The 114059-nt window shown below is 66.6% G+C and carries 111 protein-coding genes (1 of these 111 running past the window's edge); 66 read left to right on the top strand and 45 right to left on the bottom strand.

Features of this window, described 5'->3' with window-relative positions; all coding sequences use genetic code 11:
* The 4 genes from QN358_RS01985 to QN358_RS01970 all read left to right on the top strand — a co-directional run.
* Window positions 1-1216 carry the 3' portion of a beta-galactosidase gene (locus tag QN358_RS01985; RefSeq protein WP_323511438.1) on the top strand. It extends 950 nt beyond the left edge of the window, so only the last 1216 of its 2166 coding nucleotides appear in the window; its start codon lies off the left edge, out of view; the stop codon is at window positions 1214-1216.
* Window positions 1217-1344: 128 nt separating this feature from the next.
* On the top strand, window positions 1345-3690 hold the full coding sequence (locus QN358_RS01980; protein ID WP_323511454.1) for a glycoside hydrolase family 3 protein: 2346 nt from the start codon (window positions 1345-1347) through the stop codon (window positions 3688-3690).
* On the top strand, window positions 3687-5324 hold the full coding sequence (locus QN358_RS01975) for a glycoside hydrolase family 43 protein (protein ID WP_323511437.1): 1638 nt from the start codon (window positions 3687-3689) through the stop codon (window positions 5322-5324). The genes QN358_RS01980 and QN358_RS01975 overlap by 4 nt, the downstream gene beginning before the upstream one ends.
* Before the next feature lie 4 nt (window positions 5325-5328).
* Window positions 5329-7164, top strand: a complete 1836-nt coding sequence (locus QN358_RS01970; protein ID WP_323511436.1) for a DUF5605 domain-containing protein — start codon at window positions 5329-5331, stop codon at window positions 7162-7164.
* Window positions 7165-7171: 7 nt separating this feature from the next.
* On the opposite strand, the gene QN358_RS01965 is transcribed toward QN358_RS01970, so the two are convergent.
* A complete protein-coding gene (locus QN358_RS01965; RefSeq protein ID WP_323511435.1) occupies window positions 7172-10243 on the bottom strand; it encodes a family 78 glycoside hydrolase catalytic domain in 3072 nt (1023 codons plus the stop codon).
* A 167-nt stretch (window positions 10244-10410) separates the two neighbouring features.
* Here QN358_RS01965 and QN358_RS01960 point away from each other — a divergent pair, with 167 nt between their 5' ends.
* From QN358_RS01960 to QN358_RS01925, 8 genes are all read left to right on the top strand, one after another.
* Window positions 10411-11517: a histidinol-phosphate transaminase gene (locus QN358_RS01960; protein ID WP_323511434.1), complete on the top strand. Its 1107-nt coding sequence runs from the start codon at window positions 10411-10413 to the stop codon at window positions 11515-11517.
* 14 nt (window positions 11518-11531) lie between these two features.
* Entirely contained in the window at window positions 11532-12674 is a 1143-nt protein-coding gene (locus QN358_RS01955; protein WP_416351943.1) for a thiamine pyrophosphate-dependent dehydrogenase E1 component subunit alpha, read from the top strand.
* Complete coding sequence (locus QN358_RS01950) at window positions 12674-13657, top strand: alpha-ketoacid dehydrogenase subunit beta (protein WP_323511432.1); 984 nt, start codon at window positions 12674-12676, stop codon at window positions 13655-13657. Before QN358_RS01955 ends, QN358_RS01950 begins: the two co-directional genes overlap by 1 nt.
* A 46-nt stretch (window positions 13658-13703) precedes the next feature.
* The gene (locus tag QN358_RS01945) at window positions 13704-15233 is read left to right on the top strand and encodes a dihydrolipoamide acetyltransferase family protein (protein WP_323511431.1); all 1530 of its coding nucleotides are present in this window, start codon (window positions 13704-13706) and stop codon (window positions 15231-15233) included.
* 100 nt (window positions 15234-15333) lie between these two features.
* On the top strand, window positions 15334-16278 hold the full coding sequence (locus QN358_RS01940; protein WP_323511430.1) for a metal ABC transporter substrate-binding protein: 945 nt from the start codon (window positions 15334-15336) through the stop codon (window positions 16276-16278).
* Between the two features lie 10 nt (window positions 16279-16288).
* Window positions 16289-17167, top strand: a complete 879-nt coding sequence (locus tag QN358_RS01935; protein WP_323511429.1) for a metal ABC transporter ATP-binding protein — start codon at window positions 16289-16291, stop codon at window positions 17165-17167.
* Complete coding sequence (locus QN358_RS01930; protein ID WP_136640247.1) at window positions 17164-18045, top strand: metal ABC transporter permease; 882 nt, start codon at window positions 17164-17166, stop codon at window positions 18043-18045. Before QN358_RS01935 ends, QN358_RS01930 begins: the two co-directional genes overlap by 4 nt.
* 67 nt (window positions 18046-18112) lie before the next feature.
* Entirely contained in the window at window positions 18113-18505 is a 393-nt protein-coding gene (locus tag QN358_RS01925) for a Fur family transcriptional regulator (RefSeq protein ID WP_136640248.1), read from the top strand.
* A 20-nt stretch (window positions 18506-18525) separates the two neighbouring features.
* On the opposite strand, the gene QN358_RS01920 is transcribed toward QN358_RS01925, so the two are convergent.
* The gene (locus QN358_RS01920; RefSeq protein ID WP_323511428.1) at window positions 18526-19869 is read right to left on the bottom strand and encodes an ABC transporter permease; all 1344 of its coding nucleotides are present in this window, start codon (window positions 19867-19869) and stop codon (window positions 18526-18528) included.
* Between the two features lie 252 nt (window positions 19870-20121).
* On the opposite strand from QN358_RS01920, the gene rpmB reads away from it, so the two are divergent.
* The 6 genes from rpmB (at window position 20122) to QN358_RS01890 (ending at window position 24680) form a co-directional block, all read left to right on the top strand.
* The gene (rpmB, locus tag QN358_RS01915; protein WP_136640250.1) at window positions 20122-20358 is read left to right on the top strand and encodes a 50S ribosomal protein L28; all 237 of its coding nucleotides are present in this window, start codon (window positions 20122-20124) and stop codon (window positions 20356-20358) included.
* Window positions 20358-20525: a 50S ribosomal protein L33 gene (rpmG, locus tag QN358_RS01910; RefSeq protein WP_136640251.1), complete on the top strand. Its 168-nt coding sequence runs from the start codon at window positions 20358-20360 to the stop codon at window positions 20523-20525. The genes rpmB and rpmG overlap by 1 nt, the downstream gene beginning before the upstream one ends.
* 3 nt (window positions 20526-20528) lie before the next feature.
* Entirely contained in the window at window positions 20529-20834 is a 306-nt protein-coding gene (gene rpsN / locus QN358_RS01905; protein ID WP_136640252.1) for a 30S ribosomal protein S14, read from the top strand.
* 122 nt (window positions 20835-20956) lie between these two features.
* A complete protein-coding gene (locus tag QN358_RS01900) occupies window positions 20957-21244 on the top strand; it encodes an HU family DNA-binding protein (protein WP_136640253.1) in 288 nt (95 codons plus the stop codon).
* Between the two features lie 131 nt (window positions 21245-21375).
* Window positions 21376-23325, top strand: a complete 1950-nt coding sequence (locus tag QN358_RS01895; RefSeq protein WP_323511453.1) for a cytochrome c oxidase assembly protein — start codon at window positions 21376-21378, stop codon at window positions 23323-23325.
* Window positions 23322-24680 carry an ATP-dependent DNA helicase gene (locus tag QN358_RS01890; RefSeq protein WP_136640254.1) on the top strand — a complete coding sequence of 453 codons (1359 nt, stop codon included), beginning with the start codon at window positions 23322-23324 and terminating at the stop codon, window positions 24678-24680. Before QN358_RS01895 ends, QN358_RS01890 begins: the two co-directional genes overlap by 4 nt.
* A gap of 82 nt (window positions 24681-24762) precedes the next feature.
* Here the strand turns inward: QN358_RS01890 and QN358_RS01885 are convergent, their stop codons facing one another.
* Together QN358_RS01885 and QN358_RS01880 are read right to left on the bottom strand one after the other, a co-directional pair.
* Entirely contained in the window at window positions 24763-25416 is a 654-nt protein-coding gene (locus QN358_RS01885; protein WP_323511427.1) for a biliverdin-producing heme oxygenase, read from the bottom strand.
* Between the two features lie 124 nt (window positions 25417-25540).
* Window positions 25541-25888 carry a DUF2470 domain-containing protein gene (locus QN358_RS01880; RefSeq protein WP_136640256.1) on the bottom strand — a complete coding sequence of 116 codons (348 nt, stop codon included), beginning with the start codon at window positions 25886-25888 and terminating at the stop codon, window positions 25541-25543.
* A 98-nt stretch (window positions 25889-25986) separates the two neighbouring features.
* On the opposite strand from QN358_RS01880, the gene QN358_RS01875 reads away from it, so the two are divergent.
* Window positions 25987-26505, top strand: a complete 519-nt coding sequence (locus QN358_RS01875; protein WP_136640257.1) for a DinB family protein — start codon at window positions 25987-25989, stop codon at window positions 26503-26505.
* Window positions 26506-26601: 96 nt separating this feature from the next.
* On the opposite strand, the gene QN358_RS01870 is transcribed toward QN358_RS01875, so the two are convergent.
* The 4 genes from QN358_RS01870 to QN358_RS01855 form a co-directional block, all read right to left on the bottom strand.
* Window positions 26602-27285, bottom strand: a complete 684-nt coding sequence (locus QN358_RS01870; protein ID WP_136640258.1) for a dienelactone hydrolase family protein — start codon at window positions 27283-27285, stop codon at window positions 26602-26604.
* Entirely contained in the window at window positions 27278-27811 is a 534-nt protein-coding gene (locus tag QN358_RS01865; RefSeq protein ID WP_323511426.1) for a hypothetical protein, read from the bottom strand. The genes QN358_RS01870 and QN358_RS01865 overlap by 8 nt, the downstream gene beginning before the upstream one ends.
* A gap of 71 nt (window positions 27812-27882) precedes the next feature.
* Window positions 27883-30450 carry a phosphoketolase family protein gene (locus QN358_RS01860; protein ID WP_323511425.1) on the bottom strand — a complete coding sequence of 856 codons (2568 nt, stop codon included), beginning with the start codon at window positions 30448-30450 and terminating at the stop codon, window positions 27883-27885.
* A gap of 81 nt (window positions 30451-30531) precedes the next feature.
* Window positions 30532-31356, bottom strand: a complete 825-nt coding sequence (locus tag QN358_RS01855) for a hypothetical protein (RefSeq protein WP_323511424.1) — start codon at window positions 31354-31356, stop codon at window positions 30532-30534.
* 356 nt (window positions 31357-31712) lie between these two features.
* Between QN358_RS01855 and QN358_RS01850 the strand changes: the two genes are divergently transcribed.
* A complete protein-coding gene (locus QN358_RS01850; protein ID WP_323511423.1) occupies window positions 31713-32354 on the top strand; it encodes an alpha-ketoglutarate-dependent dioxygenase AlkB in 642 nt (213 codons plus the stop codon).
* Here the strand turns inward: QN358_RS01850 and QN358_RS01845 are convergent.
* Both QN358_RS01845 and QN358_RS01840 read right to left on the bottom strand, forming a co-directional pair.
* Complete coding sequence (locus QN358_RS01845; protein ID WP_323511422.1) at window positions 32311-32865, bottom strand: hypothetical protein; 555 nt, start codon at window positions 32863-32865, stop codon at window positions 32311-32313. The two genes, QN358_RS01850 and QN358_RS01845, sit on opposite strands and share 44 nt — an antisense overlap.
* Window positions 32866-33069: 204 nt before the next feature.
* The gene (locus tag QN358_RS01840; protein WP_323511421.1) at window positions 33070-33636 is read right to left on the bottom strand and encodes an NAD(P)H-dependent oxidoreductase; all 567 of its coding nucleotides are present in this window, start codon (window positions 33634-33636) and stop codon (window positions 33070-33072) included.
* 142 nt (window positions 33637-33778) lie between these two features.
* Between QN358_RS01840 and QN358_RS01835 the strand changes: the two genes are divergently transcribed.
* Window positions 33779-34411 (top strand): helix-turn-helix domain-containing protein, encoded by a 633-nt coding sequence (locus tag QN358_RS01835; RefSeq protein ID WP_323511420.1) that lies wholly within the window; start codon window positions 33779-33781, stop codon window positions 34409-34411.
* Here the strand turns inward: QN358_RS01835 and QN358_RS01830 are convergent.
* Window positions 34406-34924: a GNAT family N-acetyltransferase gene (locus QN358_RS01830; protein WP_323511419.1), complete on the bottom strand. Its 519-nt coding sequence runs from the start codon at window positions 34922-34924 to the stop codon at window positions 34406-34408. The genes QN358_RS01835 and QN358_RS01830 overlap by 6 nt on opposite strands.
* Before the next feature lie 92 nt (window positions 34925-35016).
* Between QN358_RS01830 and QN358_RS01825 the strand changes: the two genes are divergently transcribed.
* Both QN358_RS01825 and QN358_RS01820 read left to right on the top strand, forming a co-directional pair.
* A complete protein-coding gene (locus QN358_RS01825; RefSeq protein ID WP_323511418.1) occupies window positions 35017-35472 on the top strand; it encodes a GNAT family N-acetyltransferase in 456 nt (151 codons plus the stop codon).
* Between the two features lie 145 nt (window positions 35473-35617).
* Window positions 35618-37126, top strand: coding sequence for an MDR family MFS transporter (locus QN358_RS01820; RefSeq protein WP_323511417.1), 1509 nt, complete (start codon window positions 35618-35620; stop codon window positions 37124-37126).
* Window positions 37127-37216: 90 nt separating this feature from the next.
* Here QN358_RS01820 and QN358_RS01815 read toward each other — a convergent pair whose 3' ends face one another.
* Window positions 37217-37594: a hypothetical protein gene (locus QN358_RS01815; protein ID WP_136640268.1), complete on the bottom strand. Its 378-nt coding sequence runs from the start codon at window positions 37592-37594 to the stop codon at window positions 37217-37219.
* Between the two features lie 123 nt (window positions 37595-37717).
* On the opposite strand from QN358_RS01815, the gene QN358_RS01810 reads away from it, so the two are divergent.
* From QN358_RS01810 to QN358_RS01790, 5 genes are all read left to right on the top strand, one after another.
* Window positions 37718-38566, top strand: coding sequence for a DUF1206 domain-containing protein (locus QN358_RS01810; RefSeq protein ID WP_323511416.1), 849 nt, complete (start codon window positions 37718-37720; stop codon window positions 38564-38566).
* 40 nt (window positions 38567-38606) lie between these two features.
* Window positions 38607-38741 carry a hypothetical protein gene (locus QN358_RS01805; protein WP_272898600.1) on the top strand — a complete coding sequence of 45 codons (135 nt, stop codon included), beginning with the start codon at window positions 38607-38609 and terminating at the stop codon, window positions 38739-38741.
* Window positions 38742-38843: 102 nt separating this feature from the next.
* Window positions 38844-39779 (top strand): 2-dehydropantoate 2-reductase, encoded by a 936-nt coding sequence (locus tag QN358_RS01800; RefSeq protein ID WP_323511415.1) that lies wholly within the window; start codon window positions 38844-38846, stop codon window positions 39777-39779.
* A 62-nt stretch (window positions 39780-39841) separates the two neighbouring features.
* Window positions 39842-40039 (top strand): PLDc N-terminal domain-containing protein, encoded by a 198-nt coding sequence (locus QN358_RS01795; RefSeq protein ID WP_136640272.1) that lies wholly within the window; start codon window positions 39842-39844, stop codon window positions 40037-40039.
* Window positions 40040-40106: 67 nt separating this feature from the next.
* Window positions 40107-40289 carry a hypothetical protein gene (locus QN358_RS01790; protein WP_136640273.1) on the top strand — a complete coding sequence of 61 codons (183 nt, stop codon included), beginning with the start codon at window positions 40107-40109 and terminating at the stop codon, window positions 40287-40289.
* Between the two features lie 26 nt (window positions 40290-40315).
* Here the strand turns inward: QN358_RS01790 and QN358_RS01785 are convergent, their stop codons facing one another.
* The 4 genes from QN358_RS01785 to QN358_RS01770 form a co-directional block, all read right to left on the bottom strand.
* Complete coding sequence (locus QN358_RS01785; RefSeq protein ID WP_136640274.1) at window positions 40316-40540, bottom strand: hypothetical protein; 225 nt, start codon at window positions 40538-40540, stop codon at window positions 40316-40318.
* Between the two features lie 57 nt (window positions 40541-40597).
* The gene (locus QN358_RS01780; RefSeq protein ID WP_136640275.1) at window positions 40598-40981 is read right to left on the bottom strand and encodes a DUF2256 and DUF3253 domain-containing protein; all 384 of its coding nucleotides are present in this window, start codon (window positions 40979-40981) and stop codon (window positions 40598-40600) included.
* Between the two features lie 84 nt (window positions 40982-41065).
* On the bottom strand, window positions 41066-41398 hold the full coding sequence (locus tag QN358_RS01775; protein WP_237280189.1) for an ATP-dependent DNA ligase: 333 nt from the start codon (window positions 41396-41398) through the stop codon (window positions 41066-41068).
* A 109-nt stretch (window positions 41399-41507) separates the two neighbouring features.
* The gene (locus tag QN358_RS01770) at window positions 41508-41993 is read right to left on the bottom strand and encodes a nucleoside deaminase (RefSeq protein WP_136640276.1); all 486 of its coding nucleotides are present in this window, start codon (window positions 41991-41993) and stop codon (window positions 41508-41510) included.
* A gap of 111 nt (window positions 41994-42104) precedes the next feature.
* Here QN358_RS01770 and QN358_RS01765 point away from each other — a divergent pair, with 111 nt between their 5' ends.
* Window positions 42105-42647: a dihydrofolate reductase family protein gene (locus tag QN358_RS01765; RefSeq protein WP_323511411.1), complete on the top strand. Its 543-nt coding sequence runs from the start codon at window positions 42105-42107 to the stop codon at window positions 42645-42647.
* A 6-nt stretch (window positions 42648-42653) separates the two neighbouring features.
* Here QN358_RS01765 and QN358_RS01760 read toward each other — a convergent pair whose 3' ends face one another.
* From QN358_RS01760 to QN358_RS01750, 3 genes are all read right to left on the bottom strand, one after another.
* Entirely contained in the window at window positions 42654-43031 is a 378-nt protein-coding gene (locus tag QN358_RS01760) for a hypothetical protein (RefSeq protein WP_136640278.1), read from the bottom strand.
* 176 nt (window positions 43032-43207) lie between these two features.
* Window positions 43208-44665, bottom strand: a complete 1458-nt coding sequence (locus QN358_RS01755; RefSeq protein WP_136640279.1) for an alpha/beta hydrolase — start codon at window positions 44663-44665, stop codon at window positions 43208-43210.
* A 162-nt stretch (window positions 44666-44827) separates the two neighbouring features.
* Window positions 44828-46354 carry a SulP family inorganic anion transporter gene (locus QN358_RS01750; protein WP_136640280.1) on the bottom strand — a complete coding sequence of 509 codons (1527 nt, stop codon included), beginning with the start codon at window positions 46352-46354 and terminating at the stop codon, window positions 44828-44830.
* A 68-nt stretch (window positions 46355-46422) separates the two neighbouring features.
* Here QN358_RS01750 and QN358_RS01745 point away from each other — a divergent pair, with 68 nt between their 5' ends.
* The 4 genes from QN358_RS01745 (at window position 46423) to QN358_RS01730 (ending at window position 50349) form a co-directional block, all read left to right on the top strand.
* Window positions 46423-48633: an MMPL family transporter gene (locus tag QN358_RS01745; protein WP_416351942.1), complete on the top strand. Its 2211-nt coding sequence runs from the start codon at window positions 46423-46425 to the stop codon at window positions 48631-48633.
* A gap of 25 nt (window positions 48634-48658) precedes the next feature.
* Window positions 48659-49468, top strand: a complete 810-nt coding sequence (locus QN358_RS01740; RefSeq protein WP_201799188.1) for an alpha/beta fold hydrolase — start codon at window positions 48659-48661, stop codon at window positions 49466-49468.
* A gap of 73 nt (window positions 49469-49541) precedes the next feature.
* The gene (locus QN358_RS01735; protein WP_136640282.1) at window positions 49542-50063 is read left to right on the top strand and encodes a MarR family winged helix-turn-helix transcriptional regulator; all 522 of its coding nucleotides are present in this window, start codon (window positions 49542-49544) and stop codon (window positions 50061-50063) included.
* 34 nt (window positions 50064-50097) lie between these two features.
* Entirely contained in the window at window positions 50098-50349 is a 252-nt protein-coding gene (locus QN358_RS01730) for a hypothetical protein (RefSeq protein WP_136640283.1), read from the top strand.
* Here QN358_RS01730 and QN358_RS01725 read toward each other — a convergent pair.
* The 4 genes from QN358_RS01725 to QN358_RS01710 all read right to left on the bottom strand — a co-directional run bounded on the left by QN358_RS01725 (window position 50342) and on the right by QN358_RS01710 (window position 52702).
* The gene (locus tag QN358_RS01725; RefSeq protein WP_323511404.1) at window positions 50342-50512 is read right to left on the bottom strand and encodes a hypothetical protein; all 171 of its coding nucleotides are present in this window, start codon (window positions 50510-50512) and stop codon (window positions 50342-50344) included. The two genes, QN358_RS01730 and QN358_RS01725, sit on opposite strands and share 8 nt — an antisense overlap.
* Window positions 50513-50545: 33 nt before the next feature.
* Complete coding sequence (locus tag QN358_RS01720; protein ID WP_323511402.1) at window positions 50546-51112, bottom strand: class I SAM-dependent methyltransferase; 567 nt, start codon at window positions 51110-51112, stop codon at window positions 50546-50548.
* A gap of 56 nt (window positions 51113-51168) precedes the next feature.
* On the bottom strand, window positions 51169-51741 hold the full coding sequence (locus QN358_RS01715) for a pyridoxine/pyridoxamine 5'-phosphate oxidase (RefSeq protein ID WP_136640285.1): 573 nt from the start codon (window positions 51739-51741) through the stop codon (window positions 51169-51171).
* Window positions 51742-51844: 103 nt separating this feature from the next.
* A complete protein-coding gene (locus QN358_RS01710; protein ID WP_323511400.1) occupies window positions 51845-52702 on the bottom strand; it encodes an SDR family oxidoreductase in 858 nt (285 codons plus the stop codon).
* 103 nt (window positions 52703-52805) lie between these two features.
* Here QN358_RS01710 and QN358_RS01705 point away from each other — a divergent pair, with 103 nt between their 5' ends.
* Window positions 52806-53189: a winged helix-turn-helix transcriptional regulator gene (locus QN358_RS01705; protein ID WP_136640287.1), complete on the top strand. Its 384-nt coding sequence runs from the start codon at window positions 52806-52808 to the stop codon at window positions 53187-53189.
* Between the two features lie 57 nt (window positions 53190-53246).
* Here the strand turns inward: QN358_RS01705 and QN358_RS01700 are convergent, their stop codons facing one another.
* Window positions 53247-53798, bottom strand: coding sequence for a TetR/AcrR family transcriptional regulator (locus QN358_RS01700; protein WP_136640288.1), 552 nt, complete (start codon window positions 53796-53798; stop codon window positions 53247-53249).
* 80 nt (window positions 53799-53878) lie between these two features.
* Here QN358_RS01700 and QN358_RS01695 point away from each other — a divergent pair, with 80 nt between their 5' ends.
* On the top strand, window positions 53879-54826 hold the full coding sequence (locus QN358_RS01695; RefSeq protein WP_136640289.1) for a ketopantoate reductase family protein: 948 nt from the start codon (window positions 53879-53881) through the stop codon (window positions 54824-54826).
* Between the two features lie 130 nt (window positions 54827-54956).
* Here the strand turns inward: QN358_RS01695 and QN358_RS01690 are convergent, their stop codons facing one another.
* Window positions 54957-55391 (bottom strand): helix-turn-helix domain-containing protein, encoded by a 435-nt coding sequence (locus tag QN358_RS01690; RefSeq protein WP_323511396.1) that lies wholly within the window; start codon window positions 55389-55391, stop codon window positions 54957-54959.
* A gap of 117 nt (window positions 55392-55508) precedes the next feature.
* Between QN358_RS01690 and QN358_RS01685 the strand changes: the two genes are divergently transcribed.
* The 3 genes from QN358_RS01685 (at window position 55509) to QN358_RS01675 (ending at window position 60490) form a co-directional block, all read left to right on the top strand.
* Complete coding sequence (locus QN358_RS01685; protein ID WP_136640291.1) at window positions 55509-56180, top strand: pentapeptide repeat-containing protein; 672 nt, start codon at window positions 55509-55511, stop codon at window positions 56178-56180.
* A gap of 246 nt (window positions 56181-56426) precedes the next feature.
* Window positions 56427-58808: a glycosyltransferase family 2 protein gene (locus QN358_RS01680; RefSeq protein WP_136640292.1), complete on the top strand. Its 2382-nt coding sequence runs from the start codon at window positions 56427-56429 to the stop codon at window positions 58806-58808.
* Window positions 58805-60490: a chitinase gene (locus tag QN358_RS01675; protein ID WP_136640293.1), complete on the top strand. Its 1686-nt coding sequence runs from the start codon at window positions 58805-58807 to the stop codon at window positions 60488-60490. Before QN358_RS01680 ends, QN358_RS01675 begins: the two co-directional genes overlap by 4 nt.
* Here QN358_RS01675 and QN358_RS01670 read toward each other — a convergent pair.
* The 5 genes from QN358_RS01670 to QN358_RS01650 form a co-directional block, all read right to left on the bottom strand.
* Window positions 60487-61539 (bottom strand): SURF1 family protein, encoded by a 1053-nt coding sequence (locus QN358_RS01670; RefSeq protein WP_323511393.1) that lies wholly within the window; start codon window positions 61537-61539, stop codon window positions 60487-60489. The two genes, QN358_RS01675 and QN358_RS01670, sit on opposite strands and share 4 nt — an antisense overlap.
* 152 nt (window positions 61540-61691) lie before the next feature.
* The gene (locus tag QN358_RS01665) at window positions 61692-62522 is read right to left on the bottom strand and encodes an acyltransferase domain-containing protein (protein ID WP_323511392.1); all 831 of its coding nucleotides are present in this window, start codon (window positions 62520-62522) and stop codon (window positions 61692-61694) included.
* Window positions 62523-62527: 5 nt separating this feature from the next.
* Window positions 62528-63349, bottom strand: coding sequence for a carbohydrate ABC transporter permease (locus QN358_RS01660; RefSeq protein WP_136640296.1), 822 nt, complete (start codon window positions 63347-63349; stop codon window positions 62528-62530).
* Entirely contained in the window at window positions 63346-64290 is a 945-nt protein-coding gene (locus QN358_RS01655; RefSeq protein WP_136640297.1) for a carbohydrate ABC transporter permease, read from the bottom strand. Before QN358_RS01655 ends, QN358_RS01660 begins: the two co-directional genes overlap by 4 nt.
* An 11-nt stretch (window positions 64291-64301) precedes the next feature.
* A complete protein-coding gene (locus QN358_RS01650) occupies window positions 64302-65654 on the bottom strand; it encodes an ABC transporter substrate-binding protein (protein ID WP_136640298.1) in 1353 nt (450 codons plus the stop codon).
* A 142-nt stretch (window positions 65655-65796) separates the two neighbouring features.
* Between QN358_RS01650 and QN358_RS01645 the strand changes: the two genes are divergently transcribed.
* From QN358_RS01645 to QN358_RS01565, 17 genes are all read left to right on the top strand, one after another.
* Window positions 65797-67008 carry an ROK family transcriptional regulator gene (locus tag QN358_RS01645; protein WP_323511387.1) on the top strand — a complete coding sequence of 404 codons (1212 nt, stop codon included), beginning with the start codon at window positions 65797-65799 and terminating at the stop codon, window positions 67006-67008.
* 14 nt (window positions 67009-67022) lie between these two features.
* Window positions 67023-68201 carry an ROK family protein gene (locus QN358_RS01640; protein ID WP_161580297.1) on the top strand — a complete coding sequence of 393 codons (1179 nt, stop codon included), beginning with the start codon at window positions 67023-67025 and terminating at the stop codon, window positions 68199-68201.
* Entirely contained in the window at window positions 68194-69573 is a 1380-nt protein-coding gene (locus QN358_RS01635; RefSeq protein WP_323511384.1) for an MFS transporter, read from the top strand. Before QN358_RS01640 ends, QN358_RS01635 begins: the two co-directional genes overlap by 8 nt.
* A 13-nt stretch (window positions 69574-69586) precedes the next feature.
* Complete coding sequence (locus tag QN358_RS01630; protein WP_323511382.1) at window positions 69587-70612, top strand: Gfo/Idh/MocA family oxidoreductase; 1026 nt, start codon at window positions 69587-69589, stop codon at window positions 70610-70612.
* Window positions 70609-71637 (top strand): Gfo/Idh/MocA family oxidoreductase, encoded by a 1029-nt coding sequence (locus QN358_RS01625; RefSeq protein WP_323511381.1) that lies wholly within the window; start codon window positions 70609-70611, stop codon window positions 71635-71637. Before QN358_RS01630 ends, QN358_RS01625 begins: the two co-directional genes overlap by 4 nt.
* Before the next feature lie 9 nt (window positions 71638-71646).
* Window positions 71647-72417: a glucosamine-6-phosphate deaminase gene (locus QN358_RS01620; protein ID WP_136640302.1), complete on the top strand. Its 771-nt coding sequence runs from the start codon at window positions 71647-71649 to the stop codon at window positions 72415-72417.
* Between the two features lie 235 nt (window positions 72418-72652).
* A complete protein-coding gene (locus QN358_RS01615) occupies window positions 72653-73435 on the top strand; it encodes a BtpA/SgcQ family protein (RefSeq protein WP_323511379.1) in 783 nt (260 codons plus the stop codon).
* 50 nt (window positions 73436-73485) lie between these two features.
* Window positions 73486-74676, top strand: a complete 1191-nt coding sequence (locus QN358_RS01610; RefSeq protein ID WP_136640304.1) for an SIS domain-containing protein — start codon at window positions 73486-73488, stop codon at window positions 74674-74676.
* Window positions 74673-75791 carry a carbohydrate kinase family protein gene (locus QN358_RS01605; protein WP_323511376.1) on the top strand — a complete coding sequence of 373 codons (1119 nt, stop codon included), beginning with the start codon at window positions 74673-74675 and terminating at the stop codon, window positions 75789-75791. The genes QN358_RS01610 and QN358_RS01605 overlap by 4 nt, the downstream gene beginning before the upstream one ends.
* Complete coding sequence (locus QN358_RS01600) at window positions 75791-76504, top strand: aspartate/glutamate racemase family protein (RefSeq protein WP_136640306.1); 714 nt, start codon at window positions 75791-75793, stop codon at window positions 76502-76504. The genes QN358_RS01605 and QN358_RS01600 overlap by 1 nt, the downstream gene beginning before the upstream one ends.
* The gene (locus QN358_RS01595; RefSeq protein WP_323511373.1) at window positions 76501-78129 is read left to right on the top strand and encodes an amidohydrolase family protein; all 1629 of its coding nucleotides are present in this window, start codon (window positions 76501-76503) and stop codon (window positions 78127-78129) included. The genes QN358_RS01600 and QN358_RS01595 overlap by 4 nt, the downstream gene beginning before the upstream one ends.
* Window positions 78126-79013: a polysaccharide deacetylase family protein gene (locus QN358_RS01590; RefSeq protein WP_136640307.1), complete on the top strand. Its 888-nt coding sequence runs from the start codon at window positions 78126-78128 to the stop codon at window positions 79011-79013. The genes QN358_RS01595 and QN358_RS01590 overlap by 4 nt, the downstream gene beginning before the upstream one ends.
* Entirely contained in the window at window positions 78997-80898 is a 1902-nt protein-coding gene (locus QN358_RS01585) for an ABC transporter ATP-binding protein (RefSeq protein ID WP_136640308.1), read from the top strand. The genes QN358_RS01590 and QN358_RS01585 overlap by 17 nt, the downstream gene beginning before the upstream one ends.
* Window positions 80895-81821 carry an ABC transporter permease gene (locus tag QN358_RS01580; RefSeq protein ID WP_323511370.1) on the top strand — a complete coding sequence of 309 codons (927 nt, stop codon included), beginning with the start codon at window positions 80895-80897 and terminating at the stop codon, window positions 81819-81821. The genes QN358_RS01585 and QN358_RS01580 overlap by 4 nt, the downstream gene beginning before the upstream one ends.
* Window positions 81818-82804 (top strand): ABC transporter permease, encoded by a 987-nt coding sequence (locus tag QN358_RS01575; RefSeq protein ID WP_323511369.1) that lies wholly within the window; start codon window positions 81818-81820, stop codon window positions 82802-82804. Before QN358_RS01580 ends, QN358_RS01575 begins: the two co-directional genes overlap by 4 nt.
* Before the next feature lie 56 nt (window positions 82805-82860).
* Window positions 82861-84453, top strand: a complete 1593-nt coding sequence (locus QN358_RS01570) for an ABC transporter substrate-binding protein (protein WP_136640310.1) — start codon at window positions 82861-82863, stop codon at window positions 84451-84453.
* 101 nt (window positions 84454-84554) lie between these two features.
* Window positions 84555-85229, top strand: coding sequence for a GntR family transcriptional regulator (locus QN358_RS01565; RefSeq protein WP_136640311.1), 675 nt, complete (start codon window positions 84555-84557; stop codon window positions 85227-85229).
* Window positions 85230-85253: 24 nt separating this feature from the next.
* Here QN358_RS01565 and QN358_RS01560 read toward each other — a convergent pair whose 3' ends face one another.
* Both QN358_RS01560 and QN358_RS01555 read right to left on the bottom strand, forming a co-directional pair.
* On the bottom strand, window positions 85254-86432 hold the full coding sequence (locus QN358_RS01560; protein WP_323511365.1) for a glycoside hydrolase family 1 protein: 1179 nt from the start codon (window positions 86430-86432) through the stop codon (window positions 85254-85256).
* 65 nt (window positions 86433-86497) lie between these two features.
* Window positions 86498-87160, bottom strand: coding sequence for a helix-turn-helix domain-containing protein (locus QN358_RS01555; RefSeq protein ID WP_323511364.1), 663 nt, complete (start codon window positions 87158-87160; stop codon window positions 86498-86500).
* Between the two features lie 53 nt (window positions 87161-87213).
* Between QN358_RS01555 and QN358_RS01550 the strand changes: the two genes are divergently transcribed.
* Complete coding sequence (locus QN358_RS01550; protein WP_416351945.1) at window positions 87214-89463, top strand: glycoside hydrolase family 3 N-terminal domain-containing protein; 2250 nt, start codon at window positions 87214-87216, stop codon at window positions 89461-89463.
* On the opposite strand, the gene QN358_RS01545 is transcribed toward QN358_RS01550, so the two are convergent.
* The 10 genes from QN358_RS01545 to QN358_RS01500 all read right to left on the bottom strand — a co-directional run bounded on the left by QN358_RS01545 (window position 89435) and on the right by QN358_RS01500 (window position 99602).
* Window positions 89435-90406 (bottom strand): SMP-30/gluconolactonase/LRE family protein, encoded by a 972-nt coding sequence (locus tag QN358_RS01545; RefSeq protein WP_136640315.1) that lies wholly within the window; start codon window positions 90404-90406, stop codon window positions 89435-89437. The two genes, QN358_RS01550 and QN358_RS01545, sit on opposite strands and share 29 nt — an antisense overlap.
* Before the next feature lie 7 nt (window positions 90407-90413).
* Window positions 90414-92009 carry an aldehyde dehydrogenase family protein gene (locus tag QN358_RS01540; protein WP_323511359.1) on the bottom strand — a complete coding sequence of 532 codons (1596 nt, stop codon included), beginning with the start codon at window positions 92007-92009 and terminating at the stop codon, window positions 90414-90416.
* Window positions 92010-92011: 2 nt separating this feature from the next.
* A complete protein-coding gene (locus QN358_RS01535; RefSeq protein WP_323511357.1) occupies window positions 92012-92911 on the bottom strand; it encodes a hypothetical protein in 900 nt (299 codons plus the stop codon).
* Window positions 92908-93792, bottom strand: coding sequence for an SDR family oxidoreductase (locus QN358_RS01530; protein ID WP_323511355.1), 885 nt, complete (start codon window positions 93790-93792; stop codon window positions 92908-92910). Before QN358_RS01530 ends, QN358_RS01535 begins: the two co-directional genes overlap by 4 nt.
* A complete protein-coding gene (locus tag QN358_RS01525; RefSeq protein WP_136640319.1) occupies window positions 93789-94619 on the bottom strand; it encodes an IclR family transcriptional regulator in 831 nt (276 codons plus the stop codon). Before QN358_RS01525 ends, QN358_RS01530 begins: the two co-directional genes overlap by 4 nt.
* Before the next feature lie 9 nt (window positions 94620-94628).
* Window positions 94629-95558, bottom strand: coding sequence for a carbohydrate ABC transporter permease (locus QN358_RS01520; RefSeq protein ID WP_323511352.1), 930 nt, complete (start codon window positions 95556-95558; stop codon window positions 94629-94631).
* Entirely contained in the window at window positions 95551-96516 is a 966-nt protein-coding gene (locus QN358_RS01515; protein ID WP_136640323.1) for a carbohydrate ABC transporter permease, read from the bottom strand. The genes QN358_RS01520 and QN358_RS01515 overlap by 8 nt, the downstream gene beginning before the upstream one ends.
* Before the next feature lie 10 nt (window positions 96517-96526).
* Window positions 96527-97816, bottom strand: coding sequence for an ABC transporter substrate-binding protein (locus QN358_RS01510; RefSeq protein ID WP_136640325.1), 1290 nt, complete (start codon window positions 97814-97816; stop codon window positions 96527-96529).
* A gap of 55 nt (window positions 97817-97871) precedes the next feature.
* Window positions 97872-99011, bottom strand: coding sequence for a Gfo/Idh/MocA family oxidoreductase (locus QN358_RS01505; RefSeq protein WP_323511350.1), 1140 nt, complete (start codon window positions 99009-99011; stop codon window positions 97872-97874).
* Window positions 99012-99077: 66 nt separating this feature from the next.
* A complete protein-coding gene (locus QN358_RS01500; RefSeq protein ID WP_323511348.1) occupies window positions 99078-99602 on the bottom strand; it encodes a GNAT family N-acetyltransferase in 525 nt (174 codons plus the stop codon).
* A gap of 175 nt (window positions 99603-99777) precedes the next feature.
* On the opposite strand from QN358_RS01500, the gene QN358_RS01495 reads away from it, so the two are divergent.
* Together QN358_RS01495 and QN358_RS01490 are read left to right on the top strand one after the other, a co-directional pair.
* Entirely contained in the window at window positions 99778-101220 is a 1443-nt protein-coding gene (locus tag QN358_RS01495; RefSeq protein WP_323511347.1) for a hypothetical protein, read from the top strand.
* Window positions 101217-102950, top strand: coding sequence for a dihydroxy-acid dehydratase (locus QN358_RS01490; protein WP_323511345.1), 1734 nt, complete (start codon window positions 101217-101219; stop codon window positions 102948-102950). The genes QN358_RS01495 and QN358_RS01490 overlap by 4 nt, the downstream gene beginning before the upstream one ends.
* 21 nt (window positions 102951-102971) lie before the next feature.
* On the opposite strand, the gene QN358_RS01485 is transcribed toward QN358_RS01490, so the two are convergent.
* Window positions 102972-103553: a TetR/AcrR family transcriptional regulator gene (locus tag QN358_RS01485; protein ID WP_323511452.1), complete on the bottom strand. Its 582-nt coding sequence runs from the start codon at window positions 103551-103553 to the stop codon at window positions 102972-102974.
* An 87-nt stretch (window positions 103554-103640) separates the two neighbouring features.
* Here QN358_RS01485 and QN358_RS01480 point away from each other — a divergent pair, with 87 nt between their 5' ends.
* From QN358_RS01480 to QN358_RS01460, 5 genes are all read left to right on the top strand, one after another.
* Window positions 103641-104648, top strand: a complete 1008-nt coding sequence (locus tag QN358_RS01480; protein WP_323511343.1) for an SDR family NAD(P)-dependent oxidoreductase — start codon at window positions 103641-103643, stop codon at window positions 104646-104648.
* Between the two features lie 84 nt (window positions 104649-104732).
* Window positions 104733-106367 carry a DHA2 family efflux MFS transporter permease subunit gene (locus tag QN358_RS01475; RefSeq protein WP_323511341.1) on the top strand — a complete coding sequence of 545 codons (1635 nt, stop codon included), beginning with the start codon at window positions 104733-104735 and terminating at the stop codon, window positions 106365-106367.
* A complete protein-coding gene (locus QN358_RS01470; protein ID WP_201799191.1) occupies window positions 106364-106930 on the top strand; it encodes a MarR family winged helix-turn-helix transcriptional regulator in 567 nt (188 codons plus the stop codon). The genes QN358_RS01475 and QN358_RS01470 overlap by 4 nt, the downstream gene beginning before the upstream one ends.
* 148 nt (window positions 106931-107078) lie before the next feature.
* Window positions 107079-107987, top strand: a complete 909-nt coding sequence (locus tag QN358_RS01465) for an NADP-dependent oxidoreductase (RefSeq protein WP_323511339.1) — start codon at window positions 107079-107081, stop codon at window positions 107985-107987.
* 74 nt (window positions 107988-108061) lie between these two features.
* A complete protein-coding gene (locus QN358_RS01460; protein ID WP_162501125.1) occupies window positions 108062-108340 on the top strand; it encodes a hypothetical protein in 279 nt (92 codons plus the stop codon).
* Here the strand turns inward: QN358_RS01460 and QN358_RS01455 are convergent.
* Complete coding sequence (locus QN358_RS01455; RefSeq protein ID WP_323511337.1) at window positions 108286-109548, bottom strand: hypothetical protein; 1263 nt, start codon at window positions 109546-109548, stop codon at window positions 108286-108288. The two genes, QN358_RS01460 and QN358_RS01455, sit on opposite strands and share 55 nt — an antisense overlap.
* Window positions 109549-109661: 113 nt before the next feature.
* Between QN358_RS01455 and QN358_RS01450 the strand changes: the two genes are divergently transcribed.
* Window positions 109662-110213 (top strand): cysteine hydrolase family protein, encoded by a 552-nt coding sequence (locus QN358_RS01450; RefSeq protein WP_136640335.1) that lies wholly within the window; start codon window positions 109662-109664, stop codon window positions 110211-110213.
* A 67-nt stretch (window positions 110214-110280) separates the two neighbouring features.
* On the opposite strand, the gene QN358_RS01445 is transcribed toward QN358_RS01450, so the two are convergent.
* On the bottom strand, window positions 110281-111924 hold the full coding sequence (locus QN358_RS01445) for a PLP-dependent aminotransferase family protein (RefSeq protein ID WP_323511334.1): 1644 nt from the start codon (window positions 111922-111924) through the stop codon (window positions 110281-110283).
* Between the two features lie 158 nt (window positions 111925-112082).
* On the opposite strand from QN358_RS01445, the gene QN358_RS01440 reads away from it, so the two are divergent.
* Both QN358_RS01440 and QN358_RS01435 read left to right on the top strand, forming a co-directional pair.
* Window positions 112083-112529 carry a hypothetical protein gene (locus QN358_RS01440; RefSeq protein ID WP_323511332.1) on the top strand — a complete coding sequence of 149 codons (447 nt, stop codon included), beginning with the start codon at window positions 112083-112085 and terminating at the stop codon, window positions 112527-112529.
* A gap of 35 nt (window positions 112530-112564) precedes the next feature.
* Window positions 112565-113515 carry a PhzF family phenazine biosynthesis protein gene (locus QN358_RS01435; protein ID WP_323511330.1) on the top strand — a complete coding sequence of 317 codons (951 nt, stop codon included), beginning with the start codon at window positions 112565-112567 and terminating at the stop codon, window positions 113513-113515.
* Window positions 113516-114059: the final 544 nt, after the last annotated feature.

Below are 114059 nucleotides of genomic sequence, written 5' to 3'. Positions count from 1 at the left end.
TCTGATCACCGAGACGAACGCCTCGTCGATCGGCTGGTCGCAGCTGAACTTCTCACCCTACGACGGGCAGTGGAAGCAGGCGGCGTGGGCGCTCATCTCGCGCGGCGCCCGCATGATCGAGTACTGGCACTGGCACACCCTGCACTTCGGGGCAGAGACGTACTGGGGCGGAATTCTGCCGCACAGCCAGGTTCCCGGCCGCACCTACGCCGAGATCGCCGAGCTCGGCGCCGAGATCACCAAGGCCGGCGAGGCCGTTGCCGCGTCGATTCCGGATGCCGACATCGCCATTCTGTACGACTCCGACAGCAAGTGGGCGCTTTCTTCACAGGCGCCGTTCCAAGCGCCCGGGCAGTTCTTCGACACCGACTCCTACCGCCGCATCGTGGCCTCGTTCTACCGGGGGGCGTTCGACGCCGGGGTGCAGGTTCGCCTCGTGCGGCCGCAGCAGCTGTTCGCGTCTCGGGGAGCGACCACGACCGCGCGCGGGTTCGCGGCAGAGCATCCGGTACTCGTCGTGCCAGCCTTCTTTACGGCGGCTGACGACGAACTCGAGTGGCTCGACGCCTACGCTGCTGCCGGCGGACACCTCGTTCTCGGGCCGCGCACGGCGTACGCCGACCGCGAGGGCCGTGCCCGCGTCGAGGTCAAGCCGGCGCTGCTGACCGACGCGTCGGGCATCTGGTACGACGAGTTTGCGAACCTGAACTCCGACATCGCCCTGTCGGTGGCCGACCCCGAGGGCGACACGTCGTTCGACCTGCCCACCGATGCTCGCGCGACGGCGTGGATCGACGGCCTGAACGTCACCGATGCCACCCCGCTCGTCAGCTACGAACACCCGCACTTCGGCCAGTGGCCGGCCATCACGACTCGCACGCACGGGATCGGAGACGTGACTGTGGTGGGCACGCTTCCGAACCAGTCGCTCGCCGAGGCACTGATGCGCTGGCTGGTTCCCGAACCCATCGCCGGCTGGGCCGACCTGCCGCCCAGCATCACGGTGGCGAGCTCATCGACCGCCGCCGGCGACCGCATCTTCGTGGTGCACAACTGGTCGTGGCAGTCGCTGTCGGCCAGCGCACCGACGGGCCTTCGCGACCTGCTCGACGACACCGTGCTCGCCGAAGGCGCCGCGGTCACGTTCGGGCCCTGGGATGTGCGCCTCTTCACCACGAACCTCACCGAAAACCACAGAGAGAAGCAGAACCCGTGACTTACGAATTGGTCGATGCGCACCGCGTCGCCGTACTCGACGACCGGCTCGACGCCCTTCTGGCCGAGCTGACCCTCGATGAGAAGATACTGCTGCTCACCGGGCGCGACTTCTGGACAACCTGGCCCATGGCCAAGATCGGCCTGCGCCGCATTCTCGTCAGCGACGGCCCCTCCGGCGTGCGCGGCGAGGTGTGGGACGAACGGAGCCCCTCGCTCAGCCTGCCGTCGGCGACGACACTGTCGTCAGCCTGGGACAACGAGATGGCCGCCCGCTACGGTGCCGCCGCCGCCGTCGAGGCCCGCCGCAAGGGTGTCGACGTGGTGCTCGGGCCGACCATCAACCTGCACCGTTCGCCCCTCGGTGGCCGGCACTTCGAGGCATTCAGCGAAGACCCTGTGCTGACAGCGGAGCTCGCCGCAGCCTATGTGACCGGCGTGCAGTCGAACGGTGTCGGCGCGACCCCCAAGCACTTCGTCGCGAACGACTCGGAGAACGACCGCTTCACGATCGACGTGGTCGTTGATGACCGCGCCCTTCGTGAGCTCTACCTGCTGGCCTTCGAGAAATCCATCGTCGACTCCCACGCGTGGCTGGTCATGAGTTCGTACAACTTCATCAACGGGGTCACCGCCAGCGAGAACGACCTGCTCGAGACCCCGCTGAACAGCGAATGGGGTTTCGACGGCGTCGTGATCAGCGACTGGACGGGTGTTCGCAGCATCGCCAGCGCCAACGCCTCGCAAGACCTCGCCATGCCCGGGCCGGTCGGTGCCTGGGGCGACGCCCTGGTGGCTGCCGTTCGCGCCGGCGAGGTCGACGAATCGTCGATCGACCGCAAAGTGCTGCGCCTGCTGCAGCTCGCCGCCCGGGTGGGCGCGCTCGAGGGCTTCGAGCCCGCGGTCGCCGCCCCCGTGCTGGTCGAAGACGGAATCGCGTTCGTTCGCGAGGCCGCTGCGGCCGGTACCGTGCTGCTCACGAACAACGGCGAACTGCCGTGGAACCCGAGCGAGATCGGCTCGGTGGCCGTCATCGGTCACAATGCGAAGTACGCCCGCAGCCAGGGCGGCGGCAGCGCCACGGTGATACCCGAACATGTGGTGTCACCGCTGGAGGGCATCCGGTCGGCCCTGCCCGGTGTGCCGGTCAGCTACTCGGTCGGTGCAGTGGTTCAGGAGGGCATCGCTGCCCTGCCGATTGAGACCCTCACGGTGACGGGTACCGCTGAACCGGGAGTTCTCACCCGCTTCCTCGCGGCCGACGGCACCGTGCTGCTGAGCGAGGTGCGCCAGGCCACGTCGCTCATCTGGTTCGGTGGCACCGCTCCCATCGGTGAGTCGGCGCTGCTCGACATCACCACCACCTACACGCCGGCCGAGTCGGGCGTGATTCGCCTCGGCTTCTCGGCCGTGGGCACGGGCCGTGTGTGGGTCGACGGCACTCTGCTCGTCGAAGACACCGTCGAGGCCGAGGGAACCGATCTCGGCGCCGCCTTTCTCTCGCCGCCGTCGACCTCGGCCCCGGTTTCGGTTGAAGCGGGAAAGCCTGTTGACCTGCGCATCGAATACGAGATCGCCGGTGGCGACGGCGCTCTGTCGGGTGCCCTCGCCTTCACGTTCGGCGTCGAGCCCGACGATGCCGACCCGGCCGCGCTGATCGCCGAGGCTGTCGAAGCCGCCCGCAGCGCCGAGGTCGCCCTGGTGGTGGTGGGCACGAACTCCCGTGTCGAGTCAGAAGGCTACGACCGCGACTCGCTCGCTCTTCCCGGGCATCAGGATGCCCTGGTTCGGGCCGTCGCGGCCGTGAACCCCCGCACCGTGGTGGTCGTCAACGCGGGTGCGCCGGTGCTGCTGCCCTGGCAGGGCGACGTGGCCGCCCTGCTCGTGGGCTACTTCGGTGGCCAGGAGTTCGGCAACGCTGTCGCCGACGTGCTCACCGGGCTCGTCGAGCCGGGTGGGCGCCTGCCCACCACCTGGCCTGCCGCCACAGCCGACGTGCCCGTGCTCGACACCAACCAGGTCGACGGCAAGCTGGTCTACGCCGAAGGCATCCACATCGGGTACCGCGCCTGGCTGAAGGCCGGTGTCACGCCCGCATTCGAGTTCGGTCACGGCCTCGGCTACACGACGTTCAGCACGAGTGACGCGGCGGTGACGCCCACGGCGGTTCCCGGTGGCGACTTCGAGGCCTCGCTGACCGTCACCAACACGGGTGCGCGCGCCGGCAAACACGTTGTGCAGGTGTACGTCTCCCGACCCGGTTCTGCGGTCGACCGCCCGGTTCGCTGGCTGGTCGGTTTCGCGCCGGTCGAGCTCCCTGCAGGCGCCTCCGAGCGGGTCACGGTCACCGTGCCCGTGCGGCTTCTCGCGTACTGGAACGCCGGCTGGCAGTATGAGGCCGGCACGTTCGCCGTGTCGATCGGCACCTCGGTCGGTACCCTCCCGCACACCGAAGAAGTGGAACTGCTGTCATGACGGAGTACCCGAACCCCCTGATCCCGGGTTTCAACCCAGACCCGAGCGTGGTGAAGGTCGGCGACGACTACTACATTGTCACCTCGACCTTCGAGTACCTGCCCGGCATCCCCGTCTACCACAGCACCGACTTCGTCACGTGGAGCCAGATCGGCAACGTCATCACGCGTATGGAGCAGGCCGAGCTCGAGAACGTGGTCACGGCCGGCGGAGTCTGGGCCCCGACCATCCGGTACCGCGATGGGCTCTTCTACGTGATCGTCACGATCGCCATGGGCCGCGGCTGCATGCTCTACACGGCCACCGACCCGGCGGGCCGCTGGAGCGACGGCATCGTTCTCGAGGGCATCGAAGGAATCGACCCCGACCTGAACTGGGATGACGAGGGTACGGCGTACGTCACCTTCTCCGGCCTCATCACGAAGGGCCCCGACCTCGGCAAGCACCTCGGCATTCAACAGGTGAAGGTCGACCTGGTCAAGGGCGTCGCGCTCGAAGAGCCGCGTTCGCTGTGGGCCGGCACGGGCCTGAAGTTTCCCGAGGCACCCCATCTCTACCGGCGAGGGGAGTTCTGGTACCTGATGATCGCCGAGGGCGGCACCGAGCGCGGCCACGGCGAGAGCATCGCGCGCGGCACGTCGCCAGAGGGCCCGTTCGAGGGTTTCGCGGGCAACCCCTTTCTGAGCGCGCGCAGCACCAACCGGCCCATTCAGAACACCGGCCACGGCGACCTCGTCGAGACACCCGACGGCCAGACCTCGATCGTGCTGCTCGGCATGCGGCCGCGCGGCGGCACTCAGGCGTTCTCGGCCCTCGGGCGCGAGACGTTCGTGTCGAGCATCGAGTGGGTCGACGGCTGGCCCGTCGCCCAGCCCGTGGTGCTGCGACCCCGGGCGGGCAGCACGTCGTACGCGCTGACGTTCGGCGCTGAGGGTGCTGTTGTGGAGTCGGTTTCTGCGGGCGCTGCCTCAGTTCCGACGCCGACGCCGGCTCTGGATGCCGCACCCGTGCCCGTGCTCGACGACGGGTGGCTCGCCATTCGCCGCGAGACCACCTCGGTGGCCTCGCTCACCGCACGGCCCGGCTGGCTCGTCATCGACTCCGACGGATCGACTCTCGACGACCCGCGCCCCACCTTCGTGGGTCGTCGTCAGCTCAACCAGACCGCCGCCTTCACGACCGTGGTCGACGCCGCTGGCGGCACCGGCGGCCTCGCCGCCCGCTACGACGAAGACCACCACTACGAGATCGAGGTGACGGGCAGCGAGGCTGGCGACGCCGCTGGCAGCGCGGCGGGCGGTGCGGCAGGCGGCGAGACGGGCAACCGCATCGTGGCCCGCGCCCGGCTCTCGGGGTTCGAGCAGACGTTCGAAGCCACGCTGCCGGCGGGGCCCGTCACGCTGCACCTCGACTCGGTCAACACCGGTGGAGGCTTCTCGCCCCGGGCGATGTCGAGCGACAGAGTGCTGCTCTGGGCATCCGTCGGCGACGCCGTGGTGCACCTCGCCGACCTCGACGGTCGCTACCTCACGGCGGAGACCGCGGCGTCGTTCACCGGGCGCGTGGTGGGGCTCTACGCCACCGCCGGCAGCGTGGCGTTCTCGTCGTTCGACTATGTGGGAAGCGAAGACTAGAACTGTGGGGTACACGGCCGAATCCACGCTGAGCGATGTGCTCGACAACGAGGAGGCCCGCGCCCTGCTGCAGGCCTACCTGCCCGGGGTGACGAACTCGCCGTTGCTGCTGCAGATGCGGGCGCTGTCGCTCGCGCAGGTGGCTGCGTTCGGCGGCGGCGCGCTCGACGAGGCACGGGCCGCTCAACTGTGGGCCGCGCTCGCCGCGGTGGAGTCGGCTACGCCGCGGGTGCGGGTCGAGGCGCCCGCCATCGTGCCGCAGGGCGACTACGAAGAGCTCGGGGTGCAGCGGGCCTCGGCCGTGTTCTCGTACGCCGGGGTCTGCAGCGTGTGGGCGCCGTTCGAGATCGTGTTCGAGGGGCCGTCGCACGGCAATCCGTTCGTCGATGTAGAGCTGACGGCCGTGTTCACGTGGGTGGGCGGCGGTGACGTGGCTGGCGGCGGTAGCGCGGCTGGCGCGGCTGGCGGTGCTGGCGGCGTTCGGGTGGGCGGTGCTGGCGGTGCTGGCGGCGTTCGGGTGGGCGGCTTCTACGACGGGGGCGGCCGGTACGGCATCCGGTTCATGCCAGAGGCCGAAGGCGAGTGGAGTTTCACTACCGCGTCGAACGCCCGGTCGCTCGACGGTCTGGTGGGCAGTTTTGTTGCGGGGCCGGCCGAGCCGGGCATCCGGGGGCCCGTACGCGTGGCCGACACCTTTCACTTCGCGTACGCCGACGGCACGCGCTACCTGCCCATCGGCACCACGGCGTACGCGTGGACGAGCCAGACAGCCGCCCTCGAAGAGCAGACCCTCGCCACCCTCGCCGAGACGGCGTTCACGAAGGTGCGAATGTGCGTGTTTCCGAAGTCGTACCTCTTCAATGCGAACGAGCCCGAGCTCTACCCGTACGAAGGATCTGTTGACGACGGCTGGGACTACACCCGGTTCAACCCGGCGTACTTCGAGCACCTCGAGGGGCGCATCCTGCAGCTTCAGGCACTGGGCATCGAAACCGACCTCATTCTCTTTCACGCGTACGACCGCTGGGGGTTCTCCGACATGGGCCGCGCGGCAGACGACCGGTTCGTGTCATACGTGGTCAGGCGGCTCGGTGCATACCGCGCGGTGTGGTGGTCACTCGCCAACGAATACGACCTGCTCTGGTCGAAGAAGGGCGACGACTGGGAGCGGATGGCCGGGGTCATCACCTCGAACGACCCCGCCGGGCACCTGCTGTCGATACACAACTGCTTCGGTTTCTACGACTACTCGAGGCCCTGGGTGACGCATTCGAGCATCCAGCGCATCGACGTGTACCGCACCTCAGAGAACACGGATGCCTGGCGCGAACAGTGGGGCAAGCCGGTGGTCATCGACGAGTGCGCCTATGAGGGCGACATCGACCAGGGCTGGGGCAACATCACCGGCGAGGAGATGGTGCGCCGGTTCTGGGAGGGCGCGGTGCGCGGCGGCTACGTGGGGCACGGCGAGACATACCTGAACGACCGCGACGAACTGTGGTGGTCGAAGGGCGGCGTGCTCGTGGGGTCGTCGCCCGAGCGCATCGCGTTTCTGGCGTCGGTCATCGCGTCGGCGCCGAACGGCGTGCTCGACCCGCTGCCGGGCGACTGGGATGTTCCGTGGGGTGGCGCCGGCGACGACTACCGAATCGCGTACTTCGGCTTCAATCGGCCGAGCTACCGCGACATCACGGCGCCCGCGGGTCGCCGGTACTCGGTCGATGTCATCGACACCTGGAACATGACCACCGAGCGCCTCACCGGCGCCTTCAGTGGCTCGTTTCGCGTGCCGCTGCCGCGCCGCCAGTACATCGCGGTGCGCCTGATCGCCCTTCCGTAGCAGCGGCTCAGCGGAGGGTGGCGAGGGCGTCGGCGAGCAGTTTCTTGTTGGCGTCGGAGAACATGACGAGCGACGAGCCCAGGCGGCTGTCGGTGAGCCAGCGGCCCGAGTCTGTCCAGCCGAGGCCGATGAAGTAGCCGGTCTCGGCGAAGACGCGCTTCACGACGGCGCTCGCGGCGGGCGACGAGACGATGTCGGCCAGCGAGGAGTCGAGGTCGAACGTGCGCGGCGCCTCGGGTTGCGGCGCGAGGGCCGTGCTGAAGGTGTGGTCGCCGCTGCCAACTTCGACCGCAGTGGTGCTGCCGGGCATCCAGACCCGTGCCCTGCTGTTGGCCGGGATGCTCGCTGCCAGCGTGAAGGTGCTGCCTTCGATGCTCCACGAGACCGCGACCCGCCCGAACCCGGTCTCGAGGGTGGCGCCGGCCGAGCTGAGCCCGCCGCCCACGACCGGCCTGATGTCGATGGTCTCGTAGCCAGGGGTGCCGGGGGCGATGCCGGCGATCTGGCGCTGCATGAAGTCGGCCACGGCGCCGAGCGCGTAGTGGTTGAACGAGGTCATTTCGCCCGGGTTGATGGTGCCGTCGGGCAGCATGCTGTCCCAGCGCTCCCAGATGGTGGTCGCGCCCATCGAGAGGGGGTATAGCCACGATGGGCAGTCGGTTTCGAGCAGCAGGCGGTAGGCCACGTCGCTCTGGCCGGCGGCCGCGAGGGCATCACAGATGAGCGGGGTGCCCACGAATCCGGTGCGGATGCGGTATCCGTACGCCCGCACCAGCTCGGCGAGGCGAGCCCCAACGCGCTTCACCTCGGCGGGGTCGGTGACCAGCCCGAACGCAATCGTGATGGCGTACGCGGTGTGGGCATCCGACATCAACCGGCCGCCCGCCGTGACGTATTCGCGAACGAAGGCGGCGCGGATGCCCTCAGCGAGCTCGGCGTACTGCCGGGCATCCTCGGCGAACCCCAGCACCCGGGCCGCCGCCGCGAGCTGCCGCGTCGACTTGAAGTAGTAGGCCGTGGCCACGATGTCGGGGTCGGTCTTGGCGGCCGACGGGTTCTCGGGCGGAGCCGACGGATCGAGCCAGTCGCCGAACTGAAAGCCGCCCGTCCAGAGGTTGTTCGCGCCGGCCAGCCCGCGCACGACCTCGACCCAGGCCCGCATGCCGGGGTACTGCGTGGCCAGAATGGCGCGGTCGCCGAACCGGGTGTAGAGGTCGTCGGCCACGAGGGTGGCCGAGTCGCCCCAGGCTGCCGTCGCGGGACCGCCCGCCGTGATGGGCGCCGGCACGACCATGGGAACGATGCCGCCGTTCGCCTCCTGCTCGAGCGCGAGGTCACGCAGCCACGACTGCAGAAAGCCTGACGAGTCGTACAGAAAGCTCGCGGTGGGCGTGAAGACCTGGATGTCGCCTGTCCAGCCCAGCCGCTCGTCGCGCTGCGGGCAGTCGGTGGGCAGGCTCAGAAAGTTGCCGCGCATGCCCCAGAGCACGTTCTCGTGCAGCTGGTTCAGCAGCGGGTTGCTGCTCTCGAAGTGGCCGGTGCGCAGCATGTCGCTGTGCACGACGACGGCCGTCACGGCATCGAGGTCGATGTGGGTGGTGGGGGTGGGGGTGCTGCTGCTGCAGGTGCCGGTGCCGGGGCCTGTGCCTGTGGTGGGCGTGCTGCTGCCGCTCGGCAGCACGGTGATCTCGGCGTAACGAAAGCCGTGGAACGTGAACCGCGGGCTCCAGCTGACCGGCCCGTCGCCCCGCGCGGTGTAGTGGTCTGTCGCGCTCGCGAATCTGAGCGGCCGGATGCCCAGCTCACCGTTCTCGAGCACCTCGGCGTGACGCAGGGTGATGACCGTGCCCGCCGGGGCATCGATCGTCACCTCGAGCCAGCCCACGAGGTTCTGGCCGAAGTCGATCACGGTGCCGCCAGAGGGTGTGGCGATCGACTCCACCGGGCGCACCCTCTCGATGCGACGAACCGGCGGTGCCGACGCCGGGGCCAGCAGGGCGCGGTCGACCCGGATGCCCGTGGCGGGCCGCGCGTCGGCGAACGGTGTTCCGGGTGAGGCCAGCGCGAGGTCTTCGCGGCGGGCGTCGTAGGTCTCGCCCTGGTAGATGCTGGCCGAGACGGTGGGGCCGTCGAGGGTGGTGCTCCAGGAGGAGTCGGTGGTGAGGAGGTCGACGTCTGCAGGTGCATCGGCATACTCGAGGCGCAGCTGCATGCTGAGCGCCACCGGACCGTCGTAGCCGACCGCGAAGCGCCCGTCGAAACCGTAGCGCTCGCGGTACCAGCCCTCGGCCACGGTCGCACCCAGAACGTTGGTGCCGGCCACGATCTGGTCGGTCACGTCGAAGGTCTGAAAGAGCAGCCGCTTGTCGTACGAGGTCCAGCCGGGGGCCAGCACCTCGTCGCCGACAAGCTGTCCGTTCACCACCGGTTCGTAGACGCCGCGCGCGGTGGCCGAGAGCAGGGCCCGGCGAATCGGGCGGTCGACGGTGAACTCCCGGCGAAAGCGCACGGTGGGGCGCGGGTCGTTCAAGGCCGGTTCGTGGCTGTCGCCGGGGGCGCCCGCGGCGGTTTCTGGCGCACTGCCGGGCTCGCCCTCGGCAGGTTTCGGGGCGTCGCCGAGCTCGCGCTCAGCGGGATCCGCAACGCTGCCCGGGGCACCCTCTGCGGTGATGAACTCCGCCGCCCAGTCGTCGCCAGACAACGGCCCGGTGAGCAGTTCGGTCCACGGGCTGAATTCCGAGCATCCGGCAGCCGCGCCCCGCACGCGAACACGGACGCGAGCGCTTGCGTATGCCGCCAGAGGCGCGAAAGGCCACGGGATGCTCTGCGAGACCGGCCCCGTGCCCTCGGCCGTGAGCGTGGCCCCGCCCTGCTCGAGTTCGAGCGTGTAGGCCCTCTGGCGCCAGTCGCTGCTCGCGCTGACGACCTGCCACGACAGGGCCGGAGCCCCGGTCGGCAGAAACGCGGGGCGCCCGCGGGTGCCGGCCCAGAGGGCGCTGACCGTGCATCCGGAGGCCTCGGGGGTGGCTTCGGAGGAGGCGGCGGTGGCTGCGCGGTCGGTGCGGGGGGTGAGTGTCATGCGTCTCTCCGTTGAGCGGGGGTCGGCGCGAGCGCGGGCCCAGTGTCTGCGGCGTTGTGAGGCGCCAATGAAAACCTTATAGACAGTCGGCTTTCGCTACCAGTGCTCGCTTGTACTTTCGGGCGACCATTCGGCGTCGCAACAGGCCGCGCTTGTAAGATGCGAGCATGAGCGCACCTGCCACTCCCCCGGTAAAACTGCGCCCTGAAATCGTTGCGCTGCCCGCGTACCGACAGGGCAAGACGGTCGAGGGTGGGTTCAAACTCTCGTCGAACGAAAACCCGTTCGACCCGCTGCCGGGCGTGCTGAAGGCGGCTCAAGCCGCGAACGAAGTGCTGAACCGCTACCCCAACGGCTTCGCGCCCGAGCTCTCTGCCCGGCTTGCGAACCGCCACAACGTCGACCTGTCGCAGGTCATCATCGGTGCCGGGTCGGTGGCCCTGCTGGCGCAGTTCGTCATCGCGGCCGCCGGGGCGGGCGACGAGGTCATCTACTCGTGGCGCTCGTTCGAGGCGTACCCGCTGCTGCCCGTCATGAGCGGTGCCGTCAGTGTGCAGGTGCCCAACCGGCCAGACCACGGGCATGACCTGCCGGCAATGGCCACCGCCATCACCGAGCGCACCCGTCTGGTCATCGTGTGCACCCCGAACAACCCCACCAGCACCATCGTGACGAAGACCGAGTTCGCCGAGTTCATGGCGCTCGTGCCGAGCGATCTGCTGGTCATCCTCGACGAGGCGTACGGCGAGTTCGTGACCGACCCCGACGCCGTCAGCGGGTTTCCCCTGCTCGCCAGCTACCCCAACCTCGTTGTGCTCCGCACGTTCTCGAAGGCCTACGGACTCGCGGGCCTCCGCATCGGCTACGGCCTCGGCCCGACAGCCGTCATCGACGCTGCACGCAGCGCCAGCATCCCGCTCTCGGTGACGCACCAGGCGCAGCAGGCCGCCCTCGCCTCCCTCGACCACGAGGGTGAGCTGCTCGAGCGGGTGGGGCACATCGCGGCACTTCGCACCACCATCTGGAAGGGCCTCACGGCCCAGGGATGGTCGGTGCCAGAGCCCCAGGGCAACTTCGTGTGGCTCGCCACCGGCGACGACACGAACGAGGCGGTGGCTATTCTCACCCGCAACGGAATCATGGCGCGGCCGTTTCACCCCGAGGGCATCCGTATCTCCATCGGAGAATCGGAATCTGTGGAGAAACTCCTGCTTTCGACCGAAGAGATTGTTCAGAACCTCTCAAAGCGGCGTGCCGCCCAGCCAGTACGGTGAGAGCGGTCCCCAATATGAAATCAGAGGTAGCCGGCGTGGTCGAAGTTTCGCCAACGGTACGTTTTCTCTCGGTCGACGGTACATTCGCGCCGACCGAAGCGGCTGAGGAGTACCGTTCACAGCTCGACGGGCTGTCTCACGACGATTTTCTGCAGTTCTATCGCGACATGGCCATAACGCGCCGTTTCGACGAAGAATGCACCAACCTGCAGCGCCAGGGGCAGATGGGGCTGTGGCCGCCGAGCCACGGCCAAGAGGCCGCGCAAGTGGGTTCGGCCCGTGCTGCGCGCCCGCAAGACGTACTGTTCCCGAGCTACCGAGAGCACGCCGTGGCGCTGGTTCGCGGGGTCGACATCGTCGACATCGTGAAGGTGATGCGCGGCGTGAGCCTTGGCGGGTGGGATGCGACCGACCCGTCGAACGGCAACTTCCGCAATTACACACTGGTGATCGGCTCGCAGACCCTGCACGCCACCGGGTACGCCATGGGCCTGGGGTTCGACGGTCTTGTCGGAACGGGTGACCCGACGGTCGACGCCGCCGTGATGACCTACTTCGGCGACGGCTCCACGAGCCAGGGCGATGTGAGCGAGGCGTTCGTCTTCGCGGCGAGCAACCAGACCTCGCAGGTGTTCTTCCTGCAGAACAACCAGTGGGCCATCTCGGTGCCGGTCGAAGTGCAGTCGCGTATTCCGCTCTATCTCCGCTCGCGCGGCTTCGGCGTGCCGAGCGTGCAGATCGACGGCAACGACGTGCTGGCAAGCTATGCGGCCACGCGCAAGCACCTCGATGAGGCGCGTTCGGGCCAGGGCCCCGCGCTCATCGAGGCGGTCACCTACCGCATCGGCGCGCACACCACCTCTGATGACCCCACGCGGTACCAGACCCTCGAGCAGCTGGCCTACTGGGTCGAGCGTGACCCGATCATCCGGTACGCCGCGTACCTGCGCAGTCTTGGGGCCGATGACGCTTTCTTCGCCGAGGTGACCGACGAGGCCGAGAGTTTCGCGGCCGACCTGCGTCATCGCACGCTCGAACTCGAAGCCCCGCCACTGGCCTCCATCTTCGACTCGGTGTACTCCGAGCCGCACCCGCTGGTCGCCGAGCAGAAGGCATGGCTCGAAGCGTACGAACTGTCGATGAAAGAGGCGATCTGATGGCTGAACCCCTCGAGATGCCCCTGGCCAAGGCCATCAATGCGGGCCTGCGTGCCGCGCTCGCCGCCGACGAGAAGGTTCTTCTCATGGGCGAAGACATCGGCAAGCTCGGCGGTGTCTTTCGGGTCACCGAGGGGCTTCAGGCCGAGTTCGGCACCAAGCGGGTCATCGACACCCCGCTGGCCGAGTCGGGCATCATCGGCACGGCCGTGGGGCTCGCCATGCGCGGCTACCGGCCGGTGTGCGAGATTCAGTTCGACGGCTTCATCTACCCGGGCTTCGACCAGATCACCAGCCAGCTGGCCAAGATCACCAACCGCACGTCGGGCGCGGTGCCGATGCCCGTGGTCATCCGCGTGCCCTACGGCGGCCACATCGGCGCGGTCGAGCACCACCAGGAGAGCCCTGAGGCGTACTTCGCGCACACCGCGGGCCTTCGCGTCGTCAGCCCGAGCACGCCCAATGACGGGTACTGGATGATCCAGGAGGCCATTGCCTCGAACGACCCCGTCATGTTCTTCGAACCCAAGAGCAGGTACTGGCCGAAGGGCCCGGTCGACTTCACGTCGTCTGCCGCCGGCCTCCATTTGAGCCGCCTTGTGCGCACCGGAACCGACGTCACCCTCGTCGGCCACGGCGCCATGGTGGCCACGCTACTGCAGGCCGCCCAGGTGGCGGCAGACGAAGGCGTCAGCGTTGAGGTCATCGACCTGCGCTCTCTCAGCCCGATCGACTACGCGCCCATTCTGGCGTCGGTCGAGAAGACCGGTCGACTGGTCGTCTGCCAGGAGGCACCCGGAGCCGTGAGTGTTGGCTCGGAGATCGCCGCCACGGTGGCGGAGCGCGCGTTCTACTCCCTGCAGGCCCCCGTGCTTCGGGTGTCGGGTTTCGATACCCCGTACCCGTCGTCGAAGGTCGAGGCGTATTATCTGCCCGACGCCGACCGCGTGCTCGAAGCGGTCGACCGGGCACTGGGCTACTGACGATGACAACGCTGCCGGATGCACCCGGCTGTGTGAAGGAGTTGACATGACTGAATCGCTGTTCCGCCTGCCCGATGTGGGTGAAGGGCTGACCGAGGCCGAGATCGTGTCGTGGCGGGTTGCCGCCGGAGACACCATTGCGGTGAACCAGGTCATCGTCGAGATCGAGACGGCCAAGTCGCTGGTCGAACTGCCGTCGCCGTTCGAGGGAGTGGTGGGCGAACTGCTGGTGGGCGAGGGCGTCACTGTCGAGGTGGGCACCCCGATCATCCGGGTGACGAGCGCGGGTGTTGATGCCCCTGTGCCCGCCCCCGCGGTTGGGGCTGGCGCGGTGCTGGCTGCTTCGGCTGAGGCCTCGCCCATGTCGGCTGAGGGTGCCGCGCAGACGGCGGTCACGGCAGAAGCCGAGCGCATCGTGGCCGAGGTCGCCGCGGCGGTCTCGAGCGAACCCGCCATCGTTTCGACCGAGGCCGATGCTGGCTCCGGCTCGGTGCTCGTGGGGTATGGCAGCCAGGGTCATGTCTCGAGTAGGCGTCGCCCGCGGGCCACGCCATTCAAGCGTGCTGCGGTCAGCGCCGGAGCAGCTGGTGCTGGTGCTGGTGCTGGTGCCGGTGGGTTGGGTGCTCGGGTGGGCGCGGCCGCTTCGTCGGTGACCCCGGGTACCGAGCCTGTCGCCACTCGGCCGGTGGGGCACAAGTCGCCCGCCATCACGGGCCTGCCCGTCATTGCCAAGCCGCCCATTCGCAAGCTCGCCAAAGACCTCGACGTGAGCCTGCCCGAGGTGAATCCGACCGGCCCGATCGGTGACATCACCCGAGAAGACGTCATTCGCCACGCATCGCAGGCCAAGGTCTTTCACAACATCGAGACCCCGCAGTGGGCCGACGAGCGCGAAGAGCGCATTCCCGTGAAGGGTGTGCGCAAGCACATCGCGAAGGCCATGGTCGCTAGCGCCTTCACCGCCCCGCATGTCAGCCTGTTCGTCGATGTCGACGCCACCCGCACCATGGAATTCGTGAAGCGCCTGAAGGCGTCTTCCGACTTCGTGGGTGTGAAGGTGTCGCCGCTGCTCATCATGGCGAAGGCCATCATCTGGGCAGTTCGGCGCAACCCCATGGTGAACTCTGCGTGGACCGACACCGAGATCATCGTGCGCAACTACGTGAACCTCGGTGTGGCTGCGGCGACCCCGCGTGGTCTTCTCGTGCCGAACGTGAAAGAGGCCCAGAGCCAGACCCTGTTGCAGCTCGCCGCGTCTCTCGAGCAGCTCACCCTCACGGCGCGTGAGGGTCGAACCTCGGCAGCAGACATGGCCGACGGAACCATTACGGTGACGAACATCGGCGTCTTCGGAATGGACACGGGCACGCCCATCCTGAACCCTGGCGAGGTGGCCATCATCGCCCTCGGCACGATCAAGCAGAAGCCGTGGGTCGTCGACGGCGAAGTACGCCCGCGTTTCGTGACGACCCTCGGCGCCAGCTTCGACCACCGCGTGGTCGACGGCGATGTGGCTTCGCGTTTTCTCGCCGACGTGGCCGCCATCGTCGAGGAGCCCGCGCTGCTCCTCGACTGAGGCGTTGCGGGTTAGATGCTTTTGACAATCATTATCAATAAGCTCTAGCATCAGAGGGCGCCTTCTTCGCGCAGCCATTCCTCTCACTAGATTGCCCTCAATGCGTCTCACTCGATTCACCACCCTTGCCACGATCACGTCGATTGCTGCACTCACGTCTCTTGCCCTTTCTGGTTGTTCGACTTCCACCAGTGCCTCAGGCACGGGGGCTACGTCAGGCTCGGCCGGTACGCCGATCGCCGTCGTCGCGTCGACCGACGTGTACGGCGACATCGCCGCCCAGATCGGCGGCGACAAGGTTTCGGTGACCTCGATCATCGACGACCCGTCAAAAGACCCGCACGAGTATGCCGCCGATGCCCGCAATCAGCTGTCGCTGTCGAAAGCGGCCATCGTCATCGAAAACGGCGCCGGGTACGACGATTTCGTCGACACCATGCTGCAGAGTGCCAACAACCCGACCGCGAAGGTGCTGAACGCAGCCGACATCTCGGGTTACGACCAAAAGCCGGCCGACGGTGAGTTCAACGAGCACCTCTGGTACGACTTCCCCACCGTTCAGAAAGTCGTCGACTCGCTCGCTGCCACCCTTGGTGCTCTCGACGCAGCCGACGCGCCGACCTTCACCGCCAATGCCGATGCCTACAAGCAGAAGCTCACCGCTCTCGAGGCCACGGAAGCCGATATGAAGGTATCGTTCGCTGGTCGCGGAGCGGCCATCACCGAGCCTGTGCCGCTCTACATGCTCCAGGCCATCGGCCTGGTCGACAAGACCCCCGGCGCCTTCAGTACGGCCATCGAGAACGGCACCGATGTGGCGCCCGACGTGCTGGCCAGCACACTCGCGCTCTTCAGTGACAAGCAGGTGTCGGTGCTCGCGTACAACGAGCAGACCAGTGGCGCGCAGACCGAGGCTGTGCTGAACGCGGCGACCGCAGCGAAGATCGCTGTTGTGCCAGTGACAGAGACACTGCCGAGCGGCTCGAGCTACATTGGCTGGATGACCGACAACCTGGCCGCGCTGAAGACCGCCCTTTCGCAGTAATCTTCGCTAGATGACTTCGTTCTCCTCTGCCGCGGCTTCCCCGGGTGTGCCGGCGACGCCCGCGACCGGTGAACCGGTGCTGCAGCTCTCTGGGGCGTCGCTCACGTTCGGTGCGCGCACGCTCTGGTCGGGCCTTGACCTCACCGTGCGAGCCGGCGAGTTCATCGCCGTCATCGGTGCGAACGGGTCGGGCAAGACCAGCCTGCTGAAGGTGATTCTGGGCCAGCAGCAGTTGAGCGCCGGTACCGTCGACTTTCTTGGCGAACCCATTCGGCGCGGCAACCGGCGCATCGGCTACATTCCCCAGCAGAAACTCGCCGATGACGGGGTGCCGCTGCGGGCCCGTGACCTGGTGGGCCTCGGGCTGAGCGGCCACCGGTTCGGGTTGCCTCTGCCATCGGCAGCTCGCCGCCACCGGGTCGACGAGCTGCTGGCAGCGGTGGGGGCCACGGCGTATGGCAACGTTGCTGTCTCGACGCTCTCGGGTGGCGAGCAGCAACGCCTTCGGGTGGGGCAGGCGCTCGCGGGCGACCCCCGACTTCTGTTGTGTGATGAGCCTCTCCTTTCACTTGATTTGAATTACCAGCGTGCGGTGAGCGAGCTCATCGACCAGCAGCGTCGGGCCCGCGATCTGGGGGTGCTTTTCGTCACACACGACATCAACCCCGTGCTCGACATGGTCGACCGCGTGCTCTATCTCGCGGGAGGGCGCTTTCGCATCGGTACGCCCGACGAAGTTCTGCGCACCGAGGTTCTGAGCGAGCTGTACGGTTCACCCATCGACGTCATCCGTACCAGAGGGCGAGTGATCGTCGTGGGCGCACCTGACAGCGCCCACGGGCACCACGACGATGTGCGCGGCACCAACATGGGCGGGGCGGCATCGTGACTGACATCTGGTCGCAGATCTTCAACTTCGCCAACTACGGCGAACTGCTCGTGCTGCTGCAGAACTCGATCATCGCCGGCGCGGTGCTCGGGCTGGTGGGCGGTCTGATCGGCGTGTTCGTCATGTCGCGCGACATGGCCTTCGCCGTGCACGGAATCAGCGAGCTCTCGTTCGCCGGGGCCTCAGCAGGCCTGCTGTTCGGCGTGGGGGTCGTTGAAGGCTCGATCATCGGCTCGATTGTGGCCGCGGCGCTCATTGGCCTGCTCGGCTCACGGGCTCGAGACCGAAACTCGATCATCGCCGTTCTCATGCCCTTCGGGCTGGGTCTCGGTATTCTCTGCCTCACGCTGTACCCAGGCCGTTCGGCAAACAAGTTCGGGCTGCTCACCGGCCAGATCGTCGCGGTCGACAATCCGAGACTCAACTCGCTGATCGCCATCTCGATCGTGGTGGTGATCGGGCTTGCGGTGGTGTGGCGCCCCCTGATGTTCTCAAGTGTCGACGCCGATGTGGCATCGGCCCGGGGTGTGCCGACACGTTTTCTGTCGTTGTACTTCATGCTGCTGCTGGGGCTCGCCGTCGCAGTCTCGGTGCAGATCGTCGGCTCGCTTCTGGTGCTCTCGATTCTCGTGACGCCGGCTGCAGCGGCGCTCCGCCTTTCGTCGTCGCCTGTGATCGTGCCGCTTCTCAGCACGATCTTCGCCGTGGTGTCTCTGGTCGGCGGCATCTTGCTCGCCCTGGGTGGTTCTGTTCCCATCAGCCCGTATGTCACAACGATCTCCTTTTTGATCTACGTTGTCTGCAGAATCATTGCGTCGCGTCGGAAGCGACAGGGCAATAGTCGCCGAAGCGCGCTGGCTCGCAGGGTTCAGAGCTAAAATTGTGGAGAACTCGGGCCTTTGATCGGCCTGTGGAGAACGCGCCAACGCGAGAACGAGGTGAACGATGAAACGCAATACGTGGCAGCGTGAAGCCGTGCGTTCCGCCCTCGACACCCAGATGGGCTTCGTGAGCGCGCAGAACCTGCACTCGAGCCTCCGCGGCGAAGGTTCGCACATCGGCTTGGCGACGGTCTACCGCGCTCTCAGCGACCTGGCAAACGAGGGTGAGGCCGATTCATTGCAGTCACCCGAAGGCGAGAGCCTGTACCGGGCCTGCTCGGTGGGCCACCACCACCACCTCATCTGCCGCAGCTGCGGCCTCGCGGTCGAGATCGAGGCCGACGATGTCGAGGTGTGGGCTAAGAGCGTTGCGAGCCTGCACGGCTTCAGTCAGGCTGAGCATGTCGTCGACATCTTCGGCTACTGCTCGGCGTGCGTGCCCGAAGTGGCCCGCTGAACCAATCAGCTGCGAACCGGTCAGCTGCGCCGAATCTCGTCGTCGCCCTCGAGGCCTCGCGACGAGCCGAGAAACATCGACGGCGATGTCGCATCGTCGAATTCGGCCACGTCTCGGTGATGCGCGGCTTCTGCTGACGCCTCGTCGGTTTCGCGTTCATCCATCGGTATCAGCTCGATCGTGCCGGTATCGGTTCGGCTCAGGTTGTGACGGGCCAGAATCTCGTCACGCTGGCTGATGAGAAAGTCGCGGTTGGCAGCGTTCGCGTCGGCGAACATCGTGGATCTACCCGCGGTGATGCGCCGAACGCGACGCCACTCGAGGTACGGCTTGCCCACAGCCATCAGCATCAGGCCTACAACTGCGTACGACGCCATCATCGCGATTCCGCGTACGAACCCCGGGCCCACTCCATAGAGTTCCCGTTTGAGCATCTCGGTGATGCCGCTGCCGACAACCACGTTGTTCAGCCATGCGAACGGCTCCGGCATGAACCATGACGGGTACGCGGCGCCCGACGATGGCATCGACAAGAAGATGAACACCACCATGGCTGGCACGGCGATAAATCGCCCAGCGAAATAACTGGCGCCGTTGACAGCGAGCCCGATGGCGACGATCCAACCCCAGGCAATGAGGAAGAGGGCGCCGAAGTGGCCGTCGACCGCCCCGATGACGGGGCCGGCAAGGGTGTTGGTGATGAGCGATATCAGCGCTCCGCCCACCACGATCACGGCCATCCGGGTGCGATGCCTGAGAGGCGCGCCCATCAACCCGATGAACATGGCCACCATGTAGCCGCCGATGCACCACGCGAGCATGAGGTAGAGCGAGACGGTGCCGTACTCGTCGTACGCGGGCAGCGGGGCGAGGTCGACGATGGTGGGTGTGATCTTCTCGGCCGCGAGCACGGGGCTGATCATGGCCGGGATGAGCGCAGAGACCTGGTACTGGTGGGCGCTGGCCTTGTAGATGGTCGAATCGCTCGGGTCGAACGCGACCGCAGCCTGCCCGGTGATCACGGCCGCCTTCGCCTCGTCGGCCGTGTCGAACTGGTGGATGCTGATGACGCCCGGCATCGCCTTGTCGAGGTCGCTCTGCAACTGCTGACTCGTCGAACCGACCAGGGCAACAGGCACATCATGCGGGTGGGGCGCGTGGAAGGCGGCTATGTAGCACAGGCAGAACGCCACGATGAAGAAGAGCGGCAACCAGAGTTGCAGACCGATCAGCTGCAACGAGGGGTGAAGGGTGGAGTACCAGCGGCGGTACGCGTTCGGCTGGGCCCGACGCGCGGGGTCAGCCGCCCGTGCGGCCCTCGCCTCGAGCCGTGCCGCTGAACGCGAGGTTGCTGTTCGACTCATCACCCAATTGCCTTCCGACACTCTCAAGGCTACTCGGGCCTCCAGAAAGGGTTCAGAATTGGCCTAGAACCGCATGAATCCGGGCCTCGAGTTGCATGCTGATGGATGCTCGCGTAGGCTTGGTCGCTGGTTGAGTGGTATCTCCGCTCACTTGTACACGAACCCTCCCCTGCACGACTTCTGGGCAAGGTTGCGTGTGCCGACAAGAGAACTTGGGTAGAGCATCCGCTCTACGGTAATTGGAGGAAAATCATGGCCGCAGTGTGCCAGGTGACAGGAGCCGTTCCCGGCTTCGGTCACGCTATTTCGCACTCGCACCGACGCACCAAGCGTCGTTTCGACCCGAATGTGCAGAAGAAGACTTACTACGTTCCGTCACTTCGACGTAACGTCAACCTGACGCTTTCTGCTAAGGGCATCAAGGTCATCGATGCTCGTGGCATCGAAGCCGTCGTCAAAGAGATTCAGGCTCGTGGGGTGAAGATCTAATGGCTAAAGCACAAGACGTACGCCCGATCATCAAGCTCCGTTCGACCGCCGGTACCGGGTACACGTACGTGACCCGTAAGAACCGTCGTAACGACCCCGACCGTCTCGTACTGAAGAAGTACGACCCGGTCATCCGCAAGCACGTCGACTTCCGAGAGGAGCGGTAACACATGGCTAAGACAAGCAAGATCGCTAAAAACGAACAGCGCAAGGTCATCGTTGCCCGCTGGGCAACAAAGCGCCTCGAGCTCAAGAAGGCGCTCGTTGACATCAACGGCACCGACGAGACGCGTGAAGCGGCTCGCGTCGGCCTTCAGAAGCTGCCCCGCGATGCTTCGCCGGTGCGCGTGCGCAACCGCGACGCCGTCGACGGCCGCCCGCGCGGTCACCTCTCGAACTTCGGCATTTCACGCGTTCGTTTTCGTGAAATGGCTCACCGAGGCGAGTTGCCGGGTATTACGAAGTCAAGCTGGTAGGTTTTCCACGGTTATATGACCGTCTACTGTGGCCCTTCGGGGCCACGGCGGTGCTTCACGCAGATCTAGATCGACACACAATTGCTGCCTCACGCAGCAGAATGGTCCGAGGAGGACACTAAATGGCTGATAAGTCACTCAACAAGACCGAGCTCGTAGCAGCAGTCGCCGCATCGTCGGGCCAGACACAGACCGCTGTCAACGAGGTTCTCGACTCCTTGTTCGCAACCCTCGCCGACTCGGTGTCGAACGGCGTCAAGGTCACCATCCCGGGCTGGATCGCTGTTGAGCGCACGTCGCGTGCCGCTCGCACCGGCCGTAACCCGCAGACCGGCGAAGCCATTCAGATCGCCGCAGGCAACTCGGTCAAGATCAGCGCTGGTAGCAAGCTCAAGGCTGCAGTCAAGTAGTTTTCGCCTCACCGAATGAGGGGTTCCGCACAGGCGGAGCCCCTCATCTCGTTTAATTGTGGGTTATCCACAACCGCCTCCCGCGGGTGAGCTTCACAGGCACGCTGACGTAGGGTTGATGAGTGCCAAAAATGATTCGCATCGCCGGGCCCGCGGCACTTGTCGCAGCCGCCTTTGCCATGCTCATTCTGGGGCTCGAATACGGCGGGGGCGCGACAGCCCTCCTCCTCGCTGACCCGGGCCCACTGGTTCGGTTCGGGCTGCCCATGGCCACACTCGCTGTGAACCTGAGCGCCTCGCTCGCCATCGGCGCGCTGTTCCTGGCCGTGTTTGCGCTGCGCTCCTCGAAGCCCGAATTCAATCGTGCCCTCGATATCGCCGCTGCGGGTGCGGCCCTGCTCACGGTGTTCTCGGCCATCACCGGCTTTCTCAGCTTTCTGAATGTGACTTCGTCATCAGCGAGCCTCGACTCGAAGTTCGGCCAGATACTCGGGCAGTTTCTCATTGCGGTGCCTCTTGGCCAGGCGTGGCTCGAGACGACGTTGCTGGCCGCCGCCGTGACTGTGCTCTGCTTCGCCGTTCGAAACGTCACTATGTTGGCCTTCGTGGGTGTTCTCGCGGTACTCACCCTCGTTCCTATGGCCCAGCAGGGGCACGCCGCCGGCACCGATGGCCACGATGCCGCCATCACGGCGCTGTTCCTGCACATTCTGTTCGCCGCAGTGTGGCTGGGCGGCCTGCTCGTGCTGGCCCTGCTCTCGAAGCAGCTCGACAACTCGAGGCTTCTCGAGGTGGTGCAGCGGTATTCGGGTGTGGCGTTGGTCTGTTTCGTTGTGGTCGCGGCCTCGGGTTACGTGAGCGCAGAACTCCGTATCGGATCGCTCGACCGGCTGCTCACTCCCTATGGCATTCTCGTTCTCGTCAAGGTCACCGCACTCATCGTGTTGGGCCTCATCGGAGCGATGTACCGCAACCTGCTCATCCGGCGCCTGGCAGACGGAGCGGGTCGGCGCATCTTCTGGCGCATCGTCGTGGTTGAACTCGTCTTCATGGGCGTGGCCTCTGGTACCGCCGTGGCACTGGCACGCACCGCCACTCCCATCCCCGAGGTGCTACCGAGTACGCCGACGCCGGCGCAGATTCTCACGGGCTCGGCAGTGCCACCCGAACTGACCTTCGGCAACTTCTTCACGCAGTGGAACTTCGATCTGCTGTGGATTCTCGTCTGCGGGTTCGGCATCTTCTTCTACCTTGCCGGCGTGGTGCGGCTTCGTCGCCGCGGTGATAGCTGGCCCATCCACCGCACCATTCTGTGGGTTGCCGGCATGCTGTTGCTGCTCTTCGTCACCAACGGTTTCATGAACGTGTACGAGAAGTACCTGTTCAGCGTGCACATGATGGGCCACATGATTCTGGCCATGATGATTCCCATCCTGCTCGTGTCGGCGGGCCCGGTCACCCTCGCCATGCGTGCCATCAACAAGCGCAGCGATGGCAGCCGTGGAGGCCGCGAGTGGATCCTGTTGGCCGTGCACTCTCGCATCGGCAACTTTCTCTCCAACCCCATCGTGGCGGGGGTGCTCTTCGCGACCAGCCTGCTGACGTTCTACTACACACCCCTCTTTCGCTGGGCCACGGTCGATCACATCGGTCACGAGTGGATGATCGTGCACTTCTTGATCGTGGGTTACCTGTTTGCGCAGGCGCTCATCGGCGTCGACCCCGTCGCCTTCACGTTGCCGTATCCGTTCCGCCTCGTGTTGCTGCTCGCAACCATGGCCTTTCACGCCTTCTTCGGCCTGACGCTCATGACGGGCACCGGCCTGCTGCTCGCCGACTGGTATGGCGCCATGGGCCGGGCCTGGGGTACCAGTGCGATCTCAGACCAACAGACCGGCGGCGGCATTGCGTGGAGCATCGGTGAGATTCCCACCCTTATCCTTGCAATCGTGGTGGCAATCCAGTGGGGTCGAAGTGACACGAAAGAGACGAAGCGTCTCGATCGCAATGCCGACCGTACGCATGATGCCGAGCTGAACGAGTACAACGCCATGCTTGAGCGGCTGGATCGCACCCGATGACCCGGCCCACACTCTCGCGTGAACAGCAGCGGGTGTACGAACTCATCGAGAGCACCCGCACGCACGTGTTCGTCACCGGCCGGGCCGGCACCGGCAAATCAACACTGCTCAACCACCTCGCCTGGAACACCGAGAAACAGTTGGTCATCTCGGCCCCGACAGGCGTTGCCGCCCTGAATGTGGGTGGGCAGACCATCCATTCGCTTTTTCGGTTGCCCATCGGCGTGATTGCCGACCACGACATCGAACAGAACGCCGAGGTGCGAAAGCTCCTCAACACGATCGACACGCTCGTCATCGACGAGGTCTCGATGGTCAACGCCGACCTGATGGATGCGATCGACCGCAGCCTGCGCCAGGCCCGCCAACGACCGCTCGAATCGTTCGGTGGCGTGCAGGTTGTGCTCTTCGGTGACCCGTACCAGCTGGCACCCGTGCCGGGTGACTCCGACGAGCGGGCGTACTTCGCCGACCGCTACGACTCGATGTGGTTCTTCGACGCGAAGGTGTGGCAGGAAGCCGAGCTCAAGATCGTCGAGCTCACCGAGATCCACCGCCAGAGCGACGACACCTTCAAGATGATGCTGAACGCGGTGCGGCACGGCATGGTCACCAAGGAGATCGCCGATGTTCTGAACGGGGCCGGTGCGCGCACCCCGCCGAACGACGGCACCATCACGCTGGCGACGCGCAACGATTCGGTGAACCGCATCAATGCGGCCGCGCTCAAGGGGCTCAAAGGGCCGTTGAAGACGGCCCGGGCCGAGGTGTCAGGAGACTTTGGGGGTCGGGCGTACCCGGCCGATGAGGCGCTCGAGCTGAAGGCCGGTGCGCGGGTCATGTTCCTGCGCAACGACTCAGACCAGCGCTGGGTGAACGGAACGGTCGGAACGGTCACGAAGATCTCGGGCTCGGTGTGGGTCGAGGTCGAGGGCGAGGTGCACGAGGTCGAGCCCGTGAGCTGGGAGAAGTACAAGTACTCGTATTCGGCCACCAGCAAGCAGCTCACGAAAGATGTCATCGGCGAGTTCACACAGTTTCCGCTGCGGCTGGCATGGGCGGTGACCATCCACAAGTCGCAGGGCAAGACCTACGATTCGGCGGTGGTCGACCTCGGCTCGCGCGTGTTCAGCTCGGGGCAGACCTATGTGGCACTGTCGCGGCTCACCTCGCTCGAGGGGCTCTACCTCACGCGGCCGCTGCGACCAGCCGACATCATCGTCGACCAGAACGTTCGCCGGTTCATGCAGCAGCGGCCCGCGCAGACACCCGCTCCCGAAGCGCAGGCCCCGGCGGCCTCAGTCGAGACGACCGCTGTTGACGACCAGGTGCCGACGCCCTTAGCTGACGCGTAGAACGGCTTCGGGCCACACCGCTACAGGCAGCACGGCTTCGGGCAGCACGGCTACAGTCCACACACCGCTACAGTCCACACGGTCAGGCCGCAGCAGCAGCCTTCGCCTCGGCGAGGTCGACGAACAGCTCGGTATTGAACCGGTACGCCACCATGACCTCGTCGATCACGCGCTCGCGCTCGGCGGCATCCCACTTGACGGCGTCGAGCTGGGCCCGGTAGGTGTCTTTGAATTCGCGCGGCTTGGCGATGTCGGCGAACAGGTAGAAGCCCACGCCATTGGTCTCGAACCCGAACTGGCGCTGCATGAGGGTTCGAATGACCTGACCCCCCGAGAGGTCACCGAGGTAGCGCGTGTAGTGGTGGGCTATGAACCCGCCGCTCCACACGGCCGCGACGTGGTTGATGCGGGCGACGTAGCGGGCGGTGGTGGGCAGCGGAGTGATCTGGTTCAGCCAGTCATCGCCGATCAGAAAACGCAGGTCTTCGCGAATGGCGGGTAGGCGGGTGAGCTTGGGCGAGATGAAGGCGGCCGCAACCGGGTCGTTCTTCATGCGGTCGGCCGCGGCCTCGATGGCTTCGTAGATGAAGAAGTGCTGAGTCACCAGCGAGATGTAGTCGTCGCGTGAGCCTTTGCCGTTCATGAGATCGGTCATGAAACCGGCACCCTCGCTCTCACCATGGCCCGACCACGTGCGCTCACGCAGGGCCTGGGAGAAGGGGATCACATTCGACACGGCGGCTCCTAGGTAAGTGTACCCTTACCTTACCTGACGGCTTCGAAAACACCAGCGTGTGACGCGAAGAGTTAACATTCGTTGGCGTTGGCGTTGGCGTTGGCGTTGGCGTCGTGCGCAGTGTTCAGTGTTGCCGCGGCGGAAGCCCGAGGGCTTCGCTCGCTGCATCGTAGAGAGCCACGATCTCGCGCCTGATCTCCCCGCGGGTCTCGATGGTTCCGCCCGGCCACAGGATGCCCAACTGGGCCGACTCGCCACCAGCGCCATGATCCGTACCAGCGTCAGAACCAGCGCCGGCATCCGTACCAGCGCTCACCGCCCAGGTGCCGCCGACCGTGTCGAGGTCGACCATGGTCGCTCGCTCGGCATCGGGCGCCCCGAACGCGCGCACGATCACAAGATTGTCTTCGGGGTGGTCGTTGTTCATATGGGCGAGAATCGCGGCGACAACGTCAGCTTCAAAGTGGGTCACGCCACCCACGGTAGTGCACAGGCTTCGATGGCAGCATGTTGTGCACAGAAGACTGATTGCCCGTCATCGACGTCGTCGTCGCTGCCTAAGATGTGGTCATGGCTATCGTTCCTGACGCAAAGAACTGGACGTGGGTGCTCGAGAAGCAGTGCCCCGAATGCGGCTTCGACTCATCGTCGACGGCTGCTGTCGACGTGCCCCGCCTCGCCCGCGAGAACGCTGCCGCGTGGCCGGCCGTCGTGGCGCGGCCGGGTGTGACCGTGCGACCGAACGACCACACCTGGTCAGATCTTGAGTACTCGGCGCACGTACGCGACGTGTTCCGCCGGTTTCGGCTGAGGCTCGAGTTGATGCTTGCCGAAGACAACCCCACGTTCGCCGACTGGGATCAAGACGCTACCGCCGTAGAAGACCGGTACAACGAACAGAACCCGGCTGTGGTGTCAGCCGAGCTGGTCGAGGCCGCCGAGCAGATCGCCGGCGCACTCGAGCGCGTCTCCGGCGACCAGTGGCAGCGGCGGGGGCTTCGAAGCGACGGTTCGGTGTTCACTGTTGAGACGCTGGCGCGCTACTTCATTCACGACCCGGTGCACCACCTGCACGATGTGAGGGGCTGAGGGGCTGAGGGGCTGACGCGCCAAGCGGCCAAGCGGCCAAGCGGCTGAACGGCTGAACTGCTGGGAGTTCAGGCGTCGACGGTGCGCACCCGGCGGTCAGGTGGCCAGCTGCTCCTGCAGAAAGTACGTCGAACGGGCGAAGGCAAGCGCGGCCGCGTTCTTGTCGAGCCGCTCGACCAGGGTGGCATTCGCGAAGATGTCGTGGGTGCCCGAGTAGGTGTGCCGCGCCACAGGAGTGCCCATCTCCTTCAGGCGGCTCACGAACAAGTCTGACTCAAAGGTTGTGCCCCAGTCTCCGAGGTCGGAGTAGTTGAGCAGAACCGGGCAGGGAATCACCCCGGCTTCACTCTCGCCGAGGCCCGCCGCGTAGGCCACGACCGCATCGACCGAACCAGCCTGAGCGGCGCGGAGGGCCAACCACCCACCGAGTTCGAAGCCCAACAGGGCCACCTTGGTGCTCGGTTGCAGCACGCCGCCGCTCGGTGCGGCGTCGAAACCGTGACCCCTTCCGAGTTCGATGGCGTCGTCGAGCGTGGCCAGTGCGAACCCGAGGTCGATGCCGTCGCGCAGTTCGTCGGCACTCGCCTCGTCGATGGTGGCGACACCGTTGAAGAGATCAGGAACCACTACGAACAGGTCGCGGCTCGCCAGGGCGGTGGCGTACGACTCGAGGTACGGCAGCCGGCCGAAGCTGTCGTGAACCAGCACCACCGATGGGTTGCCCGGTTCGCCGAACGTGAGGGGCCAGCCGGGCGAGGGAATGTCGATGAGCTCAGCCATGGGCGGCTTCGGTGCCCTCGGTCGGCCGCTCGTCGACGATGGCACGCAGAATGGTGCCCATCGAGCGGCGCATGTAGCGCATCCAGAGCGGGCCGATGAGGTGCGTGAGGATGAAGGTGCGGCCGGCGAGTGGGCGGTAGCCGTAGGTCCACGTGATGTGGGTTCTGCCGGTACTGCCCGGCGCATATGTCCAGCGGGCGGTGCCCTCTGACACGATGCGGCTCAGGATTCCCGTGAATGCCGTGACGTCGTAGTCGAAGTGACCCACGGCATCCGTGTCGCCGGGCCTCTCGTAGCGCACAATCTCTTCGCGAAAACTGCCGCCGTCAGACAGGTGCACGATGCGGGAGACACCGGCGTGGTCATTCTCTCCGCTGAAATCGGACATGCCGGTGACGGCGGGCAGCACCCCGAGGTATCCGGTGAAGAGAGTGCTGTCATCGCGCGGCACCACGATGTCGAAAGCCACGGCGGGCTCGGTGAAACTCACACCGACGACGGTGAACATGACCAACTGCGGCTGCATGTGGTTCTCCTACCAGGGGCCCGAATGGTGGTTCGATTCTAAGGCTTTACGCCGCCCGAGCCCCGAAAGGGTCATGCATTGTCGCCCCCGGTGTCATCGGCTGTCGAGCTCTGCTGTGAGAGACCAGCACCGTCGGTGCGCGACCACTGCCAACCGGCGACGATGGGAATGTCTTCGCCGTGTTCACGGGTATATGCCCTGGCGCGCATGCGTTCGTCTTGCATATGCTGGCGCACATGAGCGGCCTTCACCGCGAGGCCCGGAACGCGGTCGATCACATCGATCACTAAGTGGTACCGATCGAGATCGTTCAGCATCACCATGTCGAAGGGCGTCGTTGTGGTGCCCTCCTCCTTGTATCCGCTCACGTGCAGATTGTTGTGGCCGGTGCGTCGATAGGTCAAGCGATGAATGAGAGACGGGTACCCGTGATACGCGAAGATCACTGGCTTGTTCGTTGTGAAGATGGTGTCGAACTCGGCATCTGACAGGCCGTGCGGATGCTCGCTCGCTGACTGTAGGCGCATGAGGTCGACCACATTCACCACTCGTACCTGCAGCTCAGGCAGATGCTCGCGCAGCAACGCTGCTGCCGCCAGAATTTCGAGCGCCGGAACGTCGCCCGCTGATGCCAGCACCACATCAGGCTCGCTGCCCTCCTTCTCTGTGCCGGCCCACTCCCAGATGCCGAGGCCGCGGGTGCAGTGCGCCACGGCCTCCTCCATGGTGAGCCAGTTGGGGGAGGGCTGCTTGCCGGCCACGACCACGTTGATGTAGTCGACCGAGCGCAGACAGTGGTCGTACGTCGAGAGGAGGGTATTGGCATCCACCGGCAGGTACACCCGCACCACATCGGCCTTCTTGTTGACCATGTGGTCGATGAAACCGGGGTCTTGGTGGCTGAAGCCGTTATGGTCTTGCCGCCAGACATGCGACGAGAGCAGGTAGTTCAGCGACGAGATCGAGCGGCGCCACGGAATCGTGCGTGACACTTTGAGCCACTTCGCGTGCTGGTTCGCCATCGAATCGATGATGTGGATGAACGCTTCGTAGCAGTTGAAAAGACCGTGCCGCCCGGTGAGCAGATAGCCCTCGAGCCAGCCCTCGCACTGGTGTTCGCTCAGCATCTCCATGACGCGGCCCGCGCGCGCGAGGTGTTCGTCGACCGGCAGCACTGCGGCGTTCCACTGCTTGTCGGTGCTCGCGTAGACACCCTGCAGACGGTTCGACGCGGTTTCATCCGGCCCGAAGATGCGAAAGTTGTCGGGGTTGGCGCGAATGACGTCGGCAAGCCAATCGCCGAGCACTCGGGTCGCCTCGTCGTCGGTGGCGCCGGGGCTCGGAACCTCGACGCCGTACTCTCTGAAGTCGGGCAGAGTGAGTTCGCGGCGCAGCAGGCCCCCGTTCGCGAACGGGCTCGCACTCATCCGCAGCTCGCCGACCGGCGCGAGCGCGCTGATGAACGGCACGGGAGCCCCCGACTCGTCGAAGAGTTCCTCCGGCTTGTACTTCTTCAGCCAGTCTTCGAGAATGCGCGTGTGCGCTTCGGTGTCGCGGGCATTCGCCAGCGGAACCTGATGGGCGCGCCAGGTGTTCTCCACGGGCAGGCCGTCGATCTCCACCGGGCAGGTCCAGCCCTTCGGAGTGCGCAGAATGATCATCGGCCAGCGGGCCGTGCCCTCGAGGGTGCCTTCGGCAGCCTGCTTCTTGATGTCGGCGATCTCGTTGAGCACCTCGTCGAGCGTCTCGGCCATACGCTGGTGCACGAGCAGCGGGTCTTCGCCGTCGAAACCGCCGGAGACGAGGTGGGGGTTGTGCCCGTATCCACGCATCAGGTCGAGCAGCTCGTCTTCGGGGATTCGGGCGAGCACCGTGGGGTTGGCGATCTTGTAACCGTTGAGGTGCAGGATGGGCAGAACGACGCCGTCGTGTGCAGCATCCAGAAACTTGTTCGAATGCCAGCTCGTGGCGAGCGGCCCGGTTTCGGCCTCACCGTCGCCGATCACGCACGCCACCAGCAGGTTCGGGTTGTCGAATGCCGCGCCGTACGCGTGGCTGAGCGAATAACCGAGCTCGCCGCCTTCGTGAATCGACCCGGGTGTCTCGGGCGCTGCATGGCTCGGGATGCCCCCAGGAAACGAGAACTGCCTGAAGAGTTTGCGCATGCCATCAGTGCTCTGGTCTATCGGTGAGTAGATCTCCGAATAGGTGCCGTCGAGCCACGCATTCGCCACCATGCCGGGGCCGCCGTGACCCGGGCCGGCGATGTACAGCGTGGCCTGGTTGCGCTTCTGGATGATGCGGTTCAGGTGCGCGTACACGAAGTTCAGCCCGGGGGTGGTGCCCCAGTGACCGAGCAGCCGCGGCTTGATGTCGTCGCGGCTGAGCGGCTCGCGCAGCAGAGGGTTGTCGAGCAGGTAGATCTGGCCGATGGCGAGGTAGTTGGCGGCGCGCCACCACGCGTTGACGCGCTCGAGCTCTTCGCCTTCGAGGGTCTCGACGGGGTGGTGGGGCCAGGCCGCGTCAGGGGTGGCGTTGACGGCGGCTTCGAAAGCCGAGCCGAGGGTGGCGGTGTCGACGACGCCGGTGTGGCTGGCGCTGGTGTGGTCGGTGCCGGTTGGGGCTGATGGGTTGGTCATGAGAACCTTCCTCGACGCGCGGCAAGCACCGCGTGTGCTGCCAGCCTAAGCAGGCAGGCTGGGTGGGCCTAGGGTTTGCGGTTAACGTTTGGGGCTGGGAGTACGCGCGGTTTGGGGTGGTTCGATGCGGGTGATGGCGTGCAGGGCGGTGCGGGCCAGGGAGTCGGTGCGGGTGAGGTGGGCCCCGGCCCCGGTCTCGAGGTGGTTGCCGATGCCCAGGATGGCGCCCCCGTGCATCCTGAACAGCGAGGCGAGAACGAGCACGGTTGACGTTTCGGCGTCGATGCAGAGCGCGCCGAGGTGCTGCCAGAGTCGCAGACGATCGACCTGTTCGTGGTTGATGACGCCGATGGCGGTGGGCATGCCGCTGCCGGGGTAGAAGGTGGCGACCGAGACGACGAATCCTTCGTGCACGGTGCCCGATGCGTGAAGGGTTGCCGACTGCGCGAGCGAGGTCACAAGGGAGTGCGCGCTCACAGCGGGGAATTCGAGCGGAACATAGTCGAGCAGCATCCGCTCGGCCCGCACCGCAGCTGTGACCACGACGGTGTCGCCCACCGCGACGGCCGTCGACAGCCCGCCCGAATTGCCTGCGCGCACGATGGTCTTCACTCCGAGGCGGGCGAGCTCTTCGATGGCGACCGAGATCGAGAGCGGGCCGCTGCCGTGGTACACGACCACAACGGGGGTGCCGGCGTACGAGCCGGTGATGACTTGGTACTCGGTGGTGCTCGGCAATAGGTGCGCGTCGCCCAGGAGCGCGAGAAAGTCTGCGGTGGGAATGTCGAGGGCGAGCGTCAGAATTGCGCGCTCGGGCACGGCGCCCAGAGGCATGCCGAGCCACCACGATTCGGTGGCCTCACGTGAGGCGGCGAAGGGCTTTGAGGGGTCGTATGACAGGTTCATGGTCGGCTCCAGCGGGTCGGTGTGCGAGGGCTGACGGTTCCGGATGCCCCAGCGATGTTTTCGCTCAGGGGCTCCGCCGTGGCAACTTCACTCGCACGTCGACGCTTGCACCACCCCGAGGGGGTCGATGGCCTGTCTGCCTCCGATACTACTGAGCGAGCGGGCCCGCGCGCAGCATCGTGGAGTCGAATTCGGCGCTAAAAATGGTCGTAGAGAGAGAGAGAGGGAGAGAGAGAGGGAGGGAGGGAGAGGGGAAGAGGGGAAGCGGGCTGGGGAGAGCGTGGAGAGGGCTGAGCGGAAGGCCATGAGCGAATGGCCGACTAGTACATGTGTTCGAATGTCTGTAGGGTTTGGGCATGAGCCTTTCGTTTCAAGCTTCGCTGTTCGATGACCTCAGCGCCGAGCCTGAGCTCGAAGAACTGGGTGGGTCTGTTACACGTGTCGAGCTGGGTGAAGGAGCGTGGCTCGATGTGCGGCCGGGGTGGGTGGCCAACTCCGATGCACTGTTCGAGCGGCTGGCGCAGCGGGTGCCCTGGCAGGCCGACAAGCGCGAGATGTATGAGCGGGTGGTTGAGGTTCCGCGGCTGGTCTCATGGTTCGGGCCGGGATTCGAGCTGCCCGACGCGGTGCTCGAGCGCGCACAGCGCGACCTGAATGATCACTACGGCCGACCGAAAGACCAGGTCTTCGAGACGGCAGGGCTCTGTTTCTACCGCACGGGAGACGACAGTGTTGCGTGGCACGGCGATCGTGTCGGGCGTGCCATCAACCGCGACACGATGGTCGCCATCGTTTCGGTCGGTGCGGCACGCACCCTGTCGTTGCGCCCGAAGGGTGGGGGAGAGACCAAGCGGTTCCCGGTGGGGCACGGAGACCTCGTAGTGATGGGCGGCAGCTGCCAGCGCACCCACGAACACGCCATCCTGAAGACCAAGCAGGCGGTGGGGCCGCGCATCAGTATTCAGTTTCGGCCGTATTGGAAGCGGCTGGGGGCGTAGCTGGCGGCATTCTTCGGCCGTCATTCGAGTTCGAATCAGGGCGGCGAGCCGTCGCGCGCCGACGACCCTGTTGGAGGGGCTCCATGCGGTCGTGTGCTGGCGGACCACCCGTCGGGAACGGTGTTGCGGCTGACGGGGAATCCGCGGTGGGATGCGCTTGACCTGACGCGAAGTCGGAGGGGGCGAGGAGGTAGACCCCGCGTGTGTGGCTGAGGAGTTGGGCGCGCAGGCGAACAGCGTTTCGCTCGCAGGTGTGAGCCAGGGCACGGGCCCAGCGGGCATCGGCGGGCTCGAGTCGGCCGCGGCCAGGGCGCTCCCACACGGCTACCAGTTGCTTGCCACCGGTTACCTCGAGGATGGCTGCGATGTGGGCGCCCAGTTCGTCGAGATGCAGGAGATCGGGCTCTCGCGGCAGGTCATCGATGGGAAAGACGACGGGCAGCTGCACGTCATTCGCGTCGAGCAGAAACCACCACAGCTGGCGACGGCTGGCCGTGCCGATGAGAGTCATGACGCGCTGCTCGATGGCGGAGTCGGTGTCGAGTGGCAGTCGCGCGGCGCTAAACGGCCAAAAGGCGTACCTCAACGAGCGCTTCAGGCACGCGGCGCGCCCGCGAAGGCGACGCAGACGCAGAACCGCCCCGCCGGTCGACAATCGAGCAGCGGGGCGGTTCTCGTGAATCGGTACGAGCCGCAGGGAGAGGGAACCCAGCGACTACGCCGCAACCTCAGCCGACACGGCAGCCGCAACGTCACGCACGACATCGGCCAGCTGGGCCGCAACCTCGGCGTCGTCTTTCGGGTGCAGTTCGGCGAACCGAACGACCGAACCGGGGATGGAGAGCTTGATCTCTTCGAGAACCGACGCGCCGGCGATGCCGAACGACTTGCGGGCCTCGTCTTGCGCCCATACGCCGCCGAACTGGCCGTATGCGCTGCCGATGACCGAGACCGGCTTGCCCGAGATGGGGCTCGCGCCGAACGGGCGTGAAGCCCAGTCGATGGCATTCTTCAGCACGGCGGGGATGGTTCCGTTGTGCTCGGGGGTTGCGACGAGAACGGCGTCGGCAGCGGCGACGGCCTCGCGGAACTTCGTCGCGGCAGCGGGCACTGAGCCTTCGACATCGATGTCTTCGTTGTAGAAGGGCAGATCTCCGAGGCCTTCGAAGATGGTGACGTCGACGCCCTCAGGCGCAACGCCGACGGCTGCCTCGGCGAGCTGGCGGTTGGTCGAGCCTGCGCGCAGGCTGCCGACGAGAACGAGAATGGAGGTGTCTGACATGGTGCTCCTCAAGATGTGAACGGGCGTCGCCTCATGCGACAGGGTGGGTGTGCACTGGAGTAAACCGGACTGCAGTCCGTTTATTCCCGTCTCTGCCGAACTGCGATGAACTCTGTTGAATCGTGCGTGCTACCGTCTGAGAATGGATGCTCGGCTGCACCTCCTCCCGAACGGACCCGCCGGTCCGGCCCCGCGTCGCGCCGACGCTACCCGCAACCATGCTCTCCTTCTCGACACCGCTCGGCGCATCCTCGACGAAAGCGGAGTCGAGGGCCTCACGATGGACAAGTTGGCCCGGGAAGCCGGCCTCGGCAAGGGCACCATCTTTCGCCGGTTCGGTTCGCGCACGGGTCTGCTTCGCGAGATGCTGAACGAGATCGAGTCTGACTTTCAGCGCCGCTTCATGAGTGGCCCGCCACCACTGGGCCCCGGCGCCGGCGCCGCCATCGGCGCCGATGCCGTCACCCGCCTCATCGCCTACGGGCGCGAGCGAATAGAACTGCTGAGCATCCAGGGCGACCTTCTTCGCGCCTCAGAGGAGATCGGCGACGAGCGGTATTCGTCGCCGGCCCGCGCCGTCGGCCTTCTTCACCTGCGTATCCTGCTGAAGCAGGCGGGTTTCGACGGCGACATCGAAGTGGCGTCGTTCACCCTTCTCGCGGCGCTCGAGGCAACGCTGATCCTCTATGAGAACCGCGCCGAGCACATCTCGATGCAGCGCCTCGCCGACGGCTGGGAGCTGCTCGTACTGAAGATCACCGCCTGCACTTCATAGCGTCTTCTTCATCTCCATCTCGCGCTGGTGCGGGTTCAGGATGTACGGAAAGAGTCGCCCGGTCGCCCGATACCCGCGGCGCTCGTACGCCGCCACCGCACGTGCATTCTCGGTGTGCACGTGCAGGGTGAGAACGTCGCCCGCGGCTCGGGCCCAGTCTTCGATGCCGCTCAACAGCAGATCGGTCACGCCCGCAGCGGTTCCCCGAAACCCGGGGCTCACGTACACCCCCACCAGCATTGAGCCGACGGACGGGTCGCGGTAGCCGCCCATCGTGCCCACCCAACACTCGGCCCCCGACTTGTCTGTGCTGATGGCGGCCAGGGCGATGCCGACGGAGGACTCGCCCCGGCGGGCCCGCTCCCGCCAGACGTTCTCGTCGAGCTGACCCGCGGCCTCGACGGTCTCGCCGAACGCGAGGGGCGTGTCGGCAAGCATCTCGAGACGGAGGGCGCGAACCTGGCGCCAGTCGAGTTCGGTGGTGCGGCGAATGGCGATCGAGGGCGTACTCACCCTTCGAGCCTAGGGCGACGGCGGGGGGCGGGAAACCCCCTCCCCTCCGGCCAAGCGCGGGAGTGTCGGTGCCGTGCGCCAGAATTGGAGGCGTGACGACAACCATCCTCCGCACAGACTGGGCCGACCCCGATGCCGAAGCCCTGCGGTCGGCGCAACGCGCAGAACTCGACACCCGGTACGGCGCCGACACCGAGCCCGGAACCAAGCCGTCTGCCGATGACATCGCGATTTTTCTCGTGGCTCGCGACGCATCCGGTGCCGCGGTGGGGTGCGGCGCCCTTCGCTTGCTCGGTGGGGGCGAGGCCGAGATCAAGCGGATGTTCGTGACGCAGTCTGCACGCGGTACCGGCGTCTCGACGGCCATTCTGCGCACGCTCGAAGACGAAGCCCGCGGGCTTGGTCTTCACACGCTCAAGCTTGAAACGGGCCCCGCGCAGCCCGACGCGGTGCGGTTCTACGAGCGTGAAGGCTATCGACCGATTGCGAAATTCGGCTATTACGTCGATTCTGCGGGCTCGCTCTGTTTTGCCCGCAGTCTGCTCTAGCAGGCCGGCCCGCAATGCACTAATGTAGACGACGTATACATCTGCGGGGGCGGAATAATACCGGGCCGCAGCAGCTTTGCTCAGAAGCACCTTCGCGCCCTGCTGCGTGACTTTCCCACGACCGCTTGTAACGACAGGAGCACCGGTGTCTGAAAAAAACACCCTCCCCGACCTTCGCGGCCCCGCCGCCCCCAGCGGTTCGGTCACGCCCGACAGCCTCGAAGACGCACGACTCGGTGCCCGCAACAAGCTCGTCATCGGCATTCTGCTGGTCAGCGCGTTCATCGTCATTCTGAACGAGACCATCATGAGCGTGGCGCTGCCGCATCTCATGGCGAGCTTCAACATTCCGGCCGAGTCGGCCCAGTGGGTCACGACGGCGTTCATGCTCACCATGGCCGTTGTCATTCCGATCACCGGTTTTCTGCTGCAGCGGTTCAATACGCGGCCGGTCTACATCGCGTCGATGCTGTTCTTCAGCGTGGGCACGCTCATCTCTGCCACCGCGCCCGGCTTCGAGGTGCTGCTCGTCGGCCGTGTCATTCAGGCGTGCGGCACGGCCATCATGATGCCGCTGCTCATGACCACGGTCATGACGCTGGTGCCGCCGGCGTCGCGCGGGCGCACCATGGGCAACATCTCGATTGTCATCTCGGTCGCCCCGGCCATCGGCCCCACCATCTCGGGTCTCATTCTGAACGTTCTCGACTGGCGCTGGATGTTCTGGCTCGTGCTGCCCATCGCCGTCGCCGCTCTCGTGGTGGGCGCCCTCAAGATTCCGAACGTCACCACACCCCGGCGTGCGCCGTTCGACGTGCTGTCGGTCGTTCTCTCGGCCATCGGTTTCGGCGGGCTCGTCTACGGGCTCACCACGGTCGGTTCGACGACGACAGGGTGGATGCCCAGTTGGGCGCCGCTCGTCGTCGGTCTTGTGGCGCTCGCGCTCTTCGTGCTGCGCCAACTTCAGTTGCAGCGCACCGATCGCGCTCTGCTCGACCTCCGCACCTTCACCTCGAAGAATTTCACGCTGTCGATCGTCATGTTCGCAATCAGCATGATGGCGCTGTTCGGCACCCTGATCATCCTGCCCCTGTACATGCAGAACGTTCTGAAGCTCGACACCCTCAGCACCGGTCTGCTGCTGCTGCCGGGCGGGCTCGTGATGGGGGCGCTCGCCCCCGTGGTGGGCCGCCTGTACGACAAGCGGGGGCCCACGATGCTGCTCATTCCGGGCTCGATCATCGTGAGCGTCGTGCTGTGGAGTCTGACGCAGGTGACGAGCACAACCCCCATCTGGCAGCTGTTGGTGGCACACATCGTGCTGAGTGTGGGCCTGGCGCTCATGTTCACGCCGCTGTTCACGGCGAGCCTCGGTTCGCTGAAGCCCGCGCTCTACTCGCACGGGTCGGCCGTCGTCGGCACGGTTCAGCAGGTAGCGGGGGCGGCGGGAACGGCACTGTTCGTGACCATCATGGCCTCGCAGGCGACCCGGCTCGTCGTTACGGGGTCAGACCCGATTCTGGCGCAGGCGTCGGGTGTGCGAGCTGCATTCACGATCGGAGCGATCATCTCGCTCGGGGCCATCGTGGTGGCGTTCTTCGTGAAGAAGCCGGCCGACTCGGAGTTGCCCGAAGGCGTGCCGGCCGGGCACTGAGTTCAGGTGGGCCGGGCTCGGCGAGATTGTCTCGTACTCCGCTCGGCCCGTCTCGCATCGGGCTGCTGGCACCCGCTCGCCGGCTGGGTGCTAGGCGAAGATGCGGAACCCGTTGGCGATGCGGTTGACCGGCATCATCAGCGCGAACAGCGGAACGATGATGCGCAGCATGTAAACGAACACCGTGAGGTCGGCGAAGTCGACCAGCGCGAAGAGCGCGATGCCCACGAGACCGAACAGCATCGCACGCACGGCGGTACGCGTGTAGTCGACGAACAACAGAGCAAAACCGACGGCAACCAGCACCAGTGCAGTGTCGACAGCGAAGGCACCGGCGCGAGGGTCGACAATGAGGTGCGCAATGCTCCACAGCACGATTCCGACGGCCCACATCAGCACAGTTGCCAGCCCGGCAAGCGGCTTCGGCAGGGGTGCGCCAGGAGACCTGACCACAATGTTGTCAACCATCTGAATACGCTCCTCGTTCACGTCTGCGCGCTCGCGCACTCCGGTTAAGCCTAGAGCCTGCACAGCCAGGCTGGTTCACGCAAGCCTCTCGCCCTGTTTCGCGGTCGACCATACGCTGGGTGGATGCCCGCCCGCACTGCTTCGAATGCCGCCCGTGAGGCGCACAACTCTCGCCCGCTCCGCATCCTCGCGCGCACGGGATTCGCCGTGAATGGCCTCCTGCACGTACTGATCGGGTTCGCCGCCATCTCGGTGGCAGTGGGAGGAGGGGGTGGTGCCGGCGGTGGCGGCAGCGCCGGCGGTAACGGAGGTGGAGAAGCCGACCAGTCTGGCGCTCTCGATCAGCTGGCGCAGAACCCCCTCGGCGCGGCCCTGCTCTGGGTCGTGGTCGTGGGGCTGTTCGCTCTCGCGCTGTGGCAGATCATCCAGGGCCTTCTGGTGAGCGAGACCGACGCGAAGAAGCGCTGGGGTAAGAGGGCGTCGCAGGTGGGTAAGGCCATCGCGTACGTGGCCATTGGTGTGACGGCGCTGACGTTCGCGCGGGGCGGATCGTCGAGCTCGTCGAATTCGAGCACGTCGCTGAGTGCGAAGGTGCTCTCGACGCCGGGTGGGGTGTTTCTGCTGGTGGTGATCGGGCTGGTCGTCGTGGGCATCGGCGTGTTCTTCGTCGTTCGCGGCATCACGCGGAAGTTCACGGATGATCTCACTCTTCCTGCGCCGCCGACCGGGTCTGCCGTGGTCGCCGTGGGCGTGGTGGGCTACATCGCAAAGGGTGTGTCGCTCGCGGTAGTGGGCGTGTTGTTCGTCGTTGCGGCATTCACGGTCGACCCGTCGAAGGCCACCGGGCTCGACGGAGCGCTCAAGGCGCTCGCCGCGCTGCCGTTCGGGGTGGTCATCCTCGTCGTGGTCGGCCTCGGGCTGATCGCCTACGGCGTCTACCTCGGTGCGCGGGCGCGATGGGGACGCATGTAGTCCATGCCGCCGGGGGGAGCTATACCACGCCATCACCGAGATGGTCGAGTTGCTCCGCGAGTACGTCGAAGACTGGCAAGACCACCTTGTGGCAGCACCGAACCACGCCGGCAATTGGGGGCTCGTTCAGCTGATTGTTCTGTCGACTGACGACCAGGCCCTGCTCGCCGAATAGTGATTGAACGACCGCGCCTGACGCCGAATGACACGGGCGGCCGCCCCGAGAGCGCCTCGGCCGGGCAGCGCGATAGGTTCGAGGTGACGAAAGGGTGGCGCCATGCGCATTCTGGTGGTGGGTGCCGGCGCGGTCGGTGGGTTCTTCGGGGCGCAGCTGGCGCGTGCGGGTCGCGACGTGACGTTCTTGGTGCGGCCGAAACGGGCTGAGGTTCTGCGGGCAGAGGGGTTGAGCATCCGGCCGTTCCGTGACGAGCCGTTCTCTCTCACGCCGAAGACCGTCACGGCCGACCAGCTCGACGACGCATACGACGTGGTGCTGCTCTCGGTGAAGGCGTACGGTCTCGAGCAGGTTCTCAGCGACATTGCACCGGCCATTGGCCCCACCACCGTGATTCTGCCGGTGCTCAACGGCTTGCGCCACTTCGATGTGCTGCGCGAACGTTTCGGCGCCGAGCGCATCGTCGGCGGCCTCTGCTTCATCGCCGCTCAGCTCAGCGAGGGCGTCATCGAGCAGATCGGCCCCGGCGCCGCCGTCATCTTCGGCGAATTCGGTGCGGCACCGGGTGAGCCGGTGAGTGACCGGATGCTCGCCCTGCACTCCGCGTTCAGTGATGCCGGCTTCTCAGCGAGCGTCGCACCGTCGATCGAGCAGGCGCTCTGGCAGAAGTGGGTGCTGCTCGCTGCCGGCGGTGCTCTCACCACTCTTCTGCGCGGCCCCGTCGGATTCATCGTGGCCGCCCCCGGGGGCGCCGACGTCGCCCGCGGTATCGCAGAAGAGTCGTTCTCCATCGCCGCCGCCGCGGGCTTTGCGCTAGACCAGGTTGCACGTGATCGCGCCCTCGCCACCCTCACCGAGCCGGGATCGCCGTTCACCACCTCGCTCTACCGCGACCTCGCTCAGGGCCTCGACGTCGAAAGCGAGCAGATCGTGGGTGACTTCGTGAACCGTGCCGGCGCCCTCGGTGTATCGGTGCCCCTGCTCGCGCTCGCCTACACGGGGCTCAGCGTGTACCGGCAGTCGATCGGCGCGGCGTGAGTCACCGCGCTTTCGGCTAGTTTGGGGTGGAGCGCCGTCGTGCGCAGAAGAGAGACGCTCGAATGGAACCGATCAGCGCAGGATTCACCCTCGTCGGCCTCATCATCTTCGTGGTGACCGTGGTGTCGATCGCCCAGAACCCCAACCACGGCGCTGTGGGCAAGTTCGTGTGGATCCTGGTGGCATTCTTCCTCTCGCTGCTCGGCTCGATTCTGTGGCTCATCTTCGGTCGCGGTCGCGTGACCCGCGCGCGCCGCTGATCGCTCGGCTGGCACCGGCAGGCCATTTAAAGGTGAGGCGTGACCCCGCGTGGTCTATATTGTCTCCATGCATATGAATTCAGAGCTACACCAGGCTGTCGGTGAGTCGAGCCTGTCACGCCCGCCCTTCGTCTCTGCCGGTGCTGTTTCTGACTGGTTCGACGCTGAGAGTGTTCCGTCGTACCTGCTGCACTCGGCAGCCGCGATGAGTGATCCCGTGCGCCGGGTCGAGGTCGAGTTCGACGCGTAGCCGCCGGCGCTCGGCCGCGTGGGGCACTAGCCCTGGTCGGGTGGTGTTTCGAGCGTGCGCCGAGCGATCATCCGCGGCGCCAACCAGACGAGCGCGACGGTGCCGACCGCGGCGCGAACGGCCGCGAACACCAACACCCACCAGCCCACGCTCATCGATCCCAGCAGCAGGCCCACGCCGATGAGCACCAGCGCGACATCGGCCGCGTAGGGCACTTTCAGCCAGAACATCAGGCGCCGAGTCGCATCCATGTGTTCAGTGTGCGCGCCGAACCTGTGAAGGTCGACGGGTGGCGTGCGACGGTCGCCTCAGCTGCGGCGCTTGCGAATACGAATGGGGCCTTTCGCGGTCGAAGGGTCGACCACAGAGCCACCCTGGGTGATCTCGACCTCGCCCGCGGCCACCATGCGGCGGGCAGCTCGGCGCACCGGTTCCATGAGCTCGCGCCAGCCGTCGGGGTCGGTGGCCCGGGCGACGTCTGACGGGCAGATGCTCGAGCTCGCCGCCCGGCTGTTGAGCAGCGACCGGATGCCCTCCTCGAGCGCCACGTCAGACGACGTCACCCTGCGTCGACGACACGCGTCGCTGCAGTACGCAACCTCGTCCCAGTTGTGCTCCCACTTCTTGCGCCACTCGATGCGGCGCCCACACGAGCGGCAGGTCTTCTCCTCGATGGGTGCTCGGCTCGACATAGGAGAATTCTGCCGTGCCCCGCCCGCGCCCGCACGGGGTGGCGCGATGCCCGCCCGAGCGCTACGGAGCCGTCAGGCGCGCGATCACTCTGCGACGGTGGTCGCGGGCAACGCAGTCAGTTCGGGTTCGGAGCCGAGCACGAGGCCCCCATTGCTGCTTGCGCCGAGCATCATCTCGTCGATCCAGGCGCGGTTGAGTCGAACCTCTCGCCCACCCGAAAACGTGAACTGCAGCGGAATCGAGGGGTGGAACCACACAACGGTGCTGCCCGCGGTGGTGCGTGACTCGGTGCCGAACTGCAGGGTGAACGGCTCGCTTCGTCGCAGTTTCGCGACGATCACGACGCGCAGATGCGCCAGAACACGATCGTCGAATTTCAGGGTGGCCTGCGGATGGCCGTACATGATGCTTCCCACAACCGATCATCTCCGACTGCCCCGCAGCTGCGCGCCCGAATAGTTCGCACCCACTAAGCACATTATGTGACTTCACACATTCGGAGCCATCGGCGACTCGGTTTGCGTGTCAGCTCCAGAAACCTGCGTGCGCCTCGCGAGCCTCAGCGCTCAGAGCCGGCCCGAGCACCACGATTTCACGCTGGCCGCTGTTCAAGACCACGCTGCTGGTGAGCGACATTGTGGGGTTCTCGACGTGGTCGCCGGTGATCTCGCCCAGCTCGGCCTCGCTCATCGCGAAGACCATGCGACTGATGCCCGACCAGTAGATGGCGCCTGAGCACATGGCGCACGGCTCGCAGCTTGTGTAGAGAGAGTATTCGGCGAGCTTCTCGGGGCCGAAGGCCTGCCAGGCAAGGCGCACGAGGTTCGTCTCGGCGTGACCGGTGCAGTCGTTGCCCGTCACCACGGTGTTCTCTGCCTCGAGCACGACAGTGCCGGCGGCATCGACGAGGACGGCACCGAAGGGGTGGTTGCCGTGCTCCACCGAATTCTTCGATACGGCGATGGCGTCTCGAAGGCGGGCGAGGTCGGTCTCAGTAAGAGAGGAGGTCATAGTCGTCTATTTTAGGGCGGCAAATACCCCGTCGCCGTGCGCCGCTTGTGTGCTTGGATGGCAGCATCCCGACGCGCCCGCAGTTCTGCGGCGCTCCCGAAAGGAGACCCGATGACCCGAATCGTTGCTGTGGAATACCTCTCGCTCGACGGGGTCATGGAAGAGCCGGGCTGGAGCGGCCCCTACTTCAACGACGAGGTCGCCACGTTTCAGATGAACAACCTGTTCGGCGCTGACGCTCTGCTGCTCGGGCGCGTCACGTACGACGGGTTTCGCGCCGCATGGCCGTCGATGGAGGGCGACGAAGCGGGCTTCGGCGAGCGTATGAATTCGCTGCCGAAGTACGTGGCAACGACGTCGACGAGTCAGCCAGAGTGGAACGCCACCTTTCTGCGTGGCGACATCGCCGAGGCCGTGGCGGCGCTGAAGGCGACCGCAGACGACACGCTGCTGCTGAACGGCAGCGCCGACCTGTTTCGCCTTCTGAGCGCGCACAACCTCATCGATGAGTACCGCTTCATGATCTACCCCGTTGTTGTGGGGCTCGGCAAACGCTTGTTCGCCGACGGGGCCGTGCCAATCGACCTGAAGCTCACCAGCAGTCTGATCACTCAGAGCGGAGTGGCGATTCTGACCTACGTTCCCGCCGACTGAACGCACTCACGCCGCGGGATCGGTCACACAGGCGCTCAGGCCCTCGAGGGTGAGGGCGGCATCGGCGGCGCTGAACTGCAGGTTGCGGCCGTCGGGGGTGGTGGCGAACAGCCGCAGAATGGGCGCGGCTACGGTCTCCTCCCGGGAGGTGAGGGCGTACCCGAGTGAGTGCCAATGGGCTGAGACGAGGTCGAACGCATGCTGGCGGTCGGCCACCGGCTCTTCTGAGAAGCGGTAGGCGTTGAACCGGATGCCCGGCTGCCCCCCGGGCTGTTCGCACGCTCTCGGGGCGGGGTCGTCGAGTTTTTGCCAGGTGCCGCCGACGAGGGGTTCGACCTCGTCGAACGACCCTGCGAGGGCTGCGATGGCTTCGTCGGGTGTCATGCGAACCTCCGGGGATACAGGCGCGGTTGTGGATGAACGTGTGGATGAATCTGTGGATGCGCCGGGCGGGGGATTGCCCGCGAACCCGGCGCACGCCGCCAGCGCGACAACCGTACTCACGGCCGCCGCGATGAGGAGGGCAGCACGCCAGGCCGCGGGCACCCGCCCACTCGCCATCACCACCAGCCCGGTCGCTGGGCCTTGGCGGCGAGCCCGAGGTTGACGTACGCCACGTTCGACTGGGAGGTGGTGCCCGGGCTGAGGTAGCCGCGGTCGTCGCTCGACGAAGCGGTGGTCAGATCGTGCACCGTGGTCGAGCTCGTGGCGACGCCTCCCGCGCTGCCCGAATCGGCACTCAGCACGTCGGCGCCGTAGAACAGCGAGGTGGGCGACTCGCGCCCCGAGCCGAGCGTGCCGATGGCCGCGAACGGAATCTTCTCGTCGGCCTGCATGGCGTACACGCTACCGCCGGGCACGTGGATCGACCCGGCCCCGGCGAAAGTCGGTGCCACACCCGCGGAGCCGACGGTGGTGAACGAGTCGACGACGCCCGGCCGAATGTCGGTGAGGGCCACGGCGGCGGTGGTGGAGCCGTACGAATGCCCGACGACGCTGAGGCGCGAGGAGTCGCTGCCCCGGCCATCCTGCGCGTTCAGCGTCGCGTCGTACCCGAGCAGCGCTTTCTCGAGCCGCGAACCGCCGAGGTTGGCCGAGTCGTTCGCCAATACGGCGAGGTCTTTGTTGTCGACGGAGGGCACTTCTGGTGAGTCGTAGTTCATCCACGCCACAACGGCGATCTGTTTCGAGAGACCGTTGCTGATGGCGTCACGATGCTCCTGCTGCCACAGGTCGCGCGCCGCGCCGGTGAGACCGGTGGGCGTACCGGCGCTGTTGCTGCCCATGCCGGGGATGACGAATGATGCGTACTTCGCCTTGTCGAGGTCGCCGACAGAGATCGCGGCGAGTGGCGGCGGCCCCGAGGTGACACTGATCAGCTGGTACGGAGGGTCGACCTGCCCTTTCAGCGACTTCTCGACCGACTCGAGGTATTTCAGAGTGGTCGTGTCACCGGACGCCTTCGCGGCTGCGATGCCGGTGTCGAGCACGGCGCGGTTGGCCACGTCGCGGTCAGCGTAGCGCACCCCTTCGAGTGAGCCGACGAGCTGTGGATGCTCGAGGCGAAGCTCTTTCTGCTCGGCCGCGGTCAGCCCGGCCCACCACTTCGCCACGGCCTTCGGGTCGGCGTTATTGTCGGCCGCGTACGACTCGAGCCGGGCCTCGGCCGCGGCACTGGCGGAGTCGCTGCCGCGGGCTGCCGTACCTGTCACGCCCGTACCCCCAGCCCCGCCTGCGCCGCCCCCGTCGTTCGTGCTGGTGCGTTGCTGCTCGTCGGCTTGGCGCGCGAGCTCGGTCGAGCGCTGTTCGAGGGAACGCGCGGCCGCGGTGATGCTGCCGCGGTAGGTGGAGTGCCAGTGCGAGACGAACTGTTGGGCATCCGGGCCCTGCCACCGGCTCACCGCCACAAGGGCGGTGAGCTGCGATTCGGCGCTGCCGAGGTTCTGGCTTGCCGCGCTCATGTGCTTGGCGAGTTCTCGCAGCTGGTCGACATCGGCGCCCACGAACCCTTCGGCCATGTCGAACCTCCCGTTCGGGGCGGGGCCGGGTGCCTCCGCTGGCTTCACAGTAGCGAGAGGCGCCGCTCGCGTCGATGGTGTGAACTACCCATGCCGAAACGCGGGCCTGTGGACGAGTAGTGATGTGCCGGCAGCAGCCGGCACACGCTGCCCTGCCGCCGCCTACTCGGGCGCGTCGTTGAGGTGCCCCGACAGTTGCTCGCGCAGGGCCCCGCTGCGGGCATCCAGCCCCCGCACTTCGACAGACGTACCGATGGCGTGGTACTTGGCCTCGATGGCGTCGAGCACCGCGACGGTCGAGGCGTCCCAGATGTGTGAATCGCTGAGGTCGATGACCACCAGCGCGGGGTCGGCGGCGTACGAGAAGTGCTCGGGCAGATCGTTGCTCGACGCGAAGAACAGTGAGCCGCCCACGCGATAATGCGCCTTCGAGCCGTCGGCCGACAGTTCGCGCGTCACCGAGCGGTGCCCGGCGACCCGCCGCAGCAACAGGATGCTCGCCAGCAGCACCCCGACTCCCACCCCGATGGCCAGATTGCCCGTGGCCACCACCACGACCACCGTCACCACCATCACCGCCGTCTCAGGCACCGGCATTCGGCGGATCACGCGCGGGCGCACGCTGCCCCAGTTCACCGTGCGCACGGCCACGATCATCATGACCGCGGCGAGGGCGACCATCGGAATGCGCGCCATGGCTCCCGACAGCACGGCGACGAGCAGAAGGAGAAAGAGCCCCGCCGCGATGGTCGACAGCCGCGTGCGGGCGCGGCCGATCTTCACGTTCACCACGGTCTGCCCGATCATGGCGCAGCCCGCCACGCCGCCCCAGAAGCCGGCCATCACATTGGCCACGCCGAGAGCCCACGACTCGCGCGTCTTCGACGACGGGCTGTCGGTGAGGTCGTCGACCAGCTTGGCGGTCAGCAGCGTTTCGATGAGCCCCACGAAGGCGACGGCGATGGCGGTGGGCGCGATGATGCCCAGCGTCGCGAGGTCGAACGGCACCCCGAACGGCGTGAACCCGGGCAGGCCCCCCGAGATGGCGCCCTCGTCTCCGACCGTGGGCACCGCGATGCCGAACGCCACAGTGAGGGCGGTCACCGCAACGATCGCGACGAGCGGAGCCGGCACCACCTTCGTGATCTTCGGGAACAGCCAGATGATGGCGAATGTCAGCGCGAACAGCGGGTACACCGGCCACGGCACGTTCAGAAGGTGCGGTACCTGGGCGGCGAAGATGAGAATGCCGAGGGCATTCACGAAGCCCAGCATCACCGATCGCGGAATGTAACGCATGAGCTTCGACAGCCCGGTCGCTCCGAAGGCGATCTGGATGACCCCCGCAACGATCACCGTCGGCAACAGGTATTCCACCCCGTTCGACTTCACCATCGGCGCCACCACCAGCGCCACCGACCCGGCCGCAGCGGTCACCATAGCCGAACGCCCGCCGAGTACCGACATGCTCAGCGCCAGCACCACCGAGGCCACCAGGCTGTTGATCGGGTCGACCCCGGCGATGATCGAGAACGAGATGACCTCGGGGATGAGCGCGAGGGTCGTCACCAGCCCGGCCAGCGCCTCGGTGCCGAGCAGCGCCGGGTTTCGGAGCTGCACCGCAAGCGGCAGGCGCCCCCGCGCGTTGAGCGCGCGCGTCGACAGGGGTTCTCTGCGGGTGGTGGGCATCTGTCAAGGCTATCGGCCCCCTGTCTACGGGCTGGCCGGGGCCCCCGCGGGTGGGTATGGTGATGCCCGTGAAACGCACACTTCCGCCGCGCTGGCTGCGCATCGTTCTTCCGCTGGTACTCGTAGGCCTCTGGGTCTTCGTGTCGTCGCAGGGCGGGCCCACTTTCGGCACGATCGGCGAGGTGACGAACAACAACCAGAGCTCGTACCTGCCGGCCAGCGCCGAGTCGACCAAGGTGCAGGCGCTTCAGACGCAGTTCTTCGGCTCTGACACGATTCCGGCCATTGTGCTCTACACGCGGGACGCGGGTATCACCCCCGCAGACCAGGCTGCGGTGGCCACGCAGGTAAGAGCGTTCCAGGCGGTGTCCGGGGTGAAGAGCGCGTCGCCCGGGGTGCCCTCGAGCGACGGCAAGGCGCTCGAGGTGTTCGTTTCGGTCGACCAGGCGGCCGACGGCAGCACGGTGATCGCAGCGTTGCGAAGCGTGCTGACCGCGCATCCGGAGCCCGGGCTGACCGGCTACGTGACCGGGCCGTCGGCGCTCGGGGCAGACTTCGGCGCCGGGTTCGCAGGCATCGACGGCATTCTGCTGCTCGTCGCGCTTGCGGCCGTGTTCTTCATTCTGCTGCTCGTGTACCGCTCGCTGCTGTTGCCGGTACTGGTGCTGCTGACGTCGGCGTTCGCGCTCACGGGCAGCATTCTGCTCGTCTACTTCGTGGCCAAAGCCGGGTGGGTGACGGTGACGGGCCAGAGTCGGGGCATCCTGGCGATTCTGGCGATCGGCGCCGCCACCGACTACTCGCTGCTGCTGGTTTCGCGCTACAGGGAGGCCCTGTTCACCGAACAGACGGCGTGGGAGGCCATGCGCGTCGCGCTTCGCCGAGCGGTCGAGCCCATTGCCGCGTCGGCGGCCACCGTGATTCTGGCGGTACTCTGCCTGCTCTTCTCCGACCTCAACTCGAACAAGGGGTTGGGGCCGGTGGCGGCGATCGCCATTCTCTTCTCCCTGCTGTCGGCGCTCACCGCGCTGCCGGCGCTGCTGGTGCTCACGGGGCGGGCTGCGTTCTGGCCGTTCCGCCCGAAGTATGTGGGTGCGGCCCAGTATGACGGTGCGGTTCAGTATGACGGTGCGGCTCCGGATGCCCGGGCGGCCGCCGATGTCGTCACGATCGGACGGGTGTGGGCCGCCCTGGGCCGCCTGATCGCCCGCCGCCCGCGGGTCACCTGGGTGGCCACGGCGCTGCTTCTCGGAGTGTTCAGCCTGGGGCTGCTGCAGCTGAGTGCGAGCGGGGTGCCGCAGACCGATTTGCTGCTCTCGGCGTCGCAGTCGGTCGACGGCCAGAAAGCCCTCGCCCAGCACTTCGACGCCGGCAGTGGCAGCCCGGTGATCGTCGTGACGAGCCAGACACAGGCGGCTGCGGCGCTCGCCGCGACAGCGGCCACGCCCGGCCTGACCGGCGCGTACGTCTACTCGGGAACGCAGGGTGGCAGCGCCGCGAAGGGCAGCGCGGCCACGCCGACAGCCACGCCGACAGCCACGCCGACAGCCACGCCGACAGCCACGCCCACGCCCGCCCCCGTCGTCGTCGGCGACCAGGTGCTCATCGAGGCCACGCTCACGGCGCAACCCGACTCCGACGAGGCGGCCGGCGTGGTGAGCGACCTGCGCGCCCGCCTCGGCACCGCGGCCCCCGGCTCACTCGTGGGCGGTACGACCGCGCTGAGCCTCGACACGAACACCACTGCCCAGCGCGACCTGGTCACGATCATCCCGATCGTGCTGCTCGTCATTCTGGTGGTGCTGTTTCTGCTGCTGCGCTTGATTGTGGCGCCGCTGCTGCTCGTGGGCACGGTGGTGCTGTCGTACGCGGCCACGCTCGGCATCTCGGCGTTCGTCTTCAACCACCTGTTCAACTTCGCGGGCGCCGACCCGTCGGTGCCGCTGTTCGGGTTCGTGTTTCTGGTGGCCCTTGGGGTCGACTACAACATCTTTCTCATGACGAGGGTGCGAGAGGAGTCGCTGGCGAGGGGTACGAGGCCCGGCATTCTGCGCGGGCTCGGGGCGACCGGCGGCGTGATCACATCGGCCGGGATCGTGCTGGCGGCCACTTTCGCGGCCCTCGGCGTGGTGCCGATTCTGTTCCTGGTGCAGATCGCGTTCATCGTGGCGTTCGGTGTGCTGCTCGACACGTTCCTCGTGCGCTCGCTGCTCGTGCCGGCACTGTCGTACGACGTGGGCCGCGCAATCTGGTGGCCCTCGAAACTGTCGAAGGGGTAGATTGCGAGAGACGAAAGGGTCTCTCGTGAGCATTCCGGCAACCTCCTCCTCTCTCGATGTGCGCGGCGCGCGGCTCGGTTTCACCGACTTCGGCGCTGAGAATCTGCCGCTGGCGATCAGCGCGCATGGGCTGACGTCGAGCCGAGCATCGACGCTGCGCTCCGGGGTGGGCGACTACACCGCCGTGGGTCAAGGCGGGCACCGGCGGCTCGTCTCATACGATGCCCGCGGGCACGGCGAATCGAGCGGCGGCAGGTCGGCCGAGGAGTACCACTGGTCGAAGCTGGCGCTCGACCTTCTCGCGGTGGCAGACCACTTCTCACCCGAGGCGCCCGTGGCCGGTATCGGCCTGTCGATGGGAACCGGCACCCTGCTGCACGCCGTCACGCATCTGCCCGGCCGGTTCGACCGGCTCGTCTTGAGCGCTCCGCCGACCGCATGGCAGACGCGCGCCGGCCAAGCCGGCATGTACAACCAGATGGCCGATGTCATCGAGAAGGGCACACCCGACGAACTCGTCGAGCTGTTCGCTTCGGTGCCGCTGCCGGAGATCTTCGCTGATCTGCCCGAGTTCGGTGCCGTTCCCGACATTGACATCTCGCTGCTGCCCACGGTGTTCAGGGGGGCCGGTCAGTCTGATCTTCCTCCGTTCGAGGCGTTGAGCGGCATCACGCAGCCCACACTGATTCTGGCGTGGGCCGGCGACCCCGGGCATCCGGTGTCAACGGCTGAGAAGTTGGCCGAACTGATACCGAACTCTGAGCTGGTTGTGTCGACGACGAGTTCGGATGTTCAGACCTGGGGTGCCCGAGCCGCAGCCTTTCTCGCGTCGTAGTCGACCCCGGCTGCTCGACGATTGCCGCACTTTCGAACAGTTGTTGCGTAAACCAACTGGATAGACTGTTCTCATGACCAGCGACACGAACCACGAGCGGTGGCTGAGCGATGACGAAGCTGCCGCCTGGGTGAACTTCATTGCGGTGGTCGAGCTGCTGCCCGGCGTGCTCGACACGCAGTTGCAGCACGACGCCGACCTCACCCACTTCGAGTACTTCACGCTTGCGATGCTCTCAGAGGCTCCGGAGAAGACCCTCCGCATGACTGCGCTCGCGGCCGCCACGAACTCGACGCTGCCCCGGCTCTCGCACGTGGTGTCGCGGCTCGAGGGCCGCGGCTACATCAGTCGGCTGCCGTGCGCGGCAGACCGGCGGGCGACCAATGCGAAGCTCACCGAGCAGGGCTGGCAGAAGGTCGTGGCCACGGCTCCGGGGCACGTGTCGACGGTGATCCGCAACGTCATCGCCCCACTCGACGCTGCCGATGTGGCCGACCTTGCCCGCATAACTGGGCGCATGCTGGCAACCCTCGACCCCGACGGAAAGCTGCGGCCGCGTCAAGGGGTCGCTCAGAAGCGGCCCAGCGAAGCATGATTGAGTTGTTCACGAAACGAATGGAGACATACCCATGCGCAGTAAAGTAACCCTGTTCTTTGTCGTTGTGATCGGTTTCGCCGCCTACACGCTGGGTGCGAAAGCGGGCAAAGCCCGTTACAAAGAGATCGCGACCACCGCAAGCACGTTCTGGAACGACCCCAAGGTTCAGAAGGCCCGCAAGCAGGCCGTGAAGACCGCCAAGAAGGCCACCGCCGACGCCAGTGACGCAGCCGAGAAGGCCGCGAAGAAGGCAGCTAAGCGCGCCAAGAAGCGCTTCAGCTGACGGGTAGCGCTCTGGCGAGCGTCACCGAGGTGACGTAGGGCATCACGTAGGTGTCGTGGCCTGCGAGCTGTGGATGCTCGTCGAGAAGTTCTTCGAGCTGTTGGAGCAGCGCCCGTCGCTTGTCTTCGCTCATCGCGATGATGTAGCTGCGCGACGTGACCATCGCCAGCAGCTGCTCGCGGCTCAGGGGGTTGTCTCAGAAGAAGTCGGCGTGGGCTACGCGCTCGAGGCTCGCCCCCACGGGCGGGGTGAGCGTCTCGTACTCCTCTGCTGCGCTCGCGCCCATGATCTCGCCGAGCTGCCTGACCCACTCCACCGAATCGTCGCGAATGTTCCAGATCAGCCCGAGCGTGCCGCCGGGCTTCAGTACGCGGGCAATCTCGGCCGAGGCGGCTTCGACGTCGACCCAGTGCCAAGCTTGAGCGAAGGTGACGAGGTCGACGCTTGTGTCGGGCAGCGGCAGGGATTCGCCGGTTCCCTCGAGCGCTTCGACGTGGGGAAATCGGGCCGAGAATCGGGCGCGCATGGCAGAGTCGGGCTCGACGGCCGTGACGTTCAGGCCGCGTTCGGCGAAGGAGGCGGTGAACTTTCCGGTTCCAGCTCCGACGTCGACGATGACGAGATCAGCCGCGCTGGGGGGCTCGTTCGGGCTCGACTGGGCGAGCATCCAGTCGACCGCAGCGGCGGGGTAGCTCGGGCGGCCACGCTCGTAGTCGTCGACGGCGAGGCCGAACGAGAGGGCGTGGGTGTTGTCGCGTGCCATACGACCAACACTACGGTGCCGGTCAGGCAGAGAAGCAGGTCAGGCAGGGAAGCCGGTCACGCGGGAAACGTGTAGCTGTGACGAATGTGGTGTCGGTCGTGGCTGGCCTGCCAGAACTCCACCTCGGTGGGCTGCACGGCGTAGAGCTGCCAGGTGGGGTTGGGCCGGGCGTCTGCCGCCGGGCGTTCAGACCAGTCGAGCGCTGAGGCCTCGGCAGAGAGCAGGGTGACCGGGCCGGCGACGCGCACCTGACGCCCCAGATCGGCCCAGTAGAAGTTGAGCGCCGCGAACGGGTTGGCTTCGAGCTCGCGGCCCTTGCGGGAGGTGCGCGAACTGGCGAACTGCCAGCCGCCTTCGTCGAGGTTCTTCAAGATGAGCATGCGCGACGAGAGGGTCACGAGTGCGGGCCCGGTGGCGCCGTCGGCCCCGGGAACGGGGCTGTGCGCGGCGGGCAGCGCGGTGGCGAGGCTGAAAGCGTGCGGCTGGCGGATGCCGGCAGCGATGGCCTCGTCGAGCCACTGTACGAACAACTCGGCAGGGTCATCCGGTGCCGCCTCTGGGTCGAACGAGGGCAGGGTTTCGGCGAAATCGGGCAGCGCGCGCAGTCGGCGGCGAAAAGTGTCACTCACGGTGCGAGCCTACGTCGCGCCGCTGCGAGTAGTGCGGTTTCAGCAGCAGAACGCCCGGGGCTCGACCCCGGGCGTTCGCACTGCTAGGGCCAGGGCCCGGCGGCTAGCTGAGCACGGTGCGCAGGGTGTCGGCGACGGGGGTGGTGGGGTGGCCGATGAGCGTTGACAGGTCATCCGTGATCTTGTCGAGCTCGCCGGCGGCGATGTTGGCGTCGAGCGCGGTGATGAAGCCGATGGTGCCCTCGTCGAGGCCTGCCGAGCGCAGAACCTCGCCGTGGGCCCCGCTCGAAACCGACTCGAAGACGACGTCGCGGTTCAGCACATCGCTGAGGGTGGCGGCGAAGTCGTCGCCGTTCCACGCTACGTCGCCCGAGAGCTCGTACGTCGCGTTCGTGTGCCCCGGGGTGCTGAGCACCACAGCCGCAGCCTCGGCGTAGTCGGAACGGCTGGCACTGGCCACGCGGCCCGTGCCGGTGCTGGCGAGGTAGACGCCGGTCTGCTGAACCTGCCCGAGGGTCTGAGCGTAATTCTCGTTGTACCAGTTGTTGCGCACGATGGTGAAGTCGACTCCGGATGCCCGCAGGTACTCTTCGGTCGCCGTGTGTTCTGGGGCCAGCACGAGCGTCGTGTTGTCGGCCTTCGGAGCGCTCGTATAGACGATCTGTGTCACGCCGGCCGCTTTGGCTGCGTCGATGGCATTGATGTGCTGTTGTACGCGGCTGCCCACTTCGCTTCCTGAAACGAGGAGAACACCCTCGGCGCCCTCGAAGGCGGCGGCGAGGGTGGCCGGGTCGGTGAAGTCGATGACGGCGGTTTGAACGCCGAGGCTCTTCAGGGCATCCAGTCGGCCGGCATCGCGGCCAGCCGCGACGATGTCGGCGGGCAGGGTGCCGCGGGCGATGAGGTGATCGATGGCGAGGCGGCCGAGGTGGCCGGTGGCACCGGTGACGACGAGTGACATGGGGTGGATCCTTTCGTGGAGGCGAGCTACATCAGGGGTCAACGGCAGAAGGGCCTCGGTACTTCCCGAACGAAGGTACCCACTATTTGGTAAGCTACTAACCATGAGTGAAGCCGTGTCATTGCAAACCGTCGTTGGCGTGAACGTCTTCGCGGCGAACTGCCCCAGCCGCAGCGTGCTCGACCATGTCACAAGCAAGTGGGGCGTACTGGTGATCGTGGCGCTCTCGGGCGACACTCTGCGGTGGGGCGAGCTGCGGCGCAGCATCGGGGGCATCAGCGAGAAGATGCTGGCGCAGACCCTCCGTGTGCTCGAGGCCGACGGTATGGTGTTGCGCACGGTGCAGGCCACCATTCCGCCCCGCGTCGACTACCAGCTCACCGATCGCGGGCGCTCGCTCGCCGACCGACTCATCCCCCTGGTGGAGTGGGTCGGCGACAATGCGGTTGAGATCGTGGCTGGCCGGCCGGAGGCTGGCGCCAGCTGAGCTACCGTCGGTGGCGCGTTAGAGCAATTTCGTCATGACGTTCTCGAGCCCTGGTTTTCAAGCAACATTTGCCAGTCCGGCGATGAGCAGTTCTACCGCGGCGCGTGACTCGGACGCCCAGTCGGGCCGGTCAGTCGCCGAACCGATGCCGTGCAGAACGACCATCACCGCCCCTGCGGCGACATCGTGGCGGATGGCGCCGTCGGCGACAGCCCGGGTCATCAGCGTGGCGACTGTGTCTTCGAGTTGGCTCCCGCCGTCGGATTGAACGGCGGGAGCGACGACGGCTGCCAGCGTGCGCGCAAGGCCGGCATGCTCCACCACGTAGTCCACGAAGCCGCGCAGAAACAGGTTGAGGTTCTCGCCAGGCGACTGTAGAGAGTCGCGGGCCCGATCGCAGAGCGCAGTCACCTCGCCTTGGTACACCGCCGCGGCCAACGCCTCCCGGGTGGGGAAATGCCGGTAGAGCGTGCCCACGCCCACGCCGGCGCGCGCCGCGAAATCATCGAAGCGAAACTGCTCATCGTCATCGAATGCCGCTCGCGCAGCCGCTACGATCGCATCCCGGTTACGCCGGGCATCGGCGCGCAATGATCGTGGCTCCGTCATGAGTCCTCCGTTGACAATTGGAGACGATCTCCATATTCTCGTACATGGAGACAATCTCCATGTTATCCGAAGGGTGCGGCATGAGAATTCTGATGTTCGGTCGCGGAGTGATTGCAACGATCTACGGAAGCCTGCTTCAGGAAGCCGGGCACCACGTCGAGTTCTATGTCCGTCCGGGGCGCGCAGCGGAGTACGGCGATGACGTGCGGATAGACCTGATCGACGCGCGTCGCTGGCCGCTCGGCAGGCGGAACCGCGAGTCGTTCGCAATTCGGTTGCGTGAATCCGTAGCCGCGGAAGACGGATTCGATCTCATCGTGCTCAGCGTCGCGCACCACCGTCTTTCAGAGGCGGCGGCATTTTTGGCTCCCCGGCTCGGCGAGGCATCGGTGTTCGTCTTCGGCAACGTGTGGGAGGAGCCTCTCGACGCGATCGCACCGCTTCCCGTCGATCGCGTCGTGTTTGGGTTTCCACAGGCAGGCGGCGGCTTCGGGGACGATGGTGTGTTGCACGGCGGTTTGCTCCGATCCGTCATTGTCGGCACGGCCGGTGCTTCGCCGACGCGTCGGGAACGCGATGTGCAGACAGCTTTTCGTCAGGCCGGTCTCACCATTCGCGAAGAGCGGGACATGCGAGGGTGGCTGTGGTTGCACTTCATCTCTGATGCAGGCATGTTCGCTCAGGGGCTTCGGAGCGGGTCGCTGGCGAACATGATCGGCGACCGTCGAGCACTCCGAGACGCGTTCCTGACGGCTCGTGAGCTTCTGCCCGTTCTCAAGGCTCGGGGGGTCGACTTCCGTCGACACCACGCCGCCATGCTGCCGTATCGGCTGCCCGGCCTGGTCGGCGCGATGATGGCAGGGGTGACCGTGGTACTGCCTCTCGCCAAGCCCAGCCTCGCTGCCCACACAGACCCCCACGCGCCCGAACCCCTGGCCGTACTCGCAGACACGCGTCGCGAAGCCCGCCGGCTCAACATCCCCACCCCGCGCCTTGACGAGTCGGCGGGTATTGCGTCGCCAGCCTGACATCGCTGCCAGGGCTTCGATAGGTAAAAGTTGTTGTGGTGCTGTGTAGATCGTCGCTATCGAAAACCGTACTGTGGCGGGGTGGATGATCTTTGGGCCCGCCCTCCTCACGTCACCTTTCAGGTGTGATCTACGAGGGCTCGGCATCAGCCCCAGCCGGTTTTGCAGCCGCGGCGGCCTTCTCGGCCTTCGCCCGGCGCGACGTCTCGAGGTAGGCCAGCGCATCGGCGAGCCGAAAACGGCGGTGCGTACCGCGGTACTCCACCGCGATCACGCCCTCGTTCGCGAGCCGCAGCAGGTATGTCGCCGAGACGCCCACCAGTTCGGCGGCCTGCGAGGTGGTCAGCAGCGAGTCGGTCGACCCCACCACCACGGCCTGCCCGTCGGCGAACCGTTGCAGCAGGTCGACCACGGCAGAGACGGCTTCGGGCGGTAGGTCGAGGGTCTGGGCATCCAGAGCCAGCGTCACAGTGGCGGGGTTCAGGATGCCCCGCAGCACCCCCGCGAGCCGGGCCGCCGAGGCGGGGGCGAGGGCGCCGGTCGCGTGTTCCCTGAGCAGCGGCATGGTCTCACTTTCGTCGTCGTCGCGCCCAGCCTAGCCAGCCGCAGAGGGTCGCTGCAGGGGCGGTCGTGAACAGTCGCCGCACAGACCGAACCGAGTCGCCGCGAATAGAGTGGGCGCGTGCGTGAGAAAACGAAGGCCCAGCCCCAACCGCCCCGCGTCGACTTCGAACCGCGCGCGGTGTCGCGGCTCGAGCCGGCCGGCGCAGAAGAGCTCATGGCCGGCGACTACCGCGAAGCCGAACTGTTCGCCGGCGCCGATGTGACCGAGTACGACCTGGCCGGATGTTCGTTTCTCGAGTGCCGTTTCGCCTCTGTCACCCTCACCGACGCCGAGTTGCGCGGCAGTCGTTTCATCGAGACCGTCTTCGATTCGACGTTCGCCCACTCGCTGAAGGCAGCCCGTACGACGTGGCGTGATGTTCTGATCGAGAACCCGCGCTGGGGATCAGCCGAACTGTTCGACGCCGAACTCGACTCCGTGCACGTGCGCGGTGGCAAAATCGACTACCTGAATTTGCGGGGCTCCCGCTTGTCGAACGTGGTCATCGAAGGGTGCGCCATCACCGACCTCGACCTCGGCGGCGTCACCGCGAACAGGGTCGCACTCATCGACTGCCGTATCGGCACCCTCGACACCACGGGGGCCACCCTCGTGAACGTCGACCTGCGCTCGAGCGAGTTCTCTGCCCTGCACGGGCTGGCCGGCCTCGCGGGCGCCACCATCGACGACGCGCAGCTCACCCTGTTCGCGCCGTGGCTCGCCCAGCACCTCGGCTTGCGCGTCGAGTAGCGGTCAGCCCAATACACGCTTTTCGGGCCCAACCGTTCAGTAGCGCCGTCGTTCGGTAAGGTTTGCCCCAGTTTTGCGACAGGTTTCTGTTCGATGGCACAGAGAGTCGGGTAATGTGCTGAACACCGAGCCCCTGCCGCAGCACCCGCGCGTGCACTCTCGCTTTAGACCTCATAGCCGACGTTCTGCACGCGAGCCACCCAGTCTCGTGGCGAGATTCCGGCGCCCTGCCGAACTTTAGGACGCATGCCGAAGTCGACGAAACCTCCCACCACCCGCCGACGCCAGTGGGGATCCGAGCGCAACCGCATCCCGCTGCCCACCGTGCACAAACGCCCCTCCGACGCGAAGATCGTCTGGGGCCGCATTGCGGTGGTGATCACGGTGACCGCGTGGATCCTCTACGTCATCACCACGATTGCGCGCCTGATCTTCGAATACGGCAACCAAGACTTTCGTCTGTCGCTCGAAGCGATCTTCTACCTGGTGGTCGTCACCTTTCTCACGTTCTCGGCGCTCATGTACCTGGTTGCCCGGCAGGGTGCACTCCGCCGGTTCCGCGACCATGTGCGCGTTCCGAGGGCCGAGCTCGACCGTCATTTCGCCGAACCGCATCTCGACGGCATGACTGTTCTCGTGCCCTCGTACGCCGAAGAGCCGTCGGTGGTGCGCAAGACCTTGTGGTCTGCGGCGCTGCAGGAGTACCCGGGCCTGCACCTCGTGCTGTTGCTCGACGACCCGCCCGCCCCGACCGACCCGTATGTGGCTTACCGCCTCGACGCGACTCGCCGCCTCACCAACGAGATCGCCGAAGCACTGATCGACCCGAGCACCCGCTTCTCTGACGCCCTGTTCGCGTTCGAGAGCGGGTTGTCGGCAACCGGCACCGTCTCCACTGAGGCTGTCAGCGCGCTCGCCGGTGAGTATGACAGTGCAACCCGCTGGCTGCGCGACATGGCCGCCGCCGAAGAGCACGAAGATCACGTCGACACCTTCTTCATCGACGAGGTGCTGGGCGGCCTGGCCGATGACCTCGAGCTCACCGGCCGGGCGATCGAAGCTTCACTCGATGGCTCAATCGATCTCACCAGTGACCGGATGCTCGAACTGCACCGTCGCCTGGTCTGGATCTTCACCGTTGAGACCGCGACCTTCGAGCGCAAGAAATACGCCTCCCTCTCGCACGAGGCCAACAAGGCGATGAACCTCAACGCCTACATCGGCCTGATGGGCGGGCGTTTTCGCACGGAGCTCACCCCCGACGGCCCCTTCCTGCGGCCGGTGACGGATGCCCAGCAGGCCGAACTCGTCGTGCCGAACGCCCAGTACCTGCTCACTCTCGATGCCGATTCCCTGCTGCTTCGCGATTACTGTCTGCGGCTCGTGTACCTGCTCGAGCAGCCCGACAACGAGCGAGTGGCTGTCACGCAGACGCCCTACTCCGCGTTTCGGGGTTCTCCGACCCGCATTGAGCGCCTCGCCGGGGCGACCACCGATCTGCAGCACATCTTGCACCAGGGGCTGACCGAGTACAACGCTACGTTCTGGGTGGGCGCGAACGCGGTCATTCGCATGGAGGCCCTCGACGACATCCTCGAGATCGAATCGGTGGGTGCCTTCGAGGTGCGCCGGTACGTTCAAGACCGAACCGTGATCGAAGACACCGAGTCGAGCATCGACCTCGCCGAACACGGCTGGACTCTGGTGAACTACCCTGAGCGGCTCAGCTACAGCGCGACCCCGCCCGACTTCGGCTCGCTGATCGTGCAGCGCCGTCGCTGGGCCAACGGTGGGCTTCTGATTCTGCCGAAGTTCTTGCGCCAGCTGAAGGCGCGAAAGCGCGCGGGCATCCCGGTGCGCTGGCTCGAGAGCATGCTGCGGGTGAACTACATGGCCTCGATCTCGTGGGCGAGCGTCGGCCTCGTGTTCCTTCTCGTCTACCCGTACGACAGTCGGCTGCTCAGCCCGCTGGTGCTCGTGGCGGCGTTGCCGTACTTCATCGCGCAGACGAGTGACCTCCGCGCGTGCGGGTACAAGTTCGCCGACATTTTTCGCATCTACGGCTTCAATCTGATTCTGCTGCCGGTCAACCTGGCCGGTGTCGTCAAGTCGGTCGAGCAGTCGCTGACGGGCAAGAAGATTCCGTTCGCCCGCACCCCGAAGGTGCGCAACCGCACCGCGTCGCCCCTTCTCTACGTGGTGGCGCCCTATGTGATCGTCGCTTTCTCGGTGTTCACGGTTTGGCGCAACGTCGTCGACCAGAACTGGGGCAACGCAGCGTTCGCTGCATTCAACGCGATGTGCGCCGCGTGGGCCATCGTCGACAACATCGGCGTGCTGAACTCGCTCGTCGACATCTGGCTGGGCCTGACCGACTGGATGTGGGTCGACCGCAAACGCACGCACTCCGACGACACTGTGGTGACGCTGGGTACTGACTTCGACTGGCAGACAGCGCTCTACCATGGGCACGCTCCGGCCGGGTCGGGCGACCGCAACCACCGCGTGAAGCGCAAGAAGCCCTCTCGTCGAACACCGATTGTCGCGCTCGCGGAGACCCCCGATCATCCTGAACCCATCGCCGTCGGCACTCTCGGTGGTAGCGAGAACGAGAGCCCCACCGCATGAGCCTGCCCGTCTTTCCTGCCGGCCGCCCGCCGTTTGCCGAACCCTCCAGCCCACGCGCGGGAAAGCGGCTGTCGTTCTGGCGAGTACTGCTCGGCCTCGTTGTCGTTGCTGCAGTGGTGCTGGTGAGCATCTTCGGTTTTCGCTTCTTCGTGGTCGATCAGGCCCGGGCGAGCCAGGCTGCGCCGTCGTTCGCCGGCTATGTCGACGCCACCGTGACGCCGCAGTATGCGTTCGAGGCCCCGGCTACTGACGCGCAGAACGATGTGGTGCTGTCGTTCGTCGTCGCGCATTCGGCCACCGACTGCACGCCGAGCTGGGGTGCGGCCTACACTCTGGATGCCGCGGCAGAGAATCTCGACATCGATCGCCGAATCGCGCGGCTGCGCCAGCTCGGAGGGGATCCGATTGTGTCTTTCGGGGGCGCGATCAACACTGACCTCGCCACCGCCTGCACGAACGTCGGCGATCTGACGAAGGCGTACAAGTCGGTCATCGACCGTTACGACCTGTCGACCATCGACCTCGATGTCGAAGCCGGCGACCTGAGCGATTCGCTGGCAGGCGAGCGCCGGGCCGTTGCCATCGCCGCTCTGCAGTCAGAGCGCCGGGCACAGGGCGACGACCTCACGGTCTGGCTCACGTTGCCCACCATGCCCACCGGCCTCACTGCCGATGGCACCCGTCTGGTTTCGCAGATGCTTGCCGACGGTGTTGATCTGGCCGGGGTGAACATCATGACGATGGACTACGGCATCGACCTGCACAACGAGAGCATGGGCCAGGTCGCCATCGACGCGCTGAACGCCGTGCATGCCCAACTCGCGAGTCAGTACATCACGGCCGGCACGCAGCTGACCGACGCGTCGCTCTGGGCGAAGCTCGGCGCGACGCCGATGATCGGCCAGAACGATGTCGCTGGCGAGGTGTTCACCCTCGCTGACGCGGCGCAGCTGAACGCCTTCGGCCAGCTGAAGCAGCTCGGGCGACTCTCGGCCTGGTCGCTCAACCGCGACCGCTCGTGCGGCCCCAACTATCTCGATCTCGCCACGGTGTCGAACCAGTGCAGCGGGGTCGACCAGGGCAGCACGACCTTTGCCGAGGTGTTGAATGCCGGTTTCGGCGGCGGCCTGAGCGCCACGCCGTTGCCCGTCACGACGGTGCCTGCCAGCGACGCCGCGGGCACACAGCCGACGCCGACGCCCACTTCTACGGCTCCCGCAGCGCGCGGCCGCGAATCCGACCCGCCTGCCGATGACCCCGCGACCAGCCCGTACCCGATCTGGGCCGCAGGCGTGACCTATGTCGCGGGCACCAAGGTCGTCTGGCACGCCACCGTCTACGAGGCCAAGTGGTGGACTCTCGGCGACGTTCCAGACAACCCGGTGCTCACTGCGTCGAGTACTCCCTGGGCGCTCATCGGCCCGGTTCTGGCGGGCGAGACGCCGTATGTTGTGCCGACACTGCCGGTCGGCACCTACCCCGACTGGTCGGGCAACGCCACCTACAACGAGGGCGACCGCGTGCTGTTCAACACGGTGCCGTATGTGGCGAAGTGGTGGACGAGGGGCGACAGCCCGGCTGCGGCAGTTCTCAGCGCTGACAGCTCGCCCTGGCTCCCGCTGACGGCGGCGCAGGTGGCCGCGGTCAGCGCCGGTACCGCGGGTACCGCGGCTACCCCTTAGGGTTTCGGGTCGCCTGCTGTACCCGAAACACCCCACCGGGTGAGAGGCAGGAAGCCGTCGATCTCCTCGTCTTCGAGCTCTTCGTCACTGAACGGCTTGCGTGCGCGTTTTCTCAGTCGCGCTGATGCTCGCTCTCGTTCCTCCGGGTCGTCGGAGTTGAGCTGGCGGTATTCTTTGCGCATCGCGAAACCGAGTGCCAGAAACCCGATCAGCGCGAAGAACACCCACTGCACCAGGTAGGAGTAGTGCAGCCCGACATCTTCGGTGGGCATCGTTGTCTGAATCGCCGCGAGGCCCTGGTTCGCTGCTGGCGACTGGCTGTTGAGCACCCCGTAGGCGCCGGTGTAGACATCTGTGCCGAACCGATCGTGAATTCGCGAGAGGGTGATCGACGCGATCTGGTTTCCCGGCGCGTTCGCTGTTCCCTGCGCAGCCTCACTCGGCCGCAGTTGCACCACGACATCGACGGTTCCGGCGGCCGGCGGCGTGATTTCGCCCGGCGCGAGCGCGTTGGTGGCTGAGGGCGCCACCCAGCCGCGGTCGACCATGAAGACGGAGCCGTCGCTCAGCTGCAGGGGAGTGATCACCTCGAAGCCGTTGGAGCCGTTGTTCGAACGGTTTCGCGCAACAAGCTCGTCGTCGGCCAGATACACGCCGGTCGCGCTCACCCGCTGCCAGCTCTGCGTCGCATCGTACGAGCCCAGGGTCGGCAGAGCTTTCTCAAGCGCGACCGGGGCGGCGGCGAAGTTGGCCGAGACGATGCTGTTGTCTGCCGATGCCTGAAGCCCGCGGTCGAGCTGCCACTGGGCGAGCAACACGCAGACCACGGCGAAGACGATTGCCGAAGCGATGAACGCGAACCAGCGCCATGTGCGGAGAAACTGCCACCCGGTCATGCCCTCGGTGACCGTGTCGTACACGGCGACGGTTGCCCCGGGCCGCCTGACCGGTCGGGCGAGCCCGCCGGAGCGCCGCACCTCGACGTCGGTGCTGACGCCGGTGGCAACCTCGGTACGCTGCCGAGCGGTTCTCGCCGTCTCTTCGGTCATCTCTTCTCGGGCCTGGTCTCTGTGAAGGCCTGGTGCTGATGGGCAGGCCTGGTGCTCAGCGGTACCCGTACAGCTTATGACGCGAACCCTCGAAGCATCCTGCGGGGTGTTCCCGACGGGCGGCGCGTGTGGGGCCGCCTTCGGGTTTTCCCTCAGAGCCGGAAGTACCCCCACGCGACCTGCCATGTCTCACCGAGCTCGAGGCGATCGAGCACGGCGCGCTGCAGCGAAGTGTCGCGGGGAAGCTCGCTCAGACGATCGAGGTCGCGGGTTCGAAACACGAAGTAGAGGGCATCCGTGTGCCCGTCGGTTGAGTGCCCGAGGGGGGTGAAGCGTCTGACGAAGGCGCCGACATTGCTCGTCGCAGAGACGCGGTCGAGTAAGAAGGGGTCGAGCATCCACGAGTCGCAGGTGACAACGGTGACCGGCCGGTCGGCGAAGAACCGGGGAAAGAAGGTGCGCGCCGCGTCAAGACTCTCGTCGACCAGTGAGGGCAGCAACGGGCCCTGTTCGGGGATGTGCACCGCGAGTACCCAGTCGCCCGGGGTGATGGCGCCCGCGGCTTCGAGATCGGTTCGCTGTAGCGCGAACTGCAACCGGCCGAGCGCGAAGATGCGCACGGTGAAGTGGTGGGTGAGCCAGCGCCAGGTCTGCAGGCTGAACTCGCCGGTGACACGGCGGCTGATGGCCAGGTGTCGGCCGACATCGGCCAGGGTGTCGCGCGTGACCTGCTCGGGGATGCCGCGCTTGCGGTGCCATTCGAGCACCGCGGGGGTGAGTCTGAAGTACGCCTTCAGCCAGACCAGGGGGTCTTGGGTCGGTTCGGTGACGGTGATCTCGTTGAATGTTCCGAAGCTGCGGGTGAGAGAAGCGGCGACCTCGGCGACGACGATGTCGTGGGCCGGGTCGGCCAGCAGGGCCAGACAGTCTTCGCGGTCGGCTTCGGCGATGGCGAGCAGGTCGAACAGCTCGGTTGTGTTCATGGCGGTCACCGGCTCGAGATCCCGCCGAGCATTCCGCTGATGAAGCGTTTCTGCAAGAAGAAGTAGAGGATGACGATGGGGGCCGCGATGATGATGCCGGCGGCCGCGAGCAACGCGTAGTCGGTGGCGTGCTGGCCCTGGAAGAACGCCAGCCCGAGGGGTGCGGTGCGCAGGTCGTCGCGGGTGACCATGACGAGCGGGATGAGGAACTCGTTCCAGGTCCACATCGAGATGAGCAGGCACATCGTCATGATCGACGGCGCCGAGGGTGGAACGATGATCTGCCAGAGCGTGCGCAGGTCGGATGCCCCGTCGAGCCGGGCCGCTTCGATGACCTCGTTCGGGAAGGTCATGAACTGGTTGCGCATCCAGAAGATGCCGAAGGCGAGAGACTGGGCCACCTGCGGCAGGATGAGCGCCCAGTAGCTGTCGGTGATGTGCGCCGACCGCAGGTTGTAGTAAAGGGGAATGATGAAGGCCTCGGCGGGCAGCAGCAGCCCCGCGAGAATGACGAAGAAGATGATGTTCGAGCCGAAGAAGCGCAGGCGGGCGAAGGCGAAGCCGGCGAGCACGCTGAGCACGGTCGTGATGACGACCACGGCGACCACCACGGTGATGCTCGAGAGCAGGTAGCTGGCGAAGTGCCCCCGGTTCCACGCTTCGACGAAGTTGCCGAGGTCGATCGAGCGGGGAATCTGAAACCCCCCGCTGGTGCTCGAGGGGGTGACGGCGGTGATGACCACGCCGAGCAGGGGCACCAGAGCGAAGGCCGCAAAGAACGTCAGCACCAGATAGGTGACGAGCTTCTCTGGCAGAGAGATCTTCATTCGGTTTCTTTCGGTTGCAGTCGCCCGATGAGCGCGGTGATGATCAGGATGCCGATGGTGAGCACCACGGCGACGCTGGCCGCCGAACCCACCTGGCCCGAGTTGAATGCGCGGTTGTACGCCTCGTACGCGGGAACGGTTGTGGCATCGCCCGGCCCGCCGCGGGTCGTGATGTAGACAAGGTCGAAGGTCTTCAGCGACGACACCACGGTCAGCGTGAGCGCGACGGTGATCTGGCCACGAAGGGCCGGCAGAGTGATGCCGAAGAACTCCTGCAGGCTGCTCGCGCCATCGAGGCGGGCTGCCTCGAACAGCTCGGGCTGCACGTTGCCGACACCGCTCAGAAAGAGCACGAGGCACAGCCCCACGTTCAGCCACGTGCCGACGAAGCCCACCGAGACGAGTGCCGTGCTGAAGTCGCCCAGCCACACCTTGGTGAGCGAGTCGAGACCCACACCTCGCAGCGCCGTATTGAGCAGCCCGTTCGGTGAGTAGATCGAGAGCCAGGTCGTCGCGACCACGACGGAGGCGATGACCTGCGGCAGAAACAGTACGGTGCGGTAGAAAGACATGCCGCGAAGGGCATGCGCCCGCGAGATGACCATGGTGAGCAGCAGGGCGATGACGATGGGGATGAAGGAGTAGAAGACGACGAGCACGCCCACGTGCAGAAACGAGTCGCGCAGCTTCTCGTCCTGCACGATGTTGACGTAGTTCTGAACGCCGGCCCAGGTGGCCGCGCTCAGCCCGTTCCAGTTGTAGAACGAGTACCACGCGGTCTGGAAAGTGGGAACGATGAGAAAGGTGAGTGAGAACGCGAGGGCCGGAACGACGTAGAGAAATGCCTTCCACGCGTCGATGCGGCGACGACGGGCACGGTTCTTGGTGACCGTGCCCGTCTGGCGCAGCTCACTCGACCGAACTCGAGCGGTGACTGTCATGAGTGATCGGCCTACTTGCTCGAGAGGAAGCTCGAATAGTCTTTCTGCAGAATCTCAGTGAAGGCCTTCGGGGTGACCTGGTCGTCTGTCAACTGTTGCACGGCGCTCGTGAGGGTGTCGTAGAACGTGGGCGTCGAGTAGTCGAGGTAGGGAACGAGGCCGCCCGACGCGGTGACCGCGCCGTAGGTCTTGAACACGTCGGTCTCGAGGCCCGCGGTCGGGGTGTACCCGGCGGGGATGACCGAGGGCAGGCTCTTCTTGTCGATGAAGGTCTGGGCCGCGTCAGCGTTGTTGATGAAGTCGATGTAGGCAGCGGAGACGTCGGGGTGCTTCGAGCCGGTCGTCACGGCCCAGGCGAGGCCTTCGCCGCCGGTCGTGACGGGCGTGGTGCCGCCGGCGGGAATCAGCGTCGTGAAGCCCGCGTCTGCGCCGAGCGTTGCAGAAATGGCCGCCTGCTTCCACGTGCCCACCACATAGAAGGCCGACTTTCCGGCCTCGAACTGGGCGAGTGCGTCGTCGCGGGAGATACCGCTGGCGCCCTTGGTGATGTAGCCCTCGTCAGACCAGTTCTGAATGGTCGTGGCCGCCTTCACCGACACATCGTCTGTCCACGCGCCACCCTGCCCGGTCACCAGCTTGTTGACCGCGTCGGCGCCGGCGAGCGAGGCCTGCACGATGCCGAACAGGTGGATGCCCGGGCTCTTCTCGATGTCTCCGTAGGCCATGGGCAGAATGCCCGCGCTCTTCGCCGCTGCCATGTCGGTCTCGAGGCTGGCGAGCGAGGTAGGGGCAGCGACCCCGAGCTGCGTGAGAATCTTCTTGTTGTAGTAGACCCCGACCACCTCGCCGGTCTGCGAGATGCCGTAGAGGTTGTCGCCCTGCCACTTCTTGCCGTCAGCGCTGAACGAGTTGATCTTCAGTAGCGACTCGGGGTAGTACGAGCTCCACTTGTACACATCGTTGTAGTCGTTCAGCGACCGGATCAGCCCGCCCTGCACGAACGCGCCCATGTCGGGGTAGCCCTGGTTGGCCTGGATGACGTCGGGCGGGTTGTCACCCGAGAGTGCCAGCTTCAGCGTGGTCTTCAGGTCGGCGAACGACTGTGTGACGCGGTTGATGGTGACGTTCGGGTACTTCTTGGTGAAGGCCGCGTTCAACGCCTCCTGCGCATCAGTGATGCCCTCATCGGTGTTCTGATCCCACACGGTGAGGGTGACCGGGCCGGCTGAGGCGACGTCGGTCGACACGGGCCCGGAGGAGGCCGCGGGTGCCGCGGTACCGCCCGGAGCGCACGCACTCAGTGAAAGAGCTACGGCGACCGACAATGCTATCGATCCTGTCCAAATCCGGGTCTTCCTGGCCATGCTGTCTCCTCGATACGTGATGGTGCGGCGTACATTCCACGCTACGGTTCGTATGTTTCGTGCGAGTTACGATTCGAAGACTAGCTCAAGTCATTCGCAAATCGGTAGTCTTTGTTCGATTTGTGCGAGTAGTCTTGTGCACATGAAACGACCCGAACTGTTCCGAGACCAGGAATACGCCCCTGGTTCGGTGGGCGACATCTTCCGCCTCATTCGTTCCGGCGCCGTGACGTCACGGTCGGCGCTGGCCCGCAAGATCGGCATGGCGCCGTCGACGGTCTCGCTGCGGGTCGACGCTCTCGTGCGGCTTGGCCTTGTCGCTGAAGGCGACGGCGAGCTCTCCCGCGGTGGCCGTCGTGCCCGCTCGCTCGAGGTGCCGGGTTCTGCAGGTTTCGTCGGCGCGATGGATGTCGGCGCCCACCACGTGCAGCTGGCCATCGCCGATCTCACCGGGGTGCTGCTCGTGGTCGAAGACGTTCCGGTCTCGATCGAAGACGGCCCGTCGTCTGCCGTCGAACGTCTCTGGTGTGCGCTCACCGATCTCGTGGTGGCGAACGGGCTCGAACCCGAACTGCTTCGCGGCGTGGCCATCGGGCTGCCCGCTCCCATCGAGTTTCCGAGCGGGCGGGTCGTTCTGCCCTCGTTCATGCCCAGCTGGCACAACGCCGACCTCCCGGCTCTGTTCTCTGCTCACACGGCGGTGCCGGTGCTGGTCGAGAACGACGCCAACCTGATTGCTCTCGCCGAGCAGTCGAACGTGCATCCGGAAACCGACGAACTGTTGGCCATCAAGCTCGGCACGCGCATCGGCTGCGGCATCATCTCGTCGGGCAGGTTGCACCGCGGGGTGGGGGGAGCGGCGGGCGAGATCAGCCACACGTCGGTCGAGGGCACATCGACCATCTCGTGCGTGTGCGGGGCCCCGCACTGCCTCGAGTCGGTGGCCAGCGGCGGCGCGATCGTCGCACGGCTGGCGGCTGAGGGGTACGACGTGCGAACGGCGAGCGATGTCGTCGAGCTGGGCCGGGGTGGAGACGCTCACGTGGTCGACGTTCTGCGAACCGCCGGCACCTCGATCGGCGGCGTGCTGTCATCGATCGTCAACTTCTTCAATCCGCGCGACGTGGTTCTGGGCGGAGCCATGTCGGCGTCGGCGCCGCTGGTCGCAGCCATTCGGGCCGAACTCTTTCAGAAGTGCCTGCCGCTCGTGACGAACGACCTCGAAGTGCGCGCTGCGAGCAGCCCGGGCGATGCGGGTGTGCGCGGGGCTACACACCTGATTCTCGAAGAGGTGCTGGCACCCGCGCGAATCGAGCGGCTCGTGCGCGAGCTCGACGGGGCCGCCGCATCGTGACTGAGCACCACCCCGTGACTGAGCACCACCGCGCGGCCGAGCACCACCCCACTTCTCGCGCCGCGGTGGCACTGGCCGTCGATATCGGTGGCACCACCGTGAAAGGGGCCGCCGTCGACCGCTTCGGTGTAGTCGTTCAGAAGTTCACCGTCGGCACCTTCGACGTTGACGGTGATGCCTATGCGGCGGTTCTGGCGGTCATCCGGATGCTCCACTCGGGTGTGCTCGCCGATGGCTACCTGCCCGTGGGAATCGGCATCGCGTCACCCGGGCTGGTCGACGCCGCGACGGGAACGATCGCGTTCGCCGCTAACCTCGGCTGGGAGGCGCTACCGCTTCGGGATCGCCTCGAAGAGGAGTTCACAATCCCGGTGCGGGTCGACCACGACGCCCGTGCGGCGGCGCTGGCTGAGCGGGCCGCGCATGCGGGGGCGGCGGAGGTCGGAGCGGCGGCGGTCGGTGCAGCGGCGGCAAGAGCGACGGGTGCGGCGGGCTCTGTGGGGTCGGCAGAGCCCCAGCCGGCCGACGCGTTCGCGGATTTTGTGCTGATTCCGATCGGTACGGGCGTGTCTGCGGCCGTTGTCACATCGGGCGTGCTGGTGCGGGGTGCGGCGGGTGCCGCGGGGGAGTTCGGCCATGTTCCGGCGGTTCCGAACGGCGACCTGTGCGCCTGCGGACAGCACGGGTGCATTGAGGCGTACGCCTCGGCCACGAGCATCCTCACGCGCTATCGTGCAGCGGGCGGCACAGCCGCAGGCTCAACGCGGGAGCTCGCGGCGACGCTCGACACCGATCCCATCGCCAGAGCGGTCTGGCACGACGCGGTCGAAGCGCTGGCCGTCGGGGTGGTCGGGCTGACCGCGGTGCTCGACCCCGCCGTCGTGGTGATCGGAGGCGGGCTCTCTGCCGCGGGCGACGCCGTGCTTCTGCCGCTGCGAGCCGGTGTCGAGCGGCGGCTCGGCTGGCGTGCGGCTCCGCTGATCATCCGGTCGGCGCTCACCTCGCAGGGCGGCCTCATCGGCGCTGCGATGCTCGGCTGGGCGGGCCACGAGCTCGAGCCCGGATTCGCTGTGCGTGCGCACGGCATGCTCGGCAGCGCCACCGCCACCGCTGTGAGAGAACCGTCAGCTGCCGGCCCGTCGGGCTTCACGCCGTCACCCCCGAGCCCGCCGGTGGGGGCTGCCCATGGCTAGCACCGGCGCCGGGCTGCAGGCCCACCTCGCGGCCACGGTGCGCACAGTGCGCACAGCGCGCACCGACCACAGACTGATGTTCATCTGGATCGTCGGCGTCATCGCCTACTCCGTCTCGATCCTCAACCGCACCTCGCTGTCTGCGCTCGGTGTCGACGCCTCTGCCCGCTTTCACGCCGACGCCTCGACGCTCTCGCTGTTCGCCGTGCTGCAGTTGCTGGTCTACGGCGCGCTGCAGATTCCCGCCGGGCTGCTTCTTGACCGGTTCGGCGCGCGAAAGGTGCTCACCACCGGCATGATCGTGATGGCTCTCGGCCAGGTCGTCATGGCGCTGACCACCGACGTGAGTGTTGCCATCGGGGCCCGGGTGCTGCTCGGCGCAGGTGATGCCGCGATCTTTCCGAGCATTCTGCGGGTGATCGCCGCGTGGTTCGCGCCGCGTCGGGCACCCGTCGTCACCCAGATCACCGGGCTGCTCGGCCAGTTCGGGCAGATTGCCAGCGTCATTCCGCTCGCCGCGCTGATGCACGCGGCCGGCTGGCAGACCGCCTTTCTCTCGGTCGCCTCGCTCGGTGTGCTCGTTGCTGTACTGGCCTTCGCCGTTGTGCGCAATGAACCCGTGCGAACAGGTGCGATCACCGTGATCACCGCCCCGCGCGACCTGCGGCGCGGGTTCACCGAGGCCTGGCGGCATCCGGGTACCCGCCTCGCGTTCTGGTCGCACTTCTCGACTCCCTTCGCCAGTACTGCGTTCGCGCTGCTCTGGGGGTATCCGTTCCTGATTCAGGGTGAGGGGCTCTCGGCCGGCAGCGCCTCGGCGATCTTCACGCTCTACGTCGTCTTCGGCGCGGTGCTCGGGCCCGTGGTCGGCACCCTGTCAGCCCGGCACCCACTGCGGCGGTCGTGGCTGGTACTCGCGGTCATCGGTTCGCAGGCGGCGGTCTGGATGCTCGTGATCGTGTGGCCCGGGCGCGCCCCGTTCGCCGTGCTCATCGCCCTGGCCCTGGTGCTCTGCGCGGGTGGGCCGGGGTCAATGATCGCGTTCGACTTCACCCGGGCGCACAACCCCGCCAGCCGCCTCGGTACCGCCACCGGAATCGTGAACGGGGGCGGCTTTCTGGCCGGTGTCATCGCGATCTTCCTCATCGGGGTGGCGATGGATCTGCAGAATGCCGGCACGCCGGCCACTTACTCGCTCGAGGCCTTCAAAGTCGCCTTTCTCGTTCAGTTTCCCATCTGGGCGATCGGTGTCGTCGCTCTGCTTCGCGAGCGACGACGTACTCGTGCGCACATGGCCACCCTGGGCATCCACCTCCCTCTCATTCGTGACGTTATTCGTTCTCGTAGACCCGCCACCCGTTCTCAACCGTGATGGAAAGACACTCATGACACTCTCTTCGCTCAAAATCGGCCTCGTGGGGGCCGGCGGCATCAGCAATTCGCACCTGCCGCATCTGCTCACCCTCGGTGCCGATGTCTACGTCTTTTCAGACGCCGGTGCGGCTGACCTTGTGGCGCGCCACGGGGGAACGGTCGTCGACACACTCGACGAGCTGCTGGCCATCGTCGACTACGTCGATGTCGCAACGCCGACCTTCACGCACTACGCGGCGGCGAAGCGGGCCCTCGAAGCCGGCAAAGACGTCATCTCAGAGAAGCCGCTCGCGCGAACCGACGAGGAGGCGGCCGAGCTGGTGCAGCTGGCCGAGCGCCTCGGCAGGCGGCTCTACCCGGCCCACGTGGTGCGGTTCTTCCCCGAATACGTGCGGCTGCACGAGGCGGTTCAGAGCGGGTTGCTCGGAGACCTCGCCGTGCTGCGGTTCTCCCGCTCTGGCGCGTTCCCGACGCGCACACCCTGGTTCGCCGATCGGGCGCTGTCGGGCGGAATCATCATGGATCAGATGATTCACGACATCGACATCGCGCGCTGGGTCGCGGGCGAGGTTGTGCGGGTCTCGGCGGTCTCGAACCGCGCCGGTACTGCCGCGGCGCCCGTTGAGGCAGCGCATGTGCTGCTGACGCATGCTTCGGGTGCGATCAGCCACGTTGCCGGCATCTGGGGGCCCGCGCATCTGCCCTTCACCACGGAATACTCGGTGACGGGAACGCTCGGCAGCATCGAACACTCGTCGGCGGCCGAACGCAACTACACCGCTCACCTGCTCGAGGCGGCGGAGCAGGGCGGGCTGCTGCCCGACGTCGACCCCGCCGAGAACCCGTACTTCGCGGAGTTGCGGGAGTTCACCGAGGCCTTTGGGGGCGGCCCGGAGCCGCGCGTGAGTGTGGTCGATGGCGCAGAGGCGGTGCGGCTGGCGAACGCCGCGCTGCTCTCGCTCGAGACCGGCCAGCCGGTGGAGTTGGTCTCGCGAGTCGATGCCAGCGCCGAAGCAGAAGAAGAGAGAGCGCTGTGAACACCGCTTCCCGCCCCCTCAAGGTGGCCGTCATGTCGTTCGCCCACACGCACGCACGCGGGTATGTCGAACTGCTGCTGCAGAACCGTTCTGTTTCTGTGCTGACCTCAGACCCGGGCATCCATTCGCCGGCAGAGACGCGCGGGCGTACGCTTGCCGACGAACTGGGCGTCGACTACGTCCACACATACGACGAGCTACTCGCCTGGCAGCCCGACGCGGTCATCGTGACCAGTGAGAACGCCCATCACCGCGAACACGTGGAGCTGGCGGCGCGCGCCGGGGCCCACATTCTCTGCGAGAAGCCGCTCGCCACGACGCTCGCCGACGGCGAAGCGATGCTCGCGGCAACCCAGGCGGCGGGGGTCATTTTGATGGTGGCGTTCCCCGTGCGGTTCGCGAGCACCTTTCTGCATCTCAAGACCGACTACGACGCTGGCGCCCTCGGCGACGTCTTCTCGGTTCGCGGCAGCAACAACGGAAAGCTGCCGAGCGCTCGGGAATGGTTCACCGACCCAGCGCTTTCGGGTGGCGGAGCTCTCGTCGACCATGTCGTGCACATCGCCGACCTCCTCGAGGCCCTGATGCACGCGGCGCCGCTGTCGGTCACGGCGGTGGCGAACCAGAAGCTGCACGCCGACCGGGCGAAGGCCGAGACGGCCGGGCTGGTCTCGATCAGTTACGACAACGGTGTGATCGCCGCGATCGACTGTTCGTGGAGCCGCGCAGAGACGGCCCCGACCTGGGGCGGCGTCAGGTTGTCGGTCGCCGGCACGCGCGGCACGGTCGACGTGGACTTCTTCGGCCCCCGCGTGCACGGCCTCGATTCGGCTTCGGGCGTGCCTCTCGAACTACCGTACGGGCCCGACTTCGACGCGGCGCTGCTCAGTACCTTTCTCGAGGCGGTAGGCACAGGGGTGCAGCCGCAACCTGACGGGGCCGTCGGACTCCGCACGCTGAAGATCGTGCTCGCCGCGCAGGAGTCGGTGGCCACCGGCCGCACCGTGCAGATCGTCGAAGGGTAGAAGAACACCATGCAGGTCATCATTCTGAAGAACGCAGAGGAGATCGGCGACTACGTTGCCGGCGTCATTCTGGCCGGGGTCGACGACGGCTCGCTGAAGGTTCTCGGGGTCGCGACGGGTTCGTCGCCGCTGCCGGTCTACGAGGCGCTCGAACGGCGGCGCACCCCCGAGCTGTCATCGATCAGCGCCTTCGCGCTCGACGAATACGTGGGGCTGCCCTACTCGCACGCCGAGAGCTATCACGCGGTCATCGATCGGGAGGTCACGAAACGGCTGCGCCTCGACCCTGCCCGCGTGCATGTTCCCGACGGGGCATCCGACGACCTGCCGCAGGCCTGTCTCGACTATGAAGAGGCGATTCGCCAAGCGGGTGGTGTCGACCTGCAGATTCTCGGCATCGGCGGCTCGGGTCACATCGGCTTCAACGAGCCGACCTCGTCATTCGCCTCGCGCACCCGCATCAAGACGCTGACGCCCGAGACCCGCGCCGACAATGCGCGGTTCTTCGACACGCCAGACCAGGTGCCGCTGCACTGCATGACGCAGGGGCTCGGCACCATTCTCGCTGCCCGGCGGGTGGTGCTCGTGGCGCAGGGTCGGCAGAAGGCTGCGGCCGTAGCGGCGGCGGTCGAGGGGCCGCTGACGGCGATGTGCCCCGGGTCGGCGCTGCAGCTGCACCCCGACGCGACCATCGTCGTTGACGAGCAGGCGGCGGCCGACCTGCGCCTGAGCGACTATTACCGCTTCGTGTTCGACAACCGCCCCGCCTTTCAGCGATAGCCGGCGGTCCGCGGAGCCCATTTCTCGAACCCACTCGCCGAATCCACCCGCTGAGCCCACCCGCTGAGCCCACCTGCTGAGCCCACTTCTCGAAACCCCTCATCGCTGAACAGTTTCGCAAACTGCATACCGTTGCGTTGATTAACGCAGTGTTAACGCGCTGAAACATGGCCGACACATCAAATGGTATACCGTTTGAGCAAGTTGTTCGGGTTTCGAGGTTTGGAGAAGGCTCATGGGCGCATTCAGATTGGTGGGGGTACTTCACCTGCCGCCGCTGCCCGGGGCCGCGAACTACGCCGGGGCGAAGGTCGGCGAGCTGGCCGAGATCGCCGCGGTTGACGCCCGAGTGCTCGCCGAAAGCGGCTTCACTGACGTCATGATTCAAGACGCGAGCGACAACCCGCAGGCCGACCGCGTCGGTGCGGCCACGGTGGCGGCGATGAGTGTCATCGGGGCAGCGGTTCGCCGCGCGGTGACGATACCTGTCGGAGTCGTCGTCGGCCACAATGACGGGCCGTCGGCCGTCGCCATTGCGCACGCGATCGACGCCCAGTTCGTTCGGGTGAAGGTTCTCACCGGCGTCTCGGTGGGGCCCACCGGGTTCATCGAAGGCTGCTCGCACGACGTCAGTCTGATGAAACGGATGCTCGGCAGCGCTGTCGAGGTGTGGGCCGACGCCCACGAAGCCACCAGCCTCGCACTGTCTGGCAATACCGACTGGGCGGCAGCTGAGGCCCGTTCGTTCGGTGCGGCAGACAAGATCATCGTCACCCGCGACAGTGGCGTGGCCGACGCCATCGACGACATCGCCCGGCTTCGGGCTCAGTTCGGTTCTGACGCGGTCGACCTGCTCATCGGCGGCCGGGTGACCGGTGCCACCCTCGCTGCGGCGATCGCCGGTTCTGACGGTGCGATTCTCGGCAGCGTGCTGAAGACCGGCTCGGGGCACGACGCACGCATCGACCCGGTGGCTTCGCGCCTACTCGGCGAGGCCGTTCGCGACCATGCGGCGTAGCTGATACCCCGACTCTCCCCGACTTCACCCACCAGAAAGCGCCCCACCTCATGACCACCACCCTCGACAGCCCCCTTCTCGGCCCCGACAGCCCGCTCGACGAGCGACAGAAAGCCGTTGTCGTGCGTGTCTCCGCGGCCGAGCGGGCGAGCATCCTGTCGCTGCCGACCGACGACCCGCTCGACGCGAAGCGCCGGCACCGGGTCGAGGTCACGAGAGATGAGATGTTCGGGCAGCCGCAGGCCATTCGGGCCACGTGGGCGCGAAACAGTGACGCGCTGGTCGAGATCAGCGCGCAGATCGCCGAGCGCACGACCGATCGCGTCTTTCTGGTCGGTGCCGGCGACTCGCTTGCCGTCATGATCGCGTCTCGCCGGGCACTCGAGTTGATGCTCGGGGTTCCGTGCGAACCCGTACCGAGCCTCGAGTTCGCGTATTACCAGCAGCATCTCGTGACCGAGCGAAGCATGGTGATCGCCCTGTCGAGTTCGGGCGAGACGACCCGAACGGTCGAGGCCGTGCTCGTGGCGCAGCATGCCGGCGCCCTGACCATCGCGCTCACGAACACCCCCGGCTCGTCGCTCGACCAGGAGAGTGAGCGCACGCTGCTCATCGAGGCGACGCGCGTGGGCTGGCCGACCCAGTCGTCGACGGCCGCGATCGCGCTGCTCATGAAGCTGGCCACCGAGGTCGGTGTGCGCCGGGGTGCTCCGGATGCCGCGCAACTGGTCGCCGAGTTGCAGACACTTCCCGACGTGATCGGCGATGTCTTGACGGCGAACGACGAGCCGATCGCCGAGATCGCCCGGGCAGAGGCCGCCCGAACCATGTACCTGTTCTCTGCGGGTGGACCGAACTGGGCGGCGGCGATCGTCGGTTCGGCCAAGGTGAAGGAGACCACACCCGACCACGCTGTCGAGATCGAGGTCGAGGAGTACCACCACTACAACACGCAGAAGCCGTTCGAGCCGCTGTTCATCTTCGCGCCGAGCGGGCCGTCGGTGCCGCGGGCCGTCGACACCGGCCGCGATGCCCGGCGTTACGGCGGCCAGCTGTACGTGATCACCACGACCGGCGAGCACGCGTTCGACGAGCACGCGAACGCCGTGCTCACGGTGCCGCCGATCACCGAGGCGCTGAGCTCGCTCGTCTACCTGGTGCCGGCCCAGATGATCGGGTACCACCTCGGCATGGCGAAGTTCGCGGCCGCCGAGCGGGCGCTCGCCGAGGGCGCCCGGTGACGTCGCCCGCCCGCGCCACCCGCGCCGGCCGCGGAGCCGTGTCGTCGCTGGTCTGCATCGGCAACCTCACGATCGACGAAGCCGTTCACGATGCCCCGGTCGTCGAGGCGCCTGGTGCTCTGCCGGGCGTGCTGCCTGCCGCCGCGCCGGGCTCCCTGCGCGACGCGGCGCTTGACGCCCTGCCGGGCACCGTGCCTGCCGCGGCGCATCCGGGCGCGACGGGCGAACGCATCCGCAGCGCACCGGCGATGGGCGGCGATGCCGCGTACGCCGCTCTGGCCGCTCGCCTGAACCTCGCCGACGTTCGGATGCTGGCGCCCATCGGCACCGATCTGCCCGGCTCGTTCTTCGACGCCTTGGCCGCAGCCGGCGTGACGACCGCCGATCTGCCGCACCGCGCCCTCCCCACCGTGCGCAACGTCATCGACTACTTCGGCGACGGAACGCGCCGTTGGAACATGCTCTGCTCCGAGGCCGACTTCGATGCCCTCTCGGTGTACCCGGCCGACGTGCCCGCGTGGGCGCTCGACGCCGACGCCATTCTCATCTCGGCGATGAGCCTCGAGTCGCAGCTGGCCCTCACGCCGTGGCTTCGCGCGAACTCTGCCGCGACCCTCTACCTCGATCTGCAGGAGGACTACCTCGAGGGCACCAGAGACGCTCTGTTCGGCATCATCGCCGCGTGCGACGTGTTCATGCCCAGCGAGATCGAGGCGCGCACCCTGGCCGAAACGAACGACCTGACCGCCGCCGGCCGCCTCTTTCAGTCGCTCGGCCCCGGCATCGTGGTCATCAAGCGGGCCGAACACGGCTGCCTCGTGTTCGACGGCGACACTGTCACCGCGGTGGCCACCGCGCCGATCGATGCCGTCGACAGCACCGGTGCCGGCGACGCGTTCTGCGGAGCCTTCGCCGCCACTCACGTTCAGACCGGCGACGCCATCGAGGCGGCCCGCGCCGGTGCGGCTGCCGCAGCCATCGCCATCAGCGGCTTCGGCATCGACGCCCTGGCCGCGGCGGCCATCGAGCACGTTGCACCCCGCGAGCACGTTGCACCCCGCGATCACGTTGCACCCCGCGACCACGTAGCCCACCGCGAAGTCGGTGCCCGCTGATGCGCATCGCCATCGTGAACCCCAACACCACCTCGTCGATGACCGACACCGTCGTCGCTTTCGCCGCGTCGTCTGCCCGGGCAGACACCACCCTCGTCGGCGTCACCCCCCTGACCGGGGCCCCGAGCATCGAGACCCACATCGACGAGGTGCACGGCGCGGCCTCGGTGCTGTTCGAGATCGAGCGGCTCGAGAGCGGCCCCACGGATGGTCGCCCTGACGCCTACGTCATCGCATGCTTCGGTGACACCGGCCTGCCGGGCGCCCGCGAGGCGGCCTCGGGCCCGGTCGTCGGCATGACCGAAGCCGCGCTGATGACCGCCGCGCTGTTGGCGCACCGGTTCACGATCATCACGATGCCCGCTCGCACCATGGAGCAGTCCGACCGCGTCGTGCGAACCCTCGGAATGGGCCACCGCGTCACCGTTCGGGCCGTCGACGAGCCCGTCGCCGAGGTGACGAATGGCTCGCTGCACCTGCTCGAACTGTTCGTGGCCGAAGCGCGCCGGGCGATGACAGACGATCACGCCGAAGCGATCGTTCTCGGATGCGCGGGGCTCGCCGATCTCGTCGAGCCTCTCACCGCCGCGCTCGGTGTGCCCGTGATCGAGGGTGTCGCCGCCGCGATCACGCTGGCCGAAGGACTGGTTGCACAGGGGCTGTCGACGTCGCGCGCCAGCACGTGGGGTCGAGCGGGAGGAATGGTCTCGTGAGCATCCTCTTCACCGACGTCTATATCTACGACGCCGAGGCCGAGTCGGGCATGTTCGGGCCCACCGACGTGCTCGTTCGGGGCAACCGCATCGACACGATCGGGGCCGGAGCGCGCCTCGCGTTCGAATTGAACGCCGACATCACGGGCGGAGCGGTGGCTGGCGCTGACGCCGGTTCTCACACTGGCGCAGGGGCTCGCACAGACACCGCATCGCAGAGCCGGCAATCGCAGCCAGAGACCCATCGCATCATCGACGGAGCGCGCCACCACCTGCTGGTTCCCGGTCTCATCAACGCGCACTTCCACTCGCCCGCGAACCACCTCAAGGGCTCGCTTCGGAGCCTGCCGCTCGAACTCTTCATGCTCTACGAATCTCCCGCCGACCCGGCCCTCACGCCCTCTCCGCGCGAGGCGTACCTGCGCACAATGCTCGCCGCGCTCGAGATGCTGCGAACCGGAACCACCAGCGTGCAAGACGACGCATTTCTCATGCCCTTCCCCACCCCCGAGATCATCGATGCTGTCATGCAGGCGTATGCCGATTGCGGCATACGAGCATCGGTGGCGCTTGACCAGCCCGAACTCAGCGAAGCCGAGAAGCTGCCGTTCATTGCTGAGACAGCCGACGAACAGCTTCGGCGCTCACTGCAGAACCCCGCGCCCCTCGACGCTGCGGGGTTGCTCGAGGCGTATGACTATCTGCTGGCGCGCTGGCACAGAGCCGAGGGCGGCCGGCTGACGGCAGCGGTGTCGATCTCGGCGCCGCAGCGGGTCAGCCCGCAGTACTTCGAAGCGATCGACGAGCTCAGCCGCACCCACACCGTGCCGCTGTTCGCCCACATGCTCGAAACGAAGGTGCAGCGCACCCTCGCAGAGCACCAGCCGCGTTTTGCGGGCCGCTCCCTCATCGAGTACACGGCTGACCTCGGTCTGCTGAGCGAGCGGATGAACGTCATACATGCCGTGTGGGTCGACGACGCCGATCTGGCCCTCGTCGCCGCAGCCGGTGCGACGATCGCTCACAACCCGGTGAGCAATCTGCGCCTCGGCAGCGGAGTGGCACCGTTTCGCCGCATGAAAGACTTCGGCATCACCGTGAGCCTCGGTATCGACGAGGCGATCTGCGACGACAGCGCCAACATGTGGGGTGTCGTGAAGGCGGCCGGGCTGATTCACAACGTCTCGGGTCTTGACAGCGACCTGTGGCCGTCGGCCGCCGAAGTGCTCGACAGTCTCTGGCGCGGTGGGGCATCCGCGATGCTGCAATCGCACCAGCTGGGCGCCGTGCGGGAAGGATACCTCGCCGACCTGGCGATGCTCGACCTGCACTCGAGTGCGTTCACGCCCTTCAACGACCTGCGCGGCCAACTCGTGTACTGCGAAGCGGGCGGCAGCGTGCGCCTGACCGTCGTGAACGGCGCGGTGGTCTTCGAGAACGGAGCCGTCACGACGGTCGACGAGACCGCCCTGCTCGACGAGGCCCGCGAGCTGTTCGCAGAGAAACTGCCCGTGATCGAGCGGGCCAGACGCAACGAAGACGCGAACTTCGGGCACTACCAGGCGATGGTTCGCCGTGCCGCAGCAACAGATGTCGGCATGACCCGATGGATCGGAAACTCATGAGCTCGCTCAGCACCCACGATCGTTACGACTACGCGCCCATCGCCAGTCGCGCACAGGCGCCCTGGCCCGACGATAAGAAGCTCGCCCTCTATATAGCGGTGGGCATCGAGGATTACCACTTCGGCGACGGGCACGTCGAGAACCTGCTCGACGGTGTGCCCGCACCCGACCTCGTGAACGCCAGCTGGCGCGACTACGGCAACCGGGTGGGTGCGTTCCGCCTGCTGAAGCGACTCGAGTCTTTCGGCATTCGGCCGACCATCCTGCTGAACACTGCCGTCTACGATTCGGCGCCCGAGCTGCTCGCCGAGGCCCGGCGGCAGGGCGCCGAGATAGTGGGGCACGGGGTGTCGAACTCCGACTCGCTCGAAGGACTGAACGAGGCCGACGAATTGGCCTACCTCGACGAGGTCGCCGGGCGTATCGAACTCGAAGAGGGCGCGCGGCCGGCCGGATGGTCGAGCCCCTGGTTGACGCACACCGAGAGCACGCTCGATCTGCTCGCCGAGGCCGGTTACCGCTACGTGATGGACCTGCGTCTCGACGACCAGCCGGTGTGGTTGAACACCCGCAGCGCTCCGCTACTCGCGATGCCGTACGGCCTCGAACTGAATGACAGCACGTCGATGATCGGTCGCGGGGTGGCGCCCAGCGAGTTCGCCGACATGATCATCGACGAATTCGACGAGCTGCTCGCGGCGGCGATCGACGAGGGAAAGCCGCTCGTCATGAGCATCATCGTGCACTCCTTCATCTCGGGTGTTCCCTTCCGGTTGAAACAGCTGACGAGGGCGCTCGAACACATCGCGGCCCATGCCGATCAGGTCTGGTTCACCCAGCCCCGCGAGATCTACGAGGTGGTGGCCCATGCTCACGCCGAGTGACGACAGGAGCGCCGCGTCGATTTCAGGCCTGACACTCAGCCTCGAACGCGACGGAGTGCGCTCGAACGTGCTGCGCGGCATCGACCTCGAGGTTCTGCCCGGCGAGATCATCGGGCTGGTCGGTGAGAGCGGTTCGGGCAAGAGTGTGCTGGCACTGGCGCTGATGGGTCTGCTGCCCGAGCGCTCGAATCCCGTGGTGGGCGGCAGCATCCGCGTAGCCGGAGTCGACATGGTCGACGGCCGGCCCGATGAGCTGCGGGCTGTGCGCCGCGACGAACTCGGCGTCATCTTTCAAGACCCGATGACCTCGCTGAACCCGACTATGCGCATCGGCGCCCAGGTGACCGAATCGAGCCGAAACGCAGCCGAGTCGCTGAGGCTGATGTCTGCGGTCGGCATTGCCGACGCCGAGCTGCGCTTCACGGTCTTTCCGCACGAACTCTCGGGCGGCCTGCGGCAGCGCGTCATGGCGGCCATTGCCGTCGCCGGCAAGCCGTCGCTGATCATCGCCGACGAACCGACCACCGCGCTCGATGTCACCGTTCAGGCGCAGGTGCTCGACCTGCTGAGAGAGCTGCGCGACGAGTTCGGCTGCAGCGTTGTTCTGATCACGCACGACCTCGCCGTCGCGGGTCAGATCGCCGACCGCATCGCCGTGCTCTACGCGGGTCGCATCGCCGAGATCGGCCCGGCGGCCGACGTGCTGCACGCGCCCACGCACCCCTATACCGTCGGGCTTCTGCGCTCGCGGTTGTCACTTAGCACGCCCCGCGACCTCGAGTTGCAGACACTGCGGCCCGAGACCGCATCGGCCGGCGAACGGATGCTCGGCTGCGCGTATCACTCACGCTGCCCCCTTGCCGTGCCCGAGTGCCGGGCCGAACAGCCGCCGCTCGTCTCGGTGGCGGCGCCCGCGACCGCGACGGACACGGAGACCGCATTCGAGAACGAGCCCGCGGCAACGACCGCGACCGCGACAGTGACCGCGGCAGCACCAGCGCCCGCGACGAGCCACGACCGTGCCTGCTGGCGCAGCGTCGACGACGTGCAGGGGTTCATCCACACCGGCGTGAGCGCGGCATCCGTTCTGCCCGTCAGCGTTTCGGGTGCAGCCCGAGAACCGGCCGTGCGCGTCACCGACCTCACCGTCACCTTCAGCCTCAAGACGGGCTGGCGGGGCCGGGGGCGGGGCGGTGGTCGCACCTCACCCGCCGAAGTCCGCGCGCTCCGCGGCGTGAGCCTTCAGATTCAGCCGGGCGAAGCAGTGTCGATCGTCGGCGAGAGCGGGTCGGGCAAATCGACCCTGCTGCGGGTCATCGGTGGTCTCACTCCCGCCACCTCAGGCAGCGTCACCCTTGCCGGCGGCGGCGCGCAGATGGTCTTTCAAGACGCCGGCTCGTCGCTCACGCCCTGGCTCACGGTGGGCGAGATGCTGCGCGAGCGGCTGCTGCCGCTGAAGCTCAGCCGGCCTGAGAGCCAGAAGCGCATCGACCACGCACTGACTGCCATCGGGTTGCCCCTCACCGTGGCGCGTGTTCGGCCCTCTGAGCTGTCGGGCGGCCAGCGGCAACGCGTGGCGCTCGCCCGCGCCACCATCATCGCCCCGGCCGTGCTGCTCTGCGACGAGCCGACCAGCGCGCTCGACGCGTCTCTCGCTGCGAGCGTGCTCAACCTCATTCGCGAGATGCGCAAAGAGCTGGAGATGACGGTGCTCTTCGTCACCCACGACCTCTCGGTGGCCAGGCTGATGGGCGACCGCATTGTGGTCATGACCCACGGCGAGATCGTCGAGGTCGGGCCGTCGGCTGACGTCATCGAGCGCCCCTCGCACCCGTACACCCAGGCGCTGCTCGCTTCAGTTCCCGAAATAGGGGTGTTGTCATGAGCGCGTCTGACCCGAACGAAATCCTCCTGCCGCCACTTGAAACCGTCTCGACCGTCACCGGAGCGCCCGAGGTCATCTCGCCGCGGTTCCGGATGCCCGGCTTCCCCCGCGGGCAGAGAACACCGGGTCGGCGGCTCAGCTGGGTCATCATCGCCCTGCTCATCGCCCTCACCCTGCTCGCGATCTTCGCTCGCCTGCTCGCCCCCTTCGACCCGGTGCAGCCGGCCAGCGGGCTGAACCTGCCCCCGGGTACGCCCGGAAACCTGCTCGGCACCGACTCGATCGGCCGCGACCTGATCTCGCGCACGCTCTACGGTATTCAGGTCAGCTGGTTCGCAGCGCTCATCGTGGTGGCCTCTGGCCTCATCATCGGCGGTCTCATCGGCACGCTCGCCGGAGTGTTCGGCGGCTGGCTCGACAACCTGCTGATGCGCTTCACAGACCTCTTTCTCGCCCTGCCCGGCACGCTCGTCGCGATCGCCATCGTGGCCGCGCTCGGCTACAACCTGCAGAACACGCTGCTCGGCATCGCCATCGTCTGGTGGCCGTACTACGCCCGCATCATTCGCGGCGAAGTGAAGTCGCTCGCTTCCCGGCCGCACGTCGAGGCGGCCCGGCTTGCCGGAACCAGCCGCACCCGCATCGTCTTTCGACACATCATCCCGGGGGTGATCCCGACGGCGATCGTCACGGCCAGCCTCGACATCGGCAACGTGGTTCTGCTGCTCGCGGGTCTGTCGTTCCTCGGTCTCGGCCAGCCGGCCCCGGCGCCCGAACTCGGGGCCGATACGGCCCGAAACCTCGGGCAGCTTCTGACCGAACCGTGGATCCCGATCATCCCTGGCCTCGCCGTTCTGATGCTCAGTCTCATTGCCAATCTCGGCGGCGACGCCGTGCGCAACCTGATCGGAGGCCGGCGATGACCCGCTTCATCGTTCGGCGACTGGCCTCGGCCGTCGTTCTCATTCTGGTTCTCTCCGCGGTGATCTTCGTTCTGCAGTCGGTCTCGACCGGCGACCCTGTGAAGGCCTACCTCGGCGCCAATGCTTCGCCGGCCGCCATCGCTGCCGAACGCCAGGCGCTCGGGCTGAACGACCCCTTGCCCGTGCGGTACGTGAACTTCATCGTGAACCTCGTGCACGGCGACCTCGGCATCTCGTTTCGCACCCACCGCCCCGTCGTGACCGACCTCCAGACCTTTCTGCCGGCGACGATCGAGCTCGTGATCTGGTCGTTCGTCTTCGCAGTGTTATTGGGCGGCATCTTCGCTGTCTCTGGTGCGCTGCGGTGGCGGGGCAGCTCGATCTTTCGCGCGCCACTGCTTGTTCTCGCGACGGCGCCGCCGTTTCTGCTGGCGCTCGGCGGAATCGTTCTGTTCTATGCGCAGCTGGGCATCCTGCCGGCCAACGGCCGTGGCCCCGGCGAAACAGGGCCGACGGGTTTTCTGCTGATCGACACCCTGGTAGCGGGCGACCCGGCGGGTTTCGCCAGCGCGGCGCAACACCTGCTGCTGCCCGCGGTCGTTCTGGCCATCGCCCCAGCCATCGCCATCGGTCGCATCATGCGCTCGAGCCTCGAGAACACCCTCGGCGCCGACTACGTGCGCACCGCCGAGTCGAAAGGGCTCACGCCGTTTCGTGTGCTGCGACGCCACGTCGTACGCAACTCGATCGGCCCCGGGCTCTCGATGGCGGGCCTCCAACTCGGGTTCATGTTCGCCGGCGTCGTGGTGGTCGAACAGATCTTCAGCTGGCCGGGCATCGGCAACTACCTGGCCGCCAGCATCCCCACCTCAGATTTTCCTGCCATCGCCGGCGTCACCCTCGTGCTCGGAACGATCTACATCGTTGCGAATGCGCTGGTCGACGTTCTCCAAGCCATCGCCGACCCGCGCCTGAATGCGTGAGCCGTCGATCAGCACCACCCGCACCACCACCACCCCTCGCAAACCAAGGAGTTGAAGTGAAGCTGTCTCTCAATCGCAAGCGCACCCGTGCTGCCATCGCCGCCCTGGCGATCCTGCCGCTGCTCGCGCTCGCGGCCTGTTCGTCGAGCTCGTCGAGCGCGAAAGCAAACCCGGCGCCCACCAACGCAACGCTCACCGTCGGGCTGCTCGGCGACATCGGCCAGCCGCCAGACCCTGACGTCTACTACGCCAACAACGGCCTCGCCATCGTGCTCAACACGTACGAGGGCCTCGTTCAGTACACCAACAACCTCGACCACGTGGCATACTCGCCGCGCCTGGCCACCTCGTGGACCGTCTCGCCCGACAACACCGTCTACACCTTCACACTGCGAAGCGGGGTCACGTTCCACGACGGCACCCCGTTCACCTCGGCCGCAGTGAAGGCGTCGTTCGACCGCCGTACCGCCGTCGCCGGTGGGGCCGCGTACATGACGGCAGGCATCACGTCGGTTGCGACTCCGGATGATCTGACCGCCGTCGTCACGCTGAACGCCCCCAACTCGGCCTTCCTCGACTACCTCGCCTCGCCGTTCGGGCCGAAGATGGAGTCGCCGACCGGCCTCGCCGCCAACGCCGGCACCGACAATGCCCAGACCTACCTGCAGACCCACGACCTCGGCACCGGCCCCTACATGCTGACCGATGCCGAGGTGGGCACGAAGTACGGCCTCACGCAGTACGACAAGTACTGGGGCACCGTCTCGCCGTTCAAGACCGTCAACCTGCCGGTCTACAGCGACGCGTCTGCCCTGCAGCTCGCCATCAACAGCGGCGACGTCAGCGTGAGCGTGGCGAACCTCCCGTCGACGAGCCTGTCGAAGTACGAGAACAACGCGACGTTCAACAGCGACCTGCTGCCCACCCTGCAGTCGGCGCTGATCACCACGAACCCGAGCAAGTCGTTCTTCGCCACCAAACAGGCTCGGCAGGCGTTCATGTCGTCGATCGACCAGACCAAGCTCGTCAGCCAGGTTCTGGGCGACCGCTCAGAGCCGGCCACCACTCTGTACGCCAAAGGCATGATCACCGACGGCAGCGACAAGCAGAACATCAGCTACGACCCCACAGCGATGGCGGCCTACGCCAAGACGCTTCCGTCGGGCACCCCGATGGTGCTGGGCTACGCCTCTGACAACACCAATGCCCAGGCCATGGCGAACATCGTGGCTGCGAACCTGCAGACCGACGGCATCCAGGCGACCGCGCAGGGCTTCCCCACCTCTCAGGTGTTCGGCTGGGCGAACGACCCGACCACCGGGCCCGACGCCTTCATCGACGGCAACAACGGCCCCGATGGCGGCAGCCCGTACATGTGGGGCCACGTCTTCTGGGACAAAACCGGCGGCATCAACTATTTTCTCTGCGATGACCCGAGCACCGACGCCGACCTGAACCAGGCCGTGCAGACGGGTGACACGGCCCTGTACGCCAAGGCCGCCCAGACCTACTCGGCGACCGGATGCTACATGAACCTGTCGTACAACAAAGACTGGGTCGTCTCGCAGAAGTGGCTGACGGGCGTCGCCGCCGCGCAGAACCTCGGTGCCAACGAGCTCGACTTCAGCATGCTCGGCATTGCCAAGTAGCACAGCACCAGTAATACAGTCGTACATCATCACCTGATGGTGGCGGGCAGAGTCATCGCTCTCGCCCGTCACCCTCAGTACCCTTTCAAGAGAAAGTCACCATGACCGTCGAGACAGATGCTCCGATCGAAGCTGAACGACCCGACTCCCTCTCCAGGCAGGCCTACCTCGCCGTTCGTGAAGGCATCATCCGGGGCCGATACCCGCAGGGTTCGCGTCTCGCAGAGCAGCGCCTCGCCGAAGAACTGCAGGTGTCGCGAGTGCCGCTGCGTGAAGCCGTGCCTCAACTCGAACGAGACGGCTTCGTTCGCACCTACCCCCGTCGCGGAGCCGTTGTGCTCAAGTGGGACGCGAAGACGGTCGACGACCTCTTCGACCTTCGCCTCTGCCTCGAGGTGGGCGCCGCCCGTTTCGCCGCTCGTCAGGTCTCCCGGGGTGCCTCGATGCAGGTGCTCGACAGCGCCCTGAAATACTCCCAAGACGTCGTTCACGAGGGTGACGCGTACAAAATCGCCCAGGCCAGCACCTGGTACCACGAGGCGATCGTCGACCTTGCCGACAACGAACTGATGACGACCCTGATGCGATCGGTCACGGGCCGCATGCTCTGGCTGTTCTACCTCACCTCGAAACTCGATGCCGACGACGCGTTCGAAGACCACGTGACGCTGCGCGACGCCATCGCCTCGGGCAACGAACGGGTCGCCGAATCGGTGGCCTACGCCCACATCGAGCGCGACCGGGTGCCGTCGTTCACGGCGCTCGACACGGTCTGATCAGCCCCGACTATCGTCGCCCGGTCACTCGGGCAGCCCGTTGTTCTGTGCGACCGCCCCCAGCCACGCGAGGCTCGGCTTGGGGGTTCGCACGAACGACTCGCGGTCGACGGCGATGAGGCCGAACGTCGGCCGAAAGCCGCTCGCCCATTCGTAGTTGTCGAGGGCGCTCCAGTGCTGGTAGCCGAGCACCGTGATTCCATCGGCGATCGCGGCGTGGAGCCCCCGCAGCGCGCCGTCGGTGTAGTCGATGCGGCGTTCGTCGTCGGCCGTCGCGATGCCGTTCTCGGTGACCATGACGGGTACGTGCTCGCTGAGCTCCCACGCGGCTCGAACGCCGAGCTCGAGCGCCGGGGGAAAGAATTCCCAGCCGGTGAGCGTGGTTTCGACGTCGTCGGAGACGGGGAGGGGCCCGTCAGGCCCGATGAACGTGCGGGTGTAGGCCTGCACTCCGACGAAGTCGTCGCCGCGGGCATTCTCGAGGTACCAGTCGTCGCTCGAATAGCGGTAGTCGCGAAGCGTTTCGTCGGCGCCGGGCTCGCCGGTCGAATGAAATGCCTGGGTCGCGATCGTCCATCCGGTCTTCAGCCCGCTCACCGAGGAGAGCACCTCGCGCGAGGCTCTGTGCGAGGCGAGCAGTGCGTCGGCAACGGCGAGGTCGGGGCGAGGGAGCCCGAAGGCGACCAGATTCGAGGCGGTCTCGCCGCCGGCGAGCATGGCCGCGATGTTCGGTTCGTTGATGGTGCAGACGTACTCGACGCCCTCTGACACGATCGGTACGATCGCCTCGGTGAACCGGGCGAACAGCGAGGGGGCCTCGGGGTTACGCCAGAACCCGCGCGCGAACATCCACTGCGGCACAGTGAAGTGCAGCAGTGACACGACGGGTTCGAGCCCGAACTCGTGGGCGGCGTCGACCATGCGGCGGTAGTGGTCGATCTCTGCGCGGGAGAAGAACCCGGGTTCTGGCTCGATGCGGCTCCATTCGAGGCTGAAGCGGTACGACGTCAGACCGGCGTCGGCGAGCAGCTTCATGTCTTCTCTGTAGCGGTGGTAGCTGTCCATGGCGTCGCCGCTGGGTTCGACGATGGCGGTTCCCGGGGTGTGCTCTTTCACCCACCAGTCGTTGTTGGTGTTGTTGCCCTCGATCTGGTGGGCTGCGGTGGCGGCACCCCACAGAAAGCCCTTCGGAAATGTCAGCACGGTGTTGCTCCTGGTTCTGGTTCTGGTTCTGGTTCTGGTGGTGAAAGTGAAATGAGGTTGCGGCATCAGGCGCGTTCGAGAATGGATGCCCGGGGCTCGAGCACCGAGGCCAGAATTGCGTCGATCGCGAATTCGTTGGCGGCGACAAGGTCGACGTTCGTCGGGTCGAGCAACCACTGCACCTGCAGGCCGTCCATCACGGCCAGAATGGCGGCGGCCGCGAGGGAGGCCTGTGCCGGCGGTACGACTCCGCGCTCAGCGCAGATCATTTCGAAGGCCTGCAGAGCCTCGGCGCGCAGGGTCTGATACCGGCTCACGAAGTAGTCGCGGGCGGGGTGGCCCTCTGTGACCGATTCGGCCGACAGTACGACGAAGGTCTGCACGAGCCCGGCGCGGTGGGCGTTGCTCAATGCCGTCGTCACCAAGTGGCGAAAGAACTCGATGCCGTCGGGCACACGCTGGCCCGGCAGGTTCTGCACGTCGGTGTCGTCGCGAAACTGCAGAACGTCGAGAAGGAGCTGATGCTTCGAGCCGAAGTGGTGCAGGATGCCCGCGTGGGTCATGTTCACCTGCTGCGCTATCTCGGCCAGCGTGCTGTTGCTGTACCCCTTGCGGCCGAACACCTCGACGGCCGCCTCAAGAATCTCGTTGCGGCGCACGGCGGTCTGGGCGTGCGGGCGCGACTTTCGTCGCGGTGTCGGCGCTCGGCCGTCGGGCGATTCGGTCATGAAGCGAGCGTAGCGCTCGGAGCTTGAATACTTACTAACAAGAAGGTAACTTTATTCGCGTGATCACCTACCTCGACCCGACCGAGTCCATCGGCGCCCGCGTCTTCGACCTGCTTGCCCGCATGACGCTCGAAGAGAAGGTCGGGCAGATGATGCAGCTCGATGCGCGAGACGACATCGAAGATCACGTGCTCAGCACGCACGTCGGGTCGATTCTGCACGCCTCGCCCGACAGGCTCGAGCTGGCGCAGCGGCTGACGGCTCAGACGTGCCTGCGAATTCCGCTCATCGTGGGAGAAGACTGCATCCACGGCCACTCCTTCTGGATCGGCGCGACAATCTTTCCCACCCAGCTCGCCATGGCGGCGTCGTGGAACCCCGAACTGATCGAGCAGGTGGCGAGGGCCACCGCGGTCGAAGTCTCGGCGACGGGGATTCACTGGACCTTCTCTCCTGTGCTCTGCATTGCGCGCGACCTGCGGTGGGGCCGCGTCGGCGAGACCTTCGGCGAAGACCCCTTTCTCATCGGCGAGCTGGCCTCTGCGATGGTGCGCGGGTACCAGGGCACCGGGCTGAGCGACCCGACCGCCATTCTGGCGACGGCGAAACACTTCGCGGGGTACTCAGAGACCCAGGGTGGGCGCGATGCGAGCGAGGCCGACATCTCGATGCGCAAGCTGCGCTCGTGGTTCCTGCCCCCGTTCGAGCGGGTGGCAAGGGAGGGCTGCCGCACCTTCATGCTCGGCTACCAGTCGATCGACGGCGTGCCCATCACCGTGAACGACTGGCTTCTGAACGACGTGCTGCGGGGGGAGTGGGGCTACACCGGAACCCTCATCACCGACTGGGACAACGTGGGCCGCATGGTGTGGGAGCAGCAGGTGCAACCCGACTACGCACACGCGTCGGCTGCCGCGGTGCACGCGGGCAACGACATGGTGATGACCACGCCAGGGTTCTTTCGTGGCGCACTCGATGCCATCGAACTCGGCCTGCTGGCCGAATCCGACCTCGATGCCGCCGTCGCGCGTATTCTCACGCTCAAGTTCGAGCTCGGCCTCTTCGAGAACCCCCGCTTGCCGGATCTCGAGAGGCAGCGGGCATCCATCGCCAACTCGAGTCACACCGACCTCAACCGCGAGATCGCCAGGCGTTCCGTGGTGCTCCTGCAGAACGACGGAGTGCTGCCGCTGCCGGCTGCCGAGCCGGCGCCCCGGCGCATTGCGCTCGTCGGGCCACTGATCGACGACGCTCAGACCCAGCTCGGTGACTGGGCCGGCGCGTCAGGGCAAGCGGGGTGGCTTCCCGACGGCCAGCCTCGGCACATGATCACGACGGTGTTCGATGGGTTGAGCACGCTGCTGCCGGCCGGCTGGGAGCTCACGGCGAACGTCGGCGCGGAGATTCTGCGGCTGCGGCCCGACCCGTCGGGAACGAACTTTCCCGACGGCCAGCCCCGCCCGCCTGTCGCGATCGCGTGCGAACCCGACGCCGAGCTGATCGCCGCGGCCCTCGACGCCGCGCACGCTGCCGACTACGTCATCGCCGTGGTGGGTGACCGAATCGAACTCGTCGGTGAGGGCCGCTCGACGGCGACCCTCGAGCTGGTCGGCGCACAGATCGCGCTGCTCGATGCCCTGGCCGCCACGGGAAAGCCGCTGATCGTCGTACTGATGGCGTCGAAGCCGCTGGTGCTTCCTCCGTCTGCGCTGAACGCGGCCGCCATCGTCTGGGTGGCGAGCCCGGGAATGGAAGGCGGCCGCGCCATCGCCGAACTCGTGCTGGGTCTCGTCGAACCGTCGGGCCGGCTGCCGATCTCGTTCGCACGGCACGCAGGCCAGCAGCCGACGTACTACAACCAGATTCGTGGGCAACACGGTGACCGGTACGCCGATCTCACACAGAGCCCCGCGTTCGCGTTCGGAGAAGGGCTGTCGTACAGCCGCGTCGAGTATTCAGGCCTGCGGCTGCAGCAGACCGAACTGAACCGCGACGGCACCGTCACGGCCGAGATCACCCTGCAGAACGTCGGTTCGCGAACTGCGGTCGAGACGGTGCAGGCGTATGTCAGCGACACGGTCACGTCTGTCAGCTGGGCGTTCAAAGAGCTCAAAGCCTTTCGCCAGGTCACTCTGGCTGCGGGAGAAACGGCCGTGGTCACCATTGACGTACCGGTAGCCGAGTGCAGCGTGGTCGATGCTCGCGGCAACCGAATCGTCGAAGCCGGCGAGTTTCGGATGCTCGTCGGCCCGTCTTCGCGCGATGACACCCTGCTCAGTGCGGGGTTCCTCGTGGTCGACTGACGGAGGGCCAGAGGGTCGAGACCACTCCACGCTGGCCTGGGGTCGAGCGGTAGAGCAGGCCAGCCGCAGAATCGACCGTGTCGACCGCTTCGACCGTGTCGACCGCTTCGACAGTGTTACCGCCGACAGCGCTGCCCCGGGCATCCGGTGCCGGCTGCTCGCGCGCCGTCGTGATGTAGAGCGTTTCGAGGTCGACGCCACCGAAGGCGACGGCTGTGACGAGGCGCGTAGGTAGCTCGACGGTCGCCAGAACCGTACCGTCGAGCGCGAAGCGCCGCACCGCGCCGCCGTTCCAGAACGCGCACCAGAGAGCGCCTTCCGCGTCGAGCGTGAGGCCGTCGGGTACGCCGTCGAAGCGGGAGACGTCGATGCTTCCTGTCTGCTCGAGCAGGTCGCCGGTCTCGGGCTCTACCGACCACAGGGCGATGCTGCGGGTCATCGAGTCGACGTACGCCAGCAGATCGGGCCGCGGCCAGGCGAGACCGTTCGGGCAGCCGAGCCCGGTGAGTACCGCAACCGCGGGGTTCTGGCCCGTGACCCGGTAGAGCACGCCGTCGTGCGGCGGGTCGCCCGCGTTCCACCGCATGGTTCCGGCGTAGACGCGCCCCGCGGGGTCGACGGCAGCATCGTTCATGCGGCGCTCGCCGAGTTCGGCCTCGATGGGCACGATGATGACGCTCTCGCCGGTTGCCGGGTCGAAGAGCTCCACCCCGGCCGTTGTCGCGAGCAGCAGCCGGCCGTCGGCCGCAACGTTCACCGCACCGGCAGCCCGGGGAAGGGTGTGGGTGGTCACCCGGCCGTCAGCGTGCAGCGCGTGAAGCGAACTGCCGATGATGTCGACCCACCAGAGCACGCCGCGCTGGGCATCCCACCGAGGCGATTCGCCGAGCTCGGAGATCGTGTGCGACGCGACGTCGAGCGAGCCACCTGCCCTCAGGTGCATCGAACCCTCAGTTCCACGACAGAGCCCGCTCGCGCAGGTCGTCTGGCAGGTCTTGGTACGTCACCGGCCGAAGAAAACGGTCTATGGCTCTGACGCCGACAGACGTCGTTGCCGGTGAGCTGGTGGCGGGAAACGGGCCGCCGTGGGTGGTCGCCCGCCCGACACGCACGCCCGTGGGAAACCCGCCGAACAGCACCCGGCCCGCTCGCAGCCGCAGCCGCCGAAGCAGCGCGCTCGCCGAGCCAGCCTCGGCCGGGGCCGCGTGGATCGTCGCTGTGAGGCCACCGGGGATCACCTGGGCGACCTCGATGAGATCGTCAACGCTCTCGCAGTACACCACGACCACCGCGGGGCCGAAGAGCTCGTCGGTGATCGAGGGGTCTTCTCGAAGCACCCCGCTTGTCACGGTCGCGAGAAAGCTCGGCACCCGGTCGGCGGCTGCGGTGTCATCTGACGGGCCGCCCAGAATGACCTCGACCCATGGCAGGCCGCGAAGCCGGTCAACGCCAGCTCTCAAACCGGTGAGGATGTCCGGGGTCAGCAGTGGGGGGCTCGCGACGCCAGAAAGGGCCCGGCTGAGTTCAGACACAATCTGCCGGCCGGCTTCGTCGTCGACGATCACCAGCAGACCCGGTTTGGTGCAGAACTGCCCGCTTCCGCCCGTGATCGACTGCGCCAGCCCCGTGACGAAGGCTGAAGTGCCTGAAGTGGCTTCAGCCTTGGCGTCGTTCGCGAAAGCGGCCTCCGCAGCGGCCGCGGGGAGCAGGTAGAGCGCATTGATGCCGCCGAGTTCGGCGAACACCGGAATCGGCACAGGCCTTGCCGCGGCAGCAGCCACGAGGGCAAGGCCACCTCGGGTCGAGCCGGTGAAGGCGACCGCCGAGATACCGGCGGCTTCGACGAGGGCCAGGCCGATCGCCGTTTCTCTGCCGTGCAGCAGCGAGAACCAGCCCGCAGGCCAGCCGGCGTCGGCGAGCACCCGCGTGGCGATGGCGGCGAGAAGCTGGCTGGTTTCCGGATGCGCGGGGTGCCCCTTCGCGACGACCGGGCACCCCGCCGCCAGTGCTGCGGCCGTGTCGCCGCCGAGCACACCGAAGGCGAACGGAAAGTTGCTCGCGCCGAACACGGCGACCGGGCCGACGGGCACGTGCCCCAGGGCCAGCGCAGGCGCGAAGCCCTCTGCGCCCCGCGGGTCGCTCTCTGCCGCTACCCCGGAACGGCCCGCTGCCTCTGCCCCCAGCAGCCGTAACTGGCCGGTGGTTCGGCTCAGCTCTGAGTTGAGCCGCTCGGCACTGAGCCCTGTTTCGATGCCGGCAATCTCGACGAGTTCAGGGCGCCGCCCCTCGAGAGCATCCGCCAATTCTCTGACGAGGGCTTCTGGCCTGAGAGTCGACTCGGTTGTCTGCACGGCGAAGAACGCTTCGGAGGCGGCCCGGGCGGCGGTATCGGCCTCGCTCGTGGCCGCATCAGCAAAGGTGATAGCGAGGTCTGTGCCGCGGGTGACATCACGCCCGTGAAAAGTCGTGCCCGGTGCGGCGAGTGCCGGCCGCCCGGCGACGATCCCCGCGACAGGGATATCCGTCGCAAGAGAGCGGATGCCCATGGTCACAGGCTTCTGGGCAGGGCGAGATCGGCCTCGGCCCGGGTGAGCATTGCCAACCCGAGTGAGGCGCGACGCACCCGCTCCCGCGCCGTCGCTTCGAGCACTCCCGCGAGGTGTCCTCCGCTGGGGTACAGGCTGGGTGAATTGCGCACCGCGAACTTGAGGTGCACGGGAGCCGCGACCCGCACGATCTCGGGAATCTCGTAGTAGCGAATCACTCCACCGAAATCGTCAGACGATTCGATGTAGAGGTCGAGAGGAATCGAAACCGCCGCGCGAATTGCGGAGAGCGTGGGCAGGCTCAAGTCGACGGCGACGTTCAGTGTTGACGCTCCCAGATCTTCGAGAAGCCGTGCGCCGGCCGGGTTCGAGACCGGCAGAGAGGCCGAGACCTTCAGAACGAGATCGCTCGGCAGATCGCCCTGCGCCTTGAGCTTGCCGAGTACGGCGAGCTGGCCGAGGTCGGAGACGAGCACCGACCGAAGGCCCAGGGCGCAGCCGCGAACGACTTCTTCGATGCCGTAGGCCAGTTGGTCAGCTCCGCGCAGCGATCCGAACAGAACGGCTCCGCCGGGGCTCGTTGCCTGGGCTCCGGTGTCCCAGCCCGCGCGCGGCCCGACAAACAGGCAGACCTCGATGTTGTGTACCCGACCGAGTTCGACCATCTGTTCGATCTCGGTGTCGGTGAGCATCCAGATGCCGCTGCCCTGGCTCACTCGGTGCACGGGTACGCCCCGAAGGGCTGCTTCGTCGATGACCGCTTCCATCGCGGCCGGCCCTTCGACAGAGGGGATCTCGATGTGAAAGGCTCCTCCGTCGGCGAACCGGCGTGTGCTGGTGGGCAGCGAGTAGTCGTCACCGCTGGGCAGTCCCAACGAGGCCAGATAGTGTTGCGCTTTCATTGAGAAGACTCCTTCGTGGTTGTGCTGCGTTGTGGATCTGCGGGCCTGTTGCGCCCGGAATCGTCGATGCGATCGGCAAAGGGCTGCATGAACTGCAGGCGGGGAACCTGGTTTGCGAGCACCCCGCCGTCGACGACAAGAGAGTGCCCGTTCACGTACGAGCCCGCAGCGGAGGCGAGAAACAGCACGGGGCCGACCATCTCATCGGGCCGCGCGAAGCGGTTCTCGAGGGGAATGTGCTGCTGGTAGTACGGAGTGAACTTCTCCCAGTCGAGCGCAAAGTCGCTCGCCAGCCCGGTGTCGACGATGCCGGGGCACACGGTGTTGACGGTGATGCCGTGAGGCCCGAGCTCGACCGCGAGGCTCCGCGCGAGCAGCTCGAGGCCGCCCTTGGCCGCGTTGTAGTGCGCCAGCCCGGGTTCTGCCTGCAGGCCGTTCTTCGACGAGATCATGATGATCCGGCCCTGCACCCTGTCGTGGATCATTCTCTCGGCGACACGTTGACTGATGAGAAACGGCGCGTCGAGATCGACCGACATCGTGGCTCGCCACGCGGCGTAGTCGATGCGGTTGAAGTGGTCCATGGTGGCGTAGCCCGCGTTGTTGACAAGAACGTCGAGCGGCCCGTCTGCCCAGACGCTGTCGACGAAGTCGGTGAGTGTCTCGGCCTCTGAAAGGTCGTGAAAGTACCAGCGCACGTCGCGCGTTGTGACGGCCAGGGCTGCTGAGAACTCGGCACTCGGCGTGACGCCGGGCCGTTCGGCGAGCGCAAGATCGGCGCCGGCCCGGGCGAGACCGAGGGCGAGCGCGCGGCCGATGCCACCCGCGGCGCCCGTGAGCAGCACGCGCCGGCCGGTCAGATCGAACAGATCGGGCGTCATTTCAGAGAACCCATGCGCTGTGAGATGGCTTCGGCCGTCGCCATCACCAGCTCGCCGACCCTCATCACGCGATCGGCCGAAAGGCTCACCTTCAGCCCCGTCACACTGATGCCGCCGGCACAGGCGTTGGTGTGATCGATGAGCGGTGCGCCGATGCAGATCACCCCTTCGGCGTCTTCTTCGTCGTCGACCGAGAAACCGCGTTCCCGCACCTTTCTGATGTCGTCGAGCAGGGCGTCGATCGACGTGATGGTGTAGTCGGTGTGACGAGGGAGACCGGTCTGTTCGGCAAGCTCGATCACTTCGGCATCGGTGCACTGCCCGAGGATGGCCTTGCCGATGCCCGTGCAGTGCAGGCGTTCACGCCCGCCCATGTTCAGATCGAACCGAACCGAGGCGGGCCCGTCGACCTGGCCCAGAACGACGGCAATGCCCTGCGACATCGTCGCCACCCGCGATGACAGCTTCGTCATCTTCGTGAGGCGCTCGAGGTGCGGCATAGCCGAGTCGAGCATCGACACCCGGCTGACGGCGCGGTGCCCGAGCCGCGCGAGACCGAGGCCCAGTTCGTAGCGGCGCTGAAATCCTTCGCCCGCCGAGCTGACGAGGTTTCGCTCCTCCAGGGTCTGCAGGATGGCGAAGGCGGTGCTCTTCGATGCGCCGAGAGCGCGGGCCACGTCGCTCACCCCCATCGAGGTCTCGGCCGCTGCGAGTATTTCGAGTGCATCGATTGCGCGCGAAATACTGCGCAGCGTGTATCGGCCCGCGGTGGCGTCTGCGATCTGGCGTACTTTGTCGGAATCGTGCCCGACGGTTTCGATAGTCATCGAATTCCCCTATTTTCCTGTTCCGGCGGTCAGGCCGACGGCGATTTGTCGCTGGAAAATCACATAGACGATGATGCAGGGGATAGCGCTGAGCAGCGACCCGGCCATGACCTGGCTGACGTCGAACGTGCGGGTATCCTGCGCACCGGCCATTACCACGCTGAGAGTACGCGATCCCGGCGTGGGAAGGAACAGCAGGGCGATGAGCAAGTCGTTCCAGACGCCGATGAACGCCAGCACTCCCACGGTGACCATCGCTGGTCTGGCCAGCGGCAGGAAGATGCTCCAGAACACCCGCGGGTACGAGGCGCCGTCGATGATGGCCGCCTCGACGAGTTCGTCGGGTATCGCGCGAAAGAAGTTCGTGAGGATGAACGTCGCGAACGGTATCTGCGTGACCCCGTAGAGCACGCCGACAGCAGGAATGTTGCCGATCAACCCCAGGTGGCTGAAGTTGAAGTACTCCGTGATGATGAACGTCTGGCCGGGCACCAGCATGAGCACGATGATCGTCGCCATGATCGGCTGCGAACCCGTGAAGCTCAGCTTTGCAAATCCGAAGGCGGCGAGGGTGGCGATCGAGAGAATCACCAGAATGGCGATGACGCTCACCTGCAGCGAGATCAGACCGGCCTGCGGCAGCTTGCCGTTCAGCACGGCTGCCCAGGCATCGAAGGTCACGGCATTCGTGCCGTCTTGTTTCGTGAGTGACTTGAAGACCATGAACACGAGCGGGGCGATCGTGCCGGCAGCGAGCCCCACGAGAACAATGCGTGTCAGCCCGGTGGAGAACAGCGCGCTGATTCTGTCACCGATGCGCCGGCCCCCTGTGCGGTGAGCTGTAGACGACGATCGGGGCGGCGCCACTCGGGGTTGGGTGGCAGACAGCGGCACATCGTTCGACGTGTCGGTTTCGATGGTGCTGTTTCGATCAGTCATCGTCGGCTTTCACTCCGGCGCGCAAGCGCACTACGGCGAATACAAGGGAGATAAGGAACAACAGGATGCCGAACGCGGCCCCCTGGGAGAAGTGACCGAGGCTGAACGATCGGGTGTACAGCGCGTACTCGAGCGTCGTTGTCGATACTCCGGGGCCCCCTGAGGTCATCGTGTAGATGAGGGCGAAGATCGAAGTGATCGCGGCCGCCATCGTGAGAATCAGACACAACTCCACATATCGGCGAACCTGCGGAATCACGATGTTGAAGAACATCTTGACCCCGTGCGCTCCGTCGAGCCTCGCCGCCTCGGTGATCGAGGCATCCGCCGTTGTCATGCCGGTGAAGAGCAGAACGACGTTGATGCCGAAGTACGACCAGTTGAAGACCAGAATGATGCTGATCAGCGCAGACGTCTCGCCGCCCAGCCAGTCCTGGCTGAACATGCCGAGCCCGACGCTCGAGAGCAGGCCGTTGATCGGCCCGCGACCCGAGAGCAGGTAGGCGAAGGTGATGCCGATCACCACCCATGAGAGGGCGATGGGCAAGAAGTAGATGCCGCGAAACCACGCGCGGCCCCAGAGGTTGTTGGCCAGCAGGTTTGCGACAATCACCGAAAGGGCAACACCGAACGGCACCGAGAGCACCACGCACACGCTGTTCAACGCGATGCGGGCGAAATCGGGAGACAAGAAGATGCCGTTGATGTAGTTGTCGAGGCCCACCCAGGTGGCGCTTCGACCGTTCCAGTTCGTGAAGCTGTAATACAGGCCCTGGATGCTCGGCACGATGATCAGCAGCGAAACGAGCACAACGGCCGGCAGTACGAACAACCGCCCCCAGTACTGGCGTTGGCGGATTACGGTTTGTCTCTTCTGTGAAGCACGAGGAGGCCCGGCAGGCGACCTCCGCCATGCCACAGCTTTCTCGGCCGGTGCACGGCGGAGGTCGACAGTCATGACCGGGTTCCTACTTTCCTGAGAGGTTGTAGGTGACGCGATCGCTCGAACTGACTGCCGCGGTGGCCTGATCGACCTTGTTCAGCGCATCTGCCGCCGAAAGCTGGCCGGCCATCACTTGGTTGAGCGACGAACGGAGCGCTGTCGTGACGGATGCGTCTAGGAAGTTGTCCATCATCGGCATCACCTTCCACTTCTGGCTCACCGAGTTCGCGAGGATCTCCTGGTTCACGGCGCTGTCTGTGTTGATACCGGTGCGTGCGGGAACACCGCCGGCGTCAGCGATGATCTGCTGGCCTGCCTGTGAGATCGCGTACGCGGCGAAGGCCGCTGCCGTGGTTGTGTTCTTGGAGTCTTTCGACACCGAGAGGCCCGAATCCTGAAGCCGCACGAGAACATCCATCGGGCTGTCGCTGAAGGGGGTGGGGGCCGCGTGCACGTTCGTGCCAAGCCCGTCTGTCGCCCAGCTCGCATCCCAGCTGCCGGTCATGTACATAGCCGTTTTGCCCGCGAGGAAATCGGTGCGCACGTCACGCCAGGTGAGCACGTCGGGGTTGGTGTACCCCTTCGTCTGCAGTGCCCCCCACTTGGTCACCTGGTCGACCAGCGCGGGAGTGTCGTACTTCTGGCTGCCGTCGATGAGCCCGTCCCAGCCCGAGAGCCCGATGCTGGCCCCCGACATGTAGCTGAAGTCCTGGTAGGCATCGAAGCCGCCGGCGCCCGTGTCGCTGCCGTAGCCGATACAGAGAAAACCCGCTGCCGTGATCTTCTTGCAGGCGTCGTCGACTTCGGCCCAGTCGGTGGGAAACTTCGTGACACCGGCCTTGTCGAGCACGGCCTGGTTGTAGAGCGTGTAGTACATGTTGCTCACGAGCGGCACGCCGTACACGGGGTTGTCGAGGTTCGACTTCTCAGCGAAGTACTGCCCCTGAACGGCTTCGAACTCCGAGCGGGGGATCGATTTGCTCAGGTCGAGCGAGTAGTCGGAGAACTGGTGCTGGTAGCCGCCCGGGAACATCTGAAAGATGTCGGGCCCCTGGCCTGACGTCAGCGCAGCACGAAGAAGAGCGAAGTACTGGTCTCCCGGCTCCTCGATCACGTTGACGGTTGTTCCCGCATTGGCTGCCTCGAAGCCCGCGATGAGTTTCGTCATGCTGGGCTGCACTTTGCCGTAGCTCCAGAGCGTGACTTCTCCGGCGACGGTGCCTGAGTTCGCTGTTGGCTCCGAGGAGCAACCGGCGAAAACCAGAGTGGAAACGGCGAGCACTGCTGCGGCCGCGCCGATTCTGAAGGTCTTCATTGTGGTTCCTTTCGTTGGTGTTCAGGATGATCGTTGGTACAGATGTGGGGCTGCTTCAGGCCAGCGGGGCTTCCCTCGACGGCTCGACGCCGATGCCTCCGGTGAAGAAGCGGGGATTCGGCACGTGCACCCATGCTCCGTTCTGTGCGATCGACAGCTCGGAGAGAATGCCGGGCAGCGTCATGTCGAGCGCGGCGTAGACGTCGATCTCCGGTGTGGTGCCGGTGAGGATCGATTCGATGAAGTCGCGCACCGGCCAGGCATCCGAACCCCAGTGGGTGTCTTTCGAACCGGGTTGGTTGTACCGGCTCGGCAGATAGAGGTCGGCGAACTTCTCCAGCGGCTCCCACACCCCGTCGGGTGAACGCCCGTTGAGATAGACGACGGCCTCGGAGTTGACCGTTCTGGCCGCTTCGTAAGCGCCCTCGGTGCCCTGGATGGCGTAGTAGGCGTAGAGCTCCGGGCGGTTCGACAGCAGGTCGAAGCGAAGGCGCAGCAGTCGGCCCTTGAGGGTGCGCGCGAGAAGGATGGTCGTGTCTTGCAGTTCGTGTTCCGGGTCGGTGTGCCGACCGGTTCCCACGCAACTGACCGAGACGACACGGTCACCGAACCACTGCAGCAGGGGCCCGAGGCTGTGGGTGGGGTAGGTGATACCGTCGCGCCCGACCTGCCAGTAGTAACGCCAGGTGCGCTCGCCTGTCGCCGCGGTGTGCCAGGTCTTCATCTCGTGCAGGTACTCGCCCTCGCCGTAGTACAGGTCGCCGAAGGCTCCTTCGCGCACCATTTCGCGAACGATCAGGTTCTCGCGAATGTAGCCGTAGTTCTCCGACATCATGTACTGGGCGTTCGACTCGCGTACTGCCGTGACGAGGGCATTGGCCTGCTCGAGGCTCACGGCGGCCGGCACCTCGCTCAGCACGTGGATGTCGCGGGCGAGCGCGGCCAGTGCCTGAGGGGTGTGGTGTTGCTGCGGTGACGCGAGGATGACGAGGTCGACGTGGTCGAGCAGCTCGTCGAAACTCCCGCACACGAACTCGACCTCGTTGGTCGCGGCGAACGATTCGCGGGCAGAGGCAATGGGGTCGTAGACGGCGACAAGTTCGGCGCGATCACTCTCGGCGCGCAGACCTGAGATGAAGCCGCCACCGCGAACTGCTCCGGCGATGCCGACTCTCAGTTTGGGCTGTGATGCCACAGTGGATGTTCCTTTCGTGAGGGGGTACGAAGCGGGGCTGACACGAAGGCGTGCCAGCGAGGTGCGTCAGTGCTTCGTGCCGAAGAGGGTGGGAAACAGGGCCGACCAGGCGTGCTGCTCGAGCTCGCTGCGGTAGGTCGGCACGAATCCGAGGCGGAGGTAGGTGACCACGGCCGGCGCGCGAAAGTCGTCGGTCTCAAGAACGGTGCGGGTCAGGCCGCGCTCGAAGAAGCCCTGAACGCAGCGCGCCGTGAGTGCCGCGCCGATGCGTCGCCCTCTGGCGCGATCGAGTACACCGACGTAGTGCACGTAGCCGGCGCCCGGGTAGGCGTCGGGCATGACCCGTTCTGACGCGACGCCGAGAATGCCCTGCGCGTCTTCGGCCACCCAGGTGACGGGCACGTCGGTGGCTTCGGTGAGCTCGGCGCGAACCCGGGCGATGTCCCACGCCTCGGCGAAGCTTTCGGCGAGCGTTTCAGCGATCGCCGATTCGTCTGCCTTCGTAGCAGGGCGCAGGGTGATGCCGTCGCTGAGGGGCACCGGGGTGACGAGGTCGAGCGGCCCCGGGTGGGTCATGAACAGCTGCGTCATCGGTGCCTCTCTGCGGTGAGCCAGGGCTCGATGCCCGGTCGGTTGAGTGTATGAAGGCGTTTCTGAAAAAACAACACCGTTCGTTTCAGCCGAACAAATTGGGCACGTTGGCCCCTTTCGTTCCGCCTTCACGAACATGTTTCGTCAATTTGACCGCTTCGTCTAGGGTTTCACTGTGCCGACGCCGACCTTCTCTCCGACTGCAGCCCCGCCCAGCTACGCCCTGCCCGGCTGGAGCGGAAAGATCGGCGTGGCCCGTGCCGACATCAGCGCGCCCGTCGGAATCCGCATGCGCAATTGGGGCTATGGCGACGCCGATCTGAGCACGGGCGTGCACGGCGCGCTCACCCTGACGGCCCTCGCGCTGGAGTCGACCGACGCGGAGAATGCGGCAACGCCCGCGGCCCGGCGCTCCCTCGTGATCACCGCCGATCTCGGCTGGTGGCGCACCATCGAAGACGAGCAGCAGGTTCGGGGCGCGGTGCTCACTGCAACGGGGCTCGTGGCCGACCAGGTTCTTCTGCACCTCACCCACACCCACGCCGGGCCGTCGATCTGCCGCGAAGACGCGGATCTCGAGGGCGGCGCGCTCGTGCCCGGCTACCTCGACGACCTGGCGGCTGCGGCTGCGGATGCGGCCGTTCGGGCTGTCGGCGACCTCCAGCCCGCCGAACTGGTGTGGAGCACGGGCCAGCACACCCTCGCTGCGGTGCGTGATCTGCTGCACGACGGGCAGGCGCTGCTCGGCTTCGACCCCGACCAAGAACCCGACCAGACCCTCCTTGTGGGGCGCGCAAGCGGGGCTGATGGCAGGCTGCTGGCGACGATCGTCAACTACGCCTGCCACCCGACGACCCTCGGCTACGAGAACAGTCATCTCTCGGCCGACTTCGTGGGCCCGATGCGAACCGTCGTCGAGGCGGAGACCGCCGCGCCCTGCCTCTTTCTTCAGGGGGCGAGCGGCGAGCTGGGCCCACGGCAGCAGTACAGCGGCGACCTGCGCCTCGCCGATCGACATGGTGCATCACTCGGGCACGCCGTGCTCGGCGTGTTGCTCACCATGCCTACTCCCGGCAAAGGGCTCGTGCTGGGCGACGTCATTCAGTCGGGTGCGCCGCTCGCGATCTGGCAGCCGGTGCCCACCACATGGCAGCGCGCGTCGGCACGCGTGTATCGCGAGGTTCCCGTCGAGGTGAAGGTGCTGCCGCCCCTCGAGCAACTCGAACAGGAGTGGGCCGCTATCGACCCGCGGAGTCGGGCCGAACGCCTGCGCCGGGCTGTGCGCCTGCGGCGCACGTATGTCGACATGGATCACCCCGTGCATCCCCTCTGGGTGTGGCGGTTCGGCCAGGCGGTCTTCGTCGCTCATCCCGGCGAGGCGTACTCGGCGCTGCAGTCGACACTTCGTGCCCGGTTTCCGTCGGCGACGATCGTCGTCATGAACCTGACCAATGGCCCCGGCTGGGTGTATCTGCCGCCCGAAGGCGCCTATCGCGAAGACCGCTACCAGGCGTGGCAGACCGTGGTCGCCGCGGGGTCACTCGAACGGCTCATCGCCGCCGCGAGTGACACCATCTCGAGCCTCGGATTCGTGGCGGGCGAAACGGATGCGTCATGAACACTCTTCGATCGAGTGCCTGGTTCGATGGCGACGATGAGGTCGCGCTCGCCCATCGCGTCGCCGTGCGAATGGGCGGCGGCGAGATCGAACAGGGTGTGCGTCGTCCGATCGTCGCCGTGATCGACACCAGCAGCGACGCGAACCCCTGCAATCTGCCGTTGCGCGAACTCGCCGAGCACGTTCGGCGAGGCGTGACAGACGCGGGTGGCACGGCGATGGTCATGCCGGCGATGTCGCTCGGCGAAGACCTCATGAAGCCGAGCGCGATGCTCTATCGCAACCTGCTCTCGATGGAGGTCGAAGAGCTGCTGCGCGCCAACCCCATCGACGGCGTGGTCTTGCTCACCAACTGCGACAAGACGACCCCCGGCGCCCTGATGGGCGCCATCAGTGCAGATCTGCCGACCATCCAGATCGTGGGCGGCAACCGCCCGGCACCCGTCTTCGATGGCCGGGAGATCGGCACCGGCACCGACCTCTGGCGCGAGATGGATCGCTACCGCAGCGGCGAGATCGACAACGCGGAGTGGCGTCGATTCGAGGCGTGTTATGCCTGCGGCAGCGGCTCGTGCAACACGGCCGGCACCGCTTCGTCGATGGCCATGGTGGTCGAGGCGCTCGGCTTCACCCTGCCCGGTGCGGCGACAGTGCAGGCGAGCCAGGATCCGAGCCGGGAGCTCTCGTACCAGTCAGGCCGACGCATCATCGGCATGATCGAAGAAGCCCTCACACCCTCACGGATTCTCACGCCCGCATCGTTTCGCAATGCCGCGCGCATTCTGCAGTCGGTGGGTGGGTCGACGAACGCCGTCATTCACCTTGCCGCTCTCGCCGGGCGGGCCGGAATCGTCTTCGGGCCGAGCGATGTCTCGGCAGCGGGCGACGGCATCCCGGTCATCGCCGATGTTCAACCGTGTGGCAGTGGCCTCATGCGCGAACTCGATCGCGCCGGTGGCGTACCGTCTCTGGTCTTCGAGCTCGGAGACGCCATCGAGGCGGAGCCCCTCACGTGCACCGGTCACCCTCTGACGGCCTCGGCCCGGGCTCCCCTCGACGACAACCTGCGAACCAGGGCCATTCGAACGGTCTCCGACCCCGTCGTGGGCGGGCCCGCGATCCGTTCGGTTTCGGGTACCCTGGCGCCCGGCACCGCCGTTCTGAAGGCCGCTGCGTCTGACCCGCGCTTGTGGAAGCACCGGGGGCCTGCTCTGGTCTTCCACGGCTATGACGAGATGCGCGAGCGCACCCAAGATCTCGATCTCGATGTCACCGCAGACCACGTGCTCGTGCTGAGCGGCAGTGGGCCGGTGGGGGTGCCGGGCATGCCCGAGTGGGGCATGATTCCGATTCCCCGGCGGCTGCTCGAAGAGGGCGTCACCGACATGGTGCGCATCAGCGATGCGCGCATGAGCGGCACCAGCTTCGGTACCGTCTTTCTCCACGTCTCGCCCGAAGGTGCCGTCGGTGGCCCCATCTCACTCGTGCGTGACGGCGACATGATCACCGTCGATGTTGAGGCGGGAATCCTCGATCTCGACGTATCGGCCGAAGAACTCGATCGCCGCCGGCGGGAGTGGGTGGCACCCGTCTCTCAGCACGTGCGCGGCTGGCCGATGCTCTACCAGCAGCACGTCGAGCAGGCCGACCGCGGTGCCGACCTCGACTTTCTCACCGCCAGGGAGCCCGGGCAGCGCCGCCGCATCGAACCCGTCATCGGTCGCTCATGAAACTCGACGATTGAGCGGTCGTCAGCGGAGCACCACGCCGATGGCGACGGTCATGCGCGCGAGGTAGTCGTCGCGCGAGGCGGCCTGGTGTTTGATGCCGAGGGATGCGCTGATGAGGGTCTGCGCTACGGGTGCCGCTGCGCCGGCGCTGGCACGAGCGGCGATGGCGGCGGTCACCAGTTCTTCGAACCGGCGCGGTGCCGTCTCGACCACTGCGCCCAGCAGGTCGGGGTTGTCGGCGATGACCGCGCTGATGTCGGCGGTGAGGGGCCCCACGTACGAACCCGCCCACGTATCGAAAGCCCTGACCAGCCGCTCGTCGAGCGGGGTGGCCGTGTCGGCGAGAACACGTTCGATGGTCTCGAGGTCACGCAGCAGCGCCTGGGTTGCAGCCGCCCGGAACAGGGCCGGTTTCGAGTCGAAGAGAAAGTAGAGGCCGGGCCGGGAGATGCGCGCGGCGCGGGCCACTTCGTTCATCGAGGTCTTCTGATAGCCGAAGCGCGCGAACGTGAGTAGCGCAGACTCCAAGACGGCGGACCTACGGTCTGACTCGGTGGGCGCTGGGGGTGAGGGGGGTGATGCCGCTAATGCTGAGCCCGACACGGGTACTGCAGGCACTGAACTCATACCGACGATCATATGGCGGATCATTCAACTAGACAACTATGGCTTAGTGCGTATAGTGGATGCATGACGACACCCCGACTGATCACGACGAGATTCACCGCAGACAGCACCACCGATGACGTGCTGCGCGGAGTTGACCTTACGGGCCTGCGTGCCATCGTGACGGGAGCGTCGTCGGGGCTCGGGAGAGAGACCGCCCGGGCGCTCGCGGCGGCGGGGGCCGAGGTCACCCTGGCTGTGCGAAATCGGGCGGCCGGCGACGCGGCGGCCGACGCGATCGCACGATCGACCGGGCGCGCGCGGCCTCACGTGCGCCCCCTCGACCTCGCCGATCGGTCATCGATCGCTGCGTTCGTCGGGGCATGGGATGCCCCCCTGCACCTGCTCGTCAACAACGCTGGTCTCGTCACGAGCGGTCTCGAACGAACCCGTGAGGGCTGGGAGCTGCAACTCGCCACCAACCACCTGGGGCACTTCGCCCTCTCGGTCGGCCTCCACGATGCGCTGGCGGTGGGCGCTTCGGGCGCACCAAGGGCATCCGGGCGCCCGACCCCGGCGGGCCACCGCGGCGCCCGCATTGTCTCGCTCAGCTCGACCGCGCACATGCGCGCGAACGTCGATTTCGACGACCTGCACTTCGAGCGGCGCGACTACGATCCGCAGCTCGCATACGCCCAGTCGAAAACCGCGAACGCTCTGTTCGCCGTCGAGGCGACCCGATTGTGGGCCGCCGACGGAATTGTCGTGAACGCCGTCAACCCGGGCGGGGTGGCGACGGGGTTGCAGCGCAACTTCTCGGCCAGCCAGAAGTCGTCACTCGACGCAGCCGAGGCGGCGGGAGTCTTTGCATACAAGAGCATCGCGCAGGGTGCGGCGACCACCCTTGTCGCGGCGGTCGCGCCCGAGTTCGCGAGCACGGGCGGCCACTACCTCGACGACGCAGTCGAGGCGTACACCGTTGCCGACGACGCGCGTCTCGCCGAGCATCCACACGGCGTCAAGCAGTGGGCCCTCGACCCGGCGAACGCCGAACGCCTCTGGGCTGTTTCGCTCGGGCTGCTCGCCGGCTGAATCTCCCGTGCCACAACCCATCTCACGTTGTTTCGGTTTGACTACCGGCTTGACAACCGATAGTTACGTGTTCACAATTATTGTGTGTTTACAACTGTTTCGAAGTCACCCTCCCGCGCCGTGAAGCCCGGGCGCATGCCACGCAAACCGGCCCCGAAGGGGCTCATCCTCGCTATCTGCTGCATGAGCCTGTTCATCGTGTCGATGGATGCGACGGTCGTCAACGTCGCCCTCCCCGCCATCAGCCGCGACCTCAACGCGTCGATCAGCGACCTGCAGTGGATCGTCGACGGCTACACGCTCACGCTCGCCAGCTTTCTGCTGCTCTCCGGCTCGACCGCCGACAGGCTGGGCCGGCGGCGGGTGTTCCAGGTGGGGCTCGTTATCTTCAGCATCGGGTCGCTGCTCTGCAGTGTCGCGCCGAGTATCGGCTTTCTCATCTTCGCCCGCGTTCTGCAGGCGCTCGGCGGTTCGATGCTCAACCCCGTGGCCATGTCGATCATCACCAACACTTTCACCGAGAAGAAGGCGCGGGCCCGCGCGGTTGGCGTGTGGGGCGCGATCGTGGGTGTGTCGATGGCGTTCGGGCCGCTGGTGGGCGGCGCGCTCACCGAGACCGTGGGGTGGCGTTCGGTGTTCTGGGTGAATGTTCCGGTGGGGGTGGCGGCGATCATCCTGTGCGCCATCTTCGTGCCGGAGTCGCGAGCGACGAAGGCCCGCAAGCTCGACCCGATCGGCCAGCTGCTCGTGATCGTGGCGCTGGTGTCGCTCGTGTTCGGGCTCATCGAGGGCACCCGGCAGGGCTGGGGGTCGCCGCTCATCATCGGCCTGTTCGTGCTGAGCGCGGTGGCCGTGGTGCTGTTGCTGCGGCACGAGAGCCGCACGGCCCAGCCGTTCGTCGACCTGCGGTTCTTTCAGAGCGTTCCGTTCAGCTCGGCGACGATCATCGCCCTCTGCGCCTTCGCGGCGTACGGCGCGTTTCTGTTCATCAATGCGCTCTACCTGCAGGATGTTCGGGGCCTCAGTGCCTTCGAAACGGGTATCTACATGCTGCCCCTCGCCATCGCCACCCTGGTCTGTTCGCTCATTTCGGGGCGATTGGTAGGCCGGTTCGGAACCCGCCCCTCGCTGGTGATCGCCGGAACGCTGCTCGCCGCGAGTGCGGTCTCACTCACGTTTCTCACGGCCACGACGCCTGACGCGCAGCTGCTCGTGTCGTACGTTCTGTTCGGCCTCGGGTTCGGAATGGTCAATGCGCCCATCACCACCACCGCGGTTTCGGGCATGCCCCTCTCGCAGGCGGGCGTGGCCGCGGGGCTCGCCTCGACCAGTCGCCAGGTGGGCGTCTCCGTGGGTGTTGCGCTCGCCGGCACCGTGACCGGCGCGGGTGCGTCGGCGCTGATCGGGGCCGGCTTCGCCATTGCGACCCACGCCATGTGGTGGATCGTGGTGGGCTGCGGCCTGACCATCGCGGCGCTCGGAATCGCCTCGACCACGGCGTGGGCGCGCCAGACCACCGAGAAGATCGGCCATCTGCTGGCCGAGCCGGTGGCGACGGGCGCAGTGAAGGTCAGCGCGACGGCGCGGGGTGCTGTGCAGGCTGCCGCATCGCAGACCGACGCATCGCAGCCAACCTCGGTGCGGCCAGCCGCCGGGCAACCCGCCGCATCGCACACCGACGTGATCACCGCCGGCGAGGCACGCGGAGGCATCCAGTGAGCATCGCCGCCGACGAGGTGTGGGCGTCGCTGATGGCCCTCGCCACCCAGCACCTCGGCGAGTGGCGCCGCCAGGCCGCCGAGGAGGTGGGCCTGCCGTTCAGTCGAGTGCGGGTTCTGCGCCGCCTGGCCGACGGCCCGCTCACGTTGAAGGCGCTGGCCGATGTGGCGTCGATGGATGCCCCGGCCGCCACCGTCGCAGTGAACGACCTCGAGGCACACGGCCTTGTGGCACGGGTTGTCGACCCCGCCAACAGGCGGGCCAAAATCGTCGATCTCACACCCTCCGGTCGGGCAGCGCTCGGGCGCGTCGATCGGTTGCGCCCGCCGGCCCCGCCGGAGATCGCTGCGTTGGGCGACGACGACCTCGAAGCTCTGGCGGGCATCCTGTCGCGGGCCAGCAGGTTCGGGCGACCGGCGGCGGTTCGCCGCATGGGCATGGGCGTGGGCGTGGGCACGGGCATTGGCGCGGATACGGATACGGATACGGACGCGGATACGGACACCGGAACGAATACGCGCTCTGCCGCGCAGCCGGGTGACGTTGTGCGCCAGATGGGGTGACTTCGGGCGTCGTGAGCGCCAGACTGGGCTGGTTCGCCGCAGCGACGCGCTGAACGCGCCGATCTGGCAGAACGCAACGATCTGGCAGATCCAGCCAATCACGCAGAACGCACCAGATCGCACCGAGGCTCGTCGAGGAGAAGCGCAGATGAAGGCAATCACGTTCGGTTCGTATGGGGGCACCGAGGTTCTCGAGATCAGAGAGGTCGCCCGACCGGTCGCCGGGGTCGACGAGGTGCTGGTTCGTGTGCGGCTCGCGGCGGTGAACCCATACGACCTCAAACTGCGCTCCGGTGCGATGAGCGAGTTCGTGAAGACCACTTTTCCCGTCATCCCCGGTAGTGAGATGGCCGGAGTGGTCGAAGCGGTGGGCATCGCGGTCGAAGGGCTGAGCGTCGGTGACGAGGTGTTCGGCTGGGCGACGAGCGGCGGTTACGCCGAGTTCGCAACGGCCCGCGTGGTCGCCCTGAAGCCTTCTCGGCTGCACTGGGATGTGGCGGTGGCCCTTCCCGTGGCCGGCGAGACCGCGCTGCGCGCCCTCGGGCTGCTGAAGCTGACGCCCGGCGAGACCCTGGTCATCCACGGCGCCGCCGGCTCGGTGGGGGCCATCGCCGTTCAGCTCGCTGTGGCGCACGGCATCACCGTCATCGGTACCGGCAGTGCGCGAGATTCGGATGCCCTGCGTAAGCTCGGCGCTCACCCGGTGCTCTACGGCGACGGTGTCTTCGAGCGTATTGGCGAGCTTGCGCCCGACGGCGTCGATGCCGTTCTCGACACGGCCGGGCGAGGCGTTCTGCCGGGTTCGATCGAGCTCGTCGGAGGCCCCGAGCGCGTCGTGACCATCGCCGACCCGGCTGCGTACGGGCTCGGGGTGGTGTTCTCCTCAGGAGGTGCCCGCGACCAGACGTCGGGAATTCTCGCCGAGCTGGCCGCGCTTGCCGTGGCGGGCGAACTCACGGTGCCGCCTACCCGGCATTTCGCCTTCGACGACGTCGCGGCGGCTCAGGCGGCGGTCGCGGCAGGTGGCCAGCGCGGAAAAGTCGTGCTCGATGTGTGACGAAACGGGTGCGCCACTCGTCTTAGGGTGACGAGCCGAAGTGGGCTCGTTCGATGACGAAAGAGGGCAGACCTGTGTCAGACAGCAACGAGAAGCCGAACCTCGGTACCGACGGAACGATCCCCAACACCGACGATGGCCTGGCCGTGGGTCATGACCCCGAGGGTTCGCACTTCAACCCTGAAGAGGATGCGTCGGCCGGTGTCACACCAATGGCCGCGTCGCGCACGGGCGAAGGTTCGTACACCGACACCGAGGGTGACGATCGCGAAGACCGCCCGGCCGAGGCCGATGGCAGCTATACGGAGTCAGACGCTGAAGCGGGTTCGAGTTCGGGTCTCGTTTCCGAGTGAGGCGCTGACGACGGGGCTGGCGCTGACGACGGGGCTGGCGCTGGCGACGGGGCTGGTACTGACGGCTCGGCTGGCGGTTGCGATGGAAGCTGCAATTGCGACAGCGAGCGGCGCCAGCCCAATAGTGTCTTCCGCACTCGTCGCGGGATCGTGAGGGGCGACACCAGCCAAGCCACGACCGCCAGCACGAGCGCCAGCACGAGTACGGTGACGGTAGCGGCGCGCATCCCGCCGGTGGTGGCGTCGTAGACGACGGTTGCAACATCGTTCAGCGTGCTTGGCCCGGTGATGGTGTCAGACGGCACGAGTGAGCCGGGCGCGGGTGGCGCAGTGGCGGTGCCCGCCGAGCCGAGCGCCCCAGCGAACACACTGCGGCCGACCGCGAAGACGGCGAGCAGCGCGGCGCACGTCAGGGCCGTGCCGGCCGCTGCCCAGAGTGTCGCGATGCTCCGCCTCCGGGCGACGAGCACGCCGGCGACCAGGCAGGCGAGCGCCAGCCACGGCAGCCAGAGGCCCGCGGCCGCGGCGAGACCGCTGACGGCCAACACGGGTGGCAGCGACTGCGACGTGCCCACCACGAACGTCAGGTTGACGGTGGGCAACGCGGCCACGAACGTCAGGCCCTGCTCCACGAGGGCGGCTTTGGCTGCCTCGACGATGGGCCCGAGTTGGATGCCGATGGTTCCGTCGGCGCCGAACGCGAGGATGGCGGTGGTGCTGCCGGCCGCAGAGGAGACCAATTGTGCGTGCGTGGCCCGCAACGAGGTGGCCCACGCGTCGGCGAAGGTGTCGGATTCGACGAAGGCCGCGACGCGCGACTGCAGCAGCGAGCGGATTCCGGCGGCCGCGGGGCCCTTCAGGGCATCCAGAGCCTGGGTCGCAAGCTCGCTGGCTCCGAGCGAGGCAATGCCGTCGAAGGCATTCGAGGTGAGGGCGTCGATGTCGATGCGTTCGTTGATGGCGCTCACGGTCTGGTCGGTGACCAGCTTCTGCACCGAGGTGTCGTGTGCAAGCGGTGCGTACGCGGCCACGAACTGGTCGGTGTCGGTGAGGGCGACGCGCGCTGATGAGGCGACAATGGCGACCGGCGCGAGCAGTGCGCCCACGACGACGAGCACGGTCGCCACGAGCGTAAAGGCCCTTCTCGTTCTCGCCGCGCGCGCCACGCCCGCAGCGCCCATCACGACCGCTGCGCTTACTTCGGCCATTTCGCCCACCCCGATTGCCTGTCTCGGCCCATCTTAGGCGTGCGGCGAATGCGTGCCCGGCCTAAAATCGACGCACGAGCGGGCGGCGTCTGAAGCCCGGAATGGGGAACGACATGACGACGTTGGCAGACCGGCCGAACACCGCGCTGGTGGTGATCGACATGCAGGTCGGGGTGGTCGAGAGCGCTCTGAATCGCACCGAGGTGGTGGCGAACATTGCCGGCCTCGTGGAGCGGGCGCGCGAGCAGGCTGTGCCTGTGGTGTGGGTGCAGCACTCCAGTGACGAACTGGTGCAGGGCGCCGCGAACTGGCAGTACATCGCGGAGCTTCGGCGTCGCGAGGGCGAGGCGCTCGTGCAGAAGCTCTACGGCGATTCGTTCGAAGCCACCGATCTCGAGGAGGTGCTGGCCGCGGCGGGTGTCGGGCGTCTTGTTGTGACCGGCGCGCAGACCGATGCGTGCGTCAGGAGTACCCTGCACGGTGCGTTCGTGCGCGGGTACGACGTGACCCTCGTCGGCGACGCGCACACCACTGAAGACCTGAGCGAGTGGGGTGCGCCGCCGCCCGAGCAGGTCATTGCACACACGAACCTCTACTGGCAGTACCAGCGGGCGCCGGGGCGCTCGGCCGAGGTGGTCGAGGCGGCTTCGGTGCGGTTGGCCTGAGAGCCAGCCAGCCGGCGAGCAAGCCAGCCATCCAGCCGCTGAGTCGGCCAGCCAGCCGGCACCGCAGCTACACCATGTCGTAGACCGAGGGGTCAGGGGTGGCGGCGCGGGCGTCGAGGCTCAGCCAGGCGTGCTGCAGGGCATCCACAGCCCGTTCGGTCTCGGCGGGTGAGTAGCTGAGCGGAATCCGCATGAACCGCTCGAACGCACCGTCGAGCCCGAACCGCGGGCCCGCGTTCATGAGCACGCCGCGGGTGCGCACGCTGAGGGCGAGCTGCGAGCTCACGGGCCTGCCGAGGTTCACCCAGCTGCAGAGGCCGCCGTGCAGGTGCGGAACGCTCCACTCGGGCAGGCGCTCGGCCAGCAGGGCGTGCAGCGTGTCGCGGCCGAAGCGCAGCTGCTCTCGTCGCAGGGCCACGAGGGCCGTGGTCTGCGGAACGAGGCGTGTTGCGACCAGCTGCTCGAGAATCGGCGTGCCAACGTCGACCGATGCGCGGGCGATCAGCAGTCGCCTGATGAGGGGTCTGGATGCCCGCACCCACCCGATGCGCAGGCCTCCCCACATCGTTTTACTCGCCGACCCGAGCAGCACAACGTCACCGAGCGAAGCCAGGTTTGCGAACTCGCCTTCGCGGTCGATGTTGAGCTCGGCCGTGGTCTCGTCGGCGACGATCACCGTGCCGGAGCGTTCGGCCGCCTCGACCAGTCGATGGCGCATGTCGTTGCCCATGCTCTCGCCAGTCGGATTCTGAAAGTCGGGCATGAGGAAGGCCAGCGCGGGCGCCGTGCGCGCGAATGCCTGCAGCATCGCGTCTTCGTGCCAGCCTTCGCCGGCCGTCACCGCAACCGGCACCAGACGGGCGCCGGCCGCGACCAGTGCGTCGGCGGCGTGTGGATACGTCGGCGTCTCGACCACCACGCGGTCGCCGCGGCTCAGCAGGGTGCGGGCGATGAGGTTGAGGCCCTGCAGGGCTCCGCTCGTCACGAGGATCTCATCGGGGTGCGTCGGCAGCCCGCGCTCGGCGTAGCGGTCGGCGATGGCCTGGCGAAGCTGTTGCAGACCGAACGGTTCGAAGCCGGGGGTCGCGAGCTGAGCGGTGAGGTCGTCGAGCGAGGCGGCGAAGGCCTCGGCCACGCCGGCGATGGCGGGAAGAGCGGCCTGCGTGAAGTTGAGAAGGGAGGGGGTGGCGGGGATTTCGGAGGCGGTGCGATTGCGGGCGGTGTGATTGCCGGCGGTGCGATCGGGTGAAGAAATCGACCATCCGGTAGCAGACCACGCCGTAGCGAATTGCTCGGTTTCTGCGAATGCCGCGAATGCCGCCGATGGCGCCGATGGCACCGATGGCACCGAACCATACGAATCGGCTGACCCGTTGAGCGTCGACTGCGTGGGCGGGTCTTCGGGCCGACGCAGCCGGGTGGTGCCCGTGCTGCCGGGTGCCGGTTGTTGCGCGATGCTACCTGAGCCGCGCACACTGCGGAGGAATCCGGATGCCCGGAGCTCTGCGTAGGCGGCACCGATCGTGCTGCGGCTGAGGGTGAGACGGGCAGAGAGCTCCCGCTCGGCGGGTAGGCGGCTTCCCGCCGGGATGCGGCCGTCGAGCACCAGCAACCGGATGCGGTCGGCCAGTGAACTATATGTACTTGCCCCGGTCTTCCAGTCGCCAAGAAGCTGGTCGAGAGCTCGCGCAGAGAGATGAAGGGCCGTCACCCAACCAGTGTAAGCAGATTGGTCTGTTGACCTCAAGACCAATTAGCAATTGGATAGGTGCATGGCCCGTAATCGCAGGCCAATTGTCGCTCTCCGTGACAGATGGGGTAAATATCATGACGTTCTTGCTAGTTCTGGGCATAATTGGACTGATTGGTATGGCAGCCACCGTGCATGCTCTGCGAACCGACGGCTACCGCGCCATTCGCGCTCGCGACACCGCCGACGACCGCGCTCGTGCCGCTGACGCCGCTGAGCGCACCCGCGCCCTTGTCGCACCTCATTCCACCCGTACCCGGCCATCGACTTCCGCGGCCGTTGGTTCGACTTTCCCCACTCTGTCGCCCCGGTCAGTCCCAGCCGACAGTCTGGGGCAAGTCGACCTCACGGCGCCCGCGGCCACCGAACCGACTTTCCCCACTTCGTCGGATGAGCGGGACTGGGCCGACGGGGTGGGGAATGTCGATCGGGCGAGTTCGTGTGGGGTGGGTCCGTGGCGGCCAGCGGGAGTTGCCGCGCTCGAGGCAGAGGCCGCCTTCGGGCCCGCGCCCGCCGACACCGACGCACCTATGGGCGCACCCGCGCGAGCGGGAGAAAGCGCATGACGGTGCGGGGGAGTGGCGTTGCGCAGGAACCTCGGATGCGCGACTTCGTGCAGGTCGACGTGTTCTCGGGCACGCCGTATGGCGGAAATCCCGTGGCGGTCGTGATCGATGCGGACGGTGTCGACGATGTCGCCTTGGCCCGCTTCGCCAACTGGACCAACCTCTCTGAAACCACCTTTCTCCTCCCTCCCACACCCGAAGCCCGCGCGGCCGGCGCCGACTACCGGGTGCGCATCTTCACTCCCGATCGCGAGTTGCCCTTCGCCGGGCATCCGACCCTCGGAAGCGCCCACGCCTGGCTCGAAGCCGGCGGCGTACCCCAAAGTGCGGCGGAGGTCGTGCAGCAGTGCGAGGTGGGCCTGGTGCGTGTGCGTCGTGACGGCGGCGAAAGCGGCGACAGGCTCGCATTCGCGGCACCCCCGCTTCGGCGCGGAGGCCCCATTTCAGAGGGCGACCTCGAAGAGATGGTTCGCATTCTGGGCATCAACCCTGCTGATGTGGTTGCGGCCGAATGGGTCGACAATGGCCCCGGATGGCCGGGGTTGCTGCTCGCGTCGGCCGCCGCCGTACTCGCGGTCGAGCCGAATGCAGCCCTCTTCGGAGCTGGCGTGATCGGCCTCATTGGCCCGCACGCGACGTTCTCTCAGACAGTTGCGCCAGCAACCGGCTATGCGGCCGTCGTGTCGGTCGATGAATCAGCCGGTGCATCAGACGCCGACACTGAACCGATGTTCGAGGTGCGCGCATTCATCGGCGGAGCGAGCCCCTACGAAGACCCGGTCACGGGCAGCCTCAACGCGAGCCTTGCCCAGTGGATGATCGGCTCGGGTCGCGCTCCGAGACACTATATCGTGGCGCAGGGCACGCGCCTCGGCCGCGCGGGACGGGTGTTCATCGACGCCTCGGACCCTGCGGCAGGCGCCCCGGACGACGTTTGGGTCGGCGGACGCAGCACGACGTGCATCCGGGGCACAGTTCTGCTGTAGCGAGCGGCGCGGGCGGTCAGTCAGTGCGCCGCGGCGGTGGTCGTCAGGTTGTGTATGGTCGTGGTTGTCTGACCCATGGTGGTAATGGTGCGGTGGGGAGGGGGCCGCGTCGTCTGGATCTGATTTGGGAGCATGGTCTGGGGGTTTGTTCCCAGTCGATGCTCTTCGGTGGGATCAGCACCGGTACGCCGTTCTGCATGGCGAGTTTCCACTCAGAGGAATGCACATGTGTGTGGTGGAAGTGACACAGCAGTGCCCCGTTGTCGATGTCTGTACGCCCGGGTGCGTAGGTTTGGTGTTTCCAGTCGTCGACGTGGTGGCTTTCACACCACGACGGGCCTCGGTCGCAGCCCGGCCACACACACCCGCCATCCCGTGCGGCCATGGCGGCCCGTTGCGCGGTCGTGAACAGGCGTTTCGTTTTCCCGTGCTGGAGTACTTCCCCGTGGGTACCGAACACGGTGGTGGTGATGTCGGCGTGGCAGAGGATCTGTTCGACACTCGACATCGGGACCGGGTCAACAATCCCATCAACCCAACCAAC

It is taken from the genome of Subtercola sp. RTI3 (genome assembly GCF_035018625.1).
Lineage (GTDB): Bacteria > Actinomycetota > Actinomycetes > Actinomycetales > Microbacteriaceae > Subtercola > Subtercola vilae.
This window is presented reverse-complemented; position numbering and strand designations above follow the sequence as displayed.

Coding starts and splice junctions, on each gene's coding strand:
- QN358_RS01980 (WP_323511454.1), top strand. CDS start 1,345: ATGGCCAAGATCGGCCTGCGCCGCATTCTCGTCAGCGACGGCCCCTCC.
- QN358_RS01975 (WP_323511437.1), top strand. CDS start 3,687: ATGACGGAGTACCCGAACCCCCTGATCCCGGGTTTCAACCCAGACCCG.
- QN358_RS01965 (WP_323511435.1), bottom strand. CDS start 10,243: ATGACACTCACCCCCCGCACCGACCGCGCAGCCACCGCCGCCTCCTCC.
- QN358_RS01960 (WP_323511434.1), top strand. CDS start 10,411: ATGAGCGCACCTGCCACTCCCCCGGTAAAACTGCGCCCTGAAATCGTT.
- QN358_RS01955 (WP_416351943.1), top strand. CDS start 11,532: ATGAAATCAGAGGTAGCCGGCGTGGTCGAAGTTTCGCCAACGGTACGT.
- QN358_RS01950 (WP_323511432.1), top strand. CDS start 12,674: ATGGCTGAACCCCTCGAGATGCCCCTGGCCAAGGCCATCAATGCGGGC.
- QN358_RS01945 (WP_323511431.1), top strand. CDS start 13,704: ATGACTGAATCGCTGTTCCGCCTGCCCGATGTGGGTGAAGGGCTGACC.
- QN358_RS01940 (WP_323511430.1), top strand. CDS start 15,334: ATGCGTCTCACTCGATTCACCACCCTTGCCACGATCACGTCGATTGCT.
- QN358_RS01935 (WP_323511429.1), top strand. CDS start 16,289: ATGACTTCGTTCTCCTCTGCCGCGGCTTCCCCGGGTGTGCCGGCGACG.
- QN358_RS01925 (WP_136640248.1), top strand. CDS start 18,113: ATGAAACGCAATACGTGGCAGCGTGAAGCCGTGCGTTCCGCCCTCGAC.
- QN358_RS01920 (WP_323511428.1), bottom strand. CDS start 19,869: ATGAGTCGAACAGCAACCTCGCGTTCAGCGGCACGGCTCGAGGCGAGG.
- rpmB (WP_136640250.1), top strand. CDS start 20,122: ATGGCCGCAGTGTGCCAGGTGACAGGAGCCGTTCCCGGCTTCGGTCAC.
- rpmG (WP_136640251.1), top strand. CDS start 20,358: ATGGCTAAAGCACAAGACGTACGCCCGATCATCAAGCTCCGTTCGACC.
- rpsN (WP_136640252.1), top strand. CDS start 20,529: ATGGCTAAGACAAGCAAGATCGCTAAAAACGAACAGCGCAAGGTCATC.
- QN358_RS01900 (WP_136640253.1), top strand. CDS start 20,957: ATGGCTGATAAGTCACTCAACAAGACCGAGCTCGTAGCAGCAGTCGCC.
- QN358_RS01895 (WP_323511453.1), top strand. CDS start 21,376: ATGATTCGCATCGCCGGGCCCGCGGCACTTGTCGCAGCCGCCTTTGCC.
- QN358_RS01890 (WP_136640254.1), top strand. CDS start 23,322: ATGACCCGGCCCACACTCTCGCGTGAACAGCAGCGGGTGTACGAACTC.
- QN358_RS01875 (WP_136640257.1), top strand. CDS start 25,987: ATGGCTATCGTTCCTGACGCAAAGAACTGGACGTGGGTGCTCGAGAAG.
- QN358_RS01870 (WP_136640258.1), bottom strand. CDS start 27,285: ATGGCTGAGCTCATCGACATTCCCTCGCCCGGCTGGCCCCTCACGTTC.
- QN358_RS01865 (WP_323511426.1), bottom strand. CDS start 27,811: ATGCAGCCGCAGTTGGTCATGTTCACCGTCGTCGGTGTGAGTTTCACC.
- QN358_RS01860 (WP_323511425.1), bottom strand. CDS start 30,450: ATGACCAACCCATCAGCCCCAACCGGCACCGACCACACCAGCGCCAGC.
- QN358_RS01855 (WP_323511424.1), bottom strand. CDS start 31,356: ATGAACCTGTCATACGACCCCTCAAAGCCCTTCGCCGCCTCACGTGAG.
- QN358_RS01850 (WP_323511423.1), top strand. CDS start 31,713: ATGAGCCTTTCGTTTCAAGCTTCGCTGTTCGATGACCTCAGCGCCGAG.
- QN358_RS01845 (WP_323511422.1), bottom strand. CDS start 32,865: ATGACTCTCATCGGCACGGCCAGCCGTCGCCAGCTGTGGTGGTTTCTG.
- QN358_RS01840 (WP_323511421.1), bottom strand. CDS start 33,636: ATGTCAGACACCTCCATTCTCGTTCTCGTCGGCAGCCTGCGCGCAGGC.
- QN358_RS01835 (WP_323511420.1), top strand. CDS start 33,779: ATGGATGCTCGGCTGCACCTCCTCCCGAACGGACCCGCCGGTCCGGCC.
- QN358_RS01815 (WP_136640268.1), bottom strand. CDS start 37,594: ATGGTTGACAACATTGTGGTCAGGTCTCCTGGCGCACCCCTGCCGAAG.
- QN358_RS01810 (WP_323511416.1), top strand. CDS start 37,718: ATGCCCGCCCGCACTGCTTCGAATGCCGCCCGTGAGGCGCACAACTCT.
- QN358_RS01805 (WP_272898600.1), top strand. CDS start 38,607: ATGGTCGAGTTGCTCCGCGAGTACGTCGAAGACTGGCAAGACCACCTT.
- QN358_RS01800 (WP_323511415.1), top strand. CDS start 38,844: ATGCGCATTCTGGTGGTGGGTGCCGGCGCGGTCGGTGGGTTCTTCGGG.
- QN358_RS01795 (WP_136640272.1), top strand. CDS start 39,842: ATGGAACCGATCAGCGCAGGATTCACCCTCGTCGGCCTCATCATCTTC.
- QN358_RS01790 (WP_136640273.1), top strand. CDS start 40,107: ATGCATATGAATTCAGAGCTACACCAGGCTGTCGGTGAGTCGAGCCTG.
- QN358_RS01785 (WP_136640274.1), bottom strand. CDS start 40,540: ATGGATGCGACTCGGCGCCTGATGTTCTGGCTGAAAGTGCCCTACGCG.
- QN358_RS01780 (WP_136640275.1), bottom strand. CDS start 40,981: ATGTCGAGCCGAGCACCCATCGAGGAGAAGACCTGCCGCTCGTGTGGG.
- QN358_RS01770 (WP_136640276.1), bottom strand. CDS start 41,993: ATGACCTCCTCTCTTACTGAGACCGACCTCGCCCGCCTTCGAGACGCC.
- QN358_RS01765 (WP_323511411.1), top strand. CDS start 42,105: ATGACCCGAATCGTTGCTGTGGAATACCTCTCGCTCGACGGGGTCATG.
- QN358_RS01760 (WP_136640278.1), bottom strand. CDS start 43,031: ATGACACCCGACGAAGCCATCGCAGCCCTCGCAGGGTCGTTCGACGAG.
- QN358_RS01755 (WP_136640279.1), bottom strand. CDS start 44,665: ATGGCCGAAGGGTTCGTGGGCGCCGATGTCGACCAGCTGCGAGAACTC.
- QN358_RS01750 (WP_136640280.1), bottom strand. CDS start 46,354: ATGCCCACCACCCGCAGAGAACCCCTGTCGACGCGCGCGCTCAACGCG.
- QN358_RS01735 (WP_136640282.1), top strand. CDS start 49,542: ATGACCAGCGACACGAACCACGAGCGGTGGCTGAGCGATGACGAAGCT.
- QN358_RS01730 (WP_136640283.1), top strand. CDS start 50,098: ATGCGCAGTAAAGTAACCCTGTTCTTTGTCGTTGTGATCGGTTTCGCC.
- QN358_RS01725 (WP_323511404.1), bottom strand. CDS start 50,512: ATGGTCACGTCGCGCAGCTACATCATCGCGATGAGCGAAGACAAGCGA.
- QN358_RS01720 (WP_323511402.1), bottom strand. CDS start 51,112: ATGGCACGCGACAACACCCACGCCCTCTCGTTCGGCCTCGCCGTCGAC.
- QN358_RS01710 (WP_323511400.1), bottom strand. CDS start 52,702: ATGTCACTCGTCGTCACCGGTGCCACCGGCCACCTCGGCCGCCTCGCC.
- QN358_RS01705 (WP_136640287.1), top strand. CDS start 52,806: ATGAGTGAAGCCGTGTCATTGCAAACCGTCGTTGGCGTGAACGTCTTC.
- QN358_RS01700 (WP_136640288.1), bottom strand. CDS start 53,798: ATGACGGAGCCACGATCATTGCGCGCCGATGCCCGGCGTAACCGGGAT.
- QN358_RS01695 (WP_136640289.1), top strand. CDS start 53,879: ATGAGAATTCTGATGTTCGGTCGCGGAGTGATTGCAACGATCTACGGA.
- QN358_RS01690 (WP_323511396.1), bottom strand. CDS start 55,391: ATGCCGCTGCTCAGGGAACACGCGACCGGCGCCCTCGCCCCCGCCTCG.
- QN358_RS01680 (WP_136640292.1), top strand. CDS start 56,427: ATGCCGAAGTCGACGAAACCTCCCACCACCCGCCGACGCCAGTGGGGA.
- QN358_RS01675 (WP_136640293.1), top strand. CDS start 58,805: ATGAGCCTGCCCGTCTTTCCTGCCGGCCGCCCGCCGTTTGCCGAACCC.
- QN358_RS01670 (WP_323511393.1), bottom strand. CDS start 61,539: ATGACCGAAGAGACGGCGAGAACCGCTCGGCAGCGTACCGAGGTTGCC.
- QN358_RS01665 (WP_323511392.1), bottom strand. CDS start 62,522: ATGAACACAACCGAGCTGTTCGACCTGCTCGCCATCGCCGAAGCCGAC.
- QN358_RS01660 (WP_136640296.1), bottom strand. CDS start 63,349: ATGAAGATCTCTCTGCCAGAGAAGCTCGTCACCTATCTGGTGCTGACG.
- QN358_RS01655 (WP_136640297.1), bottom strand. CDS start 64,290: ATGACAGTCACCGCTCGAGTTCGGTCGAGTGAGCTGCGCCAGACGGGC.
- QN358_RS01650 (WP_136640298.1), bottom strand. CDS start 65,654: ATGGCCAGGAAGACCCGGATTTGGACAGGATCGATAGCATTGTCGGTC.
- QN358_RS01645 (WP_323511387.1), top strand. CDS start 65,797: ATGAAACGACCCGAACTGTTCCGAGACCAGGAATACGCCCCTGGTTCG.
- QN358_RS01635 (WP_323511384.1), top strand. CDS start 68,194: ATGGCTAGCACCGGCGCCGGGCTGCAGGCCCACCTCGCGGCCACGGTG.
- QN358_RS01630 (WP_323511382.1), top strand. CDS start 69,587: ATGACACTCTCTTCGCTCAAAATCGGCCTCGTGGGGGCCGGCGGCATC.
- QN358_RS01620 (WP_136640302.1), top strand. CDS start 71,647: ATGCAGGTCATCATTCTGAAGAACGCAGAGGAGATCGGCGACTACGTT.
- QN358_RS01615 (WP_323511379.1), top strand. CDS start 72,653: ATGGGCGCATTCAGATTGGTGGGGGTACTTCACCTGCCGCCGCTGCCC.
- QN358_RS01610 (WP_136640304.1), top strand. CDS start 73,486: ATGACCACCACCCTCGACAGCCCCCTTCTCGGCCCCGACAGCCCGCTC.
- QN358_RS01600 (WP_136640306.1), top strand. CDS start 75,791: ATGCGCATCGCCATCGTGAACCCCAACACCACCTCGTCGATGACCGAC.
- QN358_RS01590 (WP_136640307.1), top strand. CDS start 78,126: ATGAGCTCGCTCAGCACCCACGATCGTTACGACTACGCGCCCATCGCC.
- QN358_RS01585 (WP_136640308.1), top strand. CDS start 78,997: ATGCTCACGCCGAGTGACGACAGGAGCGCCGCGTCGATTTCAGGCCTG.
- QN358_RS01580 (WP_323511370.1), top strand. CDS start 80,895: ATGAGCGCGTCTGACCCGAACGAAATCCTCCTGCCGCCACTTGAAACC.
- QN358_RS01575 (WP_323511369.1), top strand. CDS start 81,818: ATGACCCGCTTCATCGTTCGGCGACTGGCCTCGGCCGTCGTTCTCATT.
- QN358_RS01565 (WP_136640311.1), top strand. CDS start 84,555: ATGACCGTCGAGACAGATGCTCCGATCGAAGCTGAACGACCCGACTCC.
- QN358_RS01555 (WP_323511364.1), bottom strand. CDS start 87,160: ATGACCGAATCGCCCGACGGCCGAGCGCCGACACCGCGACGAAAGTCG.
- QN358_RS01545 (WP_136640315.1), bottom strand. CDS start 90,406: ATGCACCTGAGGGCAGGTGGCTCGCTCGACGTCGCGTCGCACACGATC.
- QN358_RS01540 (WP_323511359.1), bottom strand. CDS start 92,009: ATGGGCATCCGCTCTCTTGCGACGGATATCCCTGTCGCGGGGATCGTC.
- QN358_RS01535 (WP_323511357.1), bottom strand. CDS start 92,911: ATGAAAGCGCAACACTATCTGGCCTCGTTGGGACTGCCCAGCGGTGAC.
- QN358_RS01530 (WP_323511355.1), bottom strand. CDS start 93,792: ATGACGCCCGATCTGTTCGATCTGACCGGCCGGCGCGTGCTGCTCACG.
- QN358_RS01525 (WP_136640319.1), bottom strand. CDS start 94,619: ATGACTATCGAAACCGTCGGGCACGATTCCGACAAAGTACGCCAGATC.
- QN358_RS01520 (WP_323511352.1), bottom strand. CDS start 95,558: ATGACTGATCGAAACAGCACCATCGAAACCGACACGTCGAACGATGTG.
- QN358_RS01515 (WP_136640323.1), bottom strand. CDS start 96,516: ATGACTGTCGACCTCCGCCGTGCACCGGCCGAGAAAGCTGTGGCATGG.
- QN358_RS01510 (WP_136640325.1), bottom strand. CDS start 97,816: ATGAAGACCTTCAGAATCGGCGCGGCCGCAGCAGTGCTCGCCGTTTCC.
- QN358_RS01500 (WP_323511348.1), bottom strand. CDS start 99,602: ATGACGCAGCTGTTCATGACCCACCCGGGGCCGCTCGACCTCGTCACC.
- QN358_RS01490 (WP_323511345.1), top strand. CDS start 101,217: ATGAACACTCTTCGATCGAGTGCCTGGTTCGATGGCGACGATGAGGTC.
- QN358_RS01480 (WP_323511343.1), top strand. CDS start 103,641: ATGACGACACCCCGACTGATCACGACGAGATTCACCGCAGACAGCACC.
- QN358_RS01465 (WP_323511339.1), top strand. CDS start 107,079: ATGAAGGCAATCACGTTCGGTTCGTATGGGGGCACCGAGGTTCTCGAG.
- QN358_RS01455 (WP_323511337.1), bottom strand. CDS start 109,548: ATGGCCGAAGTAAGCGCAGCGGTCGTGATGGGCGCTGCGGGCGTGGCG.
- QN358_RS01450 (WP_136640335.1), top strand. CDS start 109,662: ATGACGACGTTGGCAGACCGGCCGAACACCGCGCTGGTGGTGATCGAC.
- QN358_RS01440 (WP_323511332.1), top strand. CDS start 112,083: ATGGCAGCCACCGTGCATGCTCTGCGAACCGACGGCTACCGCGCCATT.
- QN358_RS01435 (WP_323511330.1), top strand. CDS start 112,565: ATGCGCGACTTCGTGCAGGTCGACGTGTTCTCGGGCACGCCGTATGGC.